Consider the following 112002-nt stretch of genomic DNA (forward strand, 5'->3'; position numbering starts at 1 on the left):
AGTTTAACTGCATTCATTTTTTGGAAAAAGAAATATTTCTAGATTACCAGTCCTTTTATCGGACTGGTTTTTTGCCTTTTATAAAAAACTTTCCCAAGTTAGAAAGGGTACTATTAGTAATATTTTTTTAATAATCTGAAAAGTGGCTATATGAAATCTGTATATTGTTGTAAAATAGTAAAAAAAGGAAAGGCACGGTTTGGTGGCATTATGGAATTTGGAGCACTGATTAAATTCTATCGAACGCAAAGAGGAATCACACAAGCAGAACTTTCCAAAGGAATCTGTTCTGTCCCACATTTAAGTAAGATTGAGAACAATTCAAAAGAAGCAAACGAAGCGACGATTTCCCTTATACTAAGGCGTTTAAATATAGACCTGGAAGAGATGGAGGAAAAAGAAGAGGAAATTAAAATCTTATTAAGAAGGCTGGACGGTAAGATCAATTTTTACCTAAGGGATGAAATTGAAGAAAATTATCAAAAATTGGTTCAAATTGAACATCTTATTCCATTTTCCCAATATATTTATGTATACGAGCTATATAAGTTTCGATATTTAATTTTTAAAGGCCTTGTTGATGAAGCAGATGGCCAAAGGGCCCTTTTATATAAGCAAAAGAAAAATTTTTCCCAACATGAAGATTATTTATTTCGTTACTATCATGCGATATTCTTAATGTGGAAGGGACAATATCAAACTGCGGATGATATCCTCGATGTTTTACATACAGAAAATAATCATATAACCGCAAGTGGGGAATTTCTATATCATCGATCACTTGTAAAAAGCTCACTTGAACAATCAGGACATGCTATCCATTTTGGTAAAATGGCTTTGCAAATATTCATGAATCAGCATAACTTCATTCGAATTCTCCATACCCTCATGCTGCTTGGAATTAATTATACCCACTCTAATATTTATGAAGAAGCACAGGAGTGTTTTCACCATTTAATCCGAAACGCAGAATTATTAAAGAAAGAAAAATTACTTCCACAGATCTATCATAATATGGGCCATTTGCAATTTAAAATGAAGAAGGCAAACGAAGCGCTGTTTTATTATGAAAAAAGTTTGGCCCTGCAGCCGAATAAAAATCAGCACTATCTCTTCACTTTGTATGCGATGGGGGAGTTGCACCATTCACTTCACTCGATCGAAAAAGCAAAAGAGTGTTTCCAAGAGGTTAACTTATTATCTAAAGATTTGGGTGTGAAAAAATATCGACTCTTGGCAGACTTTTATCTCCTCCACATGACCTCTCAGGTAAAAGCATTTAAATATTTGGAATCGAAGGTAATCCCTTATTTTGAAGAGGCAAATGAACATACAGATGACCTCACCCGTTTTTATAAAATGCTTGCAGATTATTACAATCAAAAGGGTATGGTTATCGATGCAGTTACTTATTTAAATAAATTAACCTAAACTATAAGGAGGAGATTTTATATGAAAAAATTTGTTGTCATCGTCTTTTCAATTTCGCTCATCGCTCTGTTTGCTTCATCTAAGGATGTAAAGGTGTCCACTACAAGCAATGATGTTGCCTACACGGCTCCTTCCAACCACCCCATTCAACCGCCAATTGGCTGATTGTAATTTGAAAATCCCTGAATACATCAGGGATTTTTTTTGTAGAATGTTTATCAAAAATTTGCAGACAATACTAGGAAATTATCACTTTTGAAAGAGGTGCTTGGAATGGAAAAGGAAAAATCTCTGAGTGAAAGCAATAAAGATAAATCTGATAAAGATCTTTTTGGACTTGAGCCGAAAATGAGTTTACAGTCCGTTCATTTCGCTCCAAGTGAAAATTCACTTCTAAATGAAGGGGCAGAGAAACAATGTGATTAATCTATTTTGAGAATTGAAGGAATGAAACATGCCAGGTGCAGGGCAAGCTATAGGCATGTGTTTATTAGGTAATTGTTTGAAGGAGGAAATCATGAAATCATTTGTTGTCGGATTCCATCAAGAAGATAATGTAGATAGCATGCAGATTCAAAAACTAAGCCAGGAAGATTTTACGAAAGCAACAGAAGGTGGAACAAGGCACTTATTTGAGCTCGATACAAACATTGGTCTATTTGTGTTTTTTGATGCGGAAGATGAGGAAGGCGACCTCTCCTACATGGTATTGCAATATGAGGAAGAAAATGAGGACCCCGTGGGCTGCTATTCCTTCCAGTTGAAAGACTTTTACGAATTTATCGCCTTATTCTTAAATGACATGGAGTTTAATGAGGAACCTGACGATGAGGACCAAGAAGAATACGGCCCAATTCATCATTTAGCCCATTTATTGTTCCATGTCGTTGAAGAAGGCAAGGATATTGAAGTGTAAAGTATAAATCTTCTTGAATTTTTGATTGAGGGCACCTAAATTAGGTGTCCTTTTGGCATTAAATACGTAATCTAAACAACCAAATATGTGGTTTTCGAGGTCTATTGGCGAATTTTGAGGTTCTATTGGCGGATTTAGCAGTTCTATTGGCGAATTTTGCATTTCTATTGGCGAATATAAATTTTACCATGGAAAGTTTTTTGGGAAGTAGATTCTGTACCTGTTTACTCCAGAAAAATTAAGTTTTTCAGAATGTAATAATCTTTTTGCAACATTTATTGATTCTATATGAGCAAATTCCCGAAACTGCGTATTTGTTATCGTCGGACCAAACAACAGAAAATAATCGTTCAGAGCATCTATATGTGCATCTTTAGAAAAAGTATCGCAGGGTGGGCAATACCAATTCTGGTTCTTACGGATAAGGGAATGATTAGAGTCGGTAGGACAGAGGACACCCGTAAACAGGTCACCTTTCTGAATAACATATTTATTCAATATATAGCTTGTTGGAATGGTATTCATTTTCACAAGGAGACGGCAAATTTTCCGGAGCTCTTTGGCGGTCAGAAGCGGTTTCGAATATTGTTTCTCTAAAATGGAGATTTTGTTTAAGAAAACATCAGACTTACATATTCGAGGTTTAACTTTGTGTGCATTTTTTCCTGTCACAGCGTATGTAGCATAGCTATTACTAATCACCACTAAATATTCAACTGGAACAGGAGGAAAATGATTTGCAGCAAGAAGTTTCTGTAAGTACTTTTGATGTCTCTCTCCCTGAGCAATCGGATAAGGGTAACCTTTTTCAATACCATTGTTGATTTGAATAAACTGTTCATTATCAGTATCGAATAGTAACTTTCCAGCCATATTTTTCACATCGATCGCTAGGGCAAATTCAGGTGTTAGGAGAAGGGTATCGATTTGGCAGTTGTAATCACCATCAGGAAGGTTCAAATCGTGGAGAATCATATATTTATGCTGTGGAAGGTCACGATAATAATAATCGAGCGATTTCTCGCCAAGGTAACCGGCCTCCCTCCTTCCAAGCTCATCTAAAATTTGTTTGTACTTTTGGTGATTATAGGGAAGTCGCCGCAATAAAGCCTCTAAAATAAGCATAATTAATGGTTTTGTCCTTTCTTTTATGATCAAAAATTATCACTCCTCTCGTTTTAAGGATATATTCTAATAAAAGGTTTAAATTTCCTGCCGAATTTTAGCGATTCTTGTAAAATATTTTTGAGATATAATTCAATGAGCGAATTTTGGTGTCCAATGAGCGAATCCTATTTCTGGCCCAATCTAAAGTTTAAAAATTTGATAAACCACCTAAATAGAGATAACATTATCATGATTTTACACAGGGAGGTCATATCATGAGCGAAATGTTTCAAAGGGGTATTGAGTGCGTTTGGACCGTACAGCATCACCAGCATAGTCCGATACATACAGCAGGAATGGTCCTAGACCCAAGTAAAATGAAAGAGTCAGATCCCTTTCTATTCCTGGCAGAGGATTTTTTTAAAAAAGGTACCTTTGATTTCCATCCACATCGAGGGATTGAAACCGTGACCTATGTCATTGAAGGCAAGCTAGAGCACCAGGATAATAAAGCGGGCCGCGGCGAGCTTGAGCCTGGCGATGTGCAGTGGATGACTGCAGGTAAAGGCGTGATCCATATCGAGGATCCAGCTGAAGGGGTGACCGTCCACTCCTTGCAACTATGGGTCAACCTTCCGCGTGAGCACAAAATGGCAGAGCCGCGCTATCAGAATCTCCGTGCCCAAGATATGCCGGTCCGGAAAGAAGAGGGGGCATTAATTAGAATCTTTTCTGGTTCATCAGGCGGCATTCAATCAACTACCAAAAACTATGTACCCGTGACAATGGTTGAAATCAACCTAAAACCAGGTGCAACAGTTAGCCAGGACCTACCAGGGGATTACCATGGCTTCATGTATATTTTAGAAGGAAAAGGTCAGTTTGGAAAAAGTAAAACAGAGGCCGAAAAAGGCCATGTGCTGCTCCTCGAAAAAGGTGAAGCGGGACAAACCAGTGAAGTAATTATTACCGCCGAGGAACAGCTCCGAGTATTGTTATATGCCGGTAAACCGCTTCATGAGCCAATCGTTGCCAGAGGACCATTCGTCATGAACACAGAGGAAGAAATTCGCGAGGCCTATCGTGACTACATGGCCGGTAAGTTTGCAGAATAAGAAAACAAAAATAAGCACTTGGGACAAATCCAGCCCAAGTGCTTATTAGCTTATAAGAAGAAACGACGCCATACGGGCGCACCGTTTTAGCTTTTCGCTGGTTTCTTACTAACTTCTACCCGGGCGTTACCCATAAAAAAGATAGTAATCGCCGCAATCCCGATCGGAATCAGTGTCAGCAAAAAGGTATGGGTAATCGAAACGGACATCGCATGAACAATCTTATCTAAAATAAAATCTGGAATTTTCGAACGCTCACTTGCTTGGAAAATTTGGCGCGGATCGCCCATTTTAAAATTTCCCGCTCCTTGCATGCCTTTGAACGCATCTTTGAGTTTATCGGTAAACAAGTTATTTTGCAGGCTTCCAAAGATTGTTACCCCAAGTGTCATTCCAAAAGACCGTAAAAATGAGTTCGTCGAGTTGGCCGTCCCGCGATATTGCGGCTCCAAATTGTGCATCGATGCTGTCGGCAATAAGGAAAAGGAAAAGCCAACCCCAAAGCCAACTAAAATCATGTAAATCGTCAGCAGCCAGCGAGCGGTATCCACCGTCAATGTGCCAAGCAAGTACATGCCAACAACGTATGAAATAATCGAAACTATCATTAAATTACGATAGGATGTCTTCGTTAAGAAAATTCCGCCGACAGAACTCCCGGCAACGGACCCGAGCATCATTGGTGTCAAAATTAATCCGGCATTCTTAGCCGACCCGCCATAGACCGCTTGAACGAAGATTGGGATAAACACAGTTAAGATAATAAACGTTCCACCATATAAAAACGACAAGATTTGCGAGGTGGCAAATAAACGCCTTTTGAACAGCCATAGCGGTAAAATCGGTTCAGCAGCCTTAAATTCCGCGATGAAAAAGGCTACAAAAAAGACGAAGAAACTTGCAAATAAACCAATAATAGGTGTCGAATCCCAAGCGTATTCTTTCCCGCCAAGTTCGAGAGCAAACATTAAACTAACAACTGATATGACCAGTGTGGTCGCCCCAAGCCAGTCAACCTTTTGCTTAGAATGCTGCAAGGATTCATGATAATAACGAACGATTAAAAAGATCGAAACAATTCCAATCGGTACATTCACATAAAAAACCCAATGCCAACTAATATAATCAGTAATATAGGCGCCAAGTAACGGTCCTAACACACTGGATGCGCCGAAAACTGCCCCTAGCAAGCCAGTCATTTTCCCGCGGTTTTCAGGCGGGAAAATATCAAATACAATCGTAAAGGCAATTGGCATCAGAGCCCCGCCGCCTATACCTTGAATGGCACGGAAAATACTTAATTGCACGATGCTTTGCGCAATCCCGCAAAGTGCCGAGCCAATCAGGAAGACGACTAATCCAAAAATAAAAAAGCGCTTCCGTCCATACATATCAGATAACTTACCGAAGATCGGCATCCCCGCCATGACCGCTACCATATAGGCAGAGGTGACCCAGATAAATTTATCAAAACCACCTAAGTCCGAAACAATCGTCGCCATCGCCGTAGCTACGATTGTATTGTCCATCGCTGCCATTAAAATCCCCAACAGTAAACCAGCGACGACTGGTTTAAGATTCGTGTCTTGTTTGATCATAAAATTTCCCCTTAGTCTTTAAAAATGTTATTTTTTATAATTGATAATCAAGCTAAACCAATTTTAAAAGGAAGGATAAGGACTGTCAATTTTTATATAGAAATCATTCTCCGGTCCAATAAAAGAAGAGGGACTTAGCTGCTAAGTCCCTCTGTTTTACTTTCCTTATTTACATTATCTTTTGAAAAACTCAACCTTTTCACCATCAGGGCCTTGCACAAAGAAATTACGATACCCATTCGGAAGAGTCACGATTTCATCACTAAGGAAAACTACGTTTAATCCCTTTAAGCGGTTAAATTCCTCTTCAATATCATCGACCAAGAAGGCCATATGATTGACCCTTCCTTCAGCCGGAAGATTAGGATTTCCTCCATAAACTAATTCTAATTCTGTTTCATCCGAACCATTAAATCCAAGGAATGCCAGAGTAATCGAGCCGTCTGCAATCGTAAATTGGTCCTTTACCTTCAACCCAACCACTTCTTGATAAAATGCAAGGGACGAATCCAAGTCGTTTACGTATACACCGACATGGTCTATTTTCTTAACAGCCATTTGTCTTCCCCCTTTATGTACCCTTTTAAGCCTTTAAAACATCATGGTCAACATAACGTTCACCGTTTAGTTCACTAATAACATTAATAGCCACTTTAGCCCCGTCGCCAGCGGTAATGATGGTATGCATACTTACACCAGCAACCGTCCCCGCAGCCCAAATCCCATCAATATTTGTTTTACCTGTAGCATCAACGTCAAGAACTGTCTTGATTCTTGGCTCTGTACCTGGCTTTGTTGTTAAGCCAACCGTTTCAGCAAGATCAACCGACATGCCTGTCGCAAGGATTACATGTTTAGCTTCATATTCCCCTTGATCCGTTGCTACTTTAAAACCACCTTCAGCTTTACTGATAGTTGACACGGTAGCTTGGACGATTTCTGCTCCAAATTTGGTTGCTTGTTTTTTCCCAGTTTCAACAAGGTCTGGTCCAGTAATTTCTGCTACCCCATAATGGTTTTCAATCCAGGCCCGTTTGGTAACACTTTTATCATTATCAATTACCACTGTCTTTTTCCCCGCTTTGGCTGTAAATAGGGCTGCACTTGCTCCAGTAGGTCCTGCTCCAACAATTAACACATCAAACATATCAAAAACCTCCATTTTTTATAAAATTAAAGCTAGAATAAGCTTAGCTTAAATAGAAACTTATGTAAAATCAACTGCCCGTAAATGTTAATAATATTTGAACTTTTCGAGTAAACAAATTACGCTAGACTAATAGTAATCAAGGAAGAGGAGCACGAGTGGTTATGGATATTCAGCCGTTAGGTGATTTAGCGATCCGAGTCTGTTTTGGTGAAGGAATCAATGAAACGATTCACAAGCAAGTTCAATCCTTTACTTCCAGGCTTCATTTTTCAAAAATTAACGGGATTGTGGAATGCGTGCCAGCCTATCATTCGGTTGCCATTTATTATCGGCCTGAACTGATAAGTTACACTAAATTAGTAGCGGTGGTGGTGAACCTTTGTAACACCTCAGTTGATGTAAATATTCTACAGCCAATCGTTTACGAAATTCCCGTTTATTATGGTGGAAAAACAGGTCAGGACCTCCCTTTTGTTGCACAGTATCACCAAATGAGTGAGGATGAGGTCATCAATCTTCATGCCAATAAGGAATACTTAATTTATTTGATTGGGTTTGTTCCGGGCTTTCCCTATCTCGGCGGACTATCCCAGCAGTTATCTGTTCCGCGGCTTGATCATCCCCGGCCAAGAGTTCCGGCAGGATCGGTTGGAATTGGGGGAAACCAAACGGGGATTTACCCGTCTGAGGTTCCGTCAGGCTGGCGAATCATTGGCATCACACCTGTTAATATTTTTGATCTGGAAAATCCAAATTTAATCTCAGCCGGAAATTATATTAAATTTTTTCCAATCACTCGAAATGAATATCAACGGATAAAGAATTTATCGGACGAAAAGAAATACAAATTGTCTACCTATTTAAAAGAAGGGGGTTGAACTGATGTTCGTTGTGGATTTAAATAGTGACCTGGGCGAGAGTTACGGAGCATATACCGTTGGAAACGATAAAGAAGTATTAAAATACATTTCTTCTGCAAATATTGCCTGTGGTTATCATGCAGGCGACCATAATGTTATGTTTGAAACCGTCAGGCTGTCGAAAAATTACCGCGTACAAATCGGGGCCCATCCAGGCTTACCAGATATCCCCGGTTTTGGGAGGAGGGAAATGAACCTCTCAGCACGCGAGATATACAACTTGGTTATTTATCAAATTGGCTCGTTAGCAGCAGTCTGCAAGGTGAACGGAACCGTCCTTGCACACGTGAAGCCCCACGGCGCTTTATATAATTTGGCCGCAAAGAATCTTGAAATAGCAAAGGCTATTGCAGCGGCAGTTTATGACTTCAATCCGGAACTTGTTTTATTCGGTCTAGCTGGCAGTGAACTAGTGAAGGCTGGGGAGAAAAAAGGATTGGTCGTAGCACAAGAGGTATTTGCCGATCGCACCTACCAGCCCGATGGAACTTTAACACCCCGAACGAAAGAAAATGCACTAATCCATGACACGCAGATTGCAATTAACAGAATGATCCGGATAATTAAAGAGGGAAAAGTAGCTGCTGTTGACGGGGCAGACGTTAAGATTAAGGCAGATACTGTTTGTGTTCATGGGGACAGTCCAAAGGCGTTGGAATTTGTAACCGAATTAAAGCAGGCCCTCATTTTGGAAAATATCTCGATTAGAAAAAGCTGGGATAAGCAATGAAAACACCTGTTTTTAAGGTAATTAAGCCTGGAATGCAAACAACCGTCCAAGATTTAGGCAGATATGGTTATCAGCAATTTGGAGTTAGCCCAGCTGGCGCAATGGATGCATATGCCATGCAAATAGCCAATCTATTAGTAGGGAATAAGTTAGCTGAAGCTGTACTGGAAGCTTCTTTCATAGGTCCGGCCATGGAGGCGTTAAGTGACCTGGTGATTTCTATTTGCGGAGGGGATTTTTCGCCAACTGTGGATGGACAGGCCGTGCAGCTCTGGAAAAGCTTTTTGATAAAAAAGGGGCAAGTTTTATCAGTGGGTCAGTGCAAGCGTGGTGCCAGGACCTATATTGCGATTGCTGGTGGAATCGATGTCCCCGCCGTTTTAAATAGTAAGTCAACCTTTCTAAATGGCAGCTTTGGTGGACATGAGGGAAGAGCATTAAAAAAAGAGGATAGATTATCTGGCTTTCCGGAAATTCGAAAACCATCTAAATCAATCCATCCTAATTTGATTCCTGACTATAAAAAACAGTTACAAATTCGAGTGATACTTGGACCGCACCATCATCTATTTACCGAACGAAGCCTTGAGCAATTTTTAACTGCCGAATACCGAATTTCACCACAATCGAACCGGATGGGCTATCAACTGAATGGTCCGAAGCTACAACATACGAATGGACCAGATATCATTTCCGACCCCATTCCACTGGGGGGCATCCAAGTCCCAGCAAGCGGTCAGCCAATCATCTTAATGACAGACCACCAAACAACCGGGGGTTACACTAGAATTGGTACAGTGATTTCAGTGGATATCTCAAAATTGGCTCAAGCGGTGCCTGACACCATTATTAAGTTTTCAGAGGTAACTCTTGAGGAAGCCCACCGATTATATCTCGAGAGACAGTCATTATTAAAAAGATTGGCGCTTGCTGCAACATAAAAAGAACCATCATTTTCCGTTTGGAAAGTGATGGTTCTTTCGTATTAAGAGTTTATATTATTTAACTCCACTGATCTTTGATGTTTTTTAGAAGAAGCCTGTTTCCGCGTATGAAGGAAATAATAAAGAACTATACCAAAAAGAATATAGAAAGAACATAAGAAATAAAGGGTACTATAATTCACTTTTGCAGCCGCTAAGCCGACTACAAACGACCCTAATGCAATTCCAATATCATAGATGGATAGGAAGGTAGCTGTAGCTAACCCTCTTTTTCTAGGTGCAGCATCTTGAATGGCAATGGTTTGAAAGGTTGGAAACAACGTTCCCCAGCCTAAACCAATCAACCCTGCTGAAACGAGAAATGTGACTGCGCCACTACTTTGACTTAATAGAAACATTCCAATAGCAAACAATACGATGGATGGGAAAACGATCACGTTCGGGCCATATTGGTCAAACCATTTTCCAGTAAAAGGTCTTGATATCAATAAAACAATCGCATAGACCACAAAGAAAAGACTAGCCACTTCAGTCAAATGTATTTCCGTTGCAAATACGGATACGAATGAAAGTAGGGCTGAATAGACAATAGCAAGAAAACATCCGACAATCGCAATTGGAATAGCAGAAACCTCGATTAAGTTTTTAAATGAAAAAGCAGAGTGGACAACCGGAAGACCTGCTTGCTCGGTTTTTTTAACATGAACGCTTAGACCTGTAATTAAGGCGCCAATCGCGACAACGACACTGACGATAAATAGGGTTTTTGCTCCCCACTGTTGCATAGAGGTTAAGCCGATAAATGGCCCCAGAACCATCGCCATATTTGACGACATAATAAAATAGCCCATGCCTTCACCGCGTCGCGAAATCGGAATAAGGTCAGCAACGATTGCCCCTACAGCCGTAGTCGCCATCCCGAAACCAATCCCGTGTAATAAACGAATGGCTAGAAAACCAATAATTGTTTTTGGGAAAAAGTATAGCAGGGAAGCACCTGCGAAAATGATCAGTGAGGCAAGCAGCACCTTTCTATGGCCTGCTTTTTCAAGCCATTGACCTGCAAGTGGCCGGGAGATAATGGCAGATATTAAAAAGACAGTGGTCATCAATCCCGCTTGTGATGCATTGCTGTCGAATTCCTGTATCGCGTAAATAGGCAAGGTGACGAGTAAAACATAAAAGGTTAAAAATAAAAAGAAGTTACTTAAGGAAATGCTAATAAAACTTTTCGTCCATAGTTTGGGTTTATTCATATAATCCGCTCCTTTATAACAGTTGTTGCAACCAACTTTTTTGCAAATGAAAAAGCTCTTCCTGTGAGGTCTCTGGAAAATGCTTCATTAATAAATGATTCGTTTCAATGACCGTTTTTTCCCATTCGGGAAACATCTTTAATGCCACATCTGTTAATTGAATAAGCTTTTCTCGTTTGTCTTTACCAGGAACCTGAAGTACGTAACCTTGTTTAACAAGTCGTTGAATGGTACGGGTCATGGGGGGAGCCTCAACAAATAAGTATTCACAAAGTTCTTTTTGAGTTAAAGAGCCTTTAGATTTTAAAACAAAAATGACGGACCATTGTGATCCGTACAAGCCTAAAGGTTTTAATGCTTCATTTAGTGTGTTGGTAAGATGGCGTGAGAGCTGATGCAGCGTATGAAATAATTCGTGGCTATTCATGTATGTAGCACACCTCAAATTTCTTTTAAAATTAGTTACCTAGGTAACTATAGTGGAATTGTTGGAAAAAGTCAAGGAATGTTCACAAAATTGTGGCTGGTAATGTGGTTCGCGGAATAATAGGGGAGGTTGGCGGAATCCGGTCGATGTTTGGCGGAATAACTAACAATTTTGGCGGAATCCGTTCCAGGTTTGGCGGAATCCCGGTCCACTTTGGCGGAATCCATTCGAGTTTTGGCAGAATAACCACCAGAATGCCCTTCAAATAAAAAAATCCCGCGGAAAGAAACAATCTTCCGCGGAATCCAATGAAAATCCTTACCTTAACACATTAAAATACCTAGCTTCTGGATGGGCGAACACGATTGCAGAAACAGATGCTTCTGGCTCCATCATACAGCCATCTGTTAACTGGATGCCGATTTCTTCAGGCGCAATTAACTTAAACAGTTTTTTCTGATCCTCTAATTCAGGACAAGCAGGGTAGCCAAACGAAAAACGCTGACCCGGATATTTAGCTGTAAAACGGTCTTGCATGGTGAAATCCAATGGGTCCGGGAAGCCCCAACGGTCACGCATTTGACGGTGAATCAACTCGGCAAAACCTTCCGCGGTCTCCAAAGCCATGGCTTGTAGGGCATGACACTCTAAAAAGCGGCCCTCCTGCTTAAATTGCTCCGCTCTTTCACGGATCCCTCTGCCAGCCGTGACTGTAAAGAAGCCAACATAGTCTTTTTCACCGCTGTCAACGGACTTTAGAAAATCAGCTAAGCAAAGATGTGGTGCCGATTCCTGACGAGGGAATTCAAATGTTTCAATAACCTCATCTGGATTTTCGGGACTATAAATAATGACCTTGTTACCATCCGATTGTGCCGGGAAAAATTGATAAACAGCTGCTGGAGAAATCCAACCGTTTACACGCGCATCCGTTAGCAATTGGTCAACTACTTCTTTGACCTTGACCGCTTTTTCATCTTTCTCTGCTAATAACTTCGCGATTTTCCCCTTTACACCGAGATGATGGCCAATCAACATTTGCATATTGATATAGGGTTCAATATGTGAAAGTGAGTACGATTTAAGGACATGCCTCTTCGTATCCATTGGCGTAAAGACAGGCACCTGGGTCGAAACGGCTGGCTTCGGTTTAACCGCAACAGAGACCGTCGAACGGCGCTCAAACTCTCTTGGAACCGCTAAAGAAGCTAATTTTTCATTTTTCTAAACCATTAATTTCTGAACTTCCTCTTCCGAATTCAATTGATTCGCAAGGGCTAAGCCATTCATGGCATCTTTGGCGTAAAGGACGAGCCCGTCATATTCTTTTGCAATTCTCGTATCTGTGAATTTCCGAGAAAGGGCGGCACCGCCAACGAGGATCGGAACGGCAATACCGGATTCCTTCATATCCTGTGCGGTTAATACCATCTGTTGCGCCGATTTCACAAGCAAGCCAGATAAACCAACCATGTCTGGTTTTTCCCTAAGAATGGCTTGAACCAAGTCGGTTGGATTCACCTTAATCCCAAGGTCGATGACTTCATAACCATTATTACTTAGAATAATATCAACAAGGTTTTTTCCGATATCATGAACATCACCTTTTACAGTGGCTAAAATGATTTTTCCCTTCGACGCAGAAACATCGCCTTTTTCCATATGTGGTTCTAAATGCGATACGGCTGCTTTCATTACTTCAGCACTCTGGAGCACTTCGGCAACGATGAGCTGGTTGTCGTTAAACAAACGGCCAACCTCTTTCATCCCTTCCATTAATGGGCCATTAATAATATCGAGCGGGGCAGGATACGTCTCAAGGGCTAAATCTAAATCTGGAAGCAGGCCTTCTTTCGTCCCTTCCACCACATAATAGGCCAGTCTTTCTTCCACACTCATATTTGGAACAGTTACTTTCGGTTCCTTCTTTTTGCCGCGGTAAAATTCAGTAAAGGTAGCAAGCGTCTCATCGGTTGTATCAAAAAGAAGAGCCTCTGCTAACTTAACTTCTTCCTTGGAAATGGAAGCAAACCGCTCCAATTTTTCCGTATTAACAATCGCATAATCAAGACCAGCCTGGGTGCAATGGTATAGGAAAACGGAATTTAGAACTTCCCTGCCGACAGGAGGGAGCCCGAAGGAGACATTACTAATGCCAAGAATCGTTTGTACTTCTGGGAACTGCTCCTTAATTAACCGGATCCCTTCAACCGTTGCCTTGGCAGAACCAATATATTGTTCATCCCCCGTACCGACTGGAAACACGAGCGGGTCAAAAATGAGATCCTGCGGCTTCAGACGATATTTATTTACTAATAAATCATACGAGTGTTTTGCAATGGATAGCTTTTGCTCAGCGGTAACGCCCATGCCTTCCTCATTAATGGTTCCGACAACGACAGCCGCACCATAGCGATGGATTAATGGGACAACTGCTTCAAATCGTTCCTCACCATCTTCAAGGTTAATCGAATTGATAATCGCTTTTCCTTGCGAATATTTAAGGGCCCGCTCAATTACCTTTTCATCGGTGGAATCGATGACGAGGGGAGCCTTTACTTTCTTAACGACTTCTTTAATAAAATTTTCCATATCGACCATTTCTTCACGGTCAGGGTCGGCAAGACAAAGGTCAATGACATGCGCGCCGCCTTTCACTTGGGCTCGAGCAATCTCGGACGCTTCCTCAAATTTCCCCTCAGTGATTAACCGTTTGAATTTACGTGAGCCAATCACATTTGTCCGTTCGCCGACCATAATTGGTCGTAACGTTGGATCGTCATAGATGAACGGTTCAATCCCGGACACCATATGAACAGCGGTTGGCTTGAATTCTCTAGGCTGGAATTCTTTCATTGCATCGGCAATCGCTCGTATATGATCCGGAGTTGTCCCACAGCAGCCACCAACAATATTAAGCCAGCCATGGGCGGCGAAATCAGCAAGTTTTTTGGCTAACGTTTCGGGCGTTTCATGATAATGGCCATCTTCATCTGGCAGCCCCGCATTTGGGTAACAGCTGACTGCTGTCGATGCTAAATCTGCTAAGGAGCGGACATGATCCTGCATGAATTCCGGTCCTGTTGCGCAGTTAAGTCCAACTGCTACGGGATTCATATGTTCTACTGAAATGAAAAATGATTCAATCGACTGCCCGGCGAGAGTCGTGCCCATTGGCTCGATGGTCCCCGAAATAAACAATGGCAGTGTTTTGCCTGTTTTTTCAAACGCCCTTTCGATGCCAACATAGCCTGCTTTCACATTTAACATATCTTGACTCGTTTCAAGCAGCAGTAAATCAACCCCGCCATCAATGAGGCCGATGGCTTGTTCTTCATAAGCAGCAGCAAGTGCATCAAAGGTCGTTCCGCCTGTTACGCTTAAGGTTTTAGTAGTCGGTCCCATGGAGCCTGCCACATAGCGCGGCCACTCATCGGTTGTATATTTGTAAGCTTCTTTGACGGCAAGGAAGGCAGCAATTTTATTAATCTCATAGGCTTTAAAACCCAAATCATATTCATCAAGAACCAGATTGGTTGCCCCGAATGTATTGGTTTCAATGATATCTGCTCCAGCTTCTAAGTATTCGCGATGAATATTGGCAATCACAGAGGGTGCAGTTAATACGAGGTTTTCATTACAGCCTTCATACTGCTCACCGCCAAAATCCTCAGCGGTAAGATTTGCTTGCTGGATCATGGTTCCCATTGCCCCGTCCATGACAAGGATTTGTTTTTTGAGTTGTTCAGTAAATGGTGTTTTCGGCATAGTTGGTCCTCCTCAATTCACTGGCCCGCTGACGAGTATATAACGCTAATTCAGCAGTTAATTCATAACGTAAAAATGGTGTAATCAAATAAATTCCGTTAAATAGGTCTAAGGCAGCATCGATGAGTGACTTAGAAATTGCAATGCCTTCTCTAGCCGCTTGAAGCGGATCATCACTCAATTGGGCCATCCGCTGACGGATGGAGTCGGCAATCTTGATTCCGGGCACTTCATTATGCAGGAACTCTGCGTTCTTACTGCTAATCAGAGGCATTAAACCAATATAGATTGGTGCATTAAGATGCTTGGTATGTTCATAGACTTCGAGTAACTTTTCCTCTGAAAATACCGGCTGGGAGATAAAGTAGTCTGCTCCAAATTGAACTTTTTTCTCAAGTCGCTTCACGGCTTTGTCCAGTGAGCGGACATTAGGGTTAAAGGCTGCCGCAATGCTAAAGTCTGTCTTTTGGCCCAAATCTTTTCCTGAAAAAGATAAACCTTCATTCAATTGCTTAATCATTTGAATTAACTCAAATGAAGACACATCGTAAACAGAAGAAGCTCCAGGGAAATCGCCTACTCTTGCAGGGTCACCGGTAATGGCTAGGACATCGGTCATCCCAAGTGTATGAAGCCCCATTAAATGCGATTGCAGGCCGATAATATTGCGGTCACGACAGGCAATATGAATGAGCGGCCGCATTCCTAATTCTTGTTTCACTAGGTAACCTAATGATTCGTTCGAGATTCGAACGGTTGCAAGGGAATTATCCGCTAAAGTTATCGAATCGATGCCTGCTTCTTTTAAAGCTTTAGCCCCTTCGAAAAATTTGGTAGTATCTAACTTTCTAGGAGGATCTAATTCTACGATCACTGATGGCCGCTCTTTGACAATTTCCTGAAGGGGAGTAAACTCCCTTTTGGGTACATGCGGTTCTACAATTATTTTCTTTGGTCTTAATTTTACTACTTTTTCAGAAATTGGAACACTATTCTTCAATTCAGAAGCATAGGCCTTGATATGTTCAGGTGTCGTCCCGCAACAGCCGCCTAGCAGCCGGACCCCTTGTTCCCGGAATGCTTTGGCTGAATTCCGAAAATAAGCCGGATCTCCTTCATAATGAAACTTTCCGTCCGTATAAGCAGGAAGACTGGCATTTGGATAGGCAGAAAGATAGGCGTGCGCCGGAAGTTCTATCTGTTCAAGTGCAAGCAGCATATGATGAGGGCCAAGCCGGCAATTAAGGCCGACGACATCCGCACCAAGTGCTTCCAGTCTTTTTAAAGCGTCATTTACAGGCGTCCGATCTTGTAAAAATCCAGGTTCCTGAAGGGAAACTTGGGCGATAATCGGAAGCTTTGTTTCCTTTCTCGCTATCGTTAGAATGGTTTCAAGCTCTTCCAGGTCGTAGTAAGTTTCAAGTAATATTCCATCCACACCTTCAAGGAGTAGGCAGTATAGTTGTTCACGGAAGCTTCGTTTAATTTCTTCTATTGTAATAGAGTTTGTTTTAATCCCGCGGTTTCCGCCCATTGTTCCGAGCACATAAGCATTCTTTTGGGCTGCCAGTTTGGCGTGACGGACTGCGGCACTATTAATCTCTTTCACTGAATCTTCTAATCCATAGCGCTGCAGCTTTAAATAGTTAGCAGCGTAGGAATTGGTTTGGATGACATCCGCCCCGGCATCAATGTATGCGAGGTGGATATTTTGGATTTGTTCCGGCTGGGAGAGATTTAATTCCTCCGAGCATGAATCCACTCCGTAGGAATAAAGCAGCGTACCAATCGCCCCATCGGCTATTAAAATTTGATTTTTTAATTTTTCTAAAAAACTCATGATGTTTCTCCTTGTTGAAAGACCAACTGACTTTGTTCAACCTGCTTAAAAGCTTGTGAAAAATCATTGATTAAATCCTCAGAATTTTCAAGTCCAACCGATAAGCGAACTAAGCTATTCGTAATCCCTCGTTTCTCACGCTCTGCTTGAGGCATTGCAGCATGGGACATTTTCGCCGGGTAGGAAAGTATGGATTCCACTGCTCCTAGACTGACAGCAAAAACAGGTATTTGAACATGGGCTAGGAAGGTTCGAAGTGCCTCCTCATTCGCTAGCTCAAACGATAAGACCGCTCCCGGGCCGGCTGCTTGTGTTTTCTGAATCTGATATTGCGGGTGACTCTCCAAGCCTGGGTAATGAACTTTTTCAACAAGCGGATGGGAATCTAAAAATTCAGCTAATTTAATCGCTGATTTTTGTGATTGCTCCAGCCGGACATGTAGTGTTTTAATGCCTCTTAGAACGAGCCATGCATCCTGAACACCCAAGATTGCCCCAAACCCATTCTGCAAAAAGCCTAATCTTTTCGCCAAAGCTTCGTCATTAACGACAGCAAGACCAGCAACAACATCACTGTGACCCGATAAAAACTTGGTGGCACTATGAAGCACAACATCCGCTCCTAATTCCAATGGTCGTTGATAGGAGGGAGTAAGAAACGTGTTATCAACAAATGTTAACGCGCCCGTCTCTTTTGCGATATTGCTGATTGCTTGAATGTCCGTTACTTTCATTAACGGATTCGAGGGTGTTTCCACATAAAACGCTTTTGTATTTGGCTGAATCGCTTGTTCTACTTCCTCTAAATTCGTCATATCGACAAAGGTATGTTCAATTCCGAGCCGTGTGAGGACCTCCGTAACCATCCGAAAGGTCCCGCCATAGACATCCTCCGTAATGACAATATGATCACCGGCGGAAAGCAGAAGGAATGCGGTCGAAATGGCGGCCATACCGGATGAAAAGGCAAAGCCCTTCACCCCGCCTTCCAGTTCGGCAATCACATCTTCTAGTGCTTCCCTTGTCGGATTTAAACTGCGGCCATAATCATATTTGCCAAACTGATCGAAATCAGATTGGTGAAAGGTCGATGCATGTTGAATGGGCACACTAACCGCACCCGTAACGGGATCAATTTTATGCTTATTATGAAGGAGCTTAGTTTCAAAGGTATATTCGCCGTGCGCCATTATGCAATCACTCCTTCTTGGACATGTACAAAAGCCTTATTCAAATCCTCAATGATATCTTGTGAATCCTCAATTCCTACGGAAAAACGTAATAACCGATTGCAGACGCCTGCTTGAATTCGAACTTCTTCTGGAATATCTGCATGTGTTTGTGTTGCCGGATAAGTAATAAAGCTTTCTGTCCCACCTAAACTTTCTGCAAAGCTAATCAGCTGTAATCCTTGTAAAAATGGATTAACCCAAGCTTCGTCTTTGATTCTAAAAGAGACCATTCCACCTCTTCCAGGGTAGAGGACATCTGTTACAGCATCATGCTGGGAAAGAAATTCGACGATATTCTTAGCATTTTTTTCATGTCTCTCCATACGAAGCGATAAAGTTTTCATCCCGCGCATTAACAACCAGGAATCGAAGGGACTTAAAACTGCACCTGCCCCGTTATGATGGAAGGCTAAGGATTCACAAAGTTCCTTTCCTTTTGCCACAATGAGCCCGGCAAGAACATCATTATGCCCTCCTAAGTATTTCGTTGCACTATGGATAACAATATCCGCACCAAGGTTGATCGGCTGCTGTAATAGTGGAGTATAGAAGGTATTGTCTACTATTAGCAATAGGCCATGTTTTTTTGCCAATTTTGAAATAGCGGCAATATCGGATTCCTGCATAAGTGGATTGGTTGGTGTTTCTAAAAAAATCGCCTTCGTTTTCGGGGTAATATTCTTTTCAATCTCTTCCGGACAACAGGTATTAACATACTGACTATTCAAGCCCCATTTTTTATAGCCTTTTTCTAATAAGCGGTATGTTCCGCCATATAAGTCTTCACTAACCAGCCATTCATCTCCAGCTTCAAATAAAGAGAGAATGGTTAAAATTGCTGCCATACCTGAACTGCAGGCATATCCTTGATCACCGCATTCTAAATCAGCAATTGTTTTTTCAAGGAGTTGACGCGTGGGGTTTCCGGTTCGGATATAATCATATCCGGTAGATTGCCCAATTCCGTCGTGGCGGAAGGCTGTTGAAAAGTATACAGGCGGATTTACAGTTCCAGTTGTTGACTCACTGCGATTACCAATTTGGGCAAGTTTCGTTTCAATTTTGTACATGACGACCACTCCTTGTGTTGTATAAAAAATAATTAAATAAAAAAGCCTTTCTATAAGAAGAAAGGCTTTTGTAAGTACGACCAAAAAGTCATTCTTCTTATCTTGCAAATTAGCAATTAATTTGCAGGACTTAGCACCTTTTCAATGTTTATCTGCCATTGATGGTTGCTGAGGTGTCTTCGGGCCATTCCCTCAACCTCTCTTGATAAGAAAATTAATATTTAGATTATTTATAAAATTTACTACAATAAAGTGGTGATGTCAAATTGTTTTTGTATAAAATAATTTAATGAAGAATCTATTGTTAAATTCCACAAATAATAAAATAAAATTTGATATTTGAAAAGTGATTGACAGTGATGGTTTGAGGATATATGATAAATTCATCAGGTGTTCTTGATAGAGAACCATAATGAAATTAAATATAGGTAATAGGTTACATATACCATTAGATTCTAAAAGATTTTTCACTGAAATATAAAATATACAGGGAACTTTGCATTCAATAAAGTTTCATGTAGTTATGTATAGTCAAGTTGTTCTTTTTAGTGAACTAATGAAATAATCTTTAATAATAGAATTTTCTTGCTGGTAGGAGGGAAAGATGAGCGCAATCGCCGGAATATATCATTTAAACGATGAACCAATCAATTTAGAGCACGGAAATCGAATAATGAAAGAACTAGAAAAATATCCGGCTGATGATATCCAAACTTGGCATAGTGATAAAGTCTTCCTTGGCTGCCATGCTCAATGGATCACACCAGAGTCTATAGGTGAAAAACTACCATACTATGATCATGAACGGAAACTAGCTATTACAGCTGATGCAATTATAGATAATCGAGATGAATTATTTGAGAGATTACAAGTTGATAAAAGGAAAAGAAAAGAAATAACTGATAGTGAACTTATTTTGCTTTCCTATCATAAATGGGGAGAGGACTCTCCGAAATTTCTGGTTGGCGATTTTGCCTTTATGATTTGGGACGAGAAGAAACAGCAAATCTTTGGTGCAAGAGATCCTTCTGGATATAGGACGCTATACTATTTCAAGAATAATTCACGATTAACTTTTTGTACAACAATCGAACCCTTATTGACTTTGCCCTATATTGAGAAGCAATTAAACGAAAGTTATCTTGCTGAATTTTTAGCTATTACTGGAATGATTGATACGGTCGATGCTCGAATGACCCCTTTTAAAAATATTGATCAAGTGCCTCCATTTCATTCGATTACAATTAATGGAGAAAGAACGAACCTAAAACGCTACGGAACATTTATGCCAAAAGAAAAATTAAAATTGAAATTAAATGAAGAATACGTAGAGGCATTTCAAGAGGTTTTTCAAAAGGCAGTAAATAGTAGGTTACGAACGCATCGTGGAGTAGGTTCGCAATTAAGTGGGGGGTTGGATTCCGGAGCAATTGTAGGCTTTGCAGCAAAAGAACTTCAAAAAGAAAATAAGACATTACATACCTTCAGTTATATCCCACCGAAAGATTTTGTTGATTTCACACATAAACGATTAATGCCGAATGAGCGACCATATATTAAGAAAACGGTTGAATATGTAGGAGGAATTTCTGACCATTACTATGATTTTGACGGGAGAAGTTCTTATACCGAAATAGACCAATATCTTGATGTGATGGAAATGCCGTACAAATTTGCAGAAAACTCTTTCTGGTTAAGAGGTGTTTTTGAGAAAGCACACGAGAAAGGCATCGGGATTCTCTTAAACGGTGATAAGGGCAATTCAACGATATCGTGGGGTTCTGCAATAGATTACTATGCAATTCTATTAAAAAGATTTAAGTGGCTGCGGCTTATTCAAGAATTACATCTTTATAGTATGAAAACAGGAGGAGCAAGATTTCGATTACTGCCTTTTATTATTAGAAAGGGCTTTCCTTTCATAAATCAAAAGGTAGCAGCGAACAAAGCATTGGACCTCCCGACTTTAATTAACCCAGACCTGGCTGAGAGAACGGGTGTATTTTCAAAGTTAAGGGATTATGGGATTGATAACTCTGGCTGGTTAACCTCGCAAAATATTTACGAACAAAGAAGAATTATCTTTGAAAATATCTCCACTTGGAATTCGGGGAGTACACTTGATGCCAAACTATCCTTGCGATATAAACTTTGGAAACGTGATCCTACAAATGATATTCGAGTAGCTCGTTTTTGTTTTTCAGTACCAGAAGAGCAATTTGTTCAAAATGGGCTAGATCGAGCGCTTATCCGAAGGTCCACAGAAAATTTACTGCCAGACCAAATTAGATTAAATCAACATGTCAGAGGTGTCCAAGGTGCAGATTGGCTCCATCGGATGATTCCAGATTGGAGTATGCTCATTGAAGAAGTGAAAGAACTTACTAATGACTCATCCTTAATAAATTTTTTTGATGGAGAAGTAATAAGGTCGGCTTTAAATAATAGTGAAAAGGGTTTAAGGACAGAAAGTATGTCTGACCCAGACTATAGAATATTAATGAGAGTTGTAATAGTATATCGCTTACTAAAAAAATACTTTGAAAGGGGGTGATTAGATGAAAAGAGAGTGGAAGACACCTGTATTAGAAATGTTAGATGTAAAGCTGACAATGCATAACACTGCAGGAAATTTTTATGATGCTACCTATGCCGATGGAGAGACAATCCCTACAGATCCAGTTACTGGTCTGCATATGGACGCCAAGAGTTAATATGAAGAATAATTAAGTTTTCACTTACTTAGGTTATGTTGTAGGATGTTTGAAATTTTATGTCTAAGAGTCCATCTAGACGGTATTATTTGACTTAAAAAAGGCCCTTGTATATGGAAGATTATATAAGGGCTTTTTATAAATAAGGGACTTTTTGGAGTGAATACGATGGAGAAAGTTGCAAATGAAGTAGTTTATAATGCCTTTGGATTTTCAGTGAAAAGTAGAATCCCTTTCCCTGAATTATTAGTGGTTGATAACGAGAGAGACTCTATTGATATAGAAATTGAATTAAAGGATTTATCGAAATTATGGGTTGAATTATCAGATTCGCAAAGCACTTTAGTAATGAATGAAACTTTAGTTATGTTTAAGGTTGCTGACACAGCTATTTTTCTTGTTGAAGAGGGAAGTAGAATCACTGTATCACCTCTAAATGAATATAAAGAAGATGTCATACGACTGTATCTATTGGGTAGTTGTATGGGGGCAATCTTGATGCAAAGAGGAATCATTCCTTTACACGGGAGTGCTGTCGCAATCAATGGAAAAGCTTACGCTATTATTGGTGATTCTGGGGCTGGAAAGTCTACTTTGGCATCAGCCTTTCTCCAGAAAGGTTATCAATTGCTAACAGATGATGTAATTGGTGTTTATTTTACAAATGATAATGTACCAATGGTGATTCCATCCTATCCCCAACAGAAACTTTGGCAAAAAAGCTTGGATGCGTTCGGAATCGATAATAGAGAGTTCAGACCTGTTTATCAAAGAGAAACTAAGTTTGCAATTCCAATCAAAGATCAATTCATATCTAATCCGCTGCCACTTGCAGGCTTATTCGAATTAGCAATAACCGAAAACGAAGAAATAGAGCTTAAACAAATTGAAGGTCTTTCTCGTTTGCAGACGATCTTAATTCATACCTACAGGAACTTTCTGATTCAAAACCTCGGTCTTTCCAATTGGCATTTTACAAATTCAACGAAGATTGTTAATCGGGCAACTATGTATCAGTTACGGAGGCCAAATAATTCGTTTACAGTAAACGAGTTAGTTTCGCAAATCTTAAATTGTATAGACAAGGAGATTGGAAAATGAAAATGCTAAGTGAGTATAAACTTTCAATGGAAACTACGATCGTTCAAAGTCCAGGAAATATTATCAGTGATATGGATGGGGAAACCGTGATGATGAGTATTGATAACGGAAAATACTACAATTTAGGTACTATTGGTGGGTGTATTTGGGGTAATATAAAAACCCCTATTTCTATTCAGCAATTAATCTCAAAATTAACTAAAGACTTTGATGTGGACCAAAGTAAATGCCAGGACGAGGTAATCCCCTTTTTAGAGCTGTTATTAAAAGAGAAATTAATTATGATAGAAAAAGATTTAAAGTAAGGAAGGATTCGTGAAAAGTGAGAAAGATATGGTTATTCTTCACTTCAAATGGCCCGAAGAAAAAATTATTAATAGAAGCGTACATTCTATTAGCATGGGCACGCGTATTAAAAGCCCTTCCTTTTAGTAAGGTTTCCTCGACTCTTGGTTCTCGAATGGACGAAACATCGTTCGAAATTGATCCCGTAAAAATAAAAGTATTAAAACAAGTATCACATGCAATCCATATTATGAGTAAATATACCTTTTGGGAAAGCCAATGTTTGATAAAGGCTATAGCTTGCATGAAAATGTTAGAACGGCGCCAGATTGATAGTACAATTTATTTTGGAACTGCCAGAGATAAAAACGGAGAAATGATTGCTCATGCCTGGTTAAGAAGTGGTCCGCTTTATTTGACTGGTGCAGCAGAAATGAAGGGATTTGTAGTTGTTAGTAAATTTGCAAAAAAAGTCAGGAACCACGAACTACCCTTGGAGGAACCGAAATGAAAGAAGCCATACATTTTGTAAAACTTATCTATTCCTTTTCAGGTAAAATCCTCTATATTAATCTTTTAGCAATGGTAGGAATCAGTCTATTTGAAGGTGTAGGTATTTTTTTGCTAATTCCTTTAATGAACCTTACAAACATTGTTGACTTGAACTTGCATAATAGTTATTTGAATAATAAAGTCCTTAACATTTTTCAAGGTTTTTCCGAAACCATTGGTTTTTCAATAATTTTAAGCATTTTCGTTCTTGTAATAATAGGACAAAGTTATTTTCAAAGGAATCAAACAATCTTGAATACAAGAATTCAACAAGGTTTTGCACGTTTTTTAAGGGAAGAAACGTATAAATTAATATTATTAGCTAATTGGAGCTTTTTTCTAAGAAATCGAAAATCAGATCTTATTAACTCGATGATTATGGAAACAGGCCGTGTAAGTGGTGGTGTTAATCTTTTTCTGAATTTTATATCTTCCATCATATTTACCTTAATTCAAATAGGTATTGCCTGTTTTTTTTCGATAAAGATGACCATTTTGGTAACTGCATTTGGGTTTTTACTTGTTTTTTTCTCAAGAAAGTTTATTAAGAAGAATAGTATATTGGGTCTGAATAATATTGAATTATCACAAACCTATATGGCCGGAATAACCGATCATTTCAACGGTATAAAAGATATCAAAAGTAACAACTTGGAGGAACATCATATATCGTGGTTTAAGAACCTTAATGAAAAGATGGAAAAAAACGTAATAGAAACTGTGGATTTAAAAACAAAATCAAACTTTATTTATAAGGTTGTATTCGCACTTTTAATTGGTATTTTTGTATTTATTTCAATAAAAATGTTCAACGGACAATCTGCTGCGCTATTTTTAATTCTTATTATATTTTCTAGATTATGGCCAAGAATTACTGGGATACAAGCATCATTGGAACAGTTGGGTTCTGTATTGCCCTCATTTAAAGGTCTTCTCGCTCTGCAAAAGCAATGTAAAGAGTATCAAGAACTAAATGAAAGAATGATTCATAATGTTAAACCACTCATAATAAAACTAGGTATAGAATGTAAGGACGTATATTTTAAATATAATATAGCAGAGCAAACTTATGCTCTACAGAAAGTTAACTTGCAATTTCCAGCGAATCGAATGACAGCTATAGTTGGTCGATCTGGTGCTGGTAAAAGCACATTAATTGATTTATTAATGGGTCTTAATCAGCCGGAAAAGGGTGAGGTTTTAATTGATGGGAAAATACTATCAAGTAAAAACTTACTTGAATTGAGACGTTCAATCAGTTATGTGCCACAAGATCCCTTTCTGTTTAATGCAACCTTACGAGAAAATTTATTAATTATTGATCAAAATGCTAATGAGAAACAAATATGGGAGGCACTTGATTTTGCTGCGGCAGCTGATTTCGTTAGTAAGTTACCTCATGGACTTGATACCCTAATCGGGGATAGGGGGATAAAGCTATCTGGTGGGGAAAGGCAAAGGCTCGTCCTAGCTAGAGCAATTTTACGCAATCCATCCATTCTAATATTAGATGAAGCAACAAGTGCTTTAGACACAGAAAACGAGTCTAAAATTCAAGAAGCACTGGAAAGACTGAAGGGAACGATGACAATTATCGTTATTGCACACCGCCTATCAACCATCAGAAATGCAGATCAGGTGGTAGTACTGGATCATGGCGAGATTATTCAACAAGGACGTTTTAACCAGCTTGCCAATGAAAAGAGAGGAATGTTCAACCATTTACTTAAAAAGCAATTAGAAGTAAGTGGGCAATCATTATAATAATGAGTATATCAGACTTTTCACAGAGAAAAAACGAATTGACACGTTCTTTATAATGAACTAATATATGAAATATAAAGGAAAATATTTTATTTTTAAATTAAAAGGTAATTTTTTTATCAAGTTTGTTCTCTTTTAAGAATTGTTTTTTTGAAAATAAGTCTTACATATAAGGTGATAAAATGGAAAGTTTTCAAAAAATGGGTCGAGGAACTCAAAAAGCACCAAAGGAGATTAATCTTAAAGAATTGTTCCTTGTGATAAAAAGGCGTTTCTGGATGATTGCTTTTATAACCTTCTTAGCGGGAATAGCGGGTTATATACTAAATCAATCGACAGTAGCTCCGTTATATCAATCTTCTTCAAGAATTATTATTGGTGCAGATGGCGAGTCAAGAAAAACTTTACAAGTTATTGTAAGAGATTCTTCTATTCTAGACATTGTTATTAAGAAATTAAACTTAAAAGAAACAGCCGATCAATTAGCAAATCAGATTTCGGTCGCCAGTCTGGAGGACTCTCAAGTAGTTAGTATAAGTGTAATGGATAAAGATCCAGTCAGGGCATCAGAAATAGCTGATACAACAGCTGAGACATTTAAAGAAGAAGTCCCGAAAATCGTTGGGAAAGACTATATTCAGATTCTTTCCAAAGCAAAGGTAAATCCGGATCCAATTAATCCAAAGACAAATAATAAACAATTGTATGCAATAATCGGGGGGATTGTGATTGGGATAGGATTAGCATTCTTCTTAGAAACGTTGGATGATAGAATCCGCTCCAATAAAGAGATTGAAGAATTACTAGATGTTCCCGTTTTAGGAAAAATCCCAAAAATTAATAAAAGAAATATGAGAAGAGCAGCAAATAAAAGTAAATTAGAAGTAGAAATGAGGGGCGAGACTATTGATTACAAATAAGAGAACATCCAATCAAACAAAAAGAAAAGCCCCCTTTGTTACTTACTACTATCCCGAATCTGCATTGGCAGATCAATTTCAAATGATTCAAACCAATATTAATTTTCTTATGTCTGAAAAAACAACACAAACCCTCATGGTTACCTCCCCTGAAGAAGGAGATGGGAAATCGACAATGTTAGCGAACCTTGCAGTATCGATGGCGCAACAGAAGAAGAAGGTGCTTTTAATTGATACCAATTTAAGAACTCCAGCATTACATGATTTCTTTCATACCTCTAATTCAACTGGATTAACGGATTTACTGACAGGAAGGATGAACTTTGGTGAAGTGGTTCATCATACTGAGATATGGAGACTAGATTTACTAGCAAGTGGTCCAATTCCCAAAAATCCTGTTGAGTTATTAGGATCAAAAATGATGAAGGATTTGCTAGTAAAACTAAAAGAATCCTATGATGTTATTATCCTAGATTCATCAGCTCTTCTGAAGCTACCAGATACCAAGCTTTTGGCTGGCCTATGTGATGGTGTTCTTTTGGTCATTAAAAGCGGTAAAACGAAACTCCAGAATGTAACTGAAGCTAAAAAAGTGTTGGAATTTGCAAAAGCAAGACTTATCGGTGCTATTTTAAATCAATAGTAAGAGAAGGGCTCTTTTTTTAAATAGCATTGTTCTTAATTAAGAATTAAAACGTTTTGTGTTTAGGATTAGCTAGATGTTGGAGATGTCTCCCTTCCGTTATCAATGGAGGCACTCGGTCATGCTGTGGGTAAAGGACCTTAGACGCTAGTCGTCGATAGTGTGATGTGAGGACGGGTTAAATGCCCATATTATTAAAAATGATAGGTATGTGTTCTATAAAGAACCTATATCTATCATTTTTAGTTAGACTCATTAGAAAAAGGGATAATTACAGGGAATTTAGGAAATAATTTATAGTTTTATCAATATACGAATATCAGAGAGTCAATTAAAGGTGGGAAGGAGAGAAGTTATGACGTATCGTCAACGACTATCATTTTTTGTTTTAATCGACTCTTGTATTGTTTTATTGGCAATCTACTTGAGTAAGTTTTTTGTGGATGGGACCTTTCATGTCTTCACTCCTAGGATGGTAGTTACATCCGTTGTAATGATTATTAGTCATCATTTAATTTCTTTAAAATTCCATTTATATCAAAAGGCATGGGCATATGCAAGTATTGGGGAATTACTTAGTATATTAAAGATTGTAACCCTTTCAATAATCATTGCAGGGGTCATGCAACAAATTTTTATTAAGGATGTTTCGTTTCGGTTATTAGCTGTAACCTGGCTTGTGAATATGTCATTAATTGGCGGAACTCGCTTCTCCTGGAGACTTTACCGTAACACACATCTAAAGCAAATAGATAACAAGAAAAGATTGCTAATCATCGGTGCGGGTTCTGCGGGAACCATGGTGGTAAGACAATTACTAAATAATCTTCAATCGGATTTACTTCCTGTTGCCTTTATTGATGATGATGGGAAAAAGCAGCGGCTGGACATTTTTGGGATACCTGTCATCGGTGGGATATCAGAATTAGAAGAGGCTGTAAGAAATTTGGAAATTGATAACGTAGTAATCGCCATACCTTCTTTAAATAAGAAAGAGTTAAATCGAATTTTCCAAGAGTGTGCAAAGACAACGGCAAAAACGCAAATTTTACCAATGCTAGAGGATTTAATGACAGGGAAGGTTTCGGTTAATCAGTTCCGGGATGTTCAGGTAGAAGACTTGCTCGGTAGAGAACCTGTTCAACTAGACATAGAAAGTATCTCGGAAAACATTACTGATAAAGTAATATTGGTAACAGGAGCTGGAGGGTCAATTGGGTCTGAAATCTGCCGTCAGATTGCACAATTTCGACCTAAACAGCTTATCTTATTGGGACATGGCGAAAATAGCATTTACACTATCGAAATGGAATTAAAAGAGACTTATCGAGATAGTGGTATAAAATTATTTCCTGTTATTGCGGATATACAGGATGAAAAGAAACTGATGTCTGTGATGGGTTATTTTCGGCCAGATATGGTTTATCATGCTGCAGCCCATAAGCATGTACCCCTTATGGAGGCAAACCCAGAAGAGGCTATAAAAAACAATATTATTGGGACGATGAACCTTGCTAAAGCAGCCAGTTGGAATGGAGTTAAAACATTTGTCATGATTTCAACAGATAAAGCCGTTAACCCGACAAGCGTGATGGGAGCGACAAAACGACTTGCGGAAATGATTGTGCAGCATATCGATCAGAAAAGTAATACAAAATTTGTTGCAGTCCGCTTTGGCAATGTATTAGGAAGTAGGGGCAGTGTCATTCCATTATTTAAAAAGCAAATTAAAAAAGGCGGGCCTGTAACGGTAACTCACCCCGATATGATTCGATACTTTATGACGATCCCAGAAGCATCAAGACTTGTTCTCCAAGCAGGTGCTCTTGCAAAAGGAGGAGAAATTTTTGTATTGGATATGGGTGACCCTGTTAAAATAGTTGACTTAGCTAAAAATTTAATCAAACTCTCAGGAAATTCAATTGAAGAAATTGGAATTGAATATTCAGGGATTCGTCCGGGAGAAAAGCTGTTCGAGGAATTGTTAAAAGAGGATGAAGTACATGGTGAACAAATTTATCCGAAGATCTATGTGGGGAAAACATCTGAGCTCTTCATCCAGGAAATAGACAACCTTATTGCTGCTTATTCTATTCTAAGTCATGAGGAAATTAGGGAAAGGCTTCTTAATTTAGCGAACTATAAAATAGTTAAAAATCCAAAAGTATCAATATCTGTATAATTAAATGACCCTACAAAGCATTGGGTGTAATACTCACTCTGAAAGGACCTTTTTATGACTGTCCTCTGGATTAATCTTGCAATAGTGTTTTTATGTTCATTTCTTTCGCGTTATTTTTCAAGAACTCTGGTATTGAATAATTCATTGGTTTCAATAAAGCCCAATAAATTATTTGCTTTGGGTACGATAATATCTTTTATTCTAGTTTCTGGACTGCGTAATAATATTGGAGATACCCCCTTCTATGTACATACCTATAATATTACTAATTTTACTTGGGAGTTAGTTAAATCACAAGATGAAATGGGATTTGCAATTCTTCAAATGATTTTAAAAAGATATTCAAATGATCCTCAAATTTTAATATTTACTACTGCTTTAGTTACAAATGTTCTTATCATCATTGGTTTATATAAATATTCAAGATTATTTGAATTAAGTGTCTATGTATATATAACTGGCGGCTTGTTTTTAGTCACTATGAATGGAATTAGACAATGCCTTGCAGCAGCAATTATTTTTACGGGTACAAAATATTTAATAGAGGGTAATTGGTTTAAATATTTAGTACTAATAGTTTTTGCATCTCTATTCCATCAAAGTGCATTGATTTTAATTCCAATTTATTTTTTTGTAAGATATAAGGCTTGGTCAAAGGCGACATTAATCCTATTACTCTTTTCGGTACTAATTGTTTTAGGCTTTAATCAGTTTTCAAGTGCCCTATTTTCAGCCCTCCAGCAGAGTCAATATGGTGTATACAGTACCTTTAATGAAGGTGGAGCAAATATCCTAAGGGTAATTGTATTTGCCATTCCACTGGTCATTGCTTTCTTCGGTAGAGAAAGGCTGAGAGAAATATTCCCGCATAGTGACCTTTTTGTAAATATGTCGATCATTGGTCTTTCCTTTATGATTATTTCAATGGGAAATTGGATTTTTGCCAGATTTAATATTTATTTTGAACTTTACCAAATCATCTTAATTTCATGGATCGTTAAGGTTTTTAGAAAAAAGGACCAAAAGCTTGTATATTATGCAATCATATTATGCTATTTGGGGTATTTTTACTATGATAGTGTGATTAATTTAAATATAAAATATTTTAGTAATTATTTAGGATAAAGTTCACTTCTATGAATCTATAATATTCTCAATTTAGGGGGTTCTAAATGGCGATATTAATTACTGGAGGAGCCGGATATATAGGAAGTCACACATGCGTTGAATTGCTGAATACAGGCTATGAAATTGTGGTCTTGGATAATTTTATAAATAGCAAACCTGAAGTAATTAAAAGAATAACAGAAATTACAGGTTGTACTTTTAAATTTTATAATCATGATTTGTTAGATAAAAAAAGTTTGGAACAGGTATTTTTAGAAAATGATATTGAAGCCGTTATTCATTTTGCAGGTTTGAAAGCAGTAGGTGAATCTGTTGATCTTCCTCTTCAATATTATTATAACAATATTACCAGTACCCTTGTTCTATGTGAAACGTTGCAGAAATATGATGTTAAGAAATTAGTTTTCAGTTCATCTGCAACAGTTTATGGGTTACCAGAACGATTCCCTATTTCTGAGGATAGCCCATTAAGAGCGCTAAATCCATATGGGCGTACAAAGCTAATGATTGAGGAAATTTTACAAGACCTTTATGTATCAGACAAAAACTGGAGTATTTCAATTTTGAGATATTTTAACCCCATTGGGGCTCATGGTAGTGGACAAATTGGGGAGGATCCTAATGGCGTTCCAAATAATCTGATGCCTTATATCGCCCAGGTGGCTATTGGGAAACTAAAGGAGCTCAATGTTTTTGGAAATCAATACGCTACTAAGGATGGAACGGGTGTAAGGGATTATATTCATGTCGTTGATTTAGCTTTAGGGCATTTAAGGGCCTTGGAAAAGAATACATATTCAAAAGGTGTCGAAGTTTACAATCTTGGAACTGGAAAGGGATATAGTGTCTTAGAAATGATATCGGCTTTTGAAGAGGCTTCGGGTAAGAAGATTCCTTATAAAGTAGTTGATTCTAGACCTGGTGATGTAGCTGTTTGCTACGCAGATCCATTGAAAGCGGAGAAAGATCTGGGCTGGATTGCTAAAAAAGGGATTGACGAAATGTGTGTAGATGCTTGGCGCTGGCAGACTAAAAACCCATACGGCTACGAAATAAATCAAGAGATAAAAAGTCCTTACTTCATTAAAAGTGAGGACTTTTTAATTAGAAATAAATATTGATTGATCTTAAGAGAGGGAATTGAAATGGCTATATCTGAGTGTTTAAACCAAGAGAAACTAAAAGAAATCTTAATGAATATTTATGCCAGAGGGATGGAGACAGAAGACATTCATGTGAATGATGTAGTTGATGAAATAAAAAAACAAATATTAGCTGAATCCAAATAGCTCAGGAGGTTAAAAGATGAAAAGGCTATTTGACTTTACGGTTTCTTTGATTCTGTTCGTTGGTCTTTCCCCCATCTTTATCATGATCGCATTTTTAGTTAAATGGAAGCTTGGCTCTCCTATCATTTTTAAACAGGAACGGCCCGGTTTATTTGGCAAACGTTTTTGCTTGTATAAGTTTAGAACCATGACAGACGGAAAAGATGAACATGGTCAATTGCTGCCAGACTATATAAGGTTAACATCTTTTGGAAGGTTCCTACGTAAATATAGTTTAGATGAATTTCCCCAATTATGGAATGTGATAAAAGGGGATTTGAGCTTAGTTGGACCAAGACCATTACTCATTAATTACCTGACGCTCTATACAAAGGAGCAATCTTTAAGGCACAATGTAAAGCCTGGGATAACGGGGTGGGCACAAGTGAATGGCAGAAATGCCCTTTCTTGGGAGGAGAAATTTAAGTTGGATGTTTGGTATGTAAAGAATCGATCGTTCATCCTGGATCTAAGGATATTATTTCTTACTGCGTATAAAGTCCTTGTATCGGATGGGATCAATCAACCTGGAAGTGCGACGGTGGAGAGTTTTAAGGGGTCCAATTCTTCAATGGGCGGGGGCAGTTCATGAATATTTTTGTGATTGGGCATGGAGGTCACAGCAAAGTTGTTGCAGATATCATTCGGACATATTACGAATATCAGATTGTTGGTTATTTGGATAATAAATATGAAGAGGTTCAAATAATCAATGACGAATTTTGTGGACCAATTAGAGCAGCAAGGCAACTTATTGAAAACTTTACAGATGTAAAATTTATTATAGCTATAGGGGATAACAAAAATAGAAAATCAATTGTTAAAGAACTTTCCTTAACTTTCGAATATTATACAACTCTGATTCACCCATTAGCCTGTATTAGCCCAACTGCAAAAATCGGCCATGGTACAGTCGTTATGCCGTATGCTGTCATTAATGCAGATGCTGTTATTGGGAATCATTGCATTATCAATTCATGCTCAGTAATTGAGCATGATAGCAGATTAGAAGATTTTGTTCATCTCTGTCCTAATAGTACGATAGCAGGTACCGTGAAAATACGTGAGGGTTCATGTGTGGGAAGTGGAGCAACAATTATCCCAAACAAAACAATTGGAGAATGGACAATGATTGGTGCAGGAGCAACTGTGATCGATCATCTTCCTGATAATTGCTTGGCGGTGGGTACACCTGCCAGGGTAAAGATGAATAAAAAAGTGAACGCGGGGTGAAGGTCATTGGGTCAAACAACCTTAAAAAAACGAATATTTTTGTCCTCTCCACATATGAGTGGGAATGAACTTAAATATATAAATGAAGCATTTGAAACAAATTGGATTGCTCCTCTTGGACCAAATGTGGATGCGTTTGAAGCAGAGGTAGCTCAATATGTGGGAGCCAGTGAGGCGGTGGCCGTTAGTTCAGGAACGGCAGCCATTCATCTGGCTCTTTTATTATTAGGAGTGGGAATGGGTGATAAGGTATTTTGCTCGAGTCTTACCTTTATAGCGAGTGCGAACCCAATTATTTATCAGGGAGCTGAACCAGTATTTATTGATTCAGAACCTGAAACCTGGAATATGTCCCCACAAGCTTTAGAAAGAGCCTTTTGTGATGCAATCAAAAATGGACCTCTTCCGAAGGCCGTAATTGTTGTAAATTTGTATGGTCAAAGTGCAAAAATGGAAGAACTATCAGCTATCTGTAATCAATATGGGGTTCCTATTATTGAAGATGCAGCAGAGTCACTTGGGGCCATGTATAAAGGGAAAGCAAGTGGCACTTTTGGAAAGTTTGGTGTCTTTTCCTTTAACGGGAACAAGATCATTACTACTTCTGGAGGCGGAATGCTGGTATCAGATGATCGTGAGTCTTTACAAAGGGCAAGATTCTTAGCTACACAAGCACGGGATGCGGCGCCACATTACCAACACAGTCAAATCGGATTCAACTATAGATTGAGTAATATTTTAGCGGGTATTGGAAGGGCACAATTAGAAGTACTGGATGAAAGAGTAGCTGCAAGAAGGGCGATATTTCAACGATACAAAAATGAACTCTCGGACCCTGGAGTAACATTTATGCCTGAGTTAATAGATACCTTTTCTAATCGGTGGCTAACCGCATTAACCATTAATGAGAAAGTGTCAGGGATTTCTGTAACCGAGGTATTGGATGCATTGAGCGAGGAAAACATTGAGGCACGTCCGGTTTGGAAACCACTTCACTTGCAGCCCATTTTTAAAGAAAGAAAATATTATCCTCATAATGAACAAGAAAGTGTTTCAGAAACACTCTTTAATTCTGGGCTGTGCTTACCCTCAGGGTCAAATATGAAGGATGAAGATGTAGAAACTGTTATACACCATATTAAACAAACAGCTATCAAAAGGAAGGAAAGAGCGAGCTATGTTTAGGAAATACTATTAATTTTATGAAAACGGGGTATGTGTCGTGATTGGAAAAACAATGTATCAATTTCGGAAGCAAAAAGGACTAACTTTGTCCGAATTAGCCAAACGCGCTAATATATCTAAGTCTTACTTAAGTAATATTGAACGTAATCTAAATCGGAATCCTTCTATAGAGATAGTTAAAAGAATCGCTACAGTGCTAGATGTGGAATTAGATATATTTTTAAATCTAGAAAAAACGAATGAAGTTCAACAAGAGGTGAATCAAGATTTGATTGATTTTGCGTCACTATTAATGGAAACAGGAATTGAAAAAGAACAAATAAAGGATTATAAAACGTTAATTGAATTTATAAAATGGAAAAATCAGAACACAGAAATAGAAAAAAATTGAGGTAACCTTGATGGAGTATATTAGCAAAATCCCAAAGGTGATCCATTATTGTTGGTTTGGTGGCAAAGAAAAACCTGCAATAGTGAAAAAATGTTTAAAAAGTTGGGAAACGTATCTACCACAATATGAAATTTTAGAATGGAATGAAGGTAACTTTAATATTGAATTAAATTCATATGTGAAAGAAGCCTACAACGCAGGGAAATATGCTTTTGTCAGTGATTATGTTCGAGTGTATGCTCTCTATAATTACGGTGGAATTTATCTAGATACAGATGTTGAGGTATTTAAACCCTTTGATGATCTTTTACATCACAATTCCTTTTGGGGGTTTGAACAAGCGAACTTTATCGCAACAAGCACGATCGGAGCGGAAAAAGGAAATGCACTAATAAAGGAATTTTTAGATTCTTATCATGAGAAAAAATTTATTAGAAATGATGGTACGTATAATCAATTAACTAATGTAGCCATTATTACAAAGTTACTAGAGGATAAAGGATTAAAAACCAATGGCCAATACCAGGAAATTAATAGGTTGGGAGTTTTTTATCCTCAGATCTATTTTTCTCCATATGATTATATAAATTGTCAAACATTCATTACTGAAAAAACCTATACCATCCATCATTTTTATAAAAGTTGGCTACCAGCAGGGAAAAGAGTAAAGGGAAAAATAAAATTGATCCTATCCAAACTAATAGGTGGTCACAATATTGCGAGATTAAGAAAAATGTATCGGTAAGTCAGCTGTTTAAGGAGATTGTGTATGGCCTATTTAAGTAAGAAAATAGTTATGACGCTTATATCTGAAAGTAAAAAACGTGGAGTTTTTATCACTATTTTAATGAATCTTTCCCACGTGGTTGGGATTTTAAGGGGATTGTTTTATAAAATTTTATATTTTAGAAACATTAAGTCCTCCATCTTTTCTCTGCAAGCAAAAAGTAAAATAGAAGTATTTAATAATAAGTCAAAAGTTAATATTGGAAAGTTTGTTTTTATAAGAAAAAACGCCAGCATTCGGCTCGATTTTGATGGGGTACTCAACATAGGGAATAATGTTTTTATTAATGATAATTGTAATATTAATTGTGTTAATCGAATTACGATTGGAAAAAACACCAAAATAGCACCAAATGTTTGTATTAACGATCATGATCATAATTATAAAAAGAATACCCCTGACCATTTAGTTAGAGGAGAAGTAACCATCGGTGAGAACGTCTGGATCGGTTCAAACGTCGTTATATTGAGGAATACCCATATTGGTGATAATGTCGTTATTGCTGCGGGAAGTGTTGTTAAGGGAATCGTACCTCCGAATACAATATATATAAATAAGAGAGAGACAGAACTTAAACCTTATAAAAGTAAAGACAAGGTAGTGCAGTTTAGCGTTTAAAGGTGAGGATAAGGGATGAAGAAGAATGTATTAATTTCTGTATATAATATGGAGATTGGTGGTATTGAGAGAAGTTTAATAAATATGTTGGAAAGCTTTGATTATCAAAAGTACAATGTGGACCTGCTAATCTTTCATCATGTAGGCGAGTTTATGAGTTTGATCCCTAAGACTGTTAATGTATTACCCGAGGTGAGGAAGTACTCTGTTTTTCGTAAACCAGTAACATTGTGCATTAAAGAAAAGCAGTATTCATTAGCATTTATTAGGGTTGTATCAAAGTTATTAGCAAAAGTAAAATTAAAATCTCGAAATTTGGAAGAGGGAGCCGGATATATACAGATGCAACTAACGCAAAAATACTCTTCCTTCTTTATACCAAAGCTTGATAAAGAATACGACGTAGCGATTAGCTTTGCATGGCCGCATGATATCATTGCAAATAAGGTAAAGGCTAAGAAAAAAATAGCCTGGGTTCATACCGATTATAGTAAGTTGGAAATCGATAATGAGCTGGACCTTAAAGTTTGGAATCGATTTGATGATATTGCAGCAGTATCGGATGCATGCAGGGAAGCTTTTTTATCTACGTATCCAACCTTAATCAAAAAAGTGCAGGTCGTAGAGAATATCACTTCTCCAAATTTTATAAAGAAAATGGCGGAGGAAGAGCTGCCACTTAATCAAGAAAAATCTAATACTTTTAATCTTGTCTCGGTAGGCAGATTATCATATGTAAAAGGATTTGATTTGGCAATAGAGGCACTTAAACAGCTGCATAATAAAGGGTTAACCAATATTAAGTGGTTTATTATCGGTTACGGTGGTTATGAGAAGGAAATGCGAGAATTAATTTCTAAGTATGACTTAGAAGATAGTTTTGTCCTTTTAGGAAAGAAAACAAACCCTTATCCTTATATAAAAAATTGTGACCTTTATGTACAGCCTTCTAGATATGAAGGAAAAGCAGTAACTGTTTCTGAGGCTAAGATACTAGGGAAACCAATCCTAATCACCAATTATCCAACTGCTTCTAGCCAAATAGAAAATGAGGTTGAAGGAATGATCTGTGATTTAGGTGTTCCAGGCCTAGTTAAAGGGATAGAGGAGTTTTATCAAAATCAAGAACTGAAGAATACTTTAGTGAAAAACATTAGTAATAAGGATTATAGTAATAGTTATGAACTAGAAAAGCTTTATAAAATCATCAGTTAGAATTCCTTAGATGCTGTAGATTAATGTCGAAGGGATGTTCTTTAAAAAGGATTTATTGTAAGTTATAATGTAAAAAAGGATAAACCTGAACAGACAAAAACTGTACAAAAATTTTTTTGATAGTATCGTTCATTATAATGAACAAACCCGTAGGTAATGAGGGTGAAAACCAAATTTAAAAATAAGTAACTTCATGTTGATTTGAGCATTTAAATTATATTTTTAAGGTGTGAACAAATTGAGGGATACAATTAAAAAACTAGGGGTTCTATTATCTAAAAGGGATAAGAAAAAATTATTATTGCTTTTTTTTATGATGATCCTTGCAGCGATATTTGAAACGGTAGGCATTGGTTTAATCGTTCCTTTTGTTGGGATTGTAACAAATCCTACTATTATTCAGAAGCAATTATTTTTATCAAAAGTATACCAATTATTAAATTTTCAATCGAGCAACACGTTTATTTTGTTTGCTGTTGTCTGCTTACTCACCGTATATATTATTAAAAATGCTTATTTATTATTTTTCTATTCGGTACAATATAAAGTCATTTTGAATCAAAAAGTAAAACTCTCCAAAACGATGTTTAAGTTGTACTTAACAAAACCTTATATATTTCACTTGCAGCGAAATTCTGCTGAATTGTTAAGGAATGTAAACGGAGAGGTAGGAAAGGTATTTGATGGTATTTTATTAGCAAGTTTTCAATTGCTAACGGAGATATTAATTATGACTTTTATCCTTACGTTACTAATTGTTACTGCGCCATTAGCCACTCTTACGTCTGGTATTTTATTGGGTGGGAGTGTTCTTTTATTCTTTAAGATCTTTCGCAACAAGATTACTCATTTAGGAATAGAAAACCAAAATGTTAGCCGTGAGATGATTAAATGGGTAAATCAAGGATTAGGGGCGAGTAAGGAAATCAAGGTTTCGGGAAAAGAAAGTTACTTTGTCAATTCGTTTGCTAAGCAAAGTCAAATCATGGCGAATAATACCATTTATAAAAATACGCTGGATCAAATTCCTAGGCTTTTTATCGAGACCTTATTAGTAACAGTTGTCCTTATTACGATGGTCATTATTGTGTTCCAAGGAACAGAGACATCTACATTAGTGGCTACAATGTCACTATTTGCTATGGCGGCATTTCGTATGATGCCTTCTATAAATAGAATAGTCGCTACAATAACCTCCATTCGATTTAGTCAGCCAGCATTAACAGTAGTCTATAACGATTTAATTAAAGATAATAACGACAAGAATCCAATTCAAGAAGATGCAACAATTGAGCTTAAACATGAAAAGCTAAATAATGGTGAGAAAATATTTCGTAATTCAATTAATCTGGAAAATGTATATTTTCGTTATCCAAATCAAAAGGAGTATTCCATTAAAAATTTATCCTTAACCATTCCGATTGGACATTCTGTTGCTTTCGTTGGAACTTCTGGTGCTGGCAAAACAACTATTGTTGATATCATATTAGGACTATTCGAACCCGAGAAGGGCCGCATAGTAGTTGATGGGAAAGAACTAAATGAACTAATGCCATTATGGAAAAATAAGATTGGCTATATCCCACAATCCATTTATTTATCAGATGAAACTATTCGGAACAATGTGGCTTTTGGAATAAACAATAAGGACATTGATGATATTGCTGTTCAAAAGGCAATTGATGATGCACAGTTAAAGGATTTTATTGATACACTTCCTGAAGGAATAAATACGGTCGTAGGTGAAAGAGGCGTTAGGCTCTCTGGAGGACAACGACAGCGTATTGGAATTGCCAGAGCTTTATATCATAACCCGGAAATTATTTTTTTAGATGAAGCAACATCAGCTTTAGATAATGATACAGAAAAAGAGATTATGAAAGCAATAGATGGCCTTAAAGGAGAAAAGACACTAATTATTATTGCTCATAGACTAAGTACAATTGAAAATTGCGACATTGTATTTAAAGTGGAAAAAGGTAAATTAATGTCAATTGATAATAAACTAAGACAATCAATGTAAGTACCAAAATATTTTAGAAAGGAGGCAAAAGATGTTTCCAAAAATCAGTGTGATAATACCGGTCTATAATGTTGAAAATTATTTACACCGCTGCGTTGACAGTATACTAAATCAAACATTTCAAGATTTTGAAATTATACTAGTTAACGACGGTTCTAAGGATAATTCTGGACAGATTTGTGATGAATATGCACAAAAGGATAAACGAATAAAAGTAATCCACAAAAAAAATGCCAGGGTTTCTGCAGCCAGGAACGATGGAATTAAAATGGCAAAAGGGAAATATGTAAGTTTTATTGATTCAGATGATTGGATTGATTCAGAGATGTACCAAGGGATGATAAACAAAGCAGAAGAATTAGAGCTGGATTTTATTATGTGTGATTATAAAAAAAGATATTTGGATTATGAAGAAAAACGAACACAACCTATTCGCCCTGGTTATTATTCAAAAGAGGACATTAAGAATGAACTATTTCATTGTTTAATCATGTTTGAACAAATCGAATTCCCCCCTACTATATCAAATTGGGTTTGCCTATTGAACTTAAAATTCCTTAGAAAAAACAATTTATACTATGACGAAGATATACACTATTGCGAGGATTCAATTTTAGGCTCAAAAATTATCTATCATTCAACGAGTTTCTACTATTTAAAAGATCATTATTATTACAATTATTTTTACAATCCTGCTTCAACAACGAATACATATAATGAAAATAAGTGGAATGCTTACCTTAAAATAAATGAAAGATTAAAAATATATTTTGGGAAAAATATCGAATATGATTTTAAAAGACAAATTAAAATAAATATGCTGTATTTTACACTAAATACGTTAGGACAATTGAAATATTCCGGGTCCAATGGCAAAGAAAGATTGAATAGGATTCAAGAGATTATGTTTCACCCAAAAGTTACGGAAATATTTGAGGACTTTAAATTACCGAACGTTTCTTGGAAGATGAAAGTTACAATCCTACTTATTAAGTTTAAATTAGTAAGATGGTACAGATTATTTGTACTGAATAAAAGAAGACTAGGCACATTACATTTTACTGATGAGGTTTTGAATAAACAACAGTAAGAAGAAAAATCATTGGTGGATTGTGAGGTTAAAACTTGAAAAAGAAAATTTTGTTTGTAAATGGGCATTTAAAGGTAGGTGGGGTTGAGAACTCACTTATAAATGTGCTAAAAAGTATAGATTTTAACTATTATGAAATTGATTTGGTCTTATTTGAGGGACTCGGTGAATATTCAAAGGAAATTCCTAAAGAAGTAAATATTATTTACTTCGATTTATCAAAAGCGTATGGACCAATCATCCAGTGTATTTTAGCGAACATAAGTATAGGGAATTGGTTCGCTGTTTGTCTCAGATTAATTTTTCTACTAGAGAAATTAATTGGTTGTAAGGCCTTAATTTTTGCAAAGCCGCTTTTTAAACTACATAAAAATTATGATTGTGCCATTGCATACCGTATTGGATTTTGCACAGATTATGTTAGATATATCATTAACAGTAAAAAAAAAATCACTTGGTGGCATCACGGATCTTACGATTATTCGGAAAGCGAAACAAAGCATTGGATGAAAGTTTACAGGGAATTTAACAAGATAATTGCTGTTTCAAATAGCAGCAAAGAATTATTAATTAAAAATATCCATGGAATCCATAATAAAATCCTGACTATACCCAATATTATAAACGTTGATGAAATCAGGTACAAATCAAATGAAGGGATTAGTTATGATACTAATATTAATCCAAATTCAAATCTAACGCTTGTTAGTGTAGGCAGATTATCACCCGAGAAAGGAATGATTAATTGTGTTTATGCTTGTAAAATGTTAGTTGATAACGGATATAACGTAAAGTGGTATCTCATTGGAGATGGTATTCAACGTAATGAGATTGAGAGATGTGTTAAATATAATAAATTAGAAAATAACATATATCCTTTAGGTGCAATCTCAAATCCATATCCCTATATAAAGAATGCATATATATATGTTCATCCATCCCTTGTTGAATCTTTATCAATTACGGTTTTGGAAGCACTGGCTTTAAATACTCCAGTTATTGTTGCAAGGTCAATGGGACCAGAGGAGTTTATACGGCAAAATGAAAATGGTTTACTAGTGGAACCAACCCCTGAGGGTTTATTTAAAGGGATTGTAACCTTAATTGAAGATGGTCAAATATATAATCAATTAAAAAATGATAATAGTGATGTATTAAAAAATTACAGTCCGGAAGTTATTATGGAACAAATCTATGACTTAATCGAGGTTGGTTAGTTAATGAAAAGTGTATTATCAAATTTCTTTCAACGATTTTATCGCACTGATTATATGATTGGATATAGATTTATTAATGATAGTACAGGAATCTTAATGAATAATAGAGCTGAATTTATAGCTTTTAAAAACAACAGAAAATATTGGCATGCAGATCCTATACTATATAAACGAAACGGTAAGATCTATATGTTTTATGAAGCATATAATAAGAAAAAAAGTTGTGGTGAAATTGGAGTAGCCACAATTATTAACAATAGAATAGTGGATCAACAGATTATAATAACTGAACCCTTTCACATGTCATATCCTTTTGTTTTTGATTTTAAAAATAAAATATACATGATTCCAGAAACCTCTTCAGCTAAAAAGTTAATTCTATATGAATCGATTAGTTTTCCAAATGAATGGAAATTTAGCAAAGTGTTACTAGATGAGATTGAACTTTCTGATGCAACTGTATTAAAACTTCAAAATAAATTATATATTTTCGCATCCAAAATATTGAACTTTGCTCCTTACAGTGATGAGTTATTATTATATTCTGTTGATAATGAATTTAATTTAATACCACACAAGAATAACCCAATCATAACTGATACAGAATTTTCAAGGCCAGCTGGAAGGATATTTGAACAAAATCAAAAGTTGATTAGAGTGTCTCAGGATTGCTCAAATGGTGGATATGGTAAAGCTATAAAGTTTAATGAAATTATAAACATATCGGATAACACGTACCAAGAAAAAAATACTTTAACTATTTCACCTGACGATATTCCAAATGATTTCCATAGAAAGTTGACAGGAACTCATACTTATGGGAGGTGTGATGACTTTGAGGTAATTGATGTAAGATACTCAATTTTGGATATAAAAAAACTATTATCTTTTATTTATAGGCTTCCTTATAAGTTCATTAAGAAGTCAATTATAATAGCAATAAAATCCAACCGATAGACTAGATTAGGATTCGAGGAGTCTAGCATGATTAAGAAATATAAAAATAAAATAAATTTATCATTATATAGATTAAATCGACAAATAAGAATTAATCTATTTCCTCTGTCACAAAATGCAGCTACTTTAAAAAAACTTAAAAATAAACATTCAAACATGAGATGTTTTATTATTGGCAATGGTCCCAGTTTGAAAACAGAAGACCTAGATAAACTGCAAAATGAAATTACATTTGCCTTCAATCGGATTTACTATTTATTCGATCAAACAGATTGGCGTCCTACATATTACTGCTCAGAAGATGAAAAAACAATCTTTAAAAGCACTGAAGAAATAAATGAATTAAAAATAGTTCAAAAGTTTTTTCCTGTTAACTTTCCATGGGATTACAAGATTAACTTTCAAAATGCAAGCTATTATATCTTTAAATTAGGTGACAGTAAAGTTGAACCAAAGTTTTCTGAGGACATTGTTAATGGCATATTCTGGGGAAATACTGTTGCTTATACAGCAATGCAAATGGCAGTTTATATGGGAATTAAAGAAATTTATCTTTTAGGAGTTGACCATCATTTTAGTAAAATGGAAAACGATAAAGGTGAAATTGTAATTGATGAAACGGCAAAAGACTATTTTACTGAAAAGTATAATACTGACAAAGATGATTTATATATTCCCAATGTCGAAATTTCAACTCGAGCATTTACTGCTGCAAGGAGATATGCAGATGACCATAATATAAAAATATACAATGCAACTCGTGGAGGTAAATTAGAGGTCTTTGAAAGAGTGGATTTTGATAACATCAATTTTTAGAAAGTGTGGTTATATGTATGAAGATAGTTGGAGTAATACCAGCAAGAGGTGGGTCTACAAGATTTAATAATAAACCCTTAGCTAATATTCTAGGAAAACCAATGGTTTGGTGGGTTTATCAACATTCTATAGAAGTTAAATGCATTGAAGAAGTGTACATTGCTACAGATAGCGAAGAAATTAAAACTGTATGCGAAAATTTTGGTGCAAAAGTTATCATGACTTCAAAGGAGCATGATACCGCAACTGAAAGGCTTTATGAGGTTTCACAGCAAATAGATGCAGAGCTTTATGTAATGATCAATGGTGATGAGCCAGCCATTGAAGCTAAAGATATCGTAAAATGCATTCCATTAGATTTTAATAAAGAAGAATTTTATGTATCAAATTTAATGACAGATTTTACTGATCCCGTTGAAGTTGTGGATACATCTAACTTAAAAATAGTAACCAATAAAGATGGAATTTGTTTATTTATTTCTCGTAGCCCAATTCCCTTCCCCAAGGGTGGAATGAACTATGCTTACCAGAAATTTGTGGGGGTAGGGGCGTTTACAAAAAAGGCACTTCAATACTACCATGAAACACCACGAGGACCGATTGAAAAAGTTGAAGAAAATGATTCCTTTAGATTTATAGAAAACAGGAAGGATATTTATTATATAAATGCACATTGTAAAACCATTTCAGTAGATACCCCTAAAGATATTGAAAAGGTTGAAGAGTATATGTTAAGAAGTGGAGAAATTTCAGTTTATACGCTTTAATGATGAATATGTATTAGGAAAGGATGAATTCATAATGAAATCAATGAAAGTTGGTAATATCTCAGTAGACAACACGATTTTTACATTAATTGCAGGTCCTTGTGTAATTGAATCAGAAGCACAAGTGATGGAGGTTGCATCAAGAATGAAAAACATTACAGGATTACTTGGTATTCCTTTTATTTTTAAGTCATCGTTCGATAAAGCGAATAGAACGTCCGTTTCAGCGTTCAGAGGTCCTGGGATAAATGAGGGTCTTCGTATTCTTAAGCGGGTTAAAGATGAGTTAGGTATACCCGTAGTCACAGATATTCATGAACCAAATCAAGCAAGGATTGCCGCTGAGGTTGTAGATATGCTTCAAATACCTGCTTTTCTATGTAGACAAACTGATTTACTGATAGCAGCAGCAGAAACTGGGTTGCCAGTTAACATTAAAAAGGCACAGTTTTTATCTGCAATGGATATGAAAAATGTTTTTACAAAGGTTGAAGAATCAGGTAACGAAAATATACTTTTATGCGAACGAGGTAACACATTCGGTTATAACAATTTAGTCGTTGATATGACCAACATTATTGAAATGAAAAAGTTCGGCTATCCTGTAGTTTTTGATGCAACACACAGTGTTCAAAAACCAGGTGGCAACGGCACATCAACTGGTGGAAACCGAGAGTACGTGGAATATCTAGCAAAAGCGGCTATAGCAGTTGGTGCAGATGCTTTATTTATGGAAGTTCATGAGAATCCGGATCATGCTAAGTCCGATGGGCCTAATATGGTTAAACTCGATGAAATCGAAGTGATTCTTAAAAAGCTAATTAAAATATTTAAGGCGGTGCACGATGTTGAATCAATTAGATATTCTCACTGAATCAAAAAAAGAACATCAAATTGATATTCTCACTGAATCAAAATTTGTTTTTGAAACTGAGGTAAATGCCATAAACCTTGTAAAAGATGCTCTGGATGAAAGTTTTGTAAGAATAGTAGAATTAATCTCCAATTGTACAGGCAAAGTTATTGTTACAGGAATGGGTAAACCTGGGCATGTTTCGAGAAAAATTGCTGCGACCATGTCCAGTCTTGGGACTTCATCGTTTTTCCTGCATCCTGCCGAAGCGTTACACGGAGACCTGGGAATGATCTCAGCAAATGATATTGTCATAGCTATTAGCTATAGTGGCGAAAGTGAAGAGATTACAAGAATATTGCCTAACATTAAATTGATAGGCGCCACATTAATTGGGATTTCGGGTAACCAAACTTCATCGCTTGTAAAATACAGTGATTACTCATTTGTATTTCCTAAATTTAAGGAAGCCTGTTCGATGAACTTGGCACCTACATCAAGTACAACAGTTGAAATGGTTTTGGGGGATGCATTAGCAGTCTGTTTATCAAAAATCTATGGTTTTCATGAAAGAAACTATGCATTGTATCATCCAGCTGGATCCCTTGGAAAGAAATTACTAGTAAAAGTTAGTGACATTATGCATACAGGGAATAAAAACGCAGTTGTAAAGGCTGGCACGAAGTTAAATGACGCTATTATTGAGATGAGTACAAAGGCAATTGGAATCATTAATATTTTAAATGAAAAGAATGAATTAATTGGAGTCTTTACAGATGGTGATTTAAGAAGAACGTTTACAAGAGAAGTGAATGTTTATAATTTATCAGTAGAGGATGTAATGATAAAAACACCCCTCTACATAGATTCTGATATGCTCGCAGTAGATGCTTTAAAAATGATGAATGATCACAATATATCAGCATTGCCAGTCATTAGAGATAATAAATTGGTTGGAACCGTAAGGGTTAATGATATTCTTGGAGTTGGTATATTTATATGATTAAAGGGAAGGACTTTTCAAAAATTAAAATGTTAGTGATGGATGTTGATGGTACTTTAACCGATGGGAAAATTTATGTCGGTGATAACGGCGAGGTATTTAAAGCATTTAATGTAAAAGATGGTTACCGGTTAATTAATATTAAAAAGTATAATATCATCCCAGTTATCATTACTGGAAAGAAGTCAGAGATTTTAGCGAAACGTGCTGCTGAACTAAAGATTGAAGAAGTTCATCAAGGAATTGACGATAAGCTAAAAGTTTTGGACGAAGTTATTAATAAGTACCAGTTAACTTATGAAAATGTTGCTTATATTGGTGATGATGTAAACGATATTGATTGTATGAAAGTTTGTTATATAAAAGCTTGTCCAGCAGATGCAATAAGTGAAGTACTAGATATCGTGGATTATGTCTGTAAATCTAACGGTGGGAATGGTGCTGTTAGAGAATTAATTGATTTGATTGTTATGTGAGGTATAAATATGACAAGTGTTAAAAATAACAATGCTGTCGATGTAATGAAATTTATATGCGCAATATTGGTGGTGATTATTCATGCTCCACCCCTTCTATCTTATAACGAAATCGCAAATTTTATATTAGTTGAAATTATTGCAAGAATAGCAGTGCCCTTCTTTTTTGTGTGTGCAGGTTACTTCTTTTTTAATAAGATTAATCTGAAAAATGGAAAGGTTGAAATGAATATTAGCCGTTTAAAGAATTATATCTTGCATTTAATAAATCTATATATTTTTTGGACTTTATTTTATCTTATTTGGTGGATTCCCCTTTGGTATCACAGTGGTTTTTTAACTTTAGCCAATATCAAAGGTTATGTATTAAGTATTTTCCTTACTGGAAGTTATTTTCATATGTGGTATATTGTTTCACTAATCTATGGAATGATATTTTCATTTCTATTATTAAGATATATTCGAGTTAAGCTAGTAATTGCAATTGCAGTTATTTTTAATTTAATAGGTACATTTGTATATTCATACTCTTGGATTATCAGTGAGAACATTTTAGTTGATCTCTTTATAAATTTATACGACCTCTTTGGTTCAATAAGTGTTGGATTATTTAGGGCATTTCCATATCTAATGATGGGGCTCTTTTTTTCAAAATATAGAGTAAAAATAACCAATTCGTTAAGTGTAATTCTAAGTGGTATCTGTATATTATTACTTTGCTTGGAAGTTTGGTTACTTAAAACCTCAGGAGATACTTCTAAATTTTCATATGTTTTATTAACAGGAGTCAATGTTTTCTTTATTTTTAATACGGTCAGTAAAATAAAACTAAAATTCAATACGTATTATCCATTATTAAGGAAAATGAGTTCCATCATTTACTTTGTTCATCCTATGTTTATAAATATTAATGGTTTGATTTTGTCGCATTATTTTGACAAAGAGAATTCGGCTATTTTGTTTTTTTCAGTATTGGGATGTACAGTTTTGTTCAGTGCTGGATTTATTAAATTATCACAATCTAAATATTATTACAGATTAAAGTCTGTGTATTGAGGTGGGAAAAATCAAGCCTATAATTTCAATCATAGTACCTGTTTATAATGTAGAAAAATATATTAACCGCTGCATAGAAAGTATATTGGCACAAACTTTTTCTGATTTTGAATTAATATTAATTAACGACGGATCAACTGATAAAAGTGGTACTTTCTGTGAGTACTATGCAAAAGAGGATAGTAGAATTAAAGTCATTCACATAAATAATGGAGGGGTTTCCAACGCAAGAAATACAGGAATTGCTCTTGCTCAAGGGAATTACCTGATGTTTTGTGATAGTGATGACTACGTTGAAACAAATTGGTGTAGCGAACTTTATGAGACTATTAAGCAAGGTGGGAATATCTTACCTGTAAGTGGAATTAGATTTGTATATCAAATCAGAAAACAAAAAGAAGAAATCATTAAAGTATTTCCTAAAAAAGAGTCATTTGATAAAGGTAAGTATTTTGAAACATATAAAAAGGGTCTTTCAGGTAGTTTATGTTGCAAAATATATGACAGAAAAATAATCGTTGAAAACTCTATATTTTTTGATATTAAGGTAAATAGGGGAGAAGATTTACTGTTCAACCTAAATTATATGAGTCATATGGAATCCTTTGTTACAGTCCCAACAATTACATATAATTACGTTCATTCGAATGAATTCAGTTTAATGAACGGCTATCGAAAAGATTTATTTGATATTGCTTTAATGGTTTATTACGCCTGGAAAAATTATTTTAAACAAAATAATGTTGATACGGAACAAATTGAGGGATTTGCAACTTATTATTATCTGAATTTTTTGAATGTGCTTCAGAATACTTTTGATAAACGGAACAAAGAAAAATTAGTAAAAAAATTAATCTATAATAATCGAATTCTAAATTCATCAGAATTTACTGAGTGTATAGAGTTGGCAGATACTTCAAAAGAAGATAGTCGATATATAAAGTTATTAAAAACGAATAATTATTATTTAGTTTGGTTTTTGGAACAAGCTATAAAACTAAAAAAATATTTACTGCGTAATAAAAGTCTTTTCCGCTTCAGTTATTTTAAAAGGAATTAAATTATGACGTAAGTAGATGAGGAGTAAGAGGTATGAAGAAATTATTGCTAAAAATGTATTATATATTTCTTGATTTAAAAAATAATTTTAAGGTATTACGGGATAAATTAAATTCGGTTATTAGTAAGCCCCCAATTGTTAAAACAACTGATGAAACCTTGAGCAAAATAATAAATGAGAAGTGTTCTGTAAGCCGCTATGGAAATGGCGAATTTAATATTATGTTTAAGGGAGAGCAATTCTTTCAAGAGTATGATTATGATTTGAGTTTACGCTTAATCGAAATTATTAGCTCACAAAGTAAAAATCATATTGTATGTATTCCTGATGTTTTTAGTAATATCGATAAGTTTACAGATAGAGCACAAAATTTCTGGAGAAAGTATTTAATTTTAAACAGAAGTAAAATATATCGGAAGTTAAAAAAGAAGAAAGTCTATTATGATGCAATGGTGACTCGTCTATATATGGACTACAAAGATAAAAGTAAATCAGATGAGCGCTTTTCAAAATTCAAAATGATCTGGGAAGATAGAGAAATTATTCTCGTCGAAGGTGAACAAAGTAGATTAGGGGCTGGTAATAATTTATTTAGCAATGCTAAATCTTTAAAAAGGATTTTATGCCCAGCTGAAAATGCATTTGCAAAATATGAAGAAATTCTAACTGCAGTTAAAAAATACGATACGTCAAAATTAATACTGCTTGCACTTGGACCAACAGCAACAGTGTTAGCATATGATCTTTCTAGAATGGGTTACCAAGCAGTTGATATTGGAAATGTAGATATCGAGTATGAGTGGTTTTTAAAAAGGACTCAAGTTAAAACGCCTGTTAAACACAAATATACTGGAGAAGTTGCCAATGGAACGAAAGTTGAAAAATTGCATAATCCAGAGTATGAAAATGAAATCCTGGTTCAAATCCTTTAATTAGCAGTATGACTTTTATAGCAAGGCAATAAGGGAGGAACAGAAAGAATGAGCAGTATGTTAGTAAATACAATTAAAAAGGTAAAGTTCCGGTATTCCCCGTATAGGCATGACTGGTACTATGGAAGCATAATTTACAAAATGGAAAAAGATCTTGAGATATTCAAAATGAATTCAAACAAAAACACACCTTTTTTAAGTAAACCAGGAATTTCTTTTTCCTTTGATGATAGTTTTAGAGTTAAACATTGGTATAAATATGGAAAAGAAATATTCGGGTATCATGATGTCAAAGCAACTTTTAATATTAATGCATTTCATCATTTTGAAGGTCGAAGAGAACACACTCAAGAAGAAATAGACATGTTGCTAGAACTACAAGCAAACGGTCATGAAATTGCACACCATGGATATAAGCACCATAATGCAAAAGGTTTTTCCGATGAAAAAGGTTTATCTAGTTGGTTAGAGGAAGAAATAATACCTTTGTTTACCTGGATGGAAAATCAATCACATTCAAAAACGAAAGAAAGATTTAAAAAACCAGTAACATACGCATTTCCATACTCTCATTATAACGAAGGTAATATTAAGGAATTAGTTCCAAAATATTTTAAAATCGTTAGAGGACACTTAACCGAAAATAACCTAATTCCATTTAATTTTACTGGACTTGCACCTTCAATTAGAATTGATAGCAATTTTCTTACTAATGTTAAGTATATTAAAAGAATAATGAGACTTGCAAAGAAATCGGGAAAAAATCTAATTTTTATGTGTCACTCATTAATTCCAGAAGAAATTAACTGGAAGTATTTTGGTTGGGGTGAGGATTCGAATGCAGCTGGAGAGTGGAGAATATCACCCAAAGTTATTAAAGAAATTATTGGTGAAGCCAAAAAGTTGGATTTGGAATTTTATACAACAGCGGAAATTGCTGGTGTCGCAACATTTATAGACAAAAATTTGGAGAACTGTGCAAGGAAACACATTTTAAATTCTGATGGTCCATGGATTTCTATATCAGAATTAAGCATGATAAAGGAATTAGATTTAAGTGGTAAAAATATTTCCAATCTGGATGGGATTCAATATTTTGTAAATTTAGAAAAGCTTAATTTAAAGGATAATAATATTTCAGATTTTAGGATTTTAGAGAAACTTAAAAAATTGAAGGATTTTGAGCTTTCTAATAATCATTATTAAATAGAAAAGTATTAAATTTATATAAATAGAAGAAATATTATAATAACTTTCAATTAAATTTGTTGAATTTTGAAATAATCTGAGGTGCTTATATGGCAAGTCGATATGAAGAATTAGATTCACTTCGTGGAATTGCCTCGATGTCTGTTTTTTTTGGTCATCTAACTTTAATTCCAAAATTAACTGTTTTATCAATATTAACTTCGGCGTACTTTCCTCTAAATATGTTTTTTAGTGGAGAAGCATCTGTAATCTTTTTCTTCGTTTTAAGTGGTTTTGTTTTATTTTTACCTTATTCTAACTCAAAGCAACAAAGGTACGGGGTTTTTCTTATCAAAAGAATCTTTCGAATCTATGTTCCATATTTAATAGCAATTATCTTTACGATATTTGCATGCTTATTATTTTCAACTGGGGGAATTAAAGAGTTAAGTAGCTGGTTTAATCAATCATGGAAATTTCCAATAACAATAAATATTTTGGTAAATCACTTAATCTTAATAGGAAACTTCAATTCAAATCAATTTGATGATGTAATTTGGTCTTTAATACAAGAGATGAGAATTTCAATAATTTTTCCATTTTTAGCTTTAATCATAAGGCGTTTTAATTGGAAAGTATCTTTCGTTTTATGTTTAGGGCTACTAATTTTAAGCAGTTTAAATAATTTATTTTCATGGCAGACTAGCTATGGTTATCGAACTTCCATTTTTCATACCTTTGAGTATATTCCGATGTTTATAATTGGTGGCTTTTGTGCAAAAAATACTAATAAATTAATTACCTTTTATACCCAACTATCACTTTTAGTGAAGATTTTAGTTTGGATAGCTGCATATTTATTATTTAATTACCATGTGATAATGACTAGTGTTGCAGATTTTTTTAGACTCTATTCTTTTGAACATATTCTAAATGAATTTTCTATCGTTGCTGGATCTATATTAATAATAATTATCACTTTATCATCAAAAGGATTTCAGAGATTTTTACTAGTTAAGCCATTAAGATTTTTAGGAAAGATTTCTTATAGTTTATATCTTTTTCATTTACCAATACTATTTAGTTTAATTTATTTGTTCTATGACTCAATTCCTTATTGGATAATAGTTGTAATTACTTTTCCACTAACGTTATTACTTTCTAATGTTTCCTGGAATTACATTGAGAAACCTTCCATTAATTATGGAAAAACCTTAATTTCTAAATTAAAAAATACTGCGAAAAAAAGGTTAGTTTCAAGTAAGGAGCTTTAAAAGATGTACGGGAAAATAGCAATTAGGAAGGGAGGATTCAAAAGGGTGGGAAGCAACATTAACGATGTGTTTACATATATAAAAAGGGTTACTAAAAAAGTCTATCGTTTCACAAACTTTATTTCTTTTTATATAGTTAATATTCTTTCGAAATTCAATATTCCAATTGGCAGAAATAATTACAGAATATTAAAATTAAAAAATAAATATCATGGTAAGCGTTGTTTCATTATTGGTAATGGTCCAAGTTTGAAACCAGATGATTTAGAGAGATTGAGAGGTGAAACCACATTTGCTTCTAATAAAATATATAAAATTTTTAATCAAACCACATGGAGACCAACTTTTTATATGGTTGTTGATTCAATAGTCCTAGAAGAGAATGTAAAAGATATAAATTTAGTTAAAGCAAAGACAAAATTAACCTTAAACTGTTATAAACATTTATTTAAAGCAGATATATATTTTAACAATAACCTTAATAAAAACAAATTTGGATCCTTTTCAACGAATATAATGGAATCATTATATTCGTCAGGTACTGTATCTTATCATTTACTTCAAATAGCAAATTATATGGGGTTTTCAGAGGTTTATTTACTAGGGCATGATTACAATTTCAAAGGTGCCATTTCAAAAACAAAAGATTTATCATTCCTTAAAAAAGATGAAAACTCAACAATTTATTTTAGTGAAGATTATGTTAGACCAGATGAAAAGAAGGCAGGTCAGGCCCCAGAGGAAATGTACAATGGTATGGAAAAAGCAAAAATAGTGTATGAAAGTTCAGGAAGGAAAGTTTATAATGCAACACGGGTTTCTTACTTGGATGTATTTGAGCTTAGGAATTTTGATGATTTATTTGGAAATCAAAATGAAGAAAATAATCTAAAAATAAAAACTAATGGTTAATTACCTTGTTAAGGGATCCCCTCTGTTAGGATGGGATATGGTATGGGCCTTTAGTGGTTATAATATAGTTAACACGGGGGTCGATCTCCCAAAGTTTTAGTTAATTAATTATTCTGTATAGTGAATACATCTAAATGTCTCCATATGAGAAATTTCCATACACAAAGAGGAGGTTTATATGAGCAAGGTAAGTGTTATTGTTCCTGTATACAATGCGGGCAAGAAACTTGAAAAATGTATTAAATCTATCTTGAATCAGTCTTTCTCAGACTTTGAATTAATTATTGTAAATGATGGTTCCACTGATAATAGCCTTGAAATATGTAAAAAACATGCAAACAAAGATAAACGAATAAAACTGATTAATAAACTAAATGGAGGCTCAATTGCTGCTAGAAAAGATGGTGTTAGTGCATCTTCAAATGAATATATTATGTTTGTTGACGCTGATGATTGGATTGCTACTGAAGCTATTGAGATTTTGTACAATGAAACGGTAAGAAATCATACAGATATTACAGTTTGCAATATGTATAAAGTATTAGGAAAAGGATATCTAATAAAAAAAGAAATACAGAGCTCTTTTTTCAATGAAAATAAACTTTATTTAGAGAACGAAATTAGAAGTAAATTAGTACTCTCCTACTTATGGGGTGATGATTTTCCTTCATCTTTGTCTGCAAAACTTTATAAAAAACAACTATTGCTTTCATCTGGAAAATATCTAAATAATATAACATTTTTCGGTGAAGATTTATTTTACAATTTAGAAATATTCCTTAAAGCAACTAGAGTCAAGATTATTAACCGTCCTCTATATTTCTACAGACAAGATGGTTTCACAAGTAAATATATGAGTAGTCTATATACAGATGCTATTAATGGATATAAAATTCAAAAAGAAGTAATTGATGAATATTATCAAGGCAAGTTTAGGTATCCTTATGGTGGTATAAGTATCATGCTATTGAATACCCTCAAAGCATGTTTTTGCAATTTATTTTTTAGTAATTTGACAGATAACGAGATCAAAGAAATAATTAAAAATTACATTTCAAATGATTGTGTGAGAGATTCAATACTTAACGATAGATCACAAAAATTTCTCTCAAAAGACTATTTAAATGCAATTGAACAATTTAACATTGAGTATCTATTTCAATTAGGAAAAAAAATGTATAGAAAAAGATTGCCGAAAAAAATATTAAGTAATATAGTTACAAAACTTGCTATTGTTTAATAAATAAAGCATCGACTATTTTTATATAGCTTTTATAAGCACTTACAGAAGAAAAGTGAGCCTTAGAGTGCTAGAGTAGTATTTCCTTTAAAAGTAATTTGATACCTAAAAAAGAAACAGGTCAATAAAAAAAGAATGTTGACTACAATTCCTTTAGGTAATATGATAATTATACCCAATTGTTCTTTATAAAGAATTTATTATTAAGAATCATCTGGTTAAAAGATTCATAATATAGATTTAAAAACTTACCAATTTTTTTTGAAGTTACTGTTCTATTTAATGAACGGCAAATAGAGAATATTGATTTGTTGATGAATCTGGATTTCTACCTCATTTATTGGCTTCAGATAGGGAGAGTAATAATATGAAAATTCTTGTGTTAGCTAACTTCGGTATGGGCTTGTATAACTTTAGAAAAGAACTATTAGAAGAACTAATAAACCAACAAAATGAAGTTTATATTTCGCTGCCAATTGATGAGTATGTACCAAAGTTAGTGAGTTTGGGTTGCCAATTTGTAGACACTCCTCTTGAACGGCGTGGAACCAATCCCATTAAGGATATAAAGCTTTTGCTCCACTACATAAAAATAATCAAACGAATGAAGCCAGATGTTGTTTTAACTTATACGATTAAACCGAATGTTTATGGTGGCCTTGCCTGTAGAATCACGAAAACCCTCTATATCACAAACATTACAGGGCTAGGCACATCAATTGAAAATAAGGGTGTCATTCAGAAAATCACGTTAAGGCTTTATAAGGCAGGATTAAAAAAAGCATCCTGTTTATTTTTTCAAAATGAAACGAATCTAAAATTCTTTAGTGATAAAAATATAGTAAAAGGCAAGGCTAGAGTGGTTCCAGGCTCGGGAGTGAATTTAGCTCAGCATCCACTTGAAGAATATCCCGATGATCATGAAAGGAACAGATTCCTTTTTATAGGACGCATGATGAAAGCAAAGGGGATTGAGGAACTACTACAAGCTGCAAAAATTGTAAAAGAAAAATACTTTAATACTCAATTTGATTTAATTGGCAGCTGTGAAGAGGATTACTATCATCAATTAGTTGAATTAAAAAAATCAGGAATTATAAATTATCATGGTCAGCAGAATGATGTCCACTCATTTATTAAGAAATCTCACGCCACAATCCTTCCTTCCTATCATGAAGGTACAGCAAATGTACTCCTTGAATCTGCATCGTCTGGACGTCCTGTTTTGGCCACCCTAGTACCGGGGTGTAAAGAAACCTTTGATGAAAATGTAAGTGGTTTTGGCTTTGAAGTTAAGAGTGTTGATAGTTTAGTTGAATCAATTATCAAATTTATAAACCTATCCTATGATCAAAAAAAAGCAATGGGAATGGCTGGGCGCAAAAAAATGGAAAACGAATATGATCGGGAAATAGTCATTAATGCATACCTTGAGGAAATTAACAATTTGGTAGGGAGAAATGAATATGAATTTATACGAGAAGATTGTTAACAGAGAAGAAAAAGTATCATTAATCGGACTTGGCTATGTTGGTATGCCTATTGCTGTTTCCTTTGCTAAGAAAGTGGATGTCATTGGATTTGATGTAAATAACGAAAAGATTGAACTTTATAACAATGGGATCGACCCTACAAAAGAAGTAGGAAATGAAGTAATTAAAAATGCCACTGTTGATTTCACTTCCGATGAAAAAAGGCTGCGGGAGGCCAAATTTCATATTGTAGCAGTACCTACACCTGTGAAAGAAGACCGAACACCAGATTTAACACCGATAGAATCAGCAAGCAAGACTCTTGGGAGAAATCTAACGAAAGGTTCAATCGTTGTCTTTGAATCTACTGTTTATCCAGGTGTAACAGAGGATATTTGTGTTCCTATTTTGGAAAAGGTATCTGGTTTAAAGTGTGGGTTAGATTTTAAAGTGGGCTATTCTCCGGAAAGAATAAATCCTGGTGATCAAGAACATAGATTAGAAACAATCATAAAAGTTGTATCTGCAATGGATAAAGAGACACTAGATATTGTGGCAAAAGTATACGAATTAGTTGTAGAGGTTGGGGTTTATAAGGCGGAAAGTATTAAAGTAGCTGAAGCAGCAAAGGTAATTGAGAATTCTCAACGAGATATTAACATTGCCTTTATGAATGAACTCTCGATTATCTTTAATAAAATGGGCATTGATACAAAAGCTGTGCTACAGGCAGCTGGGACTAAATGGAACTTCCTTAACTTTTCTCCTGGTCTCGTTGGTGGGCACTGCATAGGTGTTGATCCCTACTATCTTACCTACAAAGCAGAACAAATGGGCTACTATTCTCAAATTATCCTTTCAGGAAGAAAAATAAATGACGATATGGGCAAGTATGTAGCAGAAAGTACGGTAAAGAGAATGATCAAGGCTAATAAGCAAATTAATGGCTCAAGAGTAGCTATTTTTGGTGTTACCTTCAAGGAAAACTGCCCAGATGTTCGCAATACAAAGGTAGTAGATGTAATTAAAGAATTAGAAGAATTTGGAGTAGAAGTAAGAGTTGTTGACCCCCTAGCCGATAAAGATGATCTATGGCATGAATATCGAATTAATCCATACGAAGTCCATGAAATAAACGAGATGGATGCAGTTATCTTTGCCGTTCCACATGATGAGTTTAAATCTATACGTCTAGATGACGTAAAGAAGATGTTTAGATCATCAGGGCATATCTATATCCCCTCTGAAGCGATGAATGAAGTGGCTGCAACTTCTGAGTTTAATACAGCAGCTGACAGTAACGTATTAATGGACATCAAGGGTGTTTTTAATCGAGCAGAAGCTGAGAATGCGGGCTTTTTATATTGGAGGTTATAAAGTGGGATATGAAAATATAAGATTTCCAGACGGAACAAGATTCTTAGTAACGGGTTCAGCCGGATTTATTGGCTCCAATTTAGTTGAAGCCATAATGAAATTAGGTTATCAAGTTAGAGGACTTGATAATTTTTCAACTGGAAAAAAAGAAAATGTTGAACAGTTTATCAATCATCCAAACTATGAATTCATCGAAGGTGATATTTGTGAACTTGCGACATGCATGAAAGCTTGCGAAGATGTGGATTTTGTTCTTCATCAAGCGGCTTGGGGAAGTGTTCCAAGAAGTATTGATATGCCCTTACTATATGAAGAGATTAATATAAAAGGTACTTTACAAATGATGGAGGCGGCAAGACTGAATAGCGTGAAAAAGTTTGTATACGCCTCAAGCTCATCGGTATATGGTGACGAGCCTTGCCTGCCTAAAAAAGAGGGAATAGAGGGCAATTTGTTATCACCATATGCTCTTACCAAAAAGGTAGACGAGGAATATGGGAAACTATATACCAAGTTATATGGTCTTGATACCTATGGTTTACGTTACTTCAATGTATTTGGTAGAAGACAAGATCCCAATGGGGCATATGCGGCAGTCATTCCTAAATTCATTAAAGAATTACTTAATAATGAACAACCCACTATAAATGGTGATGGGAAACAGAGTAGGGACTTTACTTATATTGAAAATGTAATAGAAGCTAATTTAAAGGCTTGTCTGGCAGATAGTGAAGCTGCAGGTAAGGCCTATAATATAGCATACGGTGGAAGAGAATATTTGATAGATATCTATGCTCACTTGTTGAATGCATTGGACAAAGATATTCAACCTATATTTGGACCTGTTAGAAATGGAGATATTAAGCACAGTAATGCTGATATTTCTAAAGCAAAAGAGAGGCTGGGATATGAACCAGAATGGAGTTTTGAGCGAGGTATAGAGGCTGCTATAGAATGGTATATAGAGAATTTGGGCTACTTAAAGCCGGTGTAAGTTTCCAGGAGGGTAGGAAATGAGTAAACCTATTAGAGTTTTACACGTAGTAGTAAATATGAACAGAGGCGGTGCGGAAACGCTGATCATGAATTTATATCGGAATATCGACCGATCCAAGGTTCAATTCGACTTTCTAACGTGTAAAGTAGGGGTTTTTGATCAAGAAATAAAAGAACTTGGGGGGACTATACATCGGATTCCTTATATTAATGAAGTGGGCCATTTTAGCTACATAAAGGCCCTAAATAATTTTTTCTCTAAACATAATGACTATACAATTGTCCATTCTCATTTAAATCGAATGAGTGGACTAGTCGTTAAAGCGGCAAAGAAAATGGGGATTCAGTATTGTATTTCTCACAGTCATAATACTGGTGGTGAAGGCGGGATTTTGGCTAAGGGATATAAATGGTATTCGGGATTATATATACCCTCCAATTCAGATTATACCTTTGCCTGTTCCGAATCTGCCGCCAAATGGTTATTTGGTAGCAAAGCAAATGATGCAAAATTACTTAATAATGGTATAGAACCTGAAATGTTTACTTACTCTCCTGATATCAGAATGACGAAAAGGAAGGAATTGGGGATTAGTGACCAACTAGTTATTGGTCATGTTGGTAGATTTACAAAGCAAAAGAATCATAAGTTCTTAATTGAAATTTTTGCTGGCTTTGTTAAAAGAAGACCCAACTCTATTTTGTTATTATGTGGAGACGGCGTATTACGGAAAGATATAGAGAAAAGAGTAAATGAATTAAATTTAAAAGAAAAAGTTAAGTTCCTTGGTGTTAGAAGCGATATTAATCAATTACTTCAAGCATTTGACCTATTTTTATTTCCTTCACTGCATGAAGGACTACCAGTTACGCTCATTGAGGCACAAGCAGCTGGAATACCTTGTTTCATTTCGGCTGAGATAACAAATGAGGTTGACTTAGATTTAGGTTTAATGAAATTTATAAATATATCCGGTATAGATTTATGGGTTACTGAACTAGAGAAATTTAACGTGGAAAAAGTAGAACGCCATACCTCAAAGTTCAAAAAGTTAAGAGATCGAGGATATGATATAAAAAATACAGCAGAATGGCTTCAAGACTTTTATATTTCAAATTCGAGGTGATATTTGTTGACGATATTAACTATATTTACCCCGACTTATAATAGGGCATATACACTTCACAAATGTTATGAGAGCCTTAAAAGACAATCAAATAAGGATTTTATTTGGTTAATTATTGACGATGGTTCTTCAGATAATACGGAAGAATTAGTTAGTAATTGGATAGATGAAAATGTTCTTACGATTCGATACTATCGACAGGAAAACCAAGGGATGCATGGGGCTCATAATACTGCGTATAGCATGATCGATACAGAATTAAATGTTTGTATAGACAGCGATGATTACATGCCTTATGATGCTGTTGAAAAAATAGTTTCTTTCTGGAAGGAAAATGGTAGTGAAGATATAGGTGGGATTATTGGCCTTGATTGTAATATTAGAGGTGAAATATTAGGAACAGAACTGCCAAAGTTTATTAAAACTTCGACGCTATTTAACTTGTATAATAAAAACGGAGTTAAAGGGGATAAAAAGCTAGTCTATCGGACGAAACTTACAAAGAAATATCCTTACCCTTTATATAAAAACGAAAAATTAGTTCCACTTTCTTATAAATATTTCATGCTGGACCAAGAATATGAAATGCTATTAATGAATGAAGCGCTTTGTTGTGTGGAGTATCTGCCAGATGGATCATCTCTGAACATACTAAAACAATATAAAGTAAGTCCAAAAGGCTTTAAATTTTATCGTATGGAAATGATGAAATTACCAAACACGCCGTTACTATTCAAATTTAAGCAGGCAGTACATTATGTATCTTCTAGCCTTTTTGCTGAAAGCAAAGGTGTATTAAGGCATTCACCTCAAAAACTACTTACACTTATTGCTTTACCATTTGGTTTCATACTAAATAAATATATTACAGCAAAACTTGAAGGAAAGTAAGCTTATCACGGCATTTCTTTATCCGAAGTTGGGCTTCAAAGCCTATTCGAAAATAATGGTTTAATAAAAATTTCTTTGACATTATGTAGAGTTGATGGTAAATTTTATTCATACAGCGTTCTCTTTAGAGAACTAGCTAATTGTCTAAGTGTGACTAATTAAATAATTTTAAAGTTATTCAAGCAATGATTTACCAAAGTAAACTTTTTAATCTCCTTGTTCTTTATAATGAATTAATTGTGATGGAAGCTAATAATTGAGATTAATGAATCGTGGGTGGAAAAGATGAGCGCAATAACAGGGATTTATCACTTGAATGAGGAACCATTAAATCCTGTTCTAACCAATAACTTAATGCAAGCCTTCCAACAATATCCTGCGGATCGGGTTCAAACATGGAATCATAATAATATTTTTCTTGGCTGTCATGCCCAATGGATTACTCCAGAATCAATTGGTGAACGTTTACCATACTATGATTACGAAAAAAGGCTAGCAATTACAGCGGATGCCATAATTGATAATAGGGATGAGTTGTTTGATAGGTTACAAGTAGGCAGGGAAGAAAGGAAAGCCATTCCAGATAGCCAACTGATTTTAATAGCATACTATAAATGGGGAGAAGAGGTTCCTAAGCATTTAATTGGTGATTTTTCCTTTATGATTTGGGATGAGAAAAAAAGGAAGCTTTTTGGAGCGAGAGATTTTTCCGGAGCGAGAACGCTTTATTTTTACCATGACCAAAGTCGGTTTGCTTTTTCAACAACAATCGAACCGCTTTTCAAATTACCGTATGTAGCAAAAATTCTTAATGAAGAGTGGTTGGCTGAATACCTTGCAATCCCAGGAATGGTTGAGGCGGCTGACACTAAATCGACAGCTTATAAGTCAATTTATCAAATTCCACCCTCACATAGTATTACAATTGCAAATGGTAAGGTATCTCTCTTAAGGTATAAGGCCATAAATTTTAATGAGAAATTAAAACTGAAATCCAATGGAGAATACGAAGAGGCGTTTCAAGAAATTTTCCAAAAGGCTGTAACATCAAGGATTCGTACATACGGTAAGGTAGGTTCACAACTAAGTGGGGGGTTAGATTCAGGTTCGGTAGTTAGTTTTGCTGCCAAAGCTCTACAAAAGGAAGAAAAACAATTACATACCTTCAGTTATATACCCGAAGAAAGTTTTATCGATTGGACACCATATTATTTTGTACCTGACGAAAGACCATTCATTAAAGAAACTGTAAATTATGTTGGTAATATTAATGATCAATATTTGGATCTTCCAGGAAAGAGCCCCCTTACAGAGGTAGATGATTTTCTCTCCATTATGGAAATGCCTTATAAATTCTTTGATAATTCCTTTTGGTTAAAGGCCATAAATGAACAAGCCCATAAGGAAGGAATAAAAATTCTATTAAATGGAGCAAGGGGAAATTATTCTATTTCCTGGGGCTCTCGAACATTAACAGTCGACTATTATGCTTCTTTATTAAAGAAGTTAAAATGGATTCAACTTTATCATGATTTAGGTATGTACTGTAAAAATTTCAAAACTGGAAAATCACGCGTTCTTCCTATAGTGACAAAAAAGGCATTCCCCATGGCAACTAGTCTATTCGTAAAGGCAAATCAAAATGAATACCAATTTCCAATGTTGGTGAATCCAGAAATGGCGGCACGAACGAATGTCCTTGAAAAACTTAAGGGATTTGAAATAGATATAACAGGAAATAGCCATGAGAAGCCAAATGAAGCTAGAATGAAGCACTTTAATTATTTATATTCTTGGAATAAAAGTGGAACGGCAAGTACGAAATTATCTTTGAAATATTCTTTATGGGACCGTGACCCAACCAATGATTTACGTATCATTCGCTTTTGTTTAGCAATACCAGATGAACAATATGTTAATAGTGGAATGGAACGATCACTTATTCGAAGAGCAACAAAAAATTACCTCCCAGATAAAGTTAGATTGAATCAGCATAGCCGTGGTATTCAAGGAGCGGATGTCATTAATCGAATGCAATCCGATTGGCCTAAGTTTATGGAAGAACTAAATCAGCTTATTAAAGACGCAAGGATTGCAGATCTGCTTAATTTGAAGGTAATAAAGGACGCCATTAACTATATCGGGGAATCCCCACGTCCCGAATATATTTTCAATGACCACTTCAGAATCTTAACCCGCAGTTTAGTCGTCTACCGGTTTATTAAAAGTTTTTACTGAAGGGAGGTGATATTTTATGAAGAAAGAATGGAGCAAGCCAGTTTTGGAAGTACTTGATGTTAGTATGACGATGGGTGGACCTGGAAATGCCACTGCTGATAGCTATTGTACCAATAATCAAGATTTTGAAACGCATGATGGAAGATCAAATATGTCAAATATTTGCTCGTAAAATTATAGTAAAATGCTTACCCTTATATTATCAATATTATATAAGGGTTTTTTTTAAAATCTCTAATAACTTATGGGGGACACATGTTAAATACTTTATCGACTGTCGTTTATAAGGTTTTCGGATTAAATGTTGTGAGTGATATCTTTCTACCAGAATTAATCCAAATTAGTGATCAAATAGAAAAGGTAGATGTAAGAATTTTAATAGAAGATTTAACAAAATCCTGGTCTGAGTCCGAAAAAACTCATGGTGACTTTATTGTAAAAGAAAACTTAGTCATGTTTCAAATTCCTAGTATAGCGACCTTTTCTATAGAAGATGGGAACAAGATTATTGTTTCACCATTGGCAGGTTCAATTGAAGGGGAGATTCGGTTATTTATCTTAGGTACATGTATGGGAGTAATTTTGCAACAAAAAAAGATTCTGCCGTTACATGGGAGTGCAATAGAAATTGATGGAAGAGCTTATGCATTTATTGGCAACTCAGGTGCTGGTAAATCAACACTTGCGTCTGCCTTTTTAAACAATGGCTATCGACTTCTAACTGATGATGTTATCGCTATCTCACTTTCGCAAGAGGATATCCCCTTTGTAACACCATCCTATCCACAACAGAAGCTTTGGCAAGAAAGTTTAAATGAATTCGGTATGGATCATCAAAAATATCATCCATTATTCGAACGGGAAACTAAGTATGCCATTCCAGTTCATTCACAATTTTCAACAGATACAATTCCCTTGGGAGGAATTTTTGAACTAGTGAAATCAAATAATGAGGAAACAGAGATACATGTCCTGAATGGACTTGAACGACTCCACACCATGTTTTATCATACTTACAGAAATTTTATGATTGCTCCCTCCGGATTAATGAATTGGCATTTTAATACTTCTGCACAAATAGTAAGGAAAATAAACTTTTTTCAAATTCGAAGGCCATCATCCTACTTTACGGCACATGATTTACCTGCTTATATACTAAAAACATTAAAAATAGAGTTCGAATCTTGATTAAATCAAGTTTTTGGCGAAAATCATAAATTGGGGTTTTAGGAGATAGCTATGGATAATAATCTTTGTCTAGATGTAACGGGTTTACCTAAGGAATTAATCTTTTTACTCGAAGTCTTAAAAAGTGATCATGGCAGCATGCACTTGGACGGGGAAAATGCGGTTACAGAAATCAACTGGAATCTATTTCTAGAGCTGGCCATGCACCACCGAATATATCCATTAATCTATCCAAAATTAAAGATGCTAGATAAAAAAAGGATTCCTGAAAATGTTATTAATTTCTTGGGTCAACAATATAAACAAAATACCTTTCATATGCTCCAATTAAGTGCTGAAATGGGGAAAATTAGTCAACTGTTTTCAGATAATAAGATGCGACTCCTTAATTTGAAGGGACCTGTCCTGGCAACGGACCTATATGGTGAACTTTCTCTTCGGACCTGTGGAGACCTAGATATCCTTGTGCCCATTCAGGATCTGGAAAGAGTGGATCTGCTTCTTTTAAATCAAGGTTACATAAAAGATGATTATATTCAAACTATCTTGGGAGACTGGAAATGGAGACACCATCATGTAACCTACTTTCATTCAGAAAAGCAAATCAAAATTGAAATCCATTGGCGATTAAATCCTGGTCCAGGTAAAGAACCTTGTTTCGATGAATTATGGGAACGTAAAAGAGTATCCTCACTTACAAATTACCCTGTTTATTATTTGGGTAGGGAGGATTTATTTTTATTTCTTGTTTCACATGGTGCGCGTCACGGATGGTCACGCCTTCGCTGGTTGACAGATATTAACGAAATCCTAAAACAAGATATTGATTGGGTAGAACTAGTTAAAATGTTGAAGAAATATCATTACCTACAAATAGGAGGGCAAGCACTTATTTTAGCGTCACAGTTGCTCAATTCAAAGCTATCTGAAGATAGTAGACCATTAATTATAAGAAAAGAGCCGAAAAAGTTAGCGCAAGAAGCAATATTTTACTTTAATAGAATGATTAATTTGCATTCATTTCCTATCCCTGAAGATGTAGCAGTTTATCATAAGCATCATTTATTTTCATTAATGTCTATTAAGCAAAAGTTTTTCTTCATTCTTAGTTTTCTGTATCCGTATCCTGAAGATGCAGAGATATTACCATTACCGAAACAAGTTCATTTTCTCTATTTTCCACTACGTCCTTTTTTGTGGATTTGGAAAAAATTAAAGAGGCAAGTATTGCGCAGGAGGATATCCTAATGAAGGAAATCTTTTACTTTGTGAAAAAATTGCACTCATATTCTGGGAAAATCCTTTATTTTAACCTCCTAGGAATGACGATCATGAGTTTACTTGAAGGAATTGGACTATTATTTTTAATTCCGATGATAAGTATGAGCAATATTGTGAATATAGAAACGAGCGGTACACCATTATCTGGAGCTTTTGAAGCCCTTAAGAATTTCCCTAATTCATTAGGTATGCCGATTATTCTAGGAATTTATGTTTTACTGGTCATTGTTCAAAATATATTGCAGCGTCAAATAACTATCCGGAATACGATTATCCAGCATGGTTTTTTTCGCCATTTGCGGATTGAGACGTATGACGCCTTGCTTCATGCAAAGTGGGACTTTTTTATTAAAAAGAGAAAATCAGATATTATTAATACATTAACCTCTGAAATTGCTACTGCTAGTGCTGGGACAAATTCATTTTTGCAATTTATTGCCTCTCTTATTTTCACATTCATACAAATTGGAATGGCATTTTGGCTTTCTGCCAATATAACAATCTTTGTCTTAATTAGTGGTTTGTTACTTATCTTTTTTTCACGCAAATATCTTAAAAGGTCAATGGCACTTGGAAATAAAAATTATGTTTCCGGTAAAAAGTATCTTGCAGGGATAACAGACCAAATAAATGGGATAAAGGATATTAAGAGCAATACACTTGAGGATTCACGGATGAGTTGGTTCAGGGATGTAACTCAAGATATGCAAAATGAACAAGTGGAATATGCAAAATTAAACACTAAATCACAATTATTTTATAAATCAGCATCAGCTGTTCTAATTGCAATCTTTTTGCTAATTTCTATGAAGCTGTTTCATGCTCAGGGCGGCCAATTATTATTGATAATTATTATTTTCTCAAGACTATGGCCAAGGGTTGCAGGTATTCAGGCTTCAATGGAGCAAATGGCCATGAGGATTCCATCATATAAAGCAGTCATTGATTTACAAAGCGAATGTAAACTTGCTAGAGAGTTTCGAGAAGAGGAAGCACTCGATATAAAACCTCTTTCGATTAGAAATGCAATTGAATGTCAGAATGTCTTTTTTCGTTATAACAAAAGCTTATCGACCTATGCTTTGCAGGATATTAATCTTTACATCCCATCTAATCAAATGACTGCAGTGGTAGGAAGGTCTGGTGCAGGGAAAAGTACTTTAATAGATTTATTAATGGGTCTAAATAAGCCAGAGGAAGGGCAAGTGTTATTGGATGGAGAACCACTTTCAAGTGCTAATCTTCTGTCCCTAAGGCAGGCAATTAGCTATGTTCCTCAAGATCCGTTCTTATTCAATGAGAGTATAAGAGAAAATCTTCTAATTGTGGAGCCGAATGCTTGTGAGGATCAAATTTGGGAAGCTCTAGAATTCTCCTCTGCAGCAGAGTTTGTAAAGAAACTCCCATATGGCCTTGATACAATGATTGGTGATCGGGGAATTAGACTTTCTGGAGGTGAAAGGCAACGACTTGTATTGGCACGAGCCATACTCCGAAATCCATCCATCCTTGTTTTGGATGAGGCAACAAGTTCTTTGGATACAGAGAATGAAGCGAAGATACAGGAAGCATTGGATAGACTAAAAGGGAGAATGACCATAATTGTCATTGCTCATAGATTATCAACGATAAAAAATGCCGACCAGGTTATTGTATTGGAGCAAGGTGAAATTATTCAAAAGGGAGAATTCCTTCAGCTTGCAAAGGAAAAAAGAAGTATGTTTAGTAAGTTACTAAGAAACCAGTTGGAAGCTACATTGTGAAACACTCACTATGTTGTGAGTGTTTTCATTCATAAAACCATAGAAAAAGAAATTGTATAGTTCTTTTATTTATACAAAAAAATTTTTAAATTGTTATTACTATCAACGGTACCAAGTAATACATTACTTACCTCGACCTGATGAATAGACTTAAGATTGTGTATAACCCACTCTTCCTCCACATTTTTTTCCTCCAATACAGAAAAGTCAATCTTGCCTTCTTTAATGATTGTTTTTGGGAGATCAAACGGCTCTAGTTGCATTTGATAGGTCGCGGGTGTCAACGCCTCGAATTTTGGATTCAGAAAAATAGAGATTTTCCCGTCAGACTCCCACATTGCTAATGCCACTTTTTTTATATCCTCTACTTTATCTTTTCTTAATTCTGCTAATAAATGATCAATCGTTATTCTAGCCTTTTTTAGACCATTATAATTGATTTCCCCATCTTTTATAAGTGGAAATGGAACTGGATCAAGGAATTTATCTATCAAAGTAAATTTTAGACTGATAAATAAACTTCCCGTATATAATACCACCAATACTACGGTTGTAATCATTGAGCCTTTCATCCCTAGTTGTTCATCAGATAATGGGTGAGCTATGATATTTCCTAAGACTAGCGCAATAACAAAATCCAGTAATCTTAATTGGGATATGGCGCGTTGGCCCATGACTTTTGCAACAATTAGTAAAAAGAAAAAGGCAATAATTGCTCTTAAAATCCACTCGATTAAACTAAGCGTTTCTTGGCTGTGAAAGAAATTCAAGAAAGACACATCCTTTGCCAGTATACATCCTCCTTAGATTCTCACGGGCTTGTCTATTTTACGCATGGATTTAAAACAATGCCTAAAATTTTAGCCAGTTCACTAAGAAATAAACTGATATAATACCGAATGAGTCAATAGCAAGGTCATAAAACCGCCCATCTCTACCGAAAAAAAGTTGCAGGAATTCTGTTAGAAAAGCAAAAATAATCGATATGATGATAGAATATTTGTGACTCCGTAACAGGTTGAAAAGTAGAATATCCATGATGGCAAAACCGATAAAATGTCCGAACTTCACTTTTATAAATTCAGGATGGATCAAGGTAAAATCATGAAAATAAAAGAACGACAAAAAGTCCGGATTTGAAACCCATCTGAATCCGAATGAATGTAAATATATAAGTCGTTCGATACTTTCTGTCCAGGTATTTAACAATAAAAATAATCCCCACAAAATGACAAGTAGGATTTTTATCGTAGTTAGACTCTTCTGGGTTTTCTTTTTCTTATTCATTTTGCGACTATGTAGTTGCTGGTAATCCAAGATTCTTTCCCCTAACTAAACAGGCATTTTTTATTTCCATTATAGTAAATTCATGACAAGGAATTTGTCAATTGAAGTTGTCGAATGATAGAAATGGAACAACCCCCCTAAAGATTATTAAAAGAAGCTGATTGGGTTAGTCCAATCAGCTCAGCTTAAGTCTACACTTGTAAGAATTTAACACACACCGGATATGGCACAACGATATCCGACTGAATAAGGGTTAGTCTCCCCGAGTCCTCATCCCGTGAATACAATACAAGATTACTCGACTCTTGATTAGAAGCCACAATAAATTTCTCAGTTGGATCGAACATAAAATCTCTCGGCCAATCTCCTTCAGTAGAAATACGTTCAACCAAGCTAAGTTCACCTGTTTCTTGGTCGACACGGAAAATGGCAATACTGTTATGACCACGATTACCCGCGTAGACAAAGAGCCCATCAGATGAAATATGAATCGCACTTCCTTGATTATTTTCTGAAAAATCGGCGGGAAGGGTGGAAATATACTGTTTTTCTGTAAAATAGCCATCTTCCTTAAAATAGGTTAACCCAATAACCTCAGAACTAAATTCAGTCATAATATAAGCGAATTTACCATTCGGATGAAAAACCAAATGCCTTGGTCCGCTACCAGCCTTTAAAGGCAGCAGGTTTGCTTTTGAAAGGGTGCCATCTTCATTAATTGCATAAGTAATCAGTGCATCGATACCTAATTCAACAACGGCCAGATAATTCTTATCAGGGGTGACTCCTGCATAATGGGTATGAGGTTTCTCCTGTCTTGGATCTGGACCTGAACCTTCATGTTTAATACTAGAGGCCGGAGGTTGAATAGAACCATCCTCCTCGTTAATTACATATGATTCGACGGATCCCTTATGGTAATTTGTACTGAATGCATAGCGGTTTTTGCTGTCTACACTTACATGGCAGGGTGATGAGCCGGAAAGCATTTGACTATTGATTTCTGTAAGTGAGCCATCCCCCTCGATCGAAAAAGCGACGACCCCACCTTCTTCCCCCTTTTTTGCAACCGAGTATAAGTAGCGATTGTCCCTACTGATTGTTAAATATGTAGGATTATCTAACTGGGCAGCAACTTTAATATCTGCAATTTTAGCCTCATTCGTATCTAACGTGAAGGAATAAATTCCTTTGCTGCCCCCCTTGGTGTATGTTCCAATATAACCAATATATTTTTCATTGTTAGTCATTTTTCCGCTCCTCAAAAAGTTTATTCTGTTTATTTTAGCAAAATATCGAATCATTACTCAAATAATGCAATGCTTACCTTCTGTTTTGATATTATTAAGTTAAACTATAAATAGTTTAACAATACATATAGAAAAGAGGAAACAAATATGGTCTACCAAGCATCAGGAAATCGTTATGAAGCAATGAAGTATAATCGTAGTGGCCGTTCAGGATTGATGCTTCCCGCGGTATCGCTAGGTCTTTGGCATAACTTTGGCGGTGTTGATAACTATGAAAATGGACGGGCTATGCTTAGAAGGGCATTTGATTTGGGGATTACCCATTTTGATTTGGCTAATAATTATGGCCCGCCACCAGGTTCAGCAGAAGAGATGTTTGGCAAAATTTTAAAAACTGACTTCGCTCCCTACCGTGATGAGATGATTATTTCTTCCAAAGCAGGCTACACGATGTGGCCTGGACCCTACGGGGATTGGGGTTCTAGAAAATATTTGGTATCGAGTCTAGATCAGAGTCTAAAACGGATGGGACTTGACTATGTCGATATATTTTATTCTCACCGCCCAGATCCAAACACACCAATAGAGGAAACCATGGCAGCATTAGATTCCATTGTTCGTCAGGGTAAAGCGTTATACGTTGGAATTTCTAACTACAGCGCGGAACAAACTGCTGAGGCGATAAAAATCTTAAAACAACTAGGGACTCCTTTATTAATCCATCAGCCAAAGTATTCCATGTTTAACCGCTGGATTGAGGACGGCTTGCAGGATGTCCTAGAAGAGAATGGTGTGGGTTCCATTGCCTTTAGTCCATTAGCGCAAGGCTTATTAACGAATAAATACCTAACAGGAATTCCAGCCGATTCACGTGCAGCAAGTCCGACCGGTTTCCTGAGTGTAGATCATGTAACCGCTGATGTGGTTGAACGTGTCCAAAGATTAAATGACATCGCAACTGAACGCGGTCAAAGTCTTTCACAAATGGCTCTTGCCTGGGTTTTACGCTGTGGAAAGGTTACTTCTGTCTTGATTGGTGCGAGCCGAGTGAGTCAAATTGAGGAAAATGTGGATGTTCTTAATAACCTTGATTTTTCTGAAGAAGAACTAGCAAGGATTGAGGATATTCTTAAAAGCTAGAGTAGAACCTTTTATTTGCATTATTCTTTGGGATAAGTGATATTTATACTATCTAGGTCGAAAATGCTCATATATAAAAAGGAGACTACTATGGCAAAAAATATTAAAAATAAGAAAAAAGAAGCAAAATCATCCTCTGCCTTTATTTTTTGGATGATTGGCTTGGTTGCGGTTTTTATTTTAGCTTTTATTTTCTTGGGCAACCATTCAAAACAACAGGATAAAACAACTTCCACAAAAATTGATTATAGCAATCAGCCATTTTTAGGTAAGGAATCAGCCCCTGTTTCGATCATTGAATTCGGAGATTACAAATGCCCGAATTGCAAAAACTTTACCAAGGATGTTGTTCCAATTATCCAGAAGGAACTAGTCGATACAGGTAAAGCAAAGTTTTATTTTATGAATGATTCATTTATTAACGTGGATTCTACCCGGTCTGCTAAATTTGCGGAATCGGTATTCTCAGAGCTCGGCAATGAGACGTTTTGGAAATTCCATGACCTTCTTTACAAAAAACAACCGGAAGATCCTAAATATGAAAAGATGGACGTTTTCACAGAGGATTTCTTGGTAACTACTTTAAAAGAAGTTGCCAACGAAAGTGATGCAGACAAGGTCTTAAAGAACTTCCAGGATAAGAAGTCCGATAATGCTTGGCAAAAAGATATGGATTACGCTGAAACACTAGGTGTGACAGGAACCCCTACCATTTACGTTAATGGCAAAAAGTTTGAGGGACAAACGATTGATGACTTAAAAGAGATGGTAGCGAAAGCGGCAAAGGGTGAATAACATGAATAAATCCTTACTGGTGGCCTGGATAGCAGCCATCGTTGCTACACTTGGCAGCTTATATTTTAGTGAGGTCATGCATTTCATTCCATGTACCCTTTGCTGGTATCAAAGGATATTCATGTACCCGCTGGCAATCATATTGGGGGTTGCAGTTTACCGGAATGATAATGGCATAACTAAATATGCACTGCCGCTGTCAATCATTGGTTTATTCATTGCGGGTTATCATACCTTATTACAAAAAATTCCTTACTTACAACAGTTTGAAATGTGCACAACGGGAGTGCCTTGCTCGAAGGATTATATTAATTGGCTTGGCTTTATAACAATTCCGTTATTAGCATTGATGGCTTTTACGATTATTACTGTCAGCTTGATTATTGTCGCACGCAGCAAAAAGTAGATAGATTTCAAAAGAAAGAGCGGTGAAACCAATGGTTTCCCGCTCTTTCCCGTTGAGAGCCTTAGGCTTTACTAGTCTATTAGTACATAAAGGATGTACCAACAATGATTAATAAAATAAACAACACAACGATTAACGCAAAGCTGTTGTTATTACGACCGTGATCAGACATTAAACTATCACCTCCACCTCTAAACTAATAACAATGTATGCAGGAAGGCTACAATTGAAATGGACAAACGTTGACTATGAAAAAAAAGGAATCAGATTAGTACATCTTACGGTCATAATATCGACATATGTATAATCTGTGAAACGTATTGTTGGTACGAAAAGTATGATTTATCCTACAGAAGAGAGGTGAGTGATGATGATGAATCATGGGAAAATTTTTGGAACAACGAGTATGGGCGAAAGAGGCCAAGTGGTTATTCCATCGGAAGCAAGAGAGGAATTAGGAATCAAGTCTGGAGAGAAGTTTGTTGTTTTTGGTGATGCACGTAAGGGAACCGTGATTTTAGTGAAATCAGAGATTATGAACAAGTTTGCTAATTTCTTTTTTAACAAGTCAAAGAGATTTGAGAAAATTGCTAAAGAAATTTTCGAAAAAACAGAAACAGACATCGAAGACGATGAGGAAAAAGAATAAACTGTAAGTTTGGAAGATGACCACGCAGGCTTGTCCCGTGGAAGTTGTGAATGAAAGGGGAGGACAAGTATGCGTGAGATGTTACGCTTACTATTCAACAAGAGGTTTCGGCAAACGTTTTTTATGTTTATCGGCTTTTTTATACAGTTTTGGTGGTTAGGAAAAACAAAGAGATTTTTACATAAAGATAAGGTAACTCAAAAATATAAGGCTCTTTATACATCTCAAGCTAAAAAGTTTGCTAGGATAGCTGTCGAAATGGGCGGCCTCATTATCAAACTAGGTCAATTTGTCAGCTCGCGGGTTGATATTTTACCAAAGGAATATACCGACATTTTATCAGAACTGCAGGATTCGGTAGCCCCAGTAGATTCAGCGATTGCGATTAAAAGAATCGAAGAAGAGATGTCGGGTAAGGTTTCCAAGCTGTTTGATTCCTTTACCCAAGCACCTGTTGCAGCTGCTTCATTAGGGCAGGTGCATAAAGCGGTTTTGATAACTGGCGAGCATGTCGCGGTTAAAGTGATGCGCCCTGGCATTGAGGCAACGGTTACGCTCGATTTAGCCACTTTGAAAATACTGATTGCCTTTGCTAGAAGATTTACAAAGGTTGGCAAATTTGTTGATTTAAAGGAAGTTTATCAAGAGTTCGAAGAAGTAATCACCGATGAACTAGACTACATTAAAGAAGCGAAAAATATTGAAACTTTTCAAGATTCCTTCCGTGACTTTCCAGGTGTTACGACACCAAAGGTTTATTGGGATCTAACGACAAGTAAAGTGCTCGTTATGGAGTTTATTGAAGGGGTAAAAATCAATGAGATTGATAAACTAGAGGGAGCCTCTATTAATAAGAAGAAATTGGCATCGATTCTTTATTTGTCCTATTTAAAGCAATTGATGGAGGATGGGTTCTTTCACGCCGATCCACACCCAGGCAATCTATTGGTAAAAAAAGATGGGACCCTATGCTATATTGATTTTGGGATGGTTGGCCATATTTCAAATGATATGAAGGAAAATATGGTGAAGCTCGCCATGTCGATTTATCTTAAGGATGCCAGTGGAATTGTTGAAGCCTTTCATGATCTAGGCTTTTTAAGAAAAAAGGCGGATAAGTCTTTGTTAACAAAGAATGTAAAAGTCATTCTTACTGGTTTTTTAGAGGATGGTTTTAAGGTTGACATGATGAACAACGAAGGATTTCTGGAAGAATTGCGTGAGTTTTTATATGAGCAGCCTTTTCAAATCCCGTCTCGAACTACTTTTTTAGGAAAAGCCATTATGACTGTTTTTAGCATTTGCAACGGGTTAGATAAGGACTTTGATCTCATTAAGAATACAAAACCCTATGTGGAAGATATCATGAGCAGTGAGGCCTTTAACCCCGCGAAAGAGACGGTGCTGGACCAAGTTAAAAATACCTTCTTAAAAATAATTCCTTCATCACGAAAGGTATTTAATTTGATTGATCAGCTAGAATCAGGGGAAATTAGAATTCAACCTGCTAAGTCTTTTGAAAAAAGGCTTATCGGACAGCAGGCATACCAAACCAGTAAAATTGTCATGGCAATATTTGGAGCGGGATTATTGATTGCAGGCAGCCAAATTCTCGCAGCTAATCAATTAGCTGGAATCCTTATGATGTGCGGCGGAGGGTTGATTACGCTTGCACAGGCAGGGAGAGGGTCAGCTGGAAAAAGGAGAAGAAGACCACACCCGAATTTTAGAAGGTCGAACGAGTAGCGGATTTGTGGACGATAAGTAGCTGGTACTAAGAGGCATCATGCTTCTTAGTACCAGCTATTTTTTTACAACTACTTTTAATAAAATTAATCGTTTCTTTATATTAATATAGTATAATTAAATAAAGATATTTGCATTCATGGGAAAGACCATCATATATTTCTGAAGAGGTGTTATGGAATGGCAAAAATTTTAGTAGCAGGTGAGATTCCCCAAAAGGGATTAGATTTGTTATCAAAGGATCATGTGGTAGAGGTATTTGCAGGCGAGAAATTGATTACTGAAGCAGAATTAAAAGAGCGTATCAAGGACAAGGACGCCCTGCTAAGTTTATTATCTACCCCTGTAACGAAGGAAGTAATTGACCATGCTCCCCATTTGAAAATTATTGCAAACTATGGAGCGGGGTTTAATAATATTGATTTTGATTATGCGGCAGCAAAAGGAATTCCAACTACCAATACACCGATCGCTTCAACAGCGGCAACGGCTGATCTCACGCTTTCTCTTTTACTAGCAGCAGCTAGAAGAGTCGTAGAAGGAGATGAAGTATGTCGTACGGTTGGCTTCAATGGGTGGGCTCCTCTTTATTTCCGCGGTCGTGAAGTCTCTGGAAAAACAATCGGTATTGTCGGGTTTGGTCAAATTGGCCAAGCAGTTGCAAAAAGAGCAGCAGCTTTTGACATGAAGGTTCTATATACGAGTCCAAGTCGAAAAAGCCCTGAAGTTGAAAATACCCTAAATGCGACCTATGTATCTTTTGATGAATTAGTGGCCGAATCAGATTTCATTACAATTAATTGTTCCTATAATCCAATAATGAAACACATGTTCAGCACAAGTCAATTTGAAATGATGAAATCGACAGCCTATTTGATTAATTGTGCTCGTGGTCCAATTGTTGACGAAGCAGCTCTGATCAAGGCGTTAGAAGAAAAACAGATTGAAGGAGCAGGCATTGATGTATTTGAATTCGAACCTGAAATTGGTGAGGGCTTGAAAAAGCTGAAAAACGTTGTCCTCACTCCACATATCGGAAATGCAACCTTTGAGGCACGAGATGCGATGGCGGAAATGGCATCAGAAAACATCGTGAAAGTACTAAACGGTGAAGCACCTTCTTATGTTATTAATGGTGTGGTTAAAGAAACTATTCTCGTTTAAAAGATCATAAAAAAAGACGGCGGCAGCCGTCTTTTTTTATGAATATTGTGGTCTTAATTTAGTTCGTTTATTGACATGCTGCTCAGCACTTAAGGCTGCAATCGCTCCGTCAGCGGCAGAAATAACCGCCTGTTTAATCGGCGTTCTTCTTGCGTCACCGCCTGCGAACACCCCGTCGACATTTGTGCGGAGGTACTCATCTACCATGACATAGCCTTCTTCATCGCGCATAACTGCCCCATTTAAGAAGTCTGTTCCCGGCATCATTCCGCCAAGATATAAGAAAATTCCATCGACATCCCATACTTGTTCTTCTTTTTTATCAGTAAGAACAACAATTTTCTCCACACTATCCGTCCCAATAATTTCTCTGACACGGTGACGTTTGTAGATCTCTGCTTTTGGGTTATTTTCTAAATGAGAAAGATCCACGTCACCCTTTAATTCAGTTGGAATTAACAATTTCACTGTTTTACAATACTTGGCCAATGTTTCAGCCTCGTGGATTGCTTCATCATTATCCCCAACAACAGCGACAACTCGGTCTTGATAGAAGGCAGCATCACAGGTTGAACAATAGCTTACACCACGCCCGGTAAATTCTTCTTCCCCTTTAATTTTACCAGAAGGCGCTTTTGCCCCAACACCAATGAAGACACTTTTCGCTTGGATTGTTCCTTCAGCTAATTCGATTTTTTTGATCTCATCAGTGAAATCAACCGACAATACGGTTGAACGAACGAAGTCCGCACCGAAATCCTTTGCCTGTGCTTGCATTCTTGTTAACAGTTCCAGCCCGGTGACTTCTTCGCGCACACCTGGGTAGTTCGCAATCTTATGAGTAATTGCAAGCGTCCCAGCTTTGGGAGCTTTATCGATGACGAGCGTTTTTAATTTCCCGCGTGCAGCATAAACCGCTGCAGATGCACCTGCGGGGCCGCCACCGATGGTGACAAAATCATAGACTCCTTCAAGAACTTTATCATTAACCGATTGAAAAATAGAATCCGCATTTGCTTCGGTTGTTTCTGGTTGTGAATGGCTCACCACGGATGCTTGGTCTTCTGATAGTCCAAGCAACTTGTTAAATTTTTTCTCTTGAAAGCCGAGAACAAGCTTTCCATCAATGAGTGTAGCGGGCGTTCCATAAATTTTCCGTTCCTTTAATTGATCAAAATATTCCTTATGTATGGAAGCATTTCGCTCTTCATATGTAAAGCCGTGATCTTTTAAGAACGTCTTAACTTTTTCACAATAAGGGCAGCCTGTGCTGCTATAAACGATAATTTCAGGTGTTGGCAATTTAGAAAACCTCCAATTTGTAAGTTTCTTTAATTTAATAATAGTAGATTCTCTAAATAAAAGTCAATACTTTTTAATAATCATTATAAATAACAAAACAATCCAACAAATTTGCTGGACTGTTTACTTCTTATATGAAAGTTAAATGGTTCTGCCTAAGAAAGCAGTTAGCATCCATACATGCTTTTCAAGGCCGGAATGGATCGCAAGCAGCATGTCACCCGTTGTTTCATCACTCTTATCAGCAGCATAGCTCATACCTTCTTTTAGTTCGCCAATAATAATCGAGAAATCATTGATAACAGATTCAACCATTTCATCAGCGGTTTCATTTCCTGTTGCTTCCTTAATCGATGAAATTTCTAAGTACTCTTTCATCGTAGCAGCAGGCTTGCCTCCAATTGCCAGCAAGCGTTCCGCTAATTCGTCGACGTGCAGGCCTGCCTCATTGTAAAATTCCTCAAATTTGACATGCAGGGTGAAAAATTGTCCACCTTTCACATACCAATGATAGTTATGTAACTTTGTATACAAAACAGACCAATTTGCAATTTGTTTGTTAAGTATGTTGACTAACTGATTTTCCATTTAAAATACCTCCTTTTTATCCTACCTTTATTATTCCCGAAGTTTGACGGGAAATCCTGTGTAAATTAAAGGGATTTGTTGTCAATTTGGTGAAGTTTTTGTGTTATCGACGGTCAATATTCCTCATTTGAGTGTTACATTCCTGATACATAATGTAATAATCGCTCCTAAACTAACCATAAGAGTTATTTTTAGGCAGTAAATAAATATTGGGTATTTGTTCCAATTGATAGTGGAAAGCCTTCATGCAGGGCGCTAACTGAGCAGTTCGGTTGTTACCACTTATTGGGTAATGAATTGGAATGTTACAACTGTTAGCCTTAATAGTAGAGAAGCGAGTCATATATTGGAGGGTATAAAATGAATAAATTAAAAAAACTAGTGATGGCGACCGGCCTAATTTTGTCTTTGTCAGCATTTACGTTAAATGGTACAACTGAAGCAGCAACGACCACACATAAGGTTCAATCTGGTGATACTTATTGGAAAATTGCAAGTAAATATGGTGTAACGGTTAATAGTCTATTAAAAGCAAACAATAAAACTAGCAGTCTACTTTATGCAGGAACAAATCTAGTCATCCCGAACTCTTCTATTACTGCAGCAGAAAAAGATTTGATGGCCCGACTTGTCCGAGCAGAAGCAGTAGGAGAGCCATACGCCGGTAAAGTAGCGGTAGCTACCGTTATTCTTAACAGAGTATCCAGCCCTGATTTTCCAAATACCGTTAAGGGTGTTATTTATGAGAGATCTAATGGTTATTATGCGTTCACGCCTGTTCAAAATGGTACCATTAACCGAGCAGCAGATGCGGCTTCCAAAAAGGCAGTGAATGAAGCCCTTGCCTTTAAAGGCCAGGGTAATGGATCGGTATTTTTCTATAATCCAAAAACAGCTGTAAGTAAGTGGATCTACTCACGTCCAGTAACGGTAACTATCGGTAACCACCGTTTCGCGAGATAAATATCTTAGACCATTATAGTATTTCTTGTACTCAATAAAATAAACAAAAAAGCAGTGAATTCCAAAAATGGATTCACTGCTTTTTTGTTATGCATATTGGAGTAGGTTATGCAAAATTGCATTAGAAAAGGAATGTAAAAAGCTGCAAATTAGCTCAAAGGAGTTTCGGCGGACAAACTGATTGGATAAATTATACTTGGCATGAAAATTGCAATTATTTTAAATAGTTAGATATTTTTAGTAAAATGAAAGGAGGAGCTTTCCTGAGAACTATTAATTTACTTTATTAAAATTTATTACACTATCAATGCTTAAAGCAAAATGTAAAGGCTTACAATAACATGAGTATAAAAGGAGAGATGGTAAAATTGGAGAATACTAGTCTTAAACGCTCACTTGGATTATGGGCGATTGTAATGCTTGGATTGGGCTATATGACACCAACCATTGTATTTGATACATTTGGGATTGTCTCTGAGGAAACAAATGGCGTGGTCCCACTTGCCTATCTAGCAGCATTAGTTGTTATGGTATTTACGGCGATAAGTTATGGGAAAATGGTCCGGGTATTTCCGAGTGCCGGTTCGGCCTATACGTATACCCGGGAAACGATGAGCCCGCATCTTGGCTTCATAGTCGGCTGGGCAGCGTTGCTTGATTATATATTGCTTCCAATGGTAAATGCGTTGATTATTCGGATTTATATGGTATCAGTATTTCCAAGTGTTCCGGCATGGATTTGGGTTGTCGCTTATGTAGCAATTGTCACGGCGATTAATGCTTGGAGTATGGGGAAGACATCTAGTTTAAATTCTCTGCTTGTTATTTTTGAGGTGGTGTTAATTGCTGCATTTATTGTCCTTGCTATCGTCCAGCTTTCCAAGGGAATGGGGCAAGGAACAATTTTTACAACAACGCCACTTTTCCATTCAGATATTCAACTTGGAGCCATTTTGACAGGGGCAACAGTGGTTTGTTTCTCCTTTATCGGATTTGATGCAGTAACCATGTATGCCGAAGAAGCAATTGACCAAAAAACGATGCCGAGAGCGATTATGTTGACAGTCTTTATCGGCGGCGCAATCTTTTTCGTTTGCAGTTACTTCGCGCAAGCTTTATTTCCAGATGTATCGAACTTTAAGGTAACAGATGATACCTTACCGGAAATTGGGTTGTTTGTAGGTGGAACCATCTTTAAACTCATTTTCCTATCAGGTGCTTTTGCTGCAACAGTAGCTTCCGGGCTTGCATCCCATGCAAGTGTATCCAGGCTTTTGTACGTTATGGGCCGAAATGGGGTATTGCCTAGAAAGACATTCGGGTATGTTCATCCAAAATATAGGACACCAATCTTTAATGTTATCTTAGTTGGAGTCGTTTCATTACTTGCGATTGCCCCGAGTCTTGAGTTGATTTCTTCCTTTATTAACTTTGGTGCGTTAATTGCTTTTACATTCGTTAATTTATCCGTCATCGCCCATTTTGTCTTCCGCCAAAAGAGATATAAAACAGCTAAAGATATCTTCTCCTATCTAATCATGCCAATCCTAGGGGCGGGTTTAACGGGGATTTTGTGGGCTAACCTACAATTTGATGCCCTCATGGGCGGAATTGTTTGGATTGTCATTGGTCTAATTTATATGGTTTTCCAAACTAAATTCTTTAAAATCAAAATTGCTGATTTAAATATCGATGACGCAGAAAAGACTTCTTCCTTTTAGCAAAAAATGTTACTAAAGCCAGGCTAAGCGCCTGGCTTTTTACGCTTTTATATACGGAATTTTAAAAGTATGTAGAAATGAATAATCCAATCATTTTTTCATAACTATGGGCTCAATTTACCGGATTACCTTATAAATACCGCTATTTATTAGTTGGCACGAAACTTGCTTTATCCTTAAGTAACAATAAAAAAATGAGGTGTTAGAATGGCAGTTGAATCTCTAGATATGAGGAATACAAAAGAAAGAGAACAGGACAATTCCCTTAGTGAGTTCCAAGAAACACTAAAGGAAGCAGTGAACATCCTGAACTATCCGACTCAAGTATTCGAATTTCTAAAGAAGCCGATGAGATTTTTAGAAGTAAGTATCCCTGTTCGAATGGACAATGGACAAACAGAAATATTTCAGGGATACCGGGCTCAACATAATGATGCCTCAGGACCGACGAAAGGGGGAATCCGGTTTCATCCAGACGTTACTGCGGATGAGGTAAAGGCCTTGGCCGGCTGGATGAGCTTAAAGTGCGGTATTACTGACCTTCCTTATGGAGGTGCAAAAGGCGGGATCATTTGCGACCCTCGTAATATGAGCTTAGATGAATTGGAAAAGTTGAGCCGTGGATATGTAAGAGCGGTGAGTCAGCTAGTCGGTCCAACAAAGGATATTCCCGCGCCTGATATGTATACGAACTCGCAAATTATGGCGTGGATGCTCGATGAATATGATCATATCCGTGAATTTGATTCTCCTAGTTTTATCACTGGGAAGCCAATTGCATTAGGGGGATCGAAGGGCAGGGAAACAGCGACATCAAAAGGTGTATTATATACACTGCAAATGGTCTGTGAATTAAGGAAAATGGAATTAAAGGATACCCGGGTCATCATTCAGGGGTTTGGAAATGTCGGCAGTTACCTTGCCCAGTATTTAGATGAGATGGGAGCAAAAGTAATTGGAATCGGAGATATGCTTGGCGGTTTATATGATGAAACTGGCTTAGATATTCCTTATTTATTGGAAAATAGAGATTCATTTGGGATCATTTCTAATCGCTTTAATAGTTCAATTTCAAATCAGGATTTATTGGAAAAAGAATGTGATGTCCTCATTCCGGCTGCCATCTCTGGGGTCATCAATAAATATAATGCAAGCAAGCTAAATTGCAATATTATCATTGAGGCAGCCAATGGTCCTACCACCAAAGAAGCGTTAAAGATACTAGATGAGCGAGAAATCCTTGTTGTCCCTGATATTCTTGCTAATTCTGGCGGGGTGATTGTCTCCTATTTTGAGTGGTGTCAGAACAATCAAGGCTATTACTGGACCGAGGAAATCGTCGATGAGCGGCTCAAGGAGAAGATGACAGCCAGCTTTTTAAAAGTTTATCAAACTTCCAAAAGATATGGAGTTAATATGAAAATTGCTGCTTATATTGAAGGAATTCAAAAGCTAGCAGAGGCATCTAGACTTCGAGGCTGGTTGAAATTTTAAAGAGGAGGTAGTTTTTTATGACGCTTGATATATTAACCGAACAAAAAGAACAGCAACTGCTACATTACTTTTGCTTAATTTCAAATAATCACCGCTACGATTTGACAATAGGTTATTCAGAGCAATTCTTTGGGAAAGCGATGGTTACTTCAATTCAGTCGGGAAAAATGGTTTTACTTTGTCAAGAGGATACGCTCTCAGACCATCATTGGGCAGAAAGGCTGGGGATTGAAAGAGAGGATATCCCAGAATTTCAGGAATTTTTCAGTTTAGTATTACAGACACGGCCATTTCAGGAGCAGTATTAAATAAAATAGAGGGTGATATCTATGTATTATGGTGTAGTTATTAGCCCTTGTCATGGTCAGGTCGAAAAGATTTCGATTAAGGGCGAGTCAAGGATTTATGAATGGGAAAACTTATTTATGATTAAATTAGAATCAGGCGAATTAGAACCAGTTCAGACTTGTTTGAGCGGCGAAGTTAAATCACTTGAGGTGCAAGAAGGTGATTATGTTATTCCAGGAATGGTCCTGGCGTATATAAAGGAAGATTTATTTGTAACTGGCAGTGATTAATGGATGGAAAAAAGAAGATGTGAAGCGCATCTTCTTTTTTTTGCAATATTAATTTATACTATTGCAAATAAAGTGATAATATTAGAGTGATAAGGAGTTAGGGGGAAGTAACCATGTTTTCCGTTGCCAAAGAAAAAGTGAAACCAATTATTTCAATAGACGTGGATGAAAATGAAGCTGTTCTTCGTTCTGCCTTAAATGACCTTAAAGAACCCTTTTTATTTTTAAAAAAACAAAATCATTTATTTGCTTATGTATTAATAGAAAGTCATAAAAAAGAGCAAGTTACGATTGCCTCCCTGGTTGAAGAAGCGAAATCGATAGATAGCATCTGCCATTTGAGCGATCAAATATCCTTGCCTGTTTTGTTCCAAATTATTGGAGAACCCTTTGCCATCGTTAGAGGAGAGAACGGTTTACCAACAGGTTATATTCGCAGAGAAGACGTTTTGGCGGAACTTTTTAAACAGGAAAATAAAAGTGTCGACTTACTAAAAATTATTCTAACCTCGATTCCAATGGGGATTTTTGTATTAGATAGTGAAAAACAAATTATTAATTATAATGAAGCTGGATTAAAAATGATTCGATCAACCGCAGAAAAGATCAAGAATCTTCCTGCAGGTGAGATCTTTAGCCGAACTCATCTTGATCAGGTATTTGCAACCGGCAAGACGCTGCTGAATCATCTGGTCATTAAAAATGAAATCGGTATTCTCGTCGATTATAGCCCGATTTTAAACTATAAGAATGAAGTCGATGGCATCATTATTGTTGCCCAAGATTTGCCCATGGTTGAAGAAATGGCGATGGAAATTGAATATATTAAAGATTTAAATAAAGACTTGAATGCAATTTTGTCCAGTATCTATGATGAAATCCTCGTTGTGAATAACAAAGGAGAGCTCCTCAGATATAGTGAAAATATCATTCGGGATTTTTGGAACGTTGATTTAAAAGAACTTATTGGAAAAAATATTCTCGAACTTGAAGACCTAGGGTTGTTTACACCATCGGTCACAAGACTTGTTTTAGAAAAGCGAAAAAAGGTCTCCGTGGTTCAAGAAACGAAGACAGGAAGAAAAATTCTTGCTGTCGGAAATCCTGTCTTTAATGAAAAAAATGAACTTGACCGAATTATCATCGCTTCACGTGATATTACCGAAACAACAAAATTAAAAAGTGAACTTCATGAAATTAAAAAAATATCAGAACAATATAAAAAGGAATTGGATGACTTTAAAAGTAAGGACCGCTTTTTGAAAAAGCTTATTTACTGCAGCCCAAAAATGGAGATGATTATTAATCAAGCTAAGAAGATAGCCGACTTTTCTTCGACAGTCCTTCTATACGGTGAATCCGGAGTCGGAAAAGAAGTGATTGCCCAAGCAATCCATCAATTAGGCAGGCGCCAGGCAAAGCCATTTCTTAAATTAAACTGTGGGGCTATCCCGGAAAATTTACTCGAAAGTGAACTTTTCGGCTATTCGAAAGGGTCTTTTACGGGTGCTGATAAGAACGGAAAAGAAGGATACTTTAAACAGGCAGATGGCGGAATTTTATTTCTGGATGAAATCGGTGAGATGCCAATCCATCTACAAGTAAAATTGTTACGAGTTCTGCAAGAGCAAGAAATCATTCCGATTGGAAGTACTACGCCCATTAAGGTGAATGTGCAGATTATTGCGGCGACAAATAAAAAGTTGGAGAAAATGGTTGAAGAGGGTACCTTCCGAGAGGATTTGTTCTATCGCTTGAATGTCATTCCGATTCACATTCCGCCTCTAAGAGAACGGACAGAGGATATTTCGCTGCTCGCCTTTCATTTCCTTCAGCAATTGAATGAGAAATATGAGCGGAATTATCATCTAACCCCTGATGCGATTAATGTATTAGAGTTTTATCCATGGCCGGGTAATGTCAGGGAACTACAAAATATTATTGAAAGATTAGTAGTTACTGCCGAACATTCATCCATTGATGCGGAGTTCGTCAGTCAATTTTTATCAATGGGCTTTGAGCATAAAAAGATGAAGCCTGTCATTACAAGGGTCATTCCCTTGCAGGAGGCTGTCGATTATGTTGAGGAGCAGTTGATTGTAATGGCGATGAATCAATACAAAACAACAACCAAAGCTGCCAAAGCCTTAGGAATTAGTCAATCAACTGTAAGTAGGAAGTACCAAAAAATATTAAATGAGAAAAATATGAAAATAGAAAACTTGTCTACCCTGTAAAAATTGCTTTAGATCATTGAGATCTAAAGCAGTTTTTTTGGTTATGCAAATCATAATACAATTATGCAAAGTTGAATATTGTTTTTTTGAATACTTCGAATAAAGGTTATTTTGATAGTCAATAGGAATTGGCACGCTTCTTGCAATATTGATAGTGAGGGTGAATAAAGGAGGAATTTAAATGGTCGAGGTAAAAAAACGAGTTGTAAACCTGAAGATGTTTATTGATGGTGAATGGAAAGATGCCGAAAATCAAGAAACACGCCCAGTTCTTAATCCTGCAAATGGTGAGGTTATTTCATATGCCCCTGAAGGAACGGCCGCTGACGCTCGTGCAGCCATATATGCAGCACGAAGAGCTTTCGAAGAGGGAGTCTGGTCTGGGATTTCTGCTCAAGAAAGAGCATCTTATTTATTAAAAATTGCTGATAAAATTGAGGATTATGCTGATGAATTAACCCAATTAGAAACGTTGGATAACGGAAAACCATTGCGAGAAGCAGGTTTTGATGTAGGTGATGCCGCCGCCTGTTTTCGCTATTATGCAGGCCTGATTACAAAGCCGGATGGACAGACCTACCATGTCGCCGATCCAATGCAGGCGATGGTTGTCCGTGAACCTGTCGGTGTTTGCGGCTTAATTGTTCCGTGGAACTATCCACTGTTAATGAGTGTTTGGAAAATTGCTCCTGCCTTAGCTGCAGGAAATACAATTGTCTTTAAACCGTCAGAGGTGACACCTGTCACCCCGAAAAAGCTTTTTGAAATTTTTGAGGAAGTTGGATTGCCAAAAGGGGTAGCCAATATGGTGATGGGTGCCGGTGCTGTGGTTGGAAATGAAATCGCTTCCCACCCTGAGGTCGATATGATTTCGTTTACAGGCGGAACGAAAACGGGTAAGCACATTATGAAAACGGCAGCAGATACGATGAAGAAGGTTTCTTTAGAGTTAGGTGGTAAATCGCCCAATATCATTTTTGCTGATGCTGACTTTGAAACCGCAGTCGATTATGCCCTATTTGGTATCTACGCAGGTTCTGGTCAAGTATGCTCCGCAGGTTCAAGAATCCTTGTTGAAGAAAGCATTTATGATCAATTCGTCGCTCGATTTGTTGAACGGGCTAAACAAATTCAAGTAGGACCCGGGAATGCCTCTGGAACAGAGATGGGCCCGCTTGTCAGTCAAGAACACTTAGAAAAAGTTCTTTCTTACATTGAAATAGGCAAGCAAGAAGGTGCGCAGATTGCATGCGGTGGAAAGCGGATTGTTGGTAACGGGTTAGAAAAAGGTTATTTTGTTGAACCAACCGTTTTTGTCAATGTGAACCAAGAGATGCGAATAGTCCAGGAGGAAATCTTTGGCCCTGTTGTTGTCATCCAGAAGTTCAAGGGCGAAGAGGAGGCTATTAAACTTGCAAATGGTACGGTTTATGGGTTAGCCGGTGGTGTGTTTACTAATAATGGTGCAAAGGGTCTGCGTGTTATTAAAAAGCTGCGTGCAGGGATTACATGGGTAAATTCCTACCATCCGACGTATAACGAGGCACCATGGGGCGGCTATAAGCAAAGTGGGATTGGCCGCAGTCTTGGAACGTTCGGACTGGAAGAATTTCAAGAAATAAAACAGATCAATATCAATTTACAAGTAGAACCTATTGGCTGGTTTTCTAACTAAACATAAAATTGGAGGAATAAACTATGAGTATCGATTTCAAACAAGAATTAAAAAGTGAGCAAAATCAAAATGTAAGTGAATATATTAATAAGGTTCTAAGATTAATAGAAAAAGAGGAAATAAATGAAGCGGAAGCGGCCTGGATTACCAAAGAAACGGTGGACGGGTTCCGTGAACACGTAAACCCGGGATTCCTGGAATACCGAAAGACAGTTACTGAAGGCGGCCAATTTGCAGCTGTGGAATGGTCGGATAATGGTTCCTGTTTTAAGGATGTTAATGGTAAGGAATACATTGATTGCCTTGGCGGTTTTGGTATTTATAATGTAGGGCACCGCAATCCCAAAGTTGTTAAGGCAGTAACGGACCAATTAAATCGTCAGGCACTTCATAGTCAGGATTTGCTCGATCCACTTCGTGCGATGTTAGCAAAAATTTTAGCTGATATCACTCCGGGGGATTTAAAGTATGCCTTTTTTACAAATAGCGGGACAGAAAGTGTGGAAGCAGCCTTAAAGCTAGCAAAGATGTACAGTGAGCGGACAACATTCATCTCTACGACACGTGCGTTCCACGGGAAAAGCTTAGGCTCATTGTCAGGGACGGCGAAAGGGATGTTCCGAAAACCATTTTTACCATTAATCCCGGGCTTCCGTCATGTGCCTTTTGGCGATATTGACATGATGAGAAAAACGTTTGAAGTCTGTGCTGCTGTAGGCGAAGATGTGGCGGCAGTTCTTTTAGAGCCGATTCAAGGGGAAGGCGGAATTATTCTACCACCGGAAGGCTATTTAAAACAGGTTCGGGAGCTTTGTGATCAGTATGGCTCCTTGCTCATCTTTGATGAAGTCCAAACAGGAATGGGCCGGACGGGAAAAATGTTTGCCGCAGAATTGTATGAAGTAGTTCCAGATATTATCTGTCTAGCAAAAGCATTTGGCGGTGGTGTAATGCCGGCAGGTGCAGTTGTAGCTACGGAGAATGTCTTCAAGAGCTGGTTCGATAATCCGTTTATGCATACAACAACCTTCGGCGGCAATCCGTTAGCATGTGCGGCAGCGATTGCAACAATTGGGGTTTTAATCGAAGAGAAGTTACCGGAAAGAGCAGCCGAAGTGGGAGCCTATTTTCTTGCAGAACTGAAAAAGGCGGTAAAAGGCCACGAAGATAAGGTCCAGGAAATCCGTGGTCAAGGCTTAATGATTGGCATAGAATTCCATCAAGATGAAATCGGCTACGAAGTCTCAAAGGGAATGTTCGATAGAGGAATATTAGTTGCTGGGACATTGATTAACTCCAAAACCATTCGCATCGAGCCAGCATTGACGATTAGTTATGAAGAAGTTAACAAAGTAGTCAACACCTTGAAAGAGGTATTAGAACACATAAATGGATAAGGTTTTTTAAAGGGGGAGCACAGAAGTGGAGAAGAAGTATGTCAAACTCCAAACAGAGATACCCGGACCGAAATCGAAGCAAATATTGGAGCGAAGAAATAAATATGTCCCAAAAGGAATTTCAAATAACAGCCAGGCCTTTGTTAAAAAGGCACAAGGAGCCCTGGTAGAAGATGTGGACGGTAATTGTTACATTGATTTTGCCGGTGCGATTGGAACGATAAACGTTGGCCACTCCCATCCAAGAGTAGTAAGAGCGTTACAGGAACAAGCAAGTCAATATATCCACACAGGCTTTAATGTCATGATGTATGAATCGTATATTAATTTAGCCGAGCGATTATGTGAACTTGCGCCGGGTGAATTTGACAAGCAGGCTGCTTTTTTTAACAGTGGTGCAGAAGCGGTGGAGAACGCCGTAAAGATTGCCAGGAAATATACAAAACGCCAGGGGATTGTTTCGTTTACGAGAGGGTTCCATGGCCGGACATTAATGACCATGACGATGACAAGTAAAGTGAAACCCTATAAGTATGGCTTTGGACCATTCGCTCCGGAAGTTTACAAGGCACCATATCCCTATGTGTACCGCCGTCCGGAAGGAATGAATGAGCAGCAATATAGCGCGATGATCATCGAGCAATTTGAACAGTTTCTACTTGCAGAAGTCGCCCCAGAAACGATTGCGGCTGTCGTGATGGAGCCTGTTCAGGGCGAAGGCGGATTTATAGTGCCTGACACCGCCTTTGTGAAACGGATCAGAGAAATCTGTACACAATATGGGATCTTGTTTATTGCTGATGAAATCCAAACCGGGTTTGCACGGACTGGAAAATACTTTGCTATAGACCATTTTGATGTTATTCCTGATTTAATAACAATTTCGAAATCGATGGGTGCTGGGGTTCCTATTAGCGGTGTGATTGGCAGGGCGGAAATTATGAATAGCGCTGAAGTTGGTGAAATCGGCGGAACGTATGCGGGGAGTCCGCTTGGATGCCGGGCTGCACTAACTGTATTGGATATCATTGAAAGTGAACAACTCAATGACCGGGCACGGAAAATAGGGAACCGAGTGCTTGAAAAGATGCATCTTTTAGCGGAGCGTTTCGAAGGTATTGGTGATGTTCGCGGCCTCGGTGCGATGTGTGCAATGGAAATGGTCAAGGATAGACAATCGAAAACACCGGATAAAGAAGCAACCGGGAAAATTGTAAAAGCAGCAGCGGAACGTGGTTTGATGTTACTTAGTGCAGGGATTTACAGTAATGTTATTCGCCTCCTTATGCCGATTACAATCACAGATGAACAACTTGAAGAGGGCTTACAAATTCTTGAAGAAGCAATCGAAGCCGTCTATAAAAATGATCCTGCTTTATCGGTTGGAGGGGAATAAAGTGGATATTGTCAGGAAAAATTATCAGGTTTATCCCATGTATCTAAATGGAGAATGGGTAGGCAATGACTATGAGGTTTTAACTAAAGTGATCAATCCTGCCACAAAGGAAGTTATCGGTGCGGTTCCAACAGGGGGCGCATATGAGGCAGAGCAGGCAGTAGATGCGGCGAGTAAGGCCTTCAGAATCTGGTCAAAGAAAACAGCGGAAGAACGCTATCAACTGTTGATGAATTGGTTCAAATTAATAGATGAAAATAAGGATGAAGTTGCGCGGATTATGACAATTGAGCAAGGAAAACCATTCAAAGAAGCACTTGGTGAAGTTCAGTATGCGAATGGCTTCATTTCTTGGTATGCCGAAGAGGGGAAACGTGTGTACGGCGAATCAATCCCTGCATCACATCCGAATAAAAGAATACTCGTAAGAAAAGAACCAGTTGGCGTGATTGCCGCAATTACGCCGTGGAATTTCCCCGCAGCAATGATTACCAGAAAAGTAGCCCCGGCACTTGCTGCAGGCTGCACGGCTGTTGTGAAACCAGCAAACCAAACTCCGCTAACGGCACTAAAAATCGCCGAACTAGCCCATGAAGCAGGCATACCTGCAGGTGTATTAAACGTGATTACTGGAAGGTCATCAGAAATAGGGGAAGCATGGCTGAAGGACCCACGCGTCACAAAGATTACCTTTACCGGGTCAACAGAGGTAGGTAAAACCTTGATGCGTGGTGCCGCGGAAACGGTTAAAAAAGTATCACTTGAACTTGGCGGAAATGCTCCGTTTATCGTAATGGATGATGCTAATTTGATGAAAGCAGCGGCAGGACTTGTCCAATCAAAATTTCGTAATGCGGGTCAAACCTGTATTTGCACGAATCGGGTTTATGTACAAGAGGGGGTCGTGGAAGAATTTATTAAGCTGTTTCAAGGAGAAGTTGAAAAGCTTAAAGTCGGAAACGGTCTCGTGGAAGGAACGGATATTGGTCCATTGATTGATGAAGCAGCTTATAAAAAAGTTGAAGGATTGGTTAAGGATGCAGTTGAAAAAGGTGGGACAGTCACTTATAGCGGACTTATGCCTGCGAAAAACAGCGGCTATTTCTATGCTCCAACCATTTTGACCAATATTAATGATGAAATGGAATGTATGCAGGATGAAATCTTTGGCCCTCTCGCTCCGATTTCCACCTTTAAAACGGAAGAGGAAGTGATTGAACGGGCAAATAATTCTTGTTACGGACTAGCTGCTTATGTGTATACAGAAAATCTAAGCCGCTCCTTTCGAATCACAGAACAACTGGAGTACGGAATTATTGGCCTGAATGATGCCTTGCCATCTGTGGTTCAAGCCCCATTCGGAGGCTTTAAGGAGAGCGGTCTTGGCCGTGAAGGCGGTCACTATGGCATCGAAGAGTTTTTAGAAGTAAAATATATATCAATAGGTCTGGATTTATAAGAGCCCTTCGTAAAGAAAGTTGAATGAAAAAGATACTTTTTTAGTAAAAAGAACAAGCCGTGGAGTCGGAGCACTTCGGACACGGCTTGTTCTTTTTAATTATTTGAACAATTTACTTCAAATCGTTTACCTTGCTGTGTTACGATATCGTATAAAAGCAAATGGGAAAAAGAGGGTGTAGAAAGTGATTAAAACAATTTTGTTTGACGTTGATGGGGTACTTTTAAGCGAGGAGCATTATTTTGATGCATCTGCTTTAACGGTATGGGAGATGTTGATTAGCAGTAATTATTTGGGCCTCGAACCAGAGCAGTTTGTAACGGATTATAATGAAGAACAAATCAAGGAAATACGAGAGTTAGTATTTGAAAATGATAAAGTCCTCAAATTTATGAAATCACGCGGTCTAAACGCTAACTGGGACATGATTTACCTTTCGTTCTGCCACCAACTCATTCATCTGTTGTCGCAAATTAACGATACAGAGTATGAGAAAATCAATAACTGGTGTCAGGCACCAATTACAAGAGAAACATTATTGGAGATTGGCCAGGTGTTGAGTCGTTATCCTGTAAAGCTGGATTTCCGTTTGTTTGTGGAAGAGTTTGCACGATCAGAGGCAACGAAGCAGGAATTGTTTAGTTATTTGAATGAGCTGGTGTCAGAGAAACTTCGTGTAGAAACTACTATTTTTAAAAAGGGTGAGCTATGGTCTGTTTGTGAGCATGTTTCCCAAGAATGGTATGTGGGGGATGAACATGTTCTCGCCTCTACGGGGAGACCATCGGTTCAAAAGGGGAAGAAGGGCTTTCTCGCAAATGAAACGACATTAGCTCCGAAGCAGGAAATTGATGAGTTATTCCAATTCCTAAACGCAGAAGGATTCACGATTGGAATCGGAACTGGCAGGCCTGAGCTTGAAACCATTCAGCCGTTTCAGCATTTAGATTGGTTGAAACAATTTGATGAAAAACGAATCATTACAGCGGATGAAGTGCTAAAGGCGGAAAAAGAGCTCCCGAACGGAAATCGCTGTCGAAGCCGCATCCATTTACCTATATCATGGGACTACTTGGTAAAGATGCACCGGTAAAGGAGTGCTTAAATACATCTTTACCGCTTGAAAATGCGGAGACAATTCTAGTTGTGGGAGACTCTTTGGCTGATTTGATAGCGGCAAGACAATTAGGCTGCCAGTTTGCCGCGGTGTTAACGGGTCTGTCAGGAAAAGATGCGAGAAGTGATTTTGAAAAGCATGAAGCAGACTATATTCTAGATACAGTGCTTGATTTGAAAGGGATATTATAAAGGGAAGTGAAATTTCTAATTTTTCTAAAAAATAATCAAAATTGGAATCCTTTTATGGCGCGGTAGTAAACGCTTACAGTATAATTGCTAGAAACAAACCTATTGTAAAAAAATAAAGAGAATCATATAATGTCTACAAGAGAAAAACAAATGTGTGTCTCAAGTGGACAAGGGAGCGGGAGGATTAATCATGAAAGCAATCTCGATTGGGTTATTAGGTTTAGGTACTGTGGGTTGTGGGGTAGTAAAAATCATTAAAAAAAATCAAGATAAATTAATCCACCAGGTGGGTTGCCCAGTTATCATAAAAAAGATTCTTGTTCAAGATTTACATAAAGAAAGACCGGTTGAAATAGATACTAAGGTTTTAACCTCAAATGCAGACGAAATCCTTTTCGATAAGGAAATTGATGTTGTAATCGAGGTTATGGGCGGAGTACAGGATACAAAAGATTATTTAATCACTGCCCTTCGTCAGGGTAAGCATGTTGTAACCGCAAATAAGGATTTAATGGCTTTGCATGGTTCTGAGTTGTTAACAGTTGCTTCTGAACATGGCTGTGATCTGTTTTATGAAGCAAGTGTGGCCGGTGGTATCCCAATTCTCCGAGGATTAGTCGATGGACTTGCCTCAGACCGTATTAAGCAGCTAATGGGTATTGTAAATGGAACAACCAATTATATCCTAACAAAAATGAGTGACGAAGGCCGTTCCTACGAGGAGGTCCTTAAGGAAGCCCAGGAACTGGGATTTGCCGAGGCAGATCCAACTTCGGATGTCGAAGGACTAGATGCTGCTCGTAAAATGACGATATTAGCGACATTGGGCTTTTCAATGCATATCGATTTAGAAGATGTCCAAGTATCCGGTATCTCAAAGGTGACCGATGAAGATTTGCGTTATGGAAAACAACTGGGATATACCATGAAATTAATTGGTTATGCCCATCGTGAAGGGGAGAAAGTTGAGGTAAGTGTAGCTCCTACCTTCTTATCAAACAATCACCCACTTGCTTCGGTACAAAATGAGTATAATGCTGTATATGTTTATGGTGAGTCGGTAGGCGAAACGATGTTTTATGGACCTGGTGCCGGAAGCTTGCCAACTGCCACTGCCATTGTTTCAGACTTAGTTGCGGTCATTAAAAATCTACGACTTGGGGTAAATGGACGAAGTGCTGTGACACCTCAATATCCGAAACAATTAAAAGACAATGGCGAGAAGTATTCTAAATATTTCCTAAGGATTCATGTCCAGGACGAGGTTGGTGTTTTCGCAGATATTACGACCATCTTTGCAAAATACGGCGTCAGCTTTGAAAAAATCTTACAGCTGCCAGTTAAGAAAAATGAAACCTCTGAAATTGTATTGGTAACGCATCGAGCTTCGTTAACTAATTACGATCAAATTTTACAAGAATTAAATGACCTCAACGCAGTTAAGGAAATTAAAAGTGCCTATAAGGTGGTGCGAAAGTCGTTATGAGATGGCCGGGATTGTTAGAAGCGTACAAAGAATTTTTACCAGTAACTAATGACACCCCGTTACTAAATATTAGTGCCTACAGGAAAGGATTAAATGACGAAATAGCAGTGACATATCCTATTCGAGGAGTTGTCAAAGGATGACTCTAAATGACCGTTTTGTTATAAAAGTACCAGCTAGTACAGCTAATCTTGGCCCAGGCTTTGATTCAATGGGCCTTGCTGTTGATTTGTATTTAACGTTAGAAGTGGAGAAAAGTGTAAAGTGGGAGATTCAGTCGGCTCGTGATGAATTAATGAACTTTCCATCCGATGAGACTCACTTTATCTGTCAAATTGCAATTAAAACAGCTGCAAACTATGGAATCGACTTACATCCTTGTAAAATAAAAGTCGACAGTGATATTCCTTTAGCACGAGGGCTTGGTTCAAGTGCTGCAGCCATCGTTGCGGGGATTGAACTTGCTGACACGATTGGAAGAATAGGACTCACACAAAAAGAAAAGCTGTTAATCGCAACTGAGATTGAGGGTCATCCAGATAATGTGGGTGCTTCTTTATTCGGGGGGCTGGTTATCGGCTCCTATCTACAAAACGAAGTAGACATTCTTAGCATTTCGAATATTTCCTTTGAGATGGTTGCGGTTATTCCAGACGAGATTCTCCTGACAAAGGATTCTCGCGGCGTACTTCCAGCAACATTTTCCCGTGAAGCAGCCATTCAAGCCTCATCCACTGCCAATCTTTTGGTAGCGGCTTTATTAACTCAAAATTGGGAGATGGCAGGGAAAATGATGGAGCAGGACCTTTTTCACCAGCCCTACCGAAAACCACTGATTAACCTTTACCAAGAAATAGAAGAAGTCGCTAAATCCAATGGTGCTTTCGGAGTGGCACTGAGCGGTGCAGGACCAACTGTTCTTTGTTTTACTGAAAAAGGGAGAGGAAACCAGCTAGCATCAGGCTTGCAACGTGCATTCTCAACGATGTCTGCCAAATTACTAAATATAGATTATTGTGGAAGCAGTGTTAAAACGGTGGAGAGATTTATTAAATAATCTCTCCCTTTTTTTATTCCCTTTGAAGAAGACGTTCAAATTCCTCTGAGTTTAACGGTTTGCTAAATAAATAGCCCTGCATTTGAGTACAGTTTTTCGATAGTAAAAAATCTCTTTGATGTTCTTTTTCGACGCCCTCTGCGATGACATTAAGATGGAGGCTTCGAGCAAGATTAATAATTGCCTCCGGAATCTCTGAATTTGCATAATCTTCATGTATGTCTTGGATGAATGATTTATCAATCTTCAAGGTATTAATCGGCAGGTTTTTCAAATAGTTTAAGGAAGAATAACCTGTTCCAAAATCATCAATCGATATAGCAATGCCCATACTTTGAAGCGAGTTAAGAGATTGAACAATTTCTGTTGAATTATTCAGGAGAATACTTTCGGTAATTTCTATTTCAAAATTGCTAGGATCCAAATGACTTTCGCTCAGAATCTCTTGAACTTTTTTTACCATGCTGTCAGGTTCTTGAAATTGATGGGCGGAGAAATTAACTGAAACAGATATGGGATCGGAGCGGTTAAGATTCCACTTGCTCACCTGTAGACATGCTTCCTTCATAACAAATTCCCATAATGGATGGATCAAGCCGATATCTTCTGCAATCGGAATAAACAGTTCAGGTGAGACGAATCCAAATTCTTCATCTTTCCATCTTAAAAGCGCCTCCGTTCCAAAAATTAGACCCGAAACTACGGCGATCTTTGGTTGATAATAAACTTCTACGTTTCCATTTTCAATGGCCTTCCGTAAACGGGCCTCAAGTTTGGGTCTTTCAAAGTTTGACTCAATTAACTTTTCGGTGTAAACAATGACTTTGTTACCACCCAGCTTTTTCGCTGAGTACATAGCAATGTCAGCATAAACGACAAGTTTGTCCATATTTTTTGTATGTTCAGGAAATAAACTAATCCCGCAGCTCGCACTGAGATATATTTCGTTGCCATCTAAGAGATATGTTTTTTTTAGGGTATTAACAACTTTTTCTGCGATTGCTTTTGTAGCAGTAGGATCAAAATTCTTTAGCAAAATAATAAATTCATCGCCGCCTTGTCTAGTAATGATACTATGATTACTAGGTAAACATTCAGTAAGCCGTTCGGCAACGATTTTGAGAATTTCATCTCCTTTGTTATGTCCAAAAGAGTCATTAACCTGTTTAAAACGATCCATATCAATGAATAAGATAGACACCGTTTCACCAGTTTCCTTCGCATGTTCGATGCAAGGTTTTAACTTTTCCTGAAAATACCTTCTGTTAGACAAACCAGTTAATGGGTCGTGATATGCTTGGTATTCAATAAACTCCTTGCTCTTATTCAAATCATTGACATAATTCTGCAAATGATTGGATAAAGCATTCACATTTTCCGTCAGCAAGCCTAATTCATCTTTTCTATTTAAGTGTAATTTATTACCGAAATTCCCTTGAGCGATACGATTCACTTGGTCCACAATATAACCGATTGGCTGTGTAATCGAACGGGAAAAGATCAAACTGATAACAAAGACGATAATCATAATGATGAAGGAAAGTAATAAATGGACCAATAGTTCATGGGTAAGTTCCTTCTTAATGAGTCCGTAATTATAGACAAGACCAATTACAAATGGCTCTGTAGAGGTCGAAAAAACTGGAACAAAGGTTTTCATCAAATTTTTATCCTGAATATTATCCCGGTAGGATTGAACTTTTTTTGTATGCATCGCCCGTTGAATAAATGATGAATCCACTTTTTCGTTCCGATACTTATAGGACCCATACCAAATTTGTTGGGCCGAAATACGAATATAACTATTACCGTTTAAATGAACAATTTCTTTCTTTTTGCCAAAGTTTTTAGGATTGAAAACAGATATTTCTAAAACTCCACGCTCTTTTGTAAAACCTTTAATGACCTGTCCAGGACCAAAACGTCTTTCATACTCTAGTACTTCATTGTCACGAAAGTATGGATTGATAATATAATTGGTCGTCCCATCAAAAAAATAGCCCCATTTATCCGTATGATCTGGATTGGAGGAAGCAACTTCAATTGGACCTGACCAAAAATGAGGTAAGGTTAAACCTTTTCCAACAGAAACCGGTTTTAAGGCGAAAAGTTGTTGGTAGGCATCATACCAATAGCCCCAACCCTTTGTGGACATCTTGATTTCTTTTAGGTCGGAGGATCTAACACCGATAATATCATCCTTTGTTTTCGCTAACAGGGTTATATGTGAGACCCTTACTTCTTTGGCAAGTTTTTTTAGCTGTTCATTGGTTATTTCTTGATAATTTGGCGGCAGTGCATTCTTTATAGCCAACGATGCCGTCCTTAATTCTCTGCCGAGAATATCTTCAACATATAATGAACCTTTTCTTATATTATCAACTTGAAATGACACTTCTTGAGTAATCATATCGATTTCTCTTTCATTATTAGCGAGCAGCTGATTTTTGGAGCGAAGATAATGAATGGTATTATTAGATACTAAAATCAAAAAAACCAGCAAGCAAAAAATCAACGGCATCTTTTTTTTGATGGACAATGACGCAACACTCCAATTACCCTGTGACTTCCATTTTTAAAGGAAGGAGTCACAGTTCTGTTTTTCCAGTATTTATATTTATCACCTAGAAAAAAACATTTAGTGGGAGAACTGGCTGTTCTCCCTTTTTGATTGTCTAATCCGAGGCATTTTCCTTTTTTTGTGCAAGTTTTAATGCCGTATTTGATACGGTTAAGTCTGCTTGCAATTGTTCACTTAGATCATGCGGATGATAGTAACCCTTTGCTACCATAAAGTTGGTTATTTTTTCATGTGCAGCAATAGCGTCATTTAATTGTGTACGCAAGGCAGCTTTTAATTCAGGTGTAGCAGTTTCCGTGATCGCGACAGCATAATTTCTCACCCCCGCTTTAGCTGAGATAAGAAAGTCAGTGGCAATGACTTGATCCGTCATTCCGCCCATTCCCATTATGTTTTGAATGAATTGATTCACTGCTTATCCCTCCGATCGGTCAAAAACTGCTGTAATTGCTGAATGTGATGGATTCCTGCCGTGACTTCATCTGATAGAATAGCTTTTAGTTCTTCATCTTGGGCCAAAGCACTCATCGTGGTCGCCTTGGTTAAACAGAGATTTTTAAATGATAACAATTCATGAAGATCCAATGTTTCATGAAGGCCTAAATATTTTGCCATTGTTATTCCCTCCAACACGTACATACTTAATCCTCATTATATTTTCTTAGATAATCCCAGGTTATGCACTTTAAAAAACAGGTGTATAAATTGGCCCGCCAAAAGGGGAAATTACAAATGGTTAGAACCTGGAGGTGTGTATGTATGGACGCTGAAAACTTGGCTTTACATGAAACAATGGAAACACATGAAGTTCTAAATTTTAAAACGGTTTGCTTGCTGCGCTCAAAACTAATGCAAGGGATTTGTTTTGATAATGAATTAAAAGCACTGATGGAGAAGGATGTACAGCAGTCAATTAAGGATATTAATGAACTCATCGGTTTTTATAAACAAAGCCAGCTACTACAATAAGTGAGGTGGAAAAATGGAGGACTATTTAGATCCTAGAAACGCCGAAGGTATGCCGAATTTGGCCGATTCAGCTTTTGCTATGGACTTCTTACTTACCGTGAAAACGGGAATTCGAAATTATGGTTTTGCAATTACCGAGACTGCAAACCCCGAACTAAGAAGAGCTTTACATAAACAAATGGAAGCTGCAATCGATTTGCACACTGAAATTTCTGACTTAATGATTAAAAAAGGCTGGCTTCATCCCCATAATATAATAGAACAATTTCCAATCGATTTGAAATCCGCAGAAACAGCCGTGCAAATTGCCCAATTAAAGCTATTTCCTAATGATACCGACCGCCTTGGCATGTTCGCTACGCCAAATAAATAAAAAGGAGGAGAAAAACTGATGAAGGCAGTTACATACCAGGGCATAAAGGATATTGAAGTGAAAGAGGTGAAGGACCCTGAAATAAAAAATGCAGATGATATCATTGTGAAAATTACTTCTTCGGCAATTTGTGGATCTGATTTACACTTGATTCATGCGATGATTCCCAATCTGCCGACAGATTTTGTCATCGGGCATGAGCCGATGGGGGTTGTTGAGGAGGTAGGTTCAGAGGTTACTAAAGTAAAAAAAGGTGACCGGGTTATCATTCCTTTTAACGTCAGTTGCGGACATTGTTGGTATTGCACGCATGATTTGACGAGTCAGTGTGATAATGGAAATCCTCATGGACAAGGATCGGGCTTTTTTGGTTATTCGGAAACAACCGGTGGGTATGCCGGGGGACAGGCGGAATATATGCGGGTGCCTTTTGGTAACTTTACTCCTTTTAAGATTCCGGAAAACTGTGTAGTCGAGGACGAGAAATTAGCTTTACTCGCGGATGCAGCTCCAACAGCCTATTGGAGTGTCGACCATGCGGGAGTAAAAGAGGGGGATACCGTTATCATTCTTGGCTGCGGTCCAATAGGGTTGCTTGCACAAAAATTTGCCTGGTTAAAAGGAGCAAAACGGGTGATTGCTGTTGACTATATCAATTATCGCCTGCAACATGCCAAACGGACAAATAAAGTGGAAATTGTTAATTTTGAAGATCATGAGAATGTTGGCGATTATTTGCTTGAAATTACTAAAGGCGGGGCAGATATTGTCATTGATGCGGTCGGAATGGATGGGAAGATGACACCAATGGAGTTTCTTGCTTCAGGATTGAAGCTGCAGGGCGGAGCAATGGGGGCTATCGTTATTGCAAGTCAAGCTGTCCGAAAAGGCGGGACCATTCAAATAACAGGTGTTTATGGGGGCAGGTATAATGCCTTTCCTCTGGGGGACATTTTTAATCGGAATATTGATATCAAGACCGGTCAGGCACCAGTCATCCCGTATATGCTCTTCCTCTATGAGATGATCAATGAAGGGAAAATTGACCCTGGTGACATTATCACCCATGTATTACCACTTGCTCAAGCAAAGCATGGGTATGAAGTGTTTGATTCGAAAATGGAAGATTGTATTAAAGTTATCCTGAAACCATAGTAAAAGCTTGTTCCTTAAAAATAAAACAGGCTGAGTATTTCCTCAGCCCATTTTTTGCTGGTCGTCGGCTACTAATTCCATCGCTTCTTCAATGAATAATTTTGATAAAAGTGATTGTGTTTTATTAATGTTGTAAACCAGATAAAAATATCTTTCGTGATCAAAGCCATTTATTTCATGCATCTTAAGCATATTTTTTGAAGAATATTCACTGGCCGCGATTTCAGAAATAATCGATATGCCAATATCCTGAATCACAAATTGCATCAAACTCTGACCGCTTTCGGTATAGGCGATAATATTTAATTGGTCCTTATGAATCTTACTCTTTTTAAGGAAGCGTTCCAAAAGAGCATTCGTTCCTGAGTTAGAATGACGCATCACGAATGGATACTCCAAAATTTCCTCGATATTGATAGGTCCTTCAATTTTGTTTTGGTTCGATGTGATAAGGACTAATTTTTCCTTTAATAAAGGAATATAATGCAGTTTATCATTTTCGTACTTATCACCTAAAATCCCCACATCTACTGAACCGTTGAGCACCTTTTCTGCCACAGTTTTTGAAGAGGATTGGTTAATATGAAACGTCACTTCAGGATAATCTTCCCTAAACTGCTTGACCATTCGCGGGACCATAAATTGCCCCGGTACTGAACTTGCGGCAATCCGAATCATTCCGCGAAGGTCTGTCATTCCCTCTTTTAAATCTAGCAAGGCTTGGTCTTTAATGAGCAAGAGTTTAAGTGCCCATTGATACAAGCGTTCTCCCTGAGGAGTAAGAATACTTTCCCTCCCGACACGATCAAAAAGATTCATATTTAACATCTTTTCTAATGCTTGAATATGAGAACTAACGGTAGATTGACTTAAAAAAATATCTTCTGCCGCTTTTGAAAAACTTTTGTGTTCAACCACCTTTGTAAAAACATACAACTGATGCAAATCCATTCATAATCTTCTCCTTTGATATTCAAATAATAAATTAATTTACATCGGTAAAATAGATAGATTAACCTGATATCATCATATCATCTTTTGATGCAGCACGGATATTAAGGATTATGAATGGTTTTAGACTTATTTCTAAATTAAGCAAAAAATGAAGGAGTGAAATTTCCATCACTCCTTCATTTCTTTAGGCATATAAAGATATCTTTTCCTTCTTTAAGCATAAATCTAAGATCCAAGGCCATTTCCCATGTCCTGATTTCGGATTAATATGACCTGCATTTGGTATAGTAATGGATGGATGCCCGAGATTAATATAGTTTTTTGTATCATCTATACTGCAATAGGGATCGTTGGATGAATGGACAAATAATATCTCTTCGGCTGTTCTCTTTAAATGGTTTTCAACTAGTGGAACGGGATAAAAAGATTTTGCCTCTGAAAGAATGATTGATGGAGAAGGTGGGGCTACCAGAATAACTCTTTTGGCCATTTGTTTATTTTGACTACAAGTATAATGAAGCCAAAGTATGCATCCTAAACTGTGTGTAATGACAGTTAGATTGTTATCCTCCGGAATCGCCTTCATTGAAGCTGACAGCTCCTCCAACCAGACTTTCTTATTAGGTGAATCAACGTTTGAGAAGGTTGGGTAACAAACATGATGATTCCTTTGTTCTAATTCATGAGCCAGCCATGTTTGCCAATGATCCGCTCCGCTCCCACCTAAGCCATGAATGATAAGAAAACTATTTTGGTTCATATGGTTCTCTACCTCCAAAATATACTATTCCGATGAAATAAGTTGGTTTTAATATACAGAAATTATAGTTGGTTTAATCGAAAAAGGCAACAAATGTTTTAAGCATTATTTTATCATTTTTCGACAGAAGACTCCCTCTTCAATCGTGTGCAGAGCGAAGCCCAACGATAAGTGGGAGATGAATGTCGGTTGGCGATAGCCAAAACGCCTCCTCGTATGATAAAATGAGAACGTACATTCGCGTTAAGGGGAGTGGGTACAATGATTGTTAATAAGTCCTATAAGTTTCGTATCTTTCCAAATAAAAAACAAATTGAACTCACCAATAAAACGATTGGTTGTGTGAGATTCACATTCAATTTCTTTCTAAGTAAGCAGAAAAACAAGGACGCTTATTGGTATATCGTTGAAGAAATGGTGCAAAACGGTCAACTCCCCGCGAACAATTGGAAAGGAAAATGCTTGAACAAATATGAAACCGTAAAAGCAATTCCAGAATTAAAGAAACAATATTCCTTTTTGAAAGAAGTGGATAGTATTGCTTTGCAGAAATCGGTTGAAAACTTGGCTGATTCTTTCGAACGATACTACAAAAAACAAAATAAGTATCCACGTTTTAAATCCAAGAAGAATCCTGTGCAATCCTTTACACAACAAAGCATACGAACGGAAATATTGCTATTGAAGGTAACTATATTAAGCTGCCTAAGCTTGGATTAGTTCGTTTTGCAAAAAGTCGTGAAGTCCATGGCAAGATATTGAATGCTACCATTCGACGCAATCCTTCGGGCAAATACTTTGTTTCGATAGGAACAGAGGTTGAAGTTACCGAATTGCCTAAAACAGAATCGGCTATCGGGATTGATGTCGGACTCAAAGATTTCGCTATTCTTTCAGATGGAACGACTTACTCCAATCCAAAGTTTTTCCGCACCTTAGAAGAAAAGTTAGCTAAACTACAACGAATCATGAGCAGACGAACCGTTGGCGGTACTAACTGGTATAAAGCCAAACGGAAAGTTGCCTGCATTCATGAGAAAATTACAAATGCAAGAAATGATTACTTGCACAAAATCTCCACTTTTATTGTCAAAAACCACGACGTTATCGGAATGGAAGATTTGTCAGTATCAAATATGTTAAAAAATCACAACCTTGCCAAAGCCATTAGTGAAGTATCATGGTCTGAGTTCAAAACCATAATTGAATACAAGGCAAAATGGTATGGAAAACAAGTTGTGACAGTTGCGAAAAATTTTCCATCTAGCCAGCTTTGCTCATGTTGTGGCTACCAAAACAAAGACGTTAAAAATCTTGGCTTGCGTGAATGGGAATGTCCAAAATGCCATACCCATCACCAAAGGGATATTAACGCGGGAAAAAATCTTAAAAATGAAGCGTTAAGACTTCTAACCGTCGGTGCGACGGGGATCGCCTAATCAATAACTAGCGGATACGCTGGTGTTCTTAGGAATCTCCCCCTTCAATCAGACCGTTAGGTCGATAAGGGGTGAGTAGTTCAATTTTAACGAGAAAGAAAAAGTATATTTGCATTTGGAATGATAAACAATCAATATTAATGAGATAGGTTAAATAGAAGGTAGGGGTTTTTTTGTCAGATTTTTCATCACTAGGTATTTCAAGTCCAATCGTGGAAAAACTACGCGGTCACGGAATTGCTAAGCCAACACCGATTCAACAACAAGCGATTCCGTCAGTGCTGAAGGGTACCGATATAATAGCGCAGGCGCAGACAGGAACGGGAAAGACGTTTGCATTTATCCTGCCAATTTTAGAAAAAATTAATCTTGAGGCGGAGCAAGTTCAAGCGCTTATCGTGACGCCAACGAGAGAACTAGCATTGCAAATTACAGAGGAAATTGAAAAATTAATATCAGACATCAACGGTGTAGATGTCCTTGCTGTTTACGGCGGACAAGATGTCGATAAGCAATTGAAAAAATTAAAAAAGGGTATGCAAATTGTTGTAGGGACTCCCGGCCGACTATTAGATCATATTAGACGAGAAACTATTCGTTTATCAGAAATTTCCTTTCTTGTTTTGGATGAAGCAGACCAAATGCTTCATATTGGGTTCCTTAATGAAGTGGAGGATATAATTAGAGAAACTCCGGCAAGCAGGCAAACGATGTTGTTTTCAGCCACGATGCCGCCTGAAATCCGTCAACTAGCTAAAAAGCATATGCATGATCCTGAGTATATTCAAGTTGAAAAAACACAGGGACCTGCAGAAAGTGCTGAAGCAAATTGCGATTCATACAACGGATCGTGCAAAACAAGCGACGATTATTCAATTAGTGGAAACGTATCGTCCTTATTTAGCGGTAGTTTTTTGTCGGACAAAACGCAGAGTAAGTAAACTTTTTGATGTGCTAAAAGCAAATGGCTTTTCTTGTGATGAATTACATGGTGATTTGTCTCAAGCGAAGAGGGAACGAGTAATGAAGCGTTTTAGGGATGCCGAAATACAATTGTTAATTGCTACAGATGTAGCGGCAAGAGGACTGGATGTTGAAGGTGTTACCCATGTGTTTAATTTTGATATCCCTGAAGATGCTGACAGCTATGTTCATCGAATTGGCCGAACTGGCAGAGCAGGAATGACAGGTCTTGCGATTACCTTTTATTCTTCTGCAGACAGGCCCATGCTCGAAACGATTGAGCACGAGCTAAGAATCATCATTCCAAAACAAAGTATTGGTAATAAAGAAGAGGATGAAGAGAAAAAAGAACGTTATGTTGGTCAAAAAGATAACGGTAGTAAGGGAAAGGCTCGGCCAGGTACATCACGAAATCGAAATGAAACTGGAAAAAGGGAAAATAGAACTGGAGGAAGAAGTGAATCTGAAAAAAGGTCCCATACAGGTCCATCCGGAAGAACTAGTTCAAGAACAGGTTCGGGAAGAAAAGGTCCAAGATAATATTAAAGGGTTCCGTTTCCTATCATAAGACATCAATTTGCACGAGAAAATGCAAACCAAAATGTAATCCTTTTTGCTCTATAAAATGAAGGGCGATTTGTAAAGCTAGAGGGATTAGAAAAACATTGAAATAGCAAGGATTTTCACCCTTGGTATTTTGCTGTTCATTGATAATTCTTCGGATTGCGTATTACGAAGAAGTTTCAAACCATTTCCGCCATCTGGTATCGATTTTTGCGTAGGTATGAGAATTCATAGGCGGAAAATTTCCGTCTAATGTTTAATGAGGAAGCTAAAGAAGTAGATATAAGCGGAGATATTCCGCTAAACTCCTCTAAATAAGACAAAATCTAAAGATTTGGATCATATAAGCGGAAAAAATCCCCTTATTTTTAAGGAAATATAGGTATTTCCCAAATTAGCCGGATTTTCTCCGTTTATTTTTCAAACACAGTGAAATCAACATTCAGTTATAGCAGAGCCTAACCAATATTTTCTGTATATCAATTTTTAAGTAAAAATGGAATGAATTTTGCTAAGGTACACTGGCTATTGTCCCCCCCATTTTATAATTTTTAATGTTTGCGATAATTAACGGAACCACTTGAGATAATAGACGATTTTTTTAAAAAATCAATAATAATAAGAAAAATGGGACTGAACATGATTCAGTCCCATTTGTTGTGCGCCCAGCATGGGTGCAATCTATAGGGTGCGAGTCCCGAGCCATGAAGGTAGAAGTAATGGTTAGCTTAACGCAAGGGTGTCCTCGGCGACGTGGAATCTGAAGGAAGCGAGCGGCAAACCTCCGGTCTGAGGAACACGAACTTCATATAAGGCTAAGTATCATTGGGTGAGTTTGCAACACAAAACAAAGCCCTTTCTACCGAAGGTGATACGGAGTAAATGAAGCAGATAGATGGAGGGAAAGATTGCACTCTTAATTGGGGAGGTCTGACTGGTATGCCAAACTCCTTTGGTAACCTATCTAGTGATAGATAATTGAGCAGTCAGAAGTCAGCAGATGTCATAGTACCTTTCGAACTCGAGAACGAAGGGGAAGGACTGAACAGGTTAGGAAGAAAGAGACCTAGGCGTTCGTAAATTGTGTTGAAACAGACAATCCCTTACGGGACTTACTTGAAGGAGGAAATGGTGAACCCATGGGGGACTTCAGGAGGGTGGAGCAGCTTACGGCACAAATAGAACAACTCTTTCACGTAGAAAGGAGCTATCGTATGTTAATGAAACGGGTTTTATCACGTGAAAACTTACTGAACGCTTTAAAACGAGTGGAACGTAACGGAGGGAGCCATGGTGTAGATAAGATGTCGACCCAAAACCTGCGTTTGTACATTGTCGAACACTGGGCAGATTTAAGAAACTCTCTCCAACAGGGAACCTATGAACCCCAACCCGTCCGTCGTGTCGAAATCCCGAAACCAAACGGAGGAGTTAGGCTACTAGGAATACCAACCGTGCTAGACCGTTTCATTCAACAAGCGATTACCCAAACATTAACACCGATTTATGACCCGACCTTTTCTGAAAATAGCTACGGGTTTCGTCCACAAAGACGAGGACACGACGCTGTACGGAAAGCAAAAGGGTACATCGAAGAGGGATACAGATGGGTAGTCGATATAGACTTAGAGAAGTTCTTCGACAAAGTGAATCATGATAAGCTCATGGGACTATTATCCAAGCGTATTGACGATAAAACTCTTCTTGGTCTTATCAGAAAGTTTCTAAATGCGGGCATCATGATTGGTGGAATTGTTTCACAGAATACGGAAGGGACTCCGCAAGGTGGCCCATTAAGTCCTCTACTTTCAAACATTATTTTAGATGTTTTAGATAAAGAGTTGGAAGGTAGAGGACATAAATTCGTAAGGTATGCGGACGACTGTAACATTTATGTAAAATCTAAGAAAGCTGGTTTTCGAGCAATGGTAGGTGTTACATCCTTCATTGAAAATAAACTAAGCCTAAAGGTGAATCATGAGAAATCCGCAGTAGACCGTCCGTGGAAACGAAAATTCTTAGGTTTTAGCTTCACTAACCGAAGTGAACCGAAAATAAGAATAGCCAAACAGAGCATTAAGAGATTTAAAATGAAAGTGAAGGTATTAACGTCAAGGAAATCTCCAATACCAATGGAGATAAGAATCCAAAAGCTGAACCAATATCTTGTTGGCTGGTGTGGATATTACGCCTTGGCAGACACTCCTAGTATCTTTAAAGATTTAGAAAGCTGGATTCGAAGAAGACTACGGCTGTGTTATTGGAAACAGTGGAAACTGCCTAAGACCAGAGTAAGAAAAATAATTGGTTTAGGGATTGATAAACACAAAGCGTACGAATGGGGAAACAGTAGAAAAGGCTATTGGCGAATAACCAATAGCCCCATTCTTCATCGAGGCCTTAATAACGCCTATTGGCGAAATGAGGGTCTCAAAAGTTTATACGAAAGATATGAAAATTTACGTCATACTTAACTTGAACCGCCGTATACCGAACGGTACGTACGGTGGTGTGAGAGGTCGGGGGTTAATCACCTCCTCCTACTCGATTATTTAACTGCCAATTCTAATCCCTGTATTCGATTTAACCAGTACTTCTTCATATTTCTTCACATCTGCTTTTTGACTTGAGAAAATAGTTCCAAGATATCCTGCAATAAACCCGAGTGGAATGGAAACAATCCCTGGAGTTGTATATGGGAACCACGGTTCACCTACAAAAATAGCTTTTCCCACTTCCGGGCTGAACACATTTGGGCTTACGATAACGAGACCAATTGCAGAAATAAGCCCAACCACCATGGCCCAAACGGCTCCGGTTGTATTAAAACGTTTCCAGTAAATTGTGTATAGAATAACAGGTAGATTTGCACTCGCGGCAACGGCAAATGCTAGTGATACTAAGAAGGCGACATTAAGGGTTTGTGCACCTAGGGCAAGGATAATTGAGACAACTGAAACTCCAACGGCTGCCCAGCGAGCCATACCTACTTGCTGCTTTTCTGTTGCTTTTCCTTTTTTAAGAATCACGTTATAGAAATCATGGGCAAATGCTGAAGCGGCGGTCAGAACAAGGCCGGCGACAACTGCTAAAATAGTTGCAAAAGCTACTGCTGAAATAAAAGCAAATAGCATATTTCCACCGAGAGCTTGGGCTAAAAGTGGAGCAGCCATATTACCTGCTGGATTCGCCGCAACAATTGCACTGTTCCCCACAAAAGCCGCTGCACCGAAGCCAAGGAAAATGGTCATTACGTAAAAAATCCCGATAATCCAAGTTGCATAAACAACTGATGAACGTGCCGTTTTTGCATCCTTTACTGTAAAGAAGCGGACAAGAATATGAGGAAGTCCCGCCGTTCCTAAGACCAAGCCCATGTTTAATGAAATCGTATCAAGACCAATTTTGTATTTAACGCCCGGATTTAAAAAGGTTTCCTTTAAGGGAGTGGCAGTTTTCATTTGTGCAAACATATCGGTAATACTCCAGTTGAATTTGGAGAAAACAATAATGGAGATGACCAAGGTTCCGCCCATTAATAGAACTGCTTTAATAATTTGGACCCAGCTTGTAGCATGCATCCCACCAAAAATAACGTAGACAGTCATTAAAACCCCAACAATTAATACCGATGTAGTATATTCTAAGCCTAATAATAATTTGATAAGTGCACCCGCTCCAACTAGCTGAGCAATCATGTAGAAAATTGAAATGGTTACTGTGTTCATGGCAGCAAACCCACGTACTTTTTTGGCATCAAATCTTGCAGCAATCATATCAGCAAATGTATATTTCCCGAGATTTCTCAGAGGCTCAGCAACTAGATAAAGGACAACTAGGTAGGCAACTAGGAAACCAATACTATAAAAGAAGCCATCAAAGCCTGTTAAGGCGACTGCTCCTGCGATTCCAAGGAAGGATGCAGCAGACATATAGTCCCCAGCGATAGCCAGTCCATTTTGCCAGCCTGTAAGACCTCCGCCCGCAGTGTAGAACTCACTAGCATTTTTTGTTCGTTTTGAAGCGTAGTATGTAATTACTAACGTTACAAAAACGATACACAGAAACATAGTAAATGCAGCAGTATTCATTAGTTAGTCCCCCCTTCTTGGATAACTTTATTTGCTAGATCATCGAATCTTGTTGCTTTTTTTGAATAAAGCATACATAGTACCCAAGTCATGACGAATTGTAAGAAAGCAAAGACCCATGCCCAGGTTATACTGCCGATAAACTTGTGATTTAACACTGTGGTGTAAGATGTTAGAACAGGTAATGCAAAATAAAAACAAAAAAAGAAGATCGTGATTGGGACGATGAATTTTTTCTTTTCGGAAAGTAATGTTTGAAAAGATGATGACTGAACAATTGAGGTGTAATCGCCTTCATGATTTATTTTAGTGTTTTGTGCCTCCAACGGAAGCCCCCCTCTCATATAAAAGCCTTTGTTCACTTCTGAGGTCAAAAATAAAAACAATGCTGATTGGTCAATTGTTGAGGAAAAAAATCGTGGCTTGGGTTATAGATAAGTAGTTAAATTTTTAGGATGCGTCCCTCCGATAATAACAGATTTTTCTGAACATTTTTACTACATTTACAATCTTATTATAATTATTATGATTTTTGCAAGAATATTTTTCATAATAAGGTAAATATACCCACAAGGATTTATTAGATGATAGAAAAAACGGAGAGGTTTGATAGAGTATTGTGTCATTTGAAAAAATAAAAAAACCCTTGCAGCGCAAAGGTTTTAAAATAATGGAGAATAGGGGGCTCGAACCCCTGACCTCTTGCATGCCATGCAAGCGCTCTCCCAGCTGAGCTAATCCCCCAGTTGATTGGTACAAGAAAAATTATATCTGTATTACTATTATCTTGCAAGAGAAAATTATCAAATAGAATAAAATTTTTTTGTCTAACTAATACTCTCAATTTCTACCTTCTGAACACCGTCTAAATTTGAAGCAGCGGAATATACATCCGTTGTTTTTTCTCGGTAATCCACTGCAACCAAGATTTGAACAAGATGGTCTCCGTTGTCTAAATCTTTTATCTTAAGTCTACGAACAATATACTTTTTTTCTACTAAGAATGAAATTGCCTTTTCAATTTGATTTTGATCTCTTATAAACAAGTGCAGCATGACTTCTTTTTCTCGTAATTGTTTGGGACCAATGATTTTCATTAAAAAAGGAACAAATTCCACACTAAGTATAAGCAAAGCAACCCCAGCAAATGCCTCTATGAAAAAACCAGCGCCAACAGCTATGCCAATCCCTGCTGCTCCCCATATCATGGCTGCAGTCGTCAACCCTGAAATACTATCATTGCCCCTCCTTAAGATAACGCCCGCACCTAAAAAACCAATCCCAGACACAATTTGTGCTGCTAAGCGTAGAGGATCCATAGTAATCTTAACATCATCTGATTCAGGAAACATGTACGCTGATTCAATTGACACAATCGTTAGCAGGCAGCTCACAACAGAAATAACTAAACTTGTCTTTAATCCAACTGGTTTCCTTTTTAATTCTCGTTCCAGACCGATAATAAGTCCAAAAACAGCAGAAATACCTAACTTAATTAATATATCGATATCGACACTACTCATCACAGTTCACGTCCAATTAAATAGTTTGAAGACTAAAGTTTTATTTTGAATAAAAAACATCTACTTTGATTTTACACATAAACGAGGAATGATTAACAGTCTATTTAGTATATGATGTAAGTGGAGGAATAAAGCTTTGCCTATTAGATTCGAAAAAACTTTTAAAATTATATTGCAAACATTTATTTATCATGTTATATTAAATCTCGTCCTCCCCGAGTGAGTCAACAAACGAAAAAAGAAATTAAATAACTTGTTGACATCATGATGTGGGATATGATAAATTAATGGAGTCGCTTTTGAACGACTATTTAGAAATGAGTTTTAAATTACATTGTTCTTTGAAAACTAAACAAACAAAATCGTGCAAACAAACAAAAATTATTAGTTTCAGAAATGAAGCTAAGCCAACGTAACAAATGAGCTAATCAACTTTCTTGGAGAGTTTGATCCTGGCTCAGGACGAACGCTGGCGGCGTGCCTAATACATGCAAGTCGAGCGAATCACTTCGGTGGTTAGCGGCGGACGGGTGAGTAACACGTGGGCAACCTGCCTGTAAGACTGGGATAACACCGGGAAACCGGTGCTAATACCGGATAATCCTTTTCCTCTCATGAGGAAAAGCTGAAAGTCGGTTTCGGCTGACACTTACAGATGGGCCCGCGGCGCATTAGCTAGTTGGTGAGGTAACGGCTCACCAAGGCGACGATGCGTAGCCGACCTGAGAGGGTGATCGGCCACACTGGGACTGAGACACGGCCCAGACTCCTACGGGAGGCAGCAGTAGGGAATCTTCCACAATGGACGAAAGTCTGATGGAGCAACGCCGCGTGAGCGATGAAGGCCTTCGGGTCGTAAAGCTCTGTTGTTAGGGAAGAACAAGTACCGGAGTAACTGCCGGTACCTTGACGGTACCTAACCAGAAAGCCACGGCTAACTACGTGCCAGCAGCCGCGGTAATACGTAGGTGGCAAGCGTTGTCCGGAATTATTGGGCGTAAAGCGCGCGCAGGCGGTCCTTTAAGTCTGATGTGAAAGCCCACGGCTCAACCGTGGAGGGTCATTGGAAACTGGGGGACTTGAGTGCAGAAGAGGAAAGCGGAATTCCACGTGTAGCGGTGAAATGCGTAGAGATGTGGAGGAACACCAGTGGCGAAGGCGGCTTTCTGGTCTGTAACTGACGCTGAGGCGCGAAAGCGTGGGGAGCAAACAGGATTAGATACCCTGGTAGTCCACGCCGTAAACGATGAGTGCTAAGTGTTAGGGGGTTTCCGCCCCTTAGTGCTGCAGCTAACGCATTAAGCACTCCGCCTGGGGAGTACGGCCGCAAGGCTGAAACTCAAAGGAATTGACGGGGGCCCGCACAAGCGGTGGAGCATGTGGTTTAATTCGAAGCAACGCGAAGAACCTTACCAGGTCTTGACATCCTCTGACACTCCTAGAGATAGGACGTTCCCCTTCGGGGGACAGAGTGACAGGTGGTGCATGGTTGTCGTCAGCTCGTGTCGTGAGATGTTGGGTTAAGTCCCGCAACGAGCGCAACCCTTGATCTTAGTTGCCAGCATTTAGTTGGGCACTCTAAGGTGACTGCCGGTGACAAACCGGAGGAAGGTGGGGATGACGTCAAATCATCATGCCCCTTATGACCTGGGCTACACACGTGCTACAATGGATGGTACAAAGGGCTGCAAGACCGCGAGGTTTAGCCAATCCCATAAAACCATTCTCAGTTCGGATTGCAGGCTGCAACTCGCCTGCATGAAGCCGGAATCGCTAGTAATCGCGGATCAGCATGCCGCGGTGAATACGTTCCCGGGCCTTGTACACACCGCCCGTCACACCACGAGAGTTTGTAACACCCGAAGTCGGTGGGGTAACCGCAAGGAGCCAGCCGCCTAAGGTGGGACAGATGATTGGGGTGAAGTCGTAACAAGGTAGCCGTATCGGAAGGTGCGGCTGGATCACCTCCTTTCTAAGGATAAAGCTGGACTTGTGAGCCAGACAAAACAGTTTGTTTGTAATGCGATCTTTGTTTGTTTAGTTTTGAGAGTACAATCTCTCAAAGCTTTTTTTAATCGTTCTTTGAAAACTAGATAATCGTAAGAAGAAGCAAAGTAAACATCGAGTAATCGCCATTTTAGTTTTTCTCTCTTATGTAAGTAAGAGTTATAAACCTTTTAGGTTAAGTTAGAAAGGGCGCACGGTGAATGCCTTGGCACTAGGAGCCGATGAAGGACGGGACTAACACCGATATGCTTCGGGGAGCTGTAAGTAAGCTTTGATCCGGAGATTTCCGAATGGGGGAACCCACTGTTCGTAATGGAACAGTATCTTTACCTGAATACATAGGGTATGGAAGGCATACCCGGGGAACTGAAACATCTAAGTACCCGGAGGAAGAGAAAGCAAACGCGATTCCCTGAGTAGCGGCGAGCGAAACGGGACATAGCCCAAACCAAGAGGCTTGCCTCTTGGGGTTGTAGGACACTCAACATGGAGTTACAAAGGAACGGGGTAGATGAAGCGACCTGGAAAGGTCCGTCATAGAAGGTAAAAACCCTGTAGTTGAAACTTCGTTCCCTCCTGAGTGGATCCTGAGTACGGCCGGACACGAGAAATCCGGTCGGAAGCAGGGAGGACCATCTCCCAAGGCTAAATACTCCCTAGTGACCGATAGTGAACCAGTACCGTGAGGGAAAGGTGAAAAGCACCCCGGAAGGGGAGTGAAATAGTTCCTGAAACCGTGTGCCTACAAGTAGTTAGAGCCCGTTAATGGGTAATAGCG

102 protein-coding genes, 1 tRNA gene, 2 rRNA genes, 3 pseudogenes and 1 riboswitch (2 of these 109 running past the window's edge) are annotated in these 112002 nt (G+C 37.4%); of the genes and pseudogenes, 83 read left to right on the forward strand and 25 right to left on the reverse strand.

All coding sequences use genetic code 11. The annotated features are described in order from the left end of the window. From RCG22_RS19985 to RCG22_RS20005, 5 genes are all read left to right on the forward strand, one after another. Positions 1–42: the 3' portion of a magnesium transporter CorA family protein gene (locus tag RCG22_RS19985; RefSeq protein WP_308104385.1), read on the forward strand. The gene continues 897 nt to the left of window position 1, outside the view; the window shows 42 of its 939 coding nt (coding positions 898–939); the start codon falls outside the window, past its left edge; its stop codon occupies positions 40–42. 168 nt (positions 43–210) lie between these two features. Next, positions 211–1431: a tetratricopeptide repeat protein gene (locus RCG22_RS19990; RefSeq protein ID WP_308104386.1), complete on the forward strand. Its 1221-nt coding sequence runs from the start codon at positions 211–213 to the stop codon at positions 1429–1431. A gap of 21 nt (positions 1432–1452) precedes the next feature. Beyond that, positions 1453–1596: a hypothetical protein gene (locus RCG22_RS19995; RefSeq protein ID WP_308104387.1), complete on the forward strand. Its 144-nt coding sequence runs from the start codon at positions 1453–1455 to the stop codon at positions 1594–1596. A gap of 108 nt (positions 1597–1704) precedes the next feature. Next, positions 1705–1857, forward strand: a complete 153-nt coding sequence (locus RCG22_RS20000; RefSeq protein ID WP_308104388.1) for a hypothetical protein — start codon at positions 1705–1707, stop codon at positions 1855–1857. Positions 1858–1948: 91 nt separating this feature from the next. After that, complete coding sequence (locus tag RCG22_RS20005; RefSeq protein ID WP_308104389.1) at positions 1949–2347, forward strand: cytosolic protein; 399 nt, start codon at positions 1949–1951, stop codon at positions 2345–2347. A gap of 183 nt (positions 2348–2530) precedes the next feature. Here RCG22_RS20005 and RCG22_RS20010 read toward each other — a convergent pair whose 3' ends face one another. Further along, on the reverse strand, positions 2531–3505 hold the full coding sequence (locus RCG22_RS20010) for a nuclease-related domain-containing protein (protein WP_308104390.1): 975 nt from the start codon (positions 3503–3505) through the stop codon (positions 2531–2533). A 224-nt stretch (positions 3506–3729) separates the two neighbouring features. On the opposite strand from RCG22_RS20010, the gene RCG22_RS20015 reads away from it, so the two are divergent. Beyond that, positions 3730–4569: a pirin family protein gene (locus RCG22_RS20015; RefSeq protein WP_308104391.1), complete on the forward strand. Its 840-nt coding sequence runs from the start codon at positions 3730–3732 to the stop codon at positions 4567–4569. A gap of 86 nt (positions 4570–4655) precedes the next feature. Here the strand turns inward: RCG22_RS20015 and RCG22_RS20020 are convergent, their stop codons facing one another. The 3 genes from RCG22_RS20020 to RCG22_RS20030 all read right to left on the reverse strand — a co-directional run bounded on the left by RCG22_RS20020 (position 4656) and on the right by RCG22_RS20030 (position 7314). Then, positions 4656–6167, reverse strand: coding sequence for an MDR family MFS transporter (locus tag RCG22_RS20020; protein ID WP_308104392.1), 1512 nt, complete (start codon positions 6165–6167; stop codon positions 4656–4658). Between the two features lie 174 nt (positions 6168–6341). Continuing rightward, positions 6342–6725 (reverse strand): VOC family protein, encoded by a 384-nt coding sequence (locus RCG22_RS20025; RefSeq protein ID WP_308104393.1) that lies wholly within the window; start codon positions 6723–6725, stop codon positions 6342–6344. 25 nt (positions 6726–6750) lie between these two features. Then, the gene (locus RCG22_RS20030; protein WP_308104394.1) at positions 6751–7314 is read right to left on the reverse strand and encodes an NAD(P)/FAD-dependent oxidoreductase; all 564 of its coding nucleotides are present in this window, start codon (positions 7312–7314) and stop codon (positions 6751–6753) included. Positions 7315–7478: 164 nt separating this feature from the next. On the opposite strand from RCG22_RS20030, the gene pxpB reads away from it, so the two are divergent. Genes pxpB through RCG22_RS20045 form a run of 3 tightly spaced genes read left to right on the forward strand, consistent with a single transcriptional unit; the run spans position 7479 to position 9908 of the window. Beyond that, entirely contained in the window at positions 7479–8195 is a 717-nt protein-coding gene (gene pxpB / locus RCG22_RS20035; RefSeq protein WP_308107211.1) for a 5-oxoprolinase subunit PxpB, read from the forward strand. Positions 8196–8199: 4 nt separating this feature from the next. Further along, positions 8200–8967, forward strand: a complete 768-nt coding sequence (locus RCG22_RS20040; protein WP_308104395.1) for a LamB/YcsF family protein — start codon at positions 8200–8202, stop codon at positions 8965–8967. Next, complete coding sequence (locus tag RCG22_RS20045; protein WP_308104396.1) at positions 8964–9908, forward strand: 5-oxoprolinase subunit C family protein; 945 nt, start codon at positions 8964–8966, stop codon at positions 9906–9908. The genes RCG22_RS20040 and RCG22_RS20045 overlap by 4 nt, the downstream gene beginning before the upstream one ends. Positions 9909–9952: 44 nt before the next feature. Here the strand turns inward: RCG22_RS20045 and RCG22_RS20050 are convergent, their stop codons facing one another. Together RCG22_RS20050 and RCG22_RS20055 are read right to left on the reverse strand one after the other, a co-directional pair. Further along, the gene (locus RCG22_RS20050) at positions 9953–11167 is read right to left on the reverse strand and encodes an MFS transporter (RefSeq protein WP_308104397.1); all 1215 of its coding nucleotides are present in this window, start codon (positions 11165–11167) and stop codon (positions 9953–9955) included. 13 nt (positions 11168–11180) lie between these two features. Next, positions 11181–11594, reverse strand: coding sequence for a MarR family winged helix-turn-helix transcriptional regulator (locus RCG22_RS20055; protein WP_308104399.1), 414 nt, complete (start codon positions 11592–11594; stop codon positions 11181–11183). Between the two features lie 92 nt (positions 11595–11686). Between RCG22_RS20055 and RCG22_RS20060 the strand changes: the two genes are divergently transcribed. After that, complete coding sequence (locus RCG22_RS20060) at positions 11687–11863, forward strand: hypothetical protein (RefSeq protein ID WP_308104400.1); 177 nt, start codon at positions 11687–11689, stop codon at positions 11861–11863. A gap of 49 nt (positions 11864–11912) precedes the next feature. On the opposite strand, the pseudogene metH reads toward RCG22_RS20060, so the two are convergent. The 4 genes and pseudogenes from metH to RCG22_RS20080 form a co-directional block, all read right to left on the reverse strand. Continuing rightward, positions 11913–15362: pseudogene (metH, locus tag RCG22_RS20065) on the reverse strand (methionine synthase). After that, the gene (locus tag RCG22_RS20070) at positions 15340–17202 is read right to left on the reverse strand and encodes a bifunctional homocysteine S-methyltransferase/methylenetetrahydrofolate reductase (RefSeq protein WP_308104401.1); all 1863 of its coding nucleotides are present in this window, start codon (positions 17200–17202) and stop codon (positions 15340–15342) included. The pseudogene metH and the gene RCG22_RS20070 overlap by 23 nt, the downstream one beginning before the upstream one ends. Beyond that, complete coding sequence (gene metC / locus RCG22_RS20075; protein ID WP_308104402.1) at positions 17199–18392, reverse strand: cystathionine beta-lyase; 1194 nt, start codon at positions 18390–18392, stop codon at positions 17199–17201. The genes RCG22_RS20070 and metC overlap by 4 nt, the downstream gene beginning before the upstream one ends. After that, positions 18392–19504: a methionine biosynthesis PLP-dependent protein gene (locus RCG22_RS20080; RefSeq protein WP_308104403.1), complete on the reverse strand. Its 1113-nt coding sequence runs from the start codon at positions 19502–19504 to the stop codon at positions 18392–18394. The genes metC and RCG22_RS20080 overlap by 1 nt, the downstream gene beginning before the upstream one ends. A 94-nt stretch (positions 19505–19598) precedes the next feature. Beyond that, positions 19599–19716, reverse strand: a riboswitch (SAM riboswitch). Positions 19717–20108: 392 nt separating this feature from the next. Between RCG22_RS20080 and RCG22_RS20085 the strand changes: the two genes are divergently transcribed. The 45 genes from RCG22_RS20085 (at position 20109) to RCG22_RS20305 (ending at position 66747) form a co-directional block, all read left to right on the forward strand. Then, the gene (locus tag RCG22_RS20085; protein ID WP_308104404.1) at positions 20109–22058 is read left to right on the forward strand and encodes an asparagine synthase-related protein; all 1950 of its coding nucleotides are present in this window, start codon (positions 20109–20111) and stop codon (positions 22056–22058) included. Between the two features lie 4 nt (positions 22059–22062). Then, positions 22063–22218, forward strand: coding sequence for a paeninodin family lasso peptide (locus RCG22_RS20090; protein ID WP_308104405.1), 156 nt, complete (start codon positions 22063–22065; stop codon positions 22216–22218). Positions 22219–22386: 168 nt separating this feature from the next. Beyond that, positions 22387–23319, forward strand: a complete 933-nt coding sequence (locus RCG22_RS20095; RefSeq protein ID WP_308104406.1) for a phosphoenolpyruvate carboxykinase (ATP) — start codon at positions 22387–22389, stop codon at positions 23317–23319. A 2-nt stretch (positions 23320–23321) separates the two neighbouring features. Next, on the forward strand, positions 23322–23624 hold the full coding sequence (locus RCG22_RS20100; RefSeq protein ID WP_308107212.1) for a lasso peptide biosynthesis PqqD family chaperone: 303 nt from the start codon (positions 23322–23324) through the stop codon (positions 23622–23624). A 17-nt stretch (positions 23625–23641) separates the two neighbouring features. Next, positions 23642–24115: a lasso peptide biosynthesis B2 protein gene (locus RCG22_RS20105; RefSeq protein WP_308104407.1), complete on the forward strand. Its 474-nt coding sequence runs from the start codon at positions 23642–23644 to the stop codon at positions 24113–24115. Beyond that, positions 24112–25920, forward strand: a complete 1809-nt coding sequence (locus RCG22_RS20110; protein WP_308104408.1) for an ABC transporter ATP-binding protein — start codon at positions 24112–24114, stop codon at positions 25918–25920. Before RCG22_RS20105 ends, RCG22_RS20110 begins: the two co-directional genes overlap by 4 nt. 200 nt (positions 25921–26120) lie before the next feature. Further along, positions 26121–26840 carry a YveK family protein gene (locus tag RCG22_RS20115; RefSeq protein ID WP_308104410.1) on the forward strand — a complete coding sequence of 240 codons (720 nt, stop codon included), beginning with the start codon at positions 26121–26123 and terminating at the stop codon, positions 26838–26840. Next, positions 26827–27483 (forward strand): CpsD/CapB family tyrosine-protein kinase, encoded by a 657-nt coding sequence (locus RCG22_RS20120; RefSeq protein ID WP_308104411.1) that lies wholly within the window; start codon positions 26827–26829, stop codon positions 27481–27483. Before RCG22_RS20115 ends, RCG22_RS20120 begins: the two co-directional genes overlap by 14 nt. Before the next feature lie 355 nt (positions 27484–27838). Next, a complete protein-coding gene (locus tag RCG22_RS20125; RefSeq protein WP_308104412.1) occupies positions 27839–29665 on the forward strand; it encodes a polysaccharide biosynthesis protein in 1827 nt (608 codons plus the stop codon). 54 nt (positions 29666–29719) lie between these two features. Then, positions 29720–30790 carry an EpsG family protein gene (locus RCG22_RS20130; protein ID WP_308104413.1) on the forward strand — a complete coding sequence of 357 codons (1071 nt, stop codon included), beginning with the start codon at positions 29720–29722 and terminating at the stop codon, positions 30788–30790. A gap of 47 nt (positions 30791–30837) precedes the next feature. Then, positions 30838–31914, forward strand: a complete 1077-nt coding sequence (gene galE, locus RCG22_RS20135) for a UDP-glucose 4-epimerase GalE (RefSeq protein ID WP_308104414.1) — start codon at positions 30838–30840, stop codon at positions 31912–31914. Between the two features lie 24 nt (positions 31915–31938). Further along, entirely contained in the window at positions 31939–32082 is a 144-nt protein-coding gene (locus tag RCG22_RS20140) for a YwzD family small protein (protein ID WP_308104415.1), read from the forward strand. A gap of 16 nt (positions 32083–32098) precedes the next feature. After that, on the forward strand, positions 32099–32713 hold the full coding sequence (locus RCG22_RS20145) for a sugar transferase (protein WP_308104416.1): 615 nt from the start codon (positions 32099–32101) through the stop codon (positions 32711–32713). Then, positions 32710–33354 carry an acetyltransferase gene (locus tag RCG22_RS20150; protein WP_308104417.1) on the forward strand — a complete coding sequence of 215 codons (645 nt, stop codon included), beginning with the start codon at positions 32710–32712 and terminating at the stop codon, positions 33352–33354. The genes RCG22_RS20145 and RCG22_RS20150 overlap by 4 nt, the downstream gene beginning before the upstream one ends. A 54-nt stretch (positions 33355–33408) precedes the next feature. Further along, the gene (locus tag RCG22_RS20155) at positions 33409–34539 is read left to right on the forward strand and encodes a DegT/DnrJ/EryC1/StrS family aminotransferase (protein WP_308104418.1); all 1131 of its coding nucleotides are present in this window, start codon (positions 33409–33411) and stop codon (positions 34537–34539) included. A 37-nt stretch (positions 34540–34576) separates the two neighbouring features. Next, positions 34577–34930 (forward strand): helix-turn-helix domain-containing protein, encoded by a 354-nt coding sequence (locus RCG22_RS20160; RefSeq protein WP_308104420.1) that lies wholly within the window; start codon positions 34577–34579, stop codon positions 34928–34930. A gap of 10 nt (positions 34931–34940) precedes the next feature. After that, entirely contained in the window at positions 34941–35675 is a 735-nt protein-coding gene (locus RCG22_RS20165) for a glycosyltransferase family 32 protein (RefSeq protein WP_308104421.1), read from the forward strand. 24 nt (positions 35676–35699) lie between these two features. Further along, positions 35700–36335 (forward strand): acyltransferase, encoded by a 636-nt coding sequence (locus RCG22_RS20170; protein ID WP_308104422.1) that lies wholly within the window; start codon positions 35700–35702, stop codon positions 36333–36335. Positions 36336–36350: 15 nt separating this feature from the next. Continuing rightward, positions 36351–37550, forward strand: a complete 1200-nt coding sequence (locus RCG22_RS20175; protein ID WP_308104423.1) for a glycosyltransferase — start codon at positions 36351–36353, stop codon at positions 37548–37550. 229 nt (positions 37551–37779) lie between these two features. Further along, positions 37780–39573 carry an ABC transporter ATP-binding protein gene (locus RCG22_RS20180; RefSeq protein WP_308104424.1) on the forward strand — a complete coding sequence of 598 codons (1794 nt, stop codon included), beginning with the start codon at positions 37780–37782 and terminating at the stop codon, positions 39571–39573. 31 nt (positions 39574–39604) lie between these two features. Further along, entirely contained in the window at positions 39605–40663 is a 1059-nt protein-coding gene (locus RCG22_RS20185) for a glycosyltransferase family 2 protein (protein ID WP_308104425.1), read from the forward strand. Between the two features lie 35 nt (positions 40664–40698). Beyond that, complete coding sequence (locus RCG22_RS20190) at positions 40699–41880, forward strand: glycosyltransferase (protein ID WP_308104426.1); 1182 nt, start codon at positions 40699–40701, stop codon at positions 41878–41880. A 96-nt stretch (positions 41881–41976) separates the two neighbouring features. Next, positions 41977–42837 (forward strand): glucosamine inositolphosphorylceramide transferase family protein, encoded by an 861-nt coding sequence (locus RCG22_RS20195; RefSeq protein ID WP_308104427.1) that lies wholly within the window; start codon positions 41977–41979, stop codon positions 42835–42837. Between the two features lie 27 nt (positions 42838–42864). After that, positions 42865–43653: a 6-hydroxymethylpterin diphosphokinase MptE-like protein gene (locus tag RCG22_RS20200; protein WP_308104429.1), complete on the forward strand. Its 789-nt coding sequence runs from the start codon at positions 42865–42867 to the stop codon at positions 43651–43653. Between the two features lie 17 nt (positions 43654–43670). Further along, a complete protein-coding gene (locus RCG22_RS20205) occupies positions 43671–44420 on the forward strand; it encodes a 3-deoxy-manno-octulosonate cytidylyltransferase (RefSeq protein WP_308104430.1) in 750 nt (249 codons plus the stop codon). Between the two features lie 34 nt (positions 44421–44454). Then, positions 44455–45294, forward strand: a complete 840-nt coding sequence (gene kdsA, locus RCG22_RS20210; RefSeq protein ID WP_374049484.1) for a 3-deoxy-8-phosphooctulonate synthase — start codon at positions 44455–44457, stop codon at positions 45292–45294. Continuing rightward, the gene (locus RCG22_RS20215; protein WP_308104432.1) at positions 45266–46276 is read left to right on the forward strand and encodes a KpsF/GutQ family sugar-phosphate isomerase; all 1011 of its coding nucleotides are present in this window, start codon (positions 45266–45268) and stop codon (positions 46274–46276) included. The genes kdsA and RCG22_RS20215 overlap by 29 nt, the downstream gene beginning before the upstream one ends. Positions 46277–46305: 29 nt before the next feature. Continuing rightward, the gene (locus RCG22_RS20220) at positions 46306–46752 is read left to right on the forward strand and encodes a KdsC family phosphatase (RefSeq protein WP_308104433.1); all 447 of its coding nucleotides are present in this window, start codon (positions 46306–46308) and stop codon (positions 46750–46752) included. A 9-nt stretch (positions 46753–46761) separates the two neighbouring features. After that, positions 46762–47808, forward strand: a complete 1047-nt coding sequence (locus tag RCG22_RS20225) for an acyltransferase family protein (protein WP_308104434.1) — start codon at positions 46762–46764, stop codon at positions 47806–47808. Position 47809: 1 nt separating this feature from the next. Next, a complete protein-coding gene (locus RCG22_RS20230) occupies positions 47810–48868 on the forward strand; it encodes a glycosyltransferase family 2 protein (protein ID WP_308104435.1) in 1059 nt (352 codons plus the stop codon). Between the two features lie 32 nt (positions 48869–48900). Continuing rightward, positions 48901–49800, forward strand: coding sequence for an SP_1767 family glycosyltransferase (locus tag RCG22_RS20235; protein WP_308104436.1), 900 nt, complete (start codon positions 48901–48903; stop codon positions 49798–49800). Between the two features lie 168 nt (positions 49801–49968). Then, a complete protein-coding gene (locus RCG22_RS20240) occupies positions 49969–51006 on the forward strand; it encodes a polysaccharide deacetylase family protein (protein ID WP_308104438.1) in 1038 nt (345 codons plus the stop codon). A 92-nt stretch (positions 51007–51098) separates the two neighbouring features. After that, positions 51099–52262, forward strand: coding sequence for an acyltransferase family protein (locus RCG22_RS20245; RefSeq protein WP_308104439.1), 1164 nt, complete (start codon positions 51099–51101; stop codon positions 52260–52262). A 3-nt stretch (positions 52263–52265) separates the two neighbouring features. Then, positions 52266–53174, forward strand: a complete 909-nt coding sequence (locus RCG22_RS20250; protein WP_308104440.1) for a 6-hydroxymethylpterin diphosphokinase MptE-like protein — start codon at positions 52266–52268, stop codon at positions 53172–53174. A gap of 178 nt (positions 53175–53352) precedes the next feature. Further along, positions 53353–54414, forward strand: coding sequence for a glycosyltransferase family 2 protein (locus RCG22_RS20255; protein ID WP_308104441.1), 1062 nt, complete (start codon positions 53353–53355; stop codon positions 54412–54414). Positions 54415–54781: 367 nt separating this feature from the next. After that, complete coding sequence (locus RCG22_RS20260; RefSeq protein WP_308104442.1) at positions 54782–55906, forward strand: glycosyltransferase family 4 protein; 1125 nt, start codon at positions 54782–54784, stop codon at positions 55904–55906. Then, a complete protein-coding gene (locus tag RCG22_RS20265) occupies positions 55881–57263 on the forward strand; it encodes a nucleotide sugar dehydrogenase (protein ID WP_308104443.1) in 1383 nt (460 codons plus the stop codon). The genes RCG22_RS20260 and RCG22_RS20265 overlap by 26 nt, the downstream gene beginning before the upstream one ends. A gap of 1 nt (position 57264) precedes the next feature. After that, positions 57265–58257, forward strand: a complete 993-nt coding sequence (locus tag RCG22_RS20270) for an SDR family oxidoreductase (protein ID WP_308104444.1) — start codon at positions 57265–57267, stop codon at positions 58255–58257. 19 nt (positions 58258–58276) lie between these two features. After that, positions 58277–59386 (forward strand): glycosyltransferase family 1 protein, encoded by a 1110-nt coding sequence (locus RCG22_RS20275; protein WP_308104446.1) that lies wholly within the window; start codon positions 58277–58279, stop codon positions 59384–59386. Positions 59387–59392: 6 nt separating this feature from the next. Further along, on the forward strand, positions 59393–60277 hold the full coding sequence (locus RCG22_RS20280) for a glycosyltransferase family 2 protein (RefSeq protein WP_308104447.1): 885 nt from the start codon (positions 59393–59395) through the stop codon (positions 60275–60277). A 285-nt stretch (positions 60278–60562) separates the two neighbouring features. Next, positions 60563–62515: an asparagine synthase-related protein gene (locus RCG22_RS20285; RefSeq protein WP_308104449.1), complete on the forward strand. Its 1953-nt coding sequence runs from the start codon at positions 60563–60565 to the stop codon at positions 62513–62515. A 16-nt stretch (positions 62516–62531) separates the two neighbouring features. Beyond that, positions 62532–62687 (forward strand): paeninodin family lasso peptide, encoded by a 156-nt coding sequence (locus RCG22_RS20290; protein ID WP_308104450.1) that lies wholly within the window; start codon positions 62532–62534, stop codon positions 62685–62687. Between the two features lie 83 nt (positions 62688–62770). Continuing rightward, positions 62771–63703 (forward strand): aldolase, encoded by a 933-nt coding sequence (locus RCG22_RS20295; RefSeq protein ID WP_308104451.1) that lies wholly within the window; start codon positions 62771–62773, stop codon positions 63701–63703. A 51-nt stretch (positions 63704–63754) separates the two neighbouring features. Further along, the gene (locus tag RCG22_RS20300) at positions 63755–64951 is read left to right on the forward strand and encodes a nucleotidyltransferase domain-containing protein (protein WP_308104452.1); all 1197 of its coding nucleotides are present in this window, start codon (positions 63755–63757) and stop codon (positions 64949–64951) included. Beyond that, complete coding sequence (locus RCG22_RS20305; RefSeq protein WP_308104454.1) at positions 64951–66747, forward strand: ABC transporter ATP-binding protein; 1797 nt, start codon at positions 64951–64953, stop codon at positions 66745–66747. The genes RCG22_RS20300 and RCG22_RS20305 overlap by 1 nt, the downstream gene beginning before the upstream one ends. Before the next feature lie 65 nt (positions 66748–66812). Here the strand turns inward: RCG22_RS20305 and RCG22_RS20310 are convergent, their stop codons facing one another. The 3 genes from RCG22_RS20310 to RCG22_RS20320 all read right to left on the reverse strand — a co-directional run bounded on the left by RCG22_RS20310 (position 66813) and on the right by RCG22_RS20320 (position 69284). Next, positions 66813–67517: a DUF421 domain-containing protein gene (locus tag RCG22_RS20310; RefSeq protein WP_489685531.1), complete on the reverse strand. Its 705-nt coding sequence runs from the start codon at positions 67515–67517 to the stop codon at positions 66813–66815. Between the two features lie 82 nt (positions 67518–67599). Next, positions 67600–68034: a VanZ family protein gene (locus RCG22_RS20315; RefSeq protein ID WP_308104456.1), complete on the reverse strand. Its 435-nt coding sequence runs from the start codon at positions 68032–68034 to the stop codon at positions 67600–67602. Between the two features lie 191 nt (positions 68035–68225). Beyond that, a complete protein-coding gene (locus tag RCG22_RS20320; RefSeq protein WP_308104457.1) occupies positions 68226–69284 on the reverse strand; it encodes a lactonase family protein in 1059 nt (352 codons plus the stop codon). Positions 69285–69431: 147 nt separating this feature from the next. Here RCG22_RS20320 and mgrA point away from each other — a divergent pair, with 147 nt between their 5' ends. The 3 genes from mgrA to RCG22_RS20335 all read left to right on the forward strand — a co-directional run bounded on the left by mgrA (position 69432) and on the right by RCG22_RS20335 (position 71625). Beyond that, positions 69432–70424, forward strand: a complete 993-nt coding sequence (gene mgrA, locus RCG22_RS20325) for an L-glyceraldehyde 3-phosphate reductase (RefSeq protein WP_308104458.1) — start codon at positions 69432–69434, stop codon at positions 70422–70424. 90 nt (positions 70425–70514) lie between these two features. Beyond that, positions 70515–71219, forward strand: coding sequence for a DsbA family protein (locus tag RCG22_RS20330; protein WP_308104460.1), 705 nt, complete (start codon positions 70515–70517; stop codon positions 71217–71219). Between the two features lies 1 nt (position 71220). Continuing rightward, positions 71221–71625, forward strand: a complete 405-nt coding sequence (locus RCG22_RS20335) for a disulfide oxidoreductase (RefSeq protein WP_308104461.1) — start codon at positions 71221–71223, stop codon at positions 71623–71625. A gap of 79 nt (positions 71626–71704) precedes the next feature. Here the strand turns inward: RCG22_RS20335 and RCG22_RS20340 are convergent, their stop codons facing one another. Beyond that, positions 71705–71797 (reverse strand): YjcZ family sporulation protein, encoded by a 93-nt coding sequence (locus tag RCG22_RS20340; protein WP_098259925.1) that lies wholly within the window; start codon positions 71795–71797, stop codon positions 71705–71707. Between the two features lie 195 nt (positions 71798–71992). On the opposite strand from RCG22_RS20340, the gene RCG22_RS20345 reads away from it, so the two are divergent. The 3 genes from RCG22_RS20345 (at position 71993) to RCG22_RS20355 (ending at position 75184) form a co-directional block, all read left to right on the forward strand. Next, entirely contained in the window at positions 71993–72274 is a 282-nt protein-coding gene (locus tag RCG22_RS20345) for an AbrB/MazE/SpoVT family DNA-binding domain-containing protein (protein ID WP_286137717.1), read from the forward strand. 69 nt (positions 72275–72343) lie between these two features. Further along, complete coding sequence (locus tag RCG22_RS20350) at positions 72344–74020, forward strand: ABC1 kinase family protein (RefSeq protein ID WP_308104462.1); 1677 nt, start codon at positions 72344–72346, stop codon at positions 74018–74020. A 180-nt stretch (positions 74021–74200) separates the two neighbouring features. Continuing rightward, complete coding sequence (locus RCG22_RS20355) at positions 74201–75184, forward strand: 2-hydroxyacid dehydrogenase family protein (protein ID WP_308104463.1); 984 nt, start codon at positions 74201–74203, stop codon at positions 75182–75184. Between the two features lie 36 nt (positions 75185–75220). On the opposite strand, the gene RCG22_RS20360 is transcribed toward RCG22_RS20355, so the two are convergent. Next, a complete protein-coding gene (locus RCG22_RS20360; protein WP_308104464.1) occupies positions 75221–76486 on the reverse strand; it encodes an FAD-dependent oxidoreductase in 1266 nt (421 codons plus the stop codon). A gap of 141 nt (positions 76487–76627) precedes the next feature. Continuing rightward, positions 76628–77074 carry a Dps family protein gene (locus RCG22_RS20365; protein ID WP_308104465.1) on the reverse strand — a complete coding sequence of 149 codons (447 nt, stop codon included), beginning with the start codon at positions 77072–77074 and terminating at the stop codon, positions 76628–76630. Positions 77075–77434: 360 nt separating this feature from the next. On the opposite strand from RCG22_RS20365, the gene RCG22_RS20370 reads away from it, so the two are divergent. From RCG22_RS20370 to thrB, 14 genes are all read left to right on the forward strand, one after another. Beyond that, a complete protein-coding gene (locus RCG22_RS20370) occupies positions 77435–78037 on the forward strand; it encodes a cell wall hydrolase (RefSeq protein WP_308104466.1) in 603 nt (200 codons plus the stop codon). A 359-nt stretch (positions 78038–78396) separates the two neighbouring features. Further along, positions 78397–79758, forward strand: coding sequence for an APC family permease (locus RCG22_RS20375; protein WP_308107214.1), 1362 nt, complete (start codon positions 78397–78399; stop codon positions 79756–79758). A gap of 207 nt (positions 79759–79965) precedes the next feature. Continuing rightward, complete coding sequence (locus RCG22_RS20380) at positions 79966–81252, forward strand: Glu/Leu/Phe/Val family dehydrogenase (protein WP_308104467.1); 1287 nt, start codon at positions 79966–79968, stop codon at positions 81250–81252. Positions 81253–81269: 17 nt separating this feature from the next. Next, positions 81270–81560 (forward strand): SAV0927 family protein, encoded by a 291-nt coding sequence (locus RCG22_RS20385; protein WP_098263378.1) that lies wholly within the window; start codon positions 81270–81272, stop codon positions 81558–81560. A gap of 21 nt (positions 81561–81581) precedes the next feature. After that, positions 81582–81830, forward strand: a complete 249-nt coding sequence (locus RCG22_RS20390) for a biotin/lipoyl attachment domain-containing protein (RefSeq protein WP_308104469.1) — start codon at positions 81582–81584, stop codon at positions 81828–81830. Between the two features lie 113 nt (positions 81831–81943). Next, the gene (locus RCG22_RS20395; RefSeq protein WP_308104470.1) at positions 81944–84067 is read left to right on the forward strand and encodes a sigma 54-interacting transcriptional regulator; all 2124 of its coding nucleotides are present in this window, start codon (positions 81944–81946) and stop codon (positions 84065–84067) included. A 181-nt stretch (positions 84068–84248) separates the two neighbouring features. Beyond that, positions 84249–85742 (forward strand): aldehyde dehydrogenase family protein, encoded by a 1494-nt coding sequence (locus RCG22_RS20400; RefSeq protein WP_308104471.1) that lies wholly within the window; start codon positions 84249–84251, stop codon positions 85740–85742. Between the two features lie 23 nt (positions 85743–85765). Continuing rightward, positions 85766–87139 (forward strand): putrescine aminotransferase, encoded by a 1374-nt coding sequence (locus RCG22_RS20405; protein ID WP_308104472.1) that lies wholly within the window; start codon positions 85766–85768, stop codon positions 87137–87139. Positions 87140–87164: 25 nt separating this feature from the next. Beyond that, positions 87165–88535, forward strand: coding sequence for a 4-aminobutyrate--2-oxoglutarate transaminase (gene gabT, locus RCG22_RS20410; protein ID WP_308104473.1), 1371 nt, complete (start codon positions 87165–87167; stop codon positions 88533–88535). A 37-nt stretch (positions 88536–88572) separates the two neighbouring features. Then, positions 88573–89994, forward strand: a complete 1422-nt coding sequence (locus RCG22_RS20415) for an NAD-dependent succinate-semialdehyde dehydrogenase (RefSeq protein ID WP_308107215.1) — start codon at positions 88573–88575, stop codon at positions 89992–89994. Positions 89995–90178: 184 nt separating this feature from the next. After that, on the forward strand, positions 90179–91087 hold the full coding sequence (locus RCG22_RS20420; RefSeq protein ID WP_308104474.1) for an HAD family hydrolase: 909 nt from the start codon (positions 90179–90181) through the stop codon (positions 91085–91087). After that, on the forward strand, positions 91057–91302 hold the full coding sequence (locus tag RCG22_RS20425) for an HAD family hydrolase (RefSeq protein WP_308104475.1): 246 nt from the start codon (positions 91057–91059) through the stop codon (positions 91300–91302). Before RCG22_RS20420 ends, RCG22_RS20425 begins: the two co-directional genes overlap by 31 nt. 187 nt (positions 91303–91489) lie before the next feature. Further along, positions 91490–92788: a homoserine dehydrogenase gene (locus tag RCG22_RS20430; RefSeq protein ID WP_374049485.1), complete on the forward strand. Its 1299-nt coding sequence runs from the start codon at positions 91490–91492 to the stop codon at positions 92786–92788. Positions 92789–92927: 139 nt separating this feature from the next. Next, complete coding sequence (thrB, locus tag RCG22_RS20435) at positions 92928–93845, forward strand: homoserine kinase (RefSeq protein WP_308104476.1); 918 nt, start codon at positions 92928–92930, stop codon at positions 93843–93845. A 13-nt stretch (positions 93846–93858) separates the two neighbouring features. Here the strand turns inward: thrB and RCG22_RS20440 are convergent, their stop codons facing one another. The 3 genes from RCG22_RS20440 to RCG22_RS20450 all read right to left on the reverse strand — a co-directional run bounded on the left by RCG22_RS20440 (position 93859) and on the right by RCG22_RS20450 (position 97041). Further along, a complete protein-coding gene (locus RCG22_RS20440; protein WP_308104477.1) occupies positions 93859–96336 on the reverse strand; it encodes an EAL domain-containing protein in 2478 nt (825 codons plus the stop codon). 184 nt (positions 96337–96520) lie between these two features. Further along, positions 96521–96838, reverse strand: a complete 318-nt coding sequence (locus RCG22_RS20445) for a spore coat protein (protein WP_308104478.1) — start codon at positions 96836–96838, stop codon at positions 96521–96523. Further along, positions 96835–97041, reverse strand: coding sequence for a hypothetical protein (locus RCG22_RS20450; RefSeq protein ID WP_308104479.1), 207 nt, complete (start codon positions 97039–97041; stop codon positions 96835–96837). The genes RCG22_RS20445 and RCG22_RS20450 overlap by 4 nt, the downstream gene beginning before the upstream one ends. 144 nt (positions 97042–97185) lie before the next feature. Here RCG22_RS20450 and RCG22_RS20455 point away from each other — a divergent pair, with 144 nt between their 5' ends. From RCG22_RS20455 to RCG22_RS20465, 3 genes are read left to right on the forward strand one after another with little or no spacing between them, the layout of a single operon-like run. Beyond that, entirely contained in the window at positions 97186–97395 is a 210-nt protein-coding gene (locus RCG22_RS20455; RefSeq protein ID WP_308104480.1) for a spore coat protein, read from the forward strand. 13 nt (positions 97396–97408) lie between these two features. Next, entirely contained in the window at positions 97409–97768 is a 360-nt protein-coding gene (locus tag RCG22_RS20460) for a spore coat protein (RefSeq protein ID WP_308104481.1), read from the forward strand. An 18-nt stretch (positions 97769–97786) separates the two neighbouring features. Beyond that, positions 97787–98923, forward strand: coding sequence for a zinc-dependent alcohol dehydrogenase (locus RCG22_RS20465; RefSeq protein ID WP_308104482.1), 1137 nt, complete (start codon positions 97787–97789; stop codon positions 98921–98923). A gap of 42 nt (positions 98924–98965) precedes the next feature. Here RCG22_RS20465 and RCG22_RS20470 read toward each other — a convergent pair whose 3' ends face one another. Both RCG22_RS20470 and RCG22_RS20475 read right to left on the reverse strand, forming a co-directional pair. Continuing rightward, positions 98966–99874, reverse strand: a complete 909-nt coding sequence (locus RCG22_RS20470) for a selenium metabolism-associated LysR family transcriptional regulator (protein ID WP_308104483.1) — start codon at positions 99872–99874, stop codon at positions 98966–98968. A gap of 187 nt (positions 99875–100061) precedes the next feature. Beyond that, positions 100062–100637 carry an RBBP9/YdeN family alpha/beta hydrolase gene (locus tag RCG22_RS20475; RefSeq protein ID WP_308104484.1) on the reverse strand — a complete coding sequence of 192 codons (576 nt, stop codon included), beginning with the start codon at positions 100635–100637 and terminating at the stop codon, positions 100062–100064. Between the two features lie 261 nt (positions 100638–100898). On the opposite strand from RCG22_RS20475, the pseudogene tnpB reads away from it, so the two are divergent. From tnpB to ltrA, 3 genes and pseudogenes are all read left to right on the forward strand, one after another. After that, positions 100899–102076 (forward strand): annotated as a pseudogene (gene tnpB / locus RCG22_RS20480) (IS200/IS605 family element RNA-guided endonuclease TnpB). A 173-nt stretch (positions 102077–102249) separates the two neighbouring features. After that, positions 102250–103579, forward strand: a pseudogene (locus tag RCG22_RS20485) (DEAD/DEAH box helicase). A 1238-nt stretch (positions 103580–104817) separates the two neighbouring features. Then, positions 104818–106077, forward strand: a complete 1260-nt coding sequence (ltrA, locus tag RCG22_RS20490; protein ID WP_308104485.1) for a group II intron reverse transcriptase/maturase — start codon at positions 104818–104820, stop codon at positions 106075–106077. A gap of 78 nt (positions 106078–106155) precedes the next feature. Here ltrA and RCG22_RS20495 read toward each other — a convergent pair whose 3' ends face one another. The 4 genes from RCG22_RS20495 to RCG22_RS20510 form a co-directional block, all read right to left on the reverse strand. Continuing rightward, positions 106156–107694 carry a solute symporter family protein gene (locus RCG22_RS20495; protein ID WP_098263359.1) on the reverse strand — a complete coding sequence of 513 codons (1539 nt, stop codon included), beginning with the start codon at positions 107692–107694 and terminating at the stop codon, positions 106156–106158. Continuing rightward, on the reverse strand, positions 107694–108020 hold the full coding sequence (locus RCG22_RS20500) for a DUF485 domain-containing protein (RefSeq protein WP_308104486.1): 327 nt from the start codon (positions 108018–108020) through the stop codon (positions 107694–107696). The genes RCG22_RS20495 and RCG22_RS20500 overlap by 1 nt, the downstream gene beginning before the upstream one ends. A 345-nt stretch (positions 108021–108365) precedes the next feature. After that, a tRNA-Ala gene (locus tag RCG22_RS20505) sits at positions 108366–108438 on the reverse strand. Positions 108439–108521: 83 nt separating this feature from the next. Further along, positions 108522–109217, reverse strand: a complete 696-nt coding sequence (locus tag RCG22_RS20510; protein WP_098263357.1) for an MgtC/SapB family protein — start codon at positions 109215–109217, stop codon at positions 108522–108524. A gap of 434 nt (positions 109218–109651) precedes the next feature. Between RCG22_RS20510 and RCG22_RS20515 the strand changes: the two genes are divergently transcribed. Together RCG22_RS20515 and RCG22_RS20520 are read left to right on the forward strand one after the other, a co-directional pair. Further along, positions 109652–111189: ribosomal RNA gene (locus RCG22_RS20515) — 16S ribosomal RNA — on the forward strand. A gap of 208 nt (positions 111190–111397) precedes the next feature. Next, positions 111398–112002 (forward strand): 23S ribosomal RNA (locus tag RCG22_RS20520); it runs 2332 nt beyond the window's last position. The 16S and 23S rRNA genes sit together here, the layout of an rRNA operon.

Source organism: Neobacillus nitrireducens (assembly GCF_030915405.1).
Classification (GTDB): Bacteria; Bacillota; Bacilli; order Bacillales; family Cytobacillaceae; genus Neobacillus.

Coding starts and splice junctions, on each gene's coding strand:
- RCG22_RS19990 (WP_308104386.1), top strand. CDS start 211: ATGGAATTTGGAGCACTGATTAAATTCTATCGAACGCAAAGAGGAATC.
- RCG22_RS19995 (WP_308104387.1), top strand. CDS start 1,453: ATGAAAAAATTTGTTGTCATCGTCTTTTCAATTTCGCTCATCGCTCTG.
- RCG22_RS20000 (WP_308104388.1), top strand. CDS start 1,705: ATGGAAAAGGAAAAATCTCTGAGTGAAAGCAATAAAGATAAATCTGAT.
- RCG22_RS20005 (WP_308104389.1), top strand. CDS start 1,949: ATGAAATCATTTGTTGTCGGATTCCATCAAGAAGATAATGTAGATAGC.
- RCG22_RS20015 (WP_308104391.1), top strand. CDS start 3,730: ATGAGCGAAATGTTTCAAAGGGGTATTGAGTGCGTTTGGACCGTACAG.
- RCG22_RS20020 (WP_308104392.1), bottom strand. CDS start 6,167: ATGATCAAACAAGACACGAATCTTAAACCAGTCGTCGCTGGTTTACTG.
- RCG22_RS20025 (WP_308104393.1), bottom strand. CDS start 6,725: ATGGCTGTTAAGAAAATAGACCATGTCGGTGTATACGTAAACGACTTG.
- RCG22_RS20030 (WP_308104394.1), bottom strand. CDS start 7,314: ATGTTTGATGTGTTAATTGTTGGAGCAGGACCTACTGGAGCAAGTGCA.
- pxpB (WP_308107211.1), top strand. CDS start 7,479: ATGGATATTCAGCCGTTAGGTGATTTAGCGATCCGAGTCTGTTTTGGT.
- RCG22_RS20040 (WP_308104395.1), top strand. CDS start 8,200: ATGTTCGTTGTGGATTTAAATAGTGACCTGGGCGAGAGTTACGGAGCA.
- RCG22_RS20045 (WP_308104396.1), top strand. CDS start 8,964: ATGAAAACACCTGTTTTTAAGGTAATTAAGCCTGGAATGCAAACAACC.
- RCG22_RS20050 (WP_308104397.1), bottom strand. CDS start 11,167: ATGAATAAACCCAAACTATGGACGAAAAGTTTTATTAGCATTTCCTTA.
- RCG22_RS20055 (WP_308104399.1), bottom strand. CDS start 11,594: ATGAATAGCCACGAATTATTTCATACGCTGCATCAGCTCTCACGCCAT.
- RCG22_RS20070 (WP_308104401.1), bottom strand. CDS start 17,202: ATGAGTTTTTTAGAAAAATTAAAAAATCAAATTTTAATAGCCGATGGG.
- metC (WP_308104402.1), bottom strand. CDS start 18,392: ATGGCGCACGGCGAATATACCTTTGAAACTAAGCTCCTTCATAATAAG.
- RCG22_RS20080 (WP_308104403.1), bottom strand. CDS start 19,504: ATGTACAAAATTGAAACGAAACTTGCCCAAATTGGTAATCGCAGTGAG.
- RCG22_RS20085 (WP_308104404.1), top strand. CDS start 20,109: ATGAGCGCAATCGCCGGAATATATCATTTAAACGATGAACCAATCAAT.
- RCG22_RS20090 (WP_308104405.1), top strand. CDS start 22,063: ATGAAAAGAGAGTGGAAGACACCTGTATTAGAAATGTTAGATGTAAAG.
- RCG22_RS20095 (WP_308104406.1), top strand. CDS start 22,387: ATGGAGAAAGTTGCAAATGAAGTAGTTTATAATGCCTTTGGATTTTCA.
- RCG22_RS20100 (WP_308107212.1), top strand. CDS start 23,322: ATGCTAAGTGAGTATAAACTTTCAATGGAAACTACGATCGTTCAAAGT.
- RCG22_RS20110 (WP_308104408.1), top strand. CDS start 24,112: ATGAAAGAAGCCATACATTTTGTAAAACTTATCTATTCCTTTTCAGGT.
- RCG22_RS20115 (WP_308104410.1), top strand. CDS start 26,121: ATGGGTCGAGGAACTCAAAAAGCACCAAAGGAGATTAATCTTAAAGAA.
- RCG22_RS20125 (WP_308104412.1), top strand. CDS start 27,839: ATGACGTATCGTCAACGACTATCATTTTTTGTTTTAATCGACTCTTGT.
- RCG22_RS20130 (WP_308104413.1), top strand. CDS start 29,720: ATGACTGTCCTCTGGATTAATCTTGCAATAGTGTTTTTATGTTCATTT.
- galE (WP_308104414.1), top strand. CDS start 30,838: ATGGCGATATTAATTACTGGAGGAGCCGGATATATAGGAAGTCACACA.
- RCG22_RS20140 (WP_308104415.1), top strand. CDS start 31,939: ATGGCTATATCTGAGTGTTTAAACCAAGAGAAACTAAAAGAAATCTTA.
- RCG22_RS20145 (WP_308104416.1), top strand. CDS start 32,099: ATGAAAAGGCTATTTGACTTTACGGTTTCTTTGATTCTGTTCGTTGGT.
- RCG22_RS20150 (WP_308104417.1), top strand. CDS start 32,710: ATGAATATTTTTGTGATTGGGCATGGAGGTCACAGCAAAGTTGTTGCA.
- RCG22_RS20155 (WP_308104418.1), top strand. CDS start 33,409: ATGAGTGGGAATGAACTTAAATATATAAATGAAGCATTTGAAACAAAT.
- RCG22_RS20165 (WP_308104421.1), top strand. CDS start 34,941: ATGGAGTATATTAGCAAAATCCCAAAGGTGATCCATTATTGTTGGTTT.
- RCG22_RS20170 (WP_308104422.1), top strand. CDS start 35,700: ATGGCCTATTTAAGTAAGAAAATAGTTATGACGCTTATATCTGAAAGT.
- RCG22_RS20175 (WP_308104423.1), top strand. CDS start 36,351: ATGAAGAAGAATGTATTAATTTCTGTATATAATATGGAGATTGGTGGT.
- RCG22_RS20185 (WP_308104425.1), top strand. CDS start 39,605: ATGTTTCCAAAAATCAGTGTGATAATACCGGTCTATAATGTTGAAAAT.
- RCG22_RS20195 (WP_308104427.1), top strand. CDS start 41,977: ATGAATAATAGAGCTGAATTTATAGCTTTTAAAAACAACAGAAAATAT.
- RCG22_RS20200 (WP_308104429.1), top strand. CDS start 42,865: ATGATTAAGAAATATAAAAATAAAATAAATTTATCATTATATAGATTA.
- RCG22_RS20205 (WP_308104430.1), top strand. CDS start 43,671: ATGAAGATAGTTGGAGTAATACCAGCAAGAGGTGGGTCTACAAGATTT.
- kdsA (WP_374049484.1), top strand. CDS start 44,455: ATGAAATCAATGAAAGTTGGTAATATCTCAGTAGACAACACGATTTTT.
- RCG22_RS20215 (WP_308104432.1), top strand. CDS start 45,266: ATGTTGAATCAATTAGATATTCTCACTGAATCAAAAAAAGAACATCAA.
- RCG22_RS20220 (WP_308104433.1), top strand. CDS start 46,306: ATGTTAGTGATGGATGTTGATGGTACTTTAACCGATGGGAAAATTTAT.
- RCG22_RS20225 (WP_308104434.1), top strand. CDS start 46,762: ATGACAAGTGTTAAAAATAACAATGCTGTCGATGTAATGAAATTTATA.
- RCG22_RS20235 (WP_308104436.1), top strand. CDS start 48,901: ATGAAGAAATTATTGCTAAAAATGTATTATATATTTCTTGATTTAAAA.
- RCG22_RS20240 (WP_308104438.1), top strand. CDS start 49,969: ATGAATTCAAACAAAAACACACCTTTTTTAAGTAAACCAGGAATTTCT.
- RCG22_RS20245 (WP_308104439.1), top strand. CDS start 51,099: ATGGCAAGTCGATATGAAGAATTAGATTCACTTCGTGGAATTGCCTCG.
- RCG22_RS20250 (WP_308104440.1), top strand. CDS start 52,266: ATGTACGGGAAAATAGCAATTAGGAAGGGAGGATTCAAAAGGGTGGGA.
- RCG22_RS20255 (WP_308104441.1), top strand. CDS start 53,353: ATGAGCAAGGTAAGTGTTATTGTTCCTGTATACAATGCGGGCAAGAAA.
- RCG22_RS20260 (WP_308104442.1), top strand. CDS start 54,782: ATGAAAATTCTTGTGTTAGCTAACTTCGGTATGGGCTTGTATAACTTT.
- RCG22_RS20265 (WP_308104443.1), top strand. CDS start 55,881: ATGAATTTATACGAGAAGATTGTTAACAGAGAAGAAAAAGTATCATTA.
- RCG22_RS20275 (WP_308104446.1), top strand. CDS start 58,277: ATGAGTAAACCTATTAGAGTTTTACACGTAGTAGTAAATATGAACAGA.
- RCG22_RS20285 (WP_308104449.1), top strand. CDS start 60,563: ATGAGCGCAATAACAGGGATTTATCACTTGAATGAGGAACCATTAAAT.
- RCG22_RS20290 (WP_308104450.1), top strand. CDS start 62,532: ATGAAGAAAGAATGGAGCAAGCCAGTTTTGGAAGTACTTGATGTTAGT.
- RCG22_RS20295 (WP_308104451.1), top strand. CDS start 62,771: ATGTTAAATACTTTATCGACTGTCGTTTATAAGGTTTTCGGATTAAAT.
- RCG22_RS20300 (WP_308104452.1), top strand. CDS start 63,755: ATGGATAATAATCTTTGTCTAGATGTAACGGGTTTACCTAAGGAATTA.
- RCG22_RS20305 (WP_308104454.1), top strand. CDS start 64,951: ATGAAGGAAATCTTTTACTTTGTGAAAAAATTGCACTCATATTCTGGG.
- RCG22_RS20315 (WP_308104456.1), bottom strand. CDS start 68,034: ATGAATAAGAAAAAGAAAACCCAGAAGAGTCTAACTACGATAAAAATC.
- RCG22_RS20320 (WP_308104457.1), bottom strand. CDS start 69,284: ATGACTAACAATGAAAAATATATTGGTTATATTGGAACATACACCAAG.
- mgrA (WP_308104458.1), top strand. CDS start 69,432: ATGGTCTACCAAGCATCAGGAAATCGTTATGAAGCAATGAAGTATAAT.
- RCG22_RS20330 (WP_308104460.1), top strand. CDS start 70,515: ATGGCAAAAAATATTAAAAATAAGAAAAAAGAAGCAAAATCATCCTCT.
- RCG22_RS20335 (WP_308104461.1), top strand. CDS start 71,221: ATGAATAAATCCTTACTGGTGGCCTGGATAGCAGCCATCGTTGCTACA.
- RCG22_RS20340 (WP_098259925.1), bottom strand. CDS start 71,797: ATGTCTGATCACGGTCGTAATAACAACAGCTTTGCGTTAATCGTTGTG.
- RCG22_RS20345 (WP_286137717.1), top strand. CDS start 71,993: ATGATGATGAATCATGGGAAAATTTTTGGAACAACGAGTATGGGCGAA.
- RCG22_RS20350 (WP_308104462.1), top strand. CDS start 72,344: ATGCGTGAGATGTTACGCTTACTATTCAACAAGAGGTTTCGGCAAACG.
- RCG22_RS20355 (WP_308104463.1), top strand. CDS start 74,201: ATGGCAAAAATTTTAGTAGCAGGTGAGATTCCCCAAAAGGGATTAGAT.
- RCG22_RS20365 (WP_308104465.1), bottom strand. CDS start 77,074: ATGGAAAATCAGTTAGTCAACATACTTAACAAACAAATTGCAAATTGG.
- RCG22_RS20370 (WP_308104466.1), top strand. CDS start 77,435: ATGAATAAATTAAAAAAACTAGTGATGGCGACCGGCCTAATTTTGTCT.
- RCG22_RS20375 (WP_308107214.1), top strand. CDS start 78,397: ATGGTAAAATTGGAGAATACTAGTCTTAAACGCTCACTTGGATTATGG.
- RCG22_RS20380 (WP_308104467.1), top strand. CDS start 79,966: ATGGCAGTTGAATCTCTAGATATGAGGAATACAAAAGAAAGAGAACAG.
- RCG22_RS20385 (WP_098263378.1), top strand. CDS start 81,270: ATGACGCTTGATATATTAACCGAACAAAAAGAACAGCAACTGCTACAT.
- RCG22_RS20390 (WP_308104469.1), top strand. CDS start 81,582: ATGTATTATGGTGTAGTTATTAGCCCTTGTCATGGTCAGGTCGAAAAG.
- RCG22_RS20395 (WP_308104470.1), top strand. CDS start 81,944: ATGTTTTCCGTTGCCAAAGAAAAAGTGAAACCAATTATTTCAATAGAC.
- RCG22_RS20400 (WP_308104471.1), top strand. CDS start 84,249: ATGGTCGAGGTAAAAAAACGAGTTGTAAACCTGAAGATGTTTATTGAT.
- RCG22_RS20405 (WP_308104472.1), top strand. CDS start 85,766: ATGAGTATCGATTTCAAACAAGAATTAAAAAGTGAGCAAAATCAAAAT.
- RCG22_RS20415 (WP_308107215.1), top strand. CDS start 88,573: ATGTATCTAAATGGAGAATGGGTAGGCAATGACTATGAGGTTTTAACT.
- RCG22_RS20425 (WP_308104475.1), top strand. CDS start 91,057: ATGGGACTACTTGGTAAAGATGCACCGGTAAAGGAGTGCTTAAATACA.
- thrB (WP_308104476.1), top strand. CDS start 92,928: ATGACTCTAAATGACCGTTTTGTTATAAAAGTACCAGCTAGTACAGCT.
- RCG22_RS20450 (WP_308104479.1), bottom strand. CDS start 97,041: ATGGCAAAATATTTAGGCCTTCATGAAACATTGGATCTTCATGAATTG.
- RCG22_RS20455 (WP_308104480.1), top strand. CDS start 97,186: ATGGACGCTGAAAACTTGGCTTTACATGAAACAATGGAAACACATGAA.
- RCG22_RS20460 (WP_308104481.1), top strand. CDS start 97,409: ATGGAGGACTATTTAGATCCTAGAAACGCCGAAGGTATGCCGAATTTG.
- RCG22_RS20465 (WP_308104482.1), top strand. CDS start 97,787: ATGAAGGCAGTTACATACCAGGGCATAAAGGATATTGAAGTGAAAGAG.
- RCG22_RS20470 (WP_308104483.1), bottom strand. CDS start 99,874: ATGGATTTGCATCAGTTGTATGTTTTTACAAAGGTGGTTGAACACAAA.
- RCG22_RS20475 (WP_308104484.1), bottom strand. CDS start 100,637: ATGAACCAAAATAGTTTTCTTATCATTCATGGCTTAGGTGGGAGCGGA.
- ltrA (WP_308104485.1), top strand. CDS start 104,818: ATGTTAATGAAACGGGTTTTATCACGTGAAAACTTACTGAACGCTTTA.
- RCG22_RS20495 (WP_098263359.1), bottom strand. CDS start 107,694: ATGAATACTGCTGCATTTACTATGTTTCTGTGTATCGTTTTTGTAACG.
- RCG22_RS20510 (WP_098263357.1), bottom strand. CDS start 109,217: ATGAGTAGTGTCGATATCGATATATTAATTAAGTTAGGTATTTCTGCT.